This window comes from Liquorilactobacillus sucicola DSM 21376 = JCM 15457, from assembly GCF_000612445.1.
GTDB lineage: Bacteria > Bacillota > Bacilli > Lactobacillales > Lactobacillaceae > Liquorilactobacillus > Liquorilactobacillus sucicola.
This window is the reverse complement of record NZ_BALC01000008.1, coordinates 1-94,305: the sequence shown is the minus strand read 5'-3', so window position 1 is coordinate 94,305 and position 94,305 is coordinate 1. Positions and strand designations below refer to the sequence as shown.

General features: G+C 39.0%; 75 protein-coding genes, 1 tRNA gene and 10 pseudogenes. 31 read left to right on the top strand and 55 right to left on the bottom strand.

Annotated elements, in window-relative coordinates; all coding sequences use genetic code 11:
• Positions 1–429: 429 nt before the first annotated feature.
• The 12 genes and pseudogenes from lysS to pth all read right to left on the bottom strand — a co-directional run bounded on the left by lysS (position 430) and on the right by pth (position 15,328).
• Entirely contained in the window at positions 430–1,926 is a 1,497-nt protein-coding gene (gene lysS / locus JCM15457_RS10715; protein ID WP_034989865.1) for a lysine--tRNA ligase, read from the bottom strand.
• Between the two features lie 64 nt (positions 1,927–1,990).
• Positions 1,991–3,009: pseudogene (gene dusB, locus JCM15457_RS10710) on the bottom strand (tRNA dihydrouridine synthase DusB).
• 71 nt (positions 3,010–3,080) lie between these two features.
• Entirely contained in the window at positions 3,081–3,965 is an 885-nt protein-coding gene (gene hslO / locus JCM15457_RS10705; protein ID WP_034989863.1) for an Hsp33 family molecular chaperone HslO, read from the bottom strand.
• A gap of 147 nt (positions 3,966–4,112) precedes the next feature.
• Positions 4,113–6,178: pseudogene (ftsH, locus tag JCM15457_RS10700) on the bottom strand (ATP-dependent zinc metalloprotease FtsH).
• 93 nt (positions 6,179–6,271) lie between these two features.
• Positions 6,272–6,814 carry a hypoxanthine phosphoribosyltransferase gene (gene hpt / locus JCM15457_RS10695; protein WP_034989861.1) on the bottom strand — a complete coding sequence of 181 codons (543 nt, stop codon included), beginning with the start codon at positions 6,812–6,814 and terminating at the stop codon, positions 6,272–6,274.
• A 3-nt stretch (positions 6,815–6,817) separates the two neighbouring features.
• Complete coding sequence (gene tilS / locus JCM15457_RS10690; RefSeq protein WP_034989859.1) at positions 6,818–8,182, bottom strand: tRNA lysidine(34) synthetase TilS; 1,365 nt, start codon at positions 8,180–8,182, stop codon at positions 6,818–6,820.
• Positions 8,183–8,262: 80 nt separating this feature from the next.
• Complete coding sequence (locus tag JCM15457_RS10685; protein ID WP_034989856.1) at positions 8,263–8,763, bottom strand: S1 domain-containing RNA-binding protein; 501 nt, start codon at positions 8,761–8,763, stop codon at positions 8,263–8,265.
• A gap of 91 nt (positions 8,764–8,854) precedes the next feature.
• Positions 8,855–9,256, bottom strand: coding sequence for an FtsB family cell division protein (locus JCM15457_RS10680; RefSeq protein WP_034989854.1), 402 nt, complete (start codon positions 9,254–9,256; stop codon positions 8,855–8,857).
• An 86-nt stretch (positions 9,257–9,342) separates the two neighbouring features.
• Entirely contained in the window at positions 9,343–9,612 is a 270-nt protein-coding gene (locus JCM15457_RS10675; RefSeq protein ID WP_034989852.1) for an RNA-binding S4 domain-containing protein, read from the bottom strand.
• Between the two features lie 9 nt (positions 9,613–9,621).
• A pseudogene (locus JCM15457_RS12740) lies at positions 9,622–11,162 on the bottom strand (putative polysaccharide biosynthesis protein).
• 27 nt (positions 11,163–11,189) lie between these two features.
• The gene (mfd, locus tag JCM15457_RS10665) at positions 11,190–14,735 is read right to left on the bottom strand and encodes a transcription-repair coupling factor (protein ID WP_034989845.1); all 3,546 of its coding nucleotides are present in this window, start codon (positions 14,733–14,735) and stop codon (positions 11,190–11,192) included.
• A 29-nt stretch (positions 14,736–14,764) separates the two neighbouring features.
• Positions 14,765–15,328 (bottom strand): aminoacyl-tRNA hydrolase, encoded by a 564-nt coding sequence (gene pth, locus JCM15457_RS10660; RefSeq protein ID WP_034989843.1) that lies wholly within the window; start codon positions 15,326–15,328, stop codon positions 14,765–14,767.
• Between the two features lie 289 nt (positions 15,329–15,617).
• Between pth and JCM15457_RS10655 the strand changes: the two genes are divergently transcribed.
• Together JCM15457_RS10655 and cbpA are read left to right on the top strand one after the other, a co-directional pair.
• Positions 15,618–16,589, top strand: a complete 972-nt coding sequence (locus JCM15457_RS10655; protein WP_034989841.1) for an L-lactate dehydrogenase — start codon at positions 15,618–15,620, stop codon at positions 16,587–16,589.
• A 168-nt stretch (positions 16,590–16,757) separates the two neighbouring features.
• Positions 16,758–17,393, top strand: a pseudogene (gene cbpA / locus JCM15457_RS10650) (cyclic di-AMP binding protein CbpA).
• Between the two features lie 115 nt (positions 17,394–17,508).
• Here cbpA and JCM15457_RS10645 read toward each other — a convergent pair.
• The 10 genes and pseudogenes from JCM15457_RS10645 to JCM15457_RS10600 all read right to left on the bottom strand — a co-directional run bounded on the left by JCM15457_RS10645 (position 17,509) and on the right by JCM15457_RS10600 (position 26,505).
• Positions 17,509–17,874 (bottom strand): type II toxin-antitoxin system PemK/MazF family toxin, encoded by a 366-nt coding sequence (locus JCM15457_RS10645; protein WP_034989839.1) that lies wholly within the window; start codon positions 17,872–17,874, stop codon positions 17,509–17,511.
• A gap of 9 nt (positions 17,875–17,883) precedes the next feature.
• Positions 17,884–18,141 carry a hypothetical protein gene (locus tag JCM15457_RS10640; RefSeq protein WP_034989838.1) on the bottom strand — a complete coding sequence of 86 codons (258 nt, stop codon included), beginning with the start codon at positions 18,139–18,141 and terminating at the stop codon, positions 17,884–17,886.
• 67 nt (positions 18,142–18,208) lie between these two features.
• Positions 18,209–19,323 (bottom strand): annotated as a pseudogene (gene alr, locus JCM15457_RS10635) (alanine racemase).
• Positions 19,316–19,708 carry a holo-ACP synthase gene (gene acpS / locus JCM15457_RS10630; RefSeq protein ID WP_034989837.1) on the bottom strand — a complete coding sequence of 131 codons (393 nt, stop codon included), beginning with the start codon at positions 19,706–19,708 and terminating at the stop codon, positions 19,316–19,318. The pseudogene alr and the gene acpS overlap by 8 nt, the downstream one beginning before the upstream one ends.
• Before the next feature lie 281 nt (positions 19,709–19,989).
• Positions 19,990–21,477, bottom strand: a complete 1,488-nt coding sequence (gene cshA, locus JCM15457_RS10625) for a degradosome RNA helicase CshA (protein ID WP_034989835.1) — start codon at positions 21,475–21,477, stop codon at positions 19,990–19,992.
• 37 nt (positions 21,478–21,514) lie between these two features.
• Positions 21,515–22,897, bottom strand: a complete 1,383-nt coding sequence (locus JCM15457_RS10620; protein WP_034989834.1) for a UDP-N-acetylmuramoyl-tripeptide--D-alanyl-D-alanine ligase — start codon at positions 22,895–22,897, stop codon at positions 21,515–21,517.
• Positions 22,898–23,210: 313 nt separating this feature from the next.
• On the bottom strand, positions 23,211–23,993 hold the full coding sequence (locus tag JCM15457_RS10615; RefSeq protein ID WP_034989832.1) for a hypothetical protein: 783 nt from the start codon (positions 23,991–23,993) through the stop codon (positions 23,211–23,213).
• A 29-nt stretch (positions 23,994–24,022) separates the two neighbouring features.
• Entirely contained in the window at positions 24,023–24,913 is an 891-nt protein-coding gene (gene htpX / locus JCM15457_RS10610) for a zinc metalloprotease HtpX (protein WP_034989831.1), read from the bottom strand.
• Positions 24,914–24,940: 27 nt separating this feature from the next.
• The gene (locus JCM15457_RS10605; RefSeq protein ID WP_034989830.1) at positions 24,941–25,495 is read right to left on the bottom strand and encodes a LemA family protein; all 555 of its coding nucleotides are present in this window, start codon (positions 25,493–25,495) and stop codon (positions 24,941–24,943) included.
• A gap of 575 nt (positions 25,496–26,070) precedes the next feature.
• Positions 26,071–26,505 (bottom strand): GNAT family N-acetyltransferase, encoded by a 435-nt coding sequence (locus JCM15457_RS10600; protein ID WP_034989828.1) that lies wholly within the window; start codon positions 26,503–26,505, stop codon positions 26,071–26,073.
• A gap of 81 nt (positions 26,506–26,586) precedes the next feature.
• Between JCM15457_RS10600 and JCM15457_RS10595 the strand changes: the two genes are divergently transcribed.
• Together JCM15457_RS10595 and JCM15457_RS12190 are read left to right on the top strand one after the other, a co-directional pair.
• The gene (locus tag JCM15457_RS10595; RefSeq protein WP_081778256.1) at positions 26,587–27,462 is read left to right on the top strand and encodes an alpha/beta hydrolase; all 876 of its coding nucleotides are present in this window, start codon (positions 26,587–26,589) and stop codon (positions 27,460–27,462) included.
• A 100-nt stretch (positions 27,463–27,562) separates the two neighbouring features.
• Positions 27,563–27,700: an L-2-amino-thiazoline-4-carboxylic acid hydrolase gene (locus JCM15457_RS12190; RefSeq protein ID WP_161633673.1), complete on the top strand. Its 138-nt coding sequence runs from the start codon at positions 27,563–27,565 to the stop codon at positions 27,698–27,700.
• Between the two features lie 172 nt (positions 27,701–27,872).
• Here the strand turns inward: JCM15457_RS12190 and JCM15457_RS10590 are convergent, their stop codons facing one another.
• Positions 27,873–28,661: a TIGR02452 family protein gene (locus JCM15457_RS10590; protein WP_034989827.1), complete on the bottom strand. Its 789-nt coding sequence runs from the start codon at positions 28,659–28,661 to the stop codon at positions 27,873–27,875.
• A 306-nt stretch (positions 28,662–28,967) separates the two neighbouring features.
• On the bottom strand, positions 28,968–30,275 hold the full coding sequence (locus tag JCM15457_RS10585) for an NCS2 family permease (RefSeq protein WP_034989826.1): 1,308 nt from the start codon (positions 30,273–30,275) through the stop codon (positions 28,968–28,970).
• Positions 30,276–30,498: 223 nt separating this feature from the next.
• On the opposite strand from JCM15457_RS10585, the gene JCM15457_RS10580 reads away from it, so the two are divergent.
• Both JCM15457_RS10580 and JCM15457_RS10575 read left to right on the top strand, forming a co-directional pair.
• Entirely contained in the window at positions 30,499–32,886 is a 2,388-nt protein-coding gene (locus JCM15457_RS10580) for a helicase C-terminal domain-containing protein (protein WP_034989825.1), read from the top strand.
• Positions 32,887–34,122 carry a multidrug efflux MFS transporter gene (locus tag JCM15457_RS10575; protein ID WP_034989824.1) on the top strand — a complete coding sequence of 412 codons (1,236 nt, stop codon included), beginning with the start codon at positions 32,887–32,889 and terminating at the stop codon, positions 34,120–34,122. It abuts the gene before it with no gap.
• A 368-nt stretch (positions 34,123–34,490) separates the two neighbouring features.
• Here the strand turns inward: JCM15457_RS10575 and JCM15457_RS10570 are convergent, their stop codons facing one another.
• From JCM15457_RS10570 to JCM15457_RS10540, 7 genes and pseudogenes are all read right to left on the bottom strand, one after another.
• Complete coding sequence (locus JCM15457_RS10570; protein WP_034989823.1) at positions 34,491–34,742, bottom strand: type B 50S ribosomal protein L31; 252 nt, start codon at positions 34,740–34,742, stop codon at positions 34,491–34,493.
• 97 nt (positions 34,743–34,839) lie between these two features.
• Positions 34,840–36,128: pseudogene (rho, locus tag JCM15457_RS10565) on the bottom strand (transcription termination factor Rho).
• A 46-nt stretch (positions 36,129–36,174) separates the two neighbouring features.
• On the bottom strand, positions 36,175–37,455 hold the full coding sequence (gene murA / locus JCM15457_RS10560) for a UDP-N-acetylglucosamine 1-carboxyvinyltransferase (protein ID WP_034989821.1): 1,281 nt from the start codon (positions 37,453–37,455) through the stop codon (positions 36,175–36,177).
• Positions 37,456–37,884: 429 nt separating this feature from the next.
• A complete protein-coding gene (locus tag JCM15457_RS10555) occupies positions 37,885–38,088 on the bottom strand; it encodes an LBP_cg2779 family protein (protein ID WP_034989820.1) in 204 nt (67 codons plus the stop codon).
• Between the two features lie 83 nt (positions 38,089–38,171).
• Positions 38,172–39,770 (bottom strand): CTP synthase, encoded by a 1,599-nt coding sequence (gene pyrG, locus JCM15457_RS10550; RefSeq protein ID WP_034989819.1) that lies wholly within the window; start codon positions 39,768–39,770, stop codon positions 38,172–38,174.
• 201 nt (positions 39,771–39,971) lie between these two features.
• Positions 39,972–40,544 carry a DNA-directed RNA polymerase subunit delta gene (rpoE, locus tag JCM15457_RS10545; RefSeq protein WP_034989818.1) on the bottom strand — a complete coding sequence of 191 codons (573 nt, stop codon included), beginning with the start codon at positions 40,542–40,544 and terminating at the stop codon, positions 39,972–39,974.
• 44 nt (positions 40,545–40,588) lie between these two features.
• Positions 40,589–41,011, bottom strand: a complete 423-nt coding sequence (locus JCM15457_RS10540) for a YwiB family protein (protein ID WP_034989817.1) — start codon at positions 41,009–41,011, stop codon at positions 40,589–40,591.
• 190 nt (positions 41,012–41,201) lie between these two features.
• On the opposite strand from JCM15457_RS10540, the gene JCM15457_RS10535 reads away from it, so the two are divergent.
• Positions 41,202–42,536, top strand: coding sequence for an HD domain-containing protein (locus JCM15457_RS10535; protein WP_034989816.1), 1,335 nt, complete (start codon positions 41,202–41,204; stop codon positions 42,534–42,536).
• Positions 42,537–42,672: 136 nt separating this feature from the next.
• Here the strand turns inward: JCM15457_RS10535 and JCM15457_RS11770 are convergent, their stop codons facing one another.
• From JCM15457_RS11770 to JCM15457_RS10515, 4 genes are all read right to left on the bottom strand, one after another.
• On the bottom strand, positions 42,673–43,038 hold the full coding sequence (locus tag JCM15457_RS11770; RefSeq protein WP_051993477.1) for a DUF3899 domain-containing protein: 366 nt from the start codon (positions 43,036–43,038) through the stop codon (positions 42,673–42,675).
• Positions 43,039–43,178: 140 nt separating this feature from the next.
• Positions 43,179–44,123, bottom strand: a complete 945-nt coding sequence (locus JCM15457_RS10525; protein ID WP_051993475.1) for a hypothetical protein — start codon at positions 44,121–44,123, stop codon at positions 43,179–43,181.
• 74 nt (positions 44,124–44,197) lie between these two features.
• A complete protein-coding gene (locus JCM15457_RS10520) occupies positions 44,198–44,965 on the bottom strand; it encodes a YibE/F family protein (protein ID WP_034989815.1) in 768 nt (255 codons plus the stop codon).
• Positions 44,962–46,062 carry a YibE/F family protein gene (locus tag JCM15457_RS10515; protein WP_034989814.1) on the bottom strand — a complete coding sequence of 367 codons (1,101 nt, stop codon included), beginning with the start codon at positions 46,060–46,062 and terminating at the stop codon, positions 44,962–44,964. Before JCM15457_RS10515 ends, JCM15457_RS10520 begins: the two co-directional genes overlap by 4 nt.
• Positions 46,063–46,290: 228 nt before the next feature.
• On the opposite strand from JCM15457_RS10515, the gene JCM15457_RS12690 reads away from it, so the two are divergent.
• The 10 genes and pseudogenes from JCM15457_RS12690 to trpA all read left to right on the top strand — a co-directional run bounded on the left by JCM15457_RS12690 (position 46,291) and on the right by trpA (position 54,515).
• Entirely contained in the window at positions 46,291–46,482 is a 192-nt protein-coding gene (locus JCM15457_RS12690) for an HTH domain-containing protein (RefSeq protein ID WP_369384627.1), read from the top strand.
• An 11-nt stretch (positions 46,483–46,493) separates the two neighbouring features.
• Positions 46,494–47,258, top strand: coding sequence for a biotin--[acetyl-CoA-carboxylase] ligase (locus JCM15457_RS10510; RefSeq protein WP_369384629.1), 765 nt, complete (start codon positions 46,494–46,496; stop codon positions 47,256–47,258).
• Positions 47,259–47,639: 381 nt separating this feature from the next.
• Positions 47,640–49,115, top strand: coding sequence for an anthranilate synthase component I family protein (locus JCM15457_RS10505; RefSeq protein ID WP_034989813.1), 1,476 nt, complete (start codon positions 47,640–47,642; stop codon positions 49,113–49,115).
• A complete protein-coding gene (locus JCM15457_RS12685; RefSeq protein WP_369384626.1) occupies positions 49,099–49,287 on the top strand; it encodes a glutamine amidotransferase-related protein in 189 nt (62 codons plus the stop codon). Before JCM15457_RS10505 ends, JCM15457_RS12685 begins: the two co-directional genes overlap by 17 nt.
• A complete protein-coding gene (locus JCM15457_RS10500) occupies positions 49,203–49,673 on the top strand; it encodes an anthranilate synthase component II (protein ID WP_369384628.1) in 471 nt (156 codons plus the stop codon). Before JCM15457_RS12685 ends, JCM15457_RS10500 begins: the two co-directional genes overlap by 85 nt.
• A 476-nt stretch (positions 49,674–50,149) precedes the next feature.
• The gene (trpD, locus tag JCM15457_RS10495) at positions 50,150–51,172 is read left to right on the top strand and encodes an anthranilate phosphoribosyltransferase (RefSeq protein WP_034989812.1); all 1,023 of its coding nucleotides are present in this window, start codon (positions 50,150–50,152) and stop codon (positions 51,170–51,172) included.
• Positions 51,169–51,960, top strand: a complete 792-nt coding sequence (trpC, locus tag JCM15457_RS10490) for an indole-3-glycerol phosphate synthase TrpC (RefSeq protein ID WP_034989811.1) — start codon at positions 51,169–51,171, stop codon at positions 51,958–51,960. The genes trpD and trpC overlap by 4 nt, the downstream gene beginning before the upstream one ends.
• Positions 51,953–52,537 (top strand): phosphoribosylanthranilate isomerase, encoded by a 585-nt coding sequence (locus JCM15457_RS10485; RefSeq protein WP_034989810.1) that lies wholly within the window; start codon positions 51,953–51,955, stop codon positions 52,535–52,537. The genes trpC and JCM15457_RS10485 overlap by 8 nt, the downstream gene beginning before the upstream one ends.
• The gene (trpB, locus tag JCM15457_RS10480) at positions 52,527–53,735 is read left to right on the top strand and encodes a tryptophan synthase subunit beta (RefSeq protein WP_034989809.1); all 1,209 of its coding nucleotides are present in this window, start codon (positions 52,527–52,529) and stop codon (positions 53,733–53,735) included. Before JCM15457_RS10485 ends, trpB begins: the two co-directional genes overlap by 11 nt.
• Positions 53,728–54,515, top strand: a pseudogene (trpA, locus tag JCM15457_RS10475) (tryptophan synthase subunit alpha). The gene trpB and the pseudogene trpA overlap by 8 nt, the downstream one beginning before the upstream one ends.
• A gap of 319 nt (positions 54,516–54,834) precedes the next feature.
• Here the strand turns inward: trpA and JCM15457_RS10470 are convergent.
• Both JCM15457_RS10470 and JCM15457_RS10465 read right to left on the bottom strand, forming a co-directional pair.
• On the bottom strand, positions 54,835–55,803 hold the full coding sequence (locus JCM15457_RS10470; RefSeq protein ID WP_034989876.1) for an AEC family transporter: 969 nt from the start codon (positions 55,801–55,803) through the stop codon (positions 54,835–54,837).
• 24 nt (positions 55,804–55,827) lie between these two features.
• A pseudogene (locus tag JCM15457_RS10465) lies at positions 55,828–57,470 on the bottom strand (malolactic enzyme).
• Between the two features lie 313 nt (positions 57,471–57,783).
• Between JCM15457_RS10465 and JCM15457_RS10460 the strand changes: the two are divergent.
• Positions 57,784–58,683 carry a LysR family transcriptional regulator gene (locus JCM15457_RS10460; protein ID WP_034989808.1) on the top strand — a complete coding sequence of 300 codons (900 nt, stop codon included), beginning with the start codon at positions 57,784–57,786 and terminating at the stop codon, positions 58,681–58,683.
• 165 nt (positions 58,684–58,848) lie between these two features.
• Here the strand turns inward: JCM15457_RS10460 and nagB are convergent, their stop codons facing one another.
• The gene (gene nagB, locus JCM15457_RS10455) at positions 58,849–59,559 is read right to left on the bottom strand and encodes a glucosamine-6-phosphate deaminase (protein ID WP_034989806.1); all 711 of its coding nucleotides are present in this window, start codon (positions 59,557–59,559) and stop codon (positions 58,849–58,851) included.
• Between the two features lie 535 nt (positions 59,560–60,094).
• Between nagB and JCM15457_RS10450 the strand changes: the two genes are divergently transcribed.
• From JCM15457_RS10450 to JCM15457_RS10420, 7 genes are all read left to right on the top strand, one after another.
• Entirely contained in the window at positions 60,095–61,255 is a 1,161-nt protein-coding gene (locus JCM15457_RS10450; RefSeq protein ID WP_051993473.1) for a 2-isopropylmalate synthase, read from the top strand.
• A gap of 26 nt (positions 61,256–61,281) precedes the next feature.
• Complete coding sequence (gene leuB / locus JCM15457_RS10445) at positions 61,282–62,331, top strand: 3-isopropylmalate dehydrogenase (protein ID WP_034989805.1); 1,050 nt, start codon at positions 61,282–61,284, stop codon at positions 62,329–62,331.
• A 5-nt stretch (positions 62,332–62,336) separates the two neighbouring features.
• A complete protein-coding gene (gene leuC / locus JCM15457_RS10440; protein ID WP_034989804.1) occupies positions 62,337–63,713 on the top strand; it encodes a 3-isopropylmalate dehydratase large subunit in 1,377 nt (458 codons plus the stop codon).
• Positions 63,714–64,298, top strand: a complete 585-nt coding sequence (gene leuD, locus JCM15457_RS10435) for a 3-isopropylmalate dehydratase small subunit (RefSeq protein ID WP_034989803.1) — start codon at positions 63,714–63,716, stop codon at positions 64,296–64,298. It abuts the gene before it with no gap.
• 15 nt (positions 64,299–64,313) lie between these two features.
• The gene (locus tag JCM15457_RS10430; protein ID WP_051993472.1) at positions 64,314–65,666 is read left to right on the top strand and encodes an MFS transporter; all 1,353 of its coding nucleotides are present in this window, start codon (positions 64,314–64,316) and stop codon (positions 65,664–65,666) included.
• Between the two features lie 127 nt (positions 65,667–65,793).
• Positions 65,794–66,417 (top strand): GNAT family N-acetyltransferase, encoded by a 624-nt coding sequence (locus tag JCM15457_RS10425; protein WP_051993471.1) that lies wholly within the window; start codon positions 65,794–65,796, stop codon positions 66,415–66,417.
• 58 nt (positions 66,418–66,475) lie between these two features.
• Positions 66,476–66,697: a hypothetical protein gene (locus JCM15457_RS10420; protein ID WP_034989802.1), complete on the top strand. Its 222-nt coding sequence runs from the start codon at positions 66,476–66,478 to the stop codon at positions 66,695–66,697.
• A 634-nt stretch (positions 66,698–67,331) separates the two neighbouring features.
• Here the strand turns inward: JCM15457_RS10420 and JCM15457_RS10415 are convergent.
• From JCM15457_RS10415 to JCM15457_RS10390, 6 genes are all read right to left on the bottom strand, one after another.
• On the bottom strand, positions 67,332–68,306 hold the full coding sequence (locus JCM15457_RS10415; RefSeq protein ID WP_034989801.1) for a ribose-phosphate diphosphokinase: 975 nt from the start codon (positions 68,304–68,306) through the stop codon (positions 67,332–67,334).
• Between the two features lie 90 nt (positions 68,307–68,396).
• Complete coding sequence (glmU, locus tag JCM15457_RS10410) at positions 68,397–69,794, bottom strand: bifunctional UDP-N-acetylglucosamine diphosphorylase/glucosamine-1-phosphate N-acetyltransferase GlmU (RefSeq protein ID WP_034989800.1); 1,398 nt, start codon at positions 69,792–69,794, stop codon at positions 68,397–68,399.
• Between the two features lie 228 nt (positions 69,795–70,022).
• Entirely contained in the window at positions 70,023–70,856 is an 834-nt protein-coding gene (gene purR / locus JCM15457_RS10405) for a pur operon repressor (RefSeq protein ID WP_034989799.1), read from the bottom strand.
• Between the two features lie 390 nt (positions 70,857–71,246).
• Positions 71,247–72,290: a PTS sugar transporter subunit IIC gene (locus JCM15457_RS10400; RefSeq protein ID WP_034989798.1), complete on the bottom strand. Its 1,044-nt coding sequence runs from the start codon at positions 72,288–72,290 to the stop codon at positions 71,247–71,249.
• A gap of 14 nt (positions 72,291–72,304) precedes the next feature.
• A complete protein-coding gene (locus JCM15457_RS10395) occupies positions 72,305–73,291 on the bottom strand; it encodes a D-2-hydroxyacid dehydrogenase (RefSeq protein WP_034989795.1) in 987 nt (328 codons plus the stop codon).
• On the bottom strand, positions 73,288–74,481 hold the full coding sequence (locus tag JCM15457_RS10390) for an aminotransferase class I/II-fold pyridoxal phosphate-dependent enzyme (protein ID WP_034989794.1): 1,194 nt from the start codon (positions 74,479–74,481) through the stop codon (positions 73,288–73,290). Before JCM15457_RS10390 ends, JCM15457_RS10395 begins: the two co-directional genes overlap by 4 nt.
• Positions 74,482–75,012: 531 nt before the next feature.
• Here JCM15457_RS10390 and JCM15457_RS10385 point away from each other — a divergent pair.
• On the top strand, positions 75,013–76,254 hold the full coding sequence (locus JCM15457_RS10385; RefSeq protein WP_034989793.1) for an argininosuccinate synthase: 1,242 nt from the start codon (positions 75,013–75,015) through the stop codon (positions 76,252–76,254).
• Positions 76,251–77,633: an argininosuccinate lyase gene (argH, locus tag JCM15457_RS10380; RefSeq protein WP_034989792.1), complete on the top strand. Its 1,383-nt coding sequence runs from the start codon at positions 76,251–76,253 to the stop codon at positions 77,631–77,633. Before JCM15457_RS10385 ends, argH begins: the two co-directional genes overlap by 4 nt.
• A gap of 209 nt (positions 77,634–77,842) precedes the next feature.
• Here argH and ispE read toward each other — a convergent pair whose 3' ends face one another.
• From ispE to JCM15457_RS10335, 9 genes and pseudogenes are all read right to left on the bottom strand, one after another.
• A complete protein-coding gene (ispE, locus tag JCM15457_RS10375) occupies positions 77,843–78,721 on the bottom strand; it encodes a 4-(cytidine 5'-diphospho)-2-C-methyl-D-erythritol kinase (RefSeq protein ID WP_034989791.1) in 879 nt (292 codons plus the stop codon).
• A 175-nt stretch (positions 78,722–78,896) separates the two neighbouring features.
• Complete coding sequence (locus JCM15457_RS10370) at positions 78,897–79,136, bottom strand: Veg family protein (RefSeq protein WP_034989790.1); 240 nt, start codon at positions 79,134–79,136, stop codon at positions 78,897–78,899.
• A 92-nt stretch (positions 79,137–79,228) separates the two neighbouring features.
• A complete protein-coding gene (gene rsmA, locus JCM15457_RS10365; protein ID WP_034989789.1) occupies positions 79,229–80,131 on the bottom strand; it encodes a 16S rRNA (adenine(1518)-N(6)/adenine(1519)-N(6))-dimethyltransferase RsmA in 903 nt (300 codons plus the stop codon).
• On the bottom strand, positions 80,115–80,690 hold the full coding sequence (gene rnmV / locus JCM15457_RS10360; protein ID WP_034989788.1) for a ribonuclease M5: 576 nt from the start codon (positions 80,688–80,690) through the stop codon (positions 80,115–80,117). Before rnmV ends, rsmA begins: the two co-directional genes overlap by 17 nt.
• A gap of 1 nt (position 80,691) precedes the next feature.
• Positions 80,692–81,462 (bottom strand): TatD family hydrolase, encoded by a 771-nt coding sequence (locus JCM15457_RS10355; protein ID WP_034989787.1) that lies wholly within the window; start codon positions 81,460–81,462, stop codon positions 80,692–80,694.
• Positions 81,463–81,559: 97 nt separating this feature from the next.
• Positions 81,560–83,577 (bottom strand): annotated as a pseudogene (metG, locus tag JCM15457_RS10350) (methionine--tRNA ligase).
• Positions 83,578–83,755: 178 nt separating this feature from the next.
• Positions 83,756–84,451, bottom strand: coding sequence for an NAD-dependent protein deacylase (locus JCM15457_RS10345; protein WP_034989786.1), 696 nt, complete (start codon positions 84,449–84,451; stop codon positions 83,756–83,758).
• 169 nt (positions 84,452–84,620) lie between these two features.
• Positions 84,621–85,433 (bottom strand): IpaB/EvcA family protein, encoded by an 813-nt coding sequence (locus tag JCM15457_RS10340; protein ID WP_235725687.1) that lies wholly within the window; start codon positions 85,431–85,433, stop codon positions 84,621–84,623.
• Between the two features lies 1 nt (position 85,434).
• Entirely contained in the window at positions 85,435–86,697 is a 1,263-nt protein-coding gene (locus JCM15457_RS10335; RefSeq protein WP_034989785.1) for a hydroxymethylglutaryl-CoA reductase, degradative, read from the bottom strand.
• 118 nt (positions 86,698–86,815) lie between these two features.
• Between JCM15457_RS10335 and JCM15457_RS10330 the strand changes: the two genes are divergently transcribed.
• On the top strand, positions 86,816–87,604 hold the full coding sequence (locus JCM15457_RS10330; protein WP_034989783.1) for a substrate-binding periplasmic protein: 789 nt from the start codon (positions 86,816–86,818) through the stop codon (positions 87,602–87,604).
• A gap of 303 nt (positions 87,605–87,907) precedes the next feature.
• Here the strand turns inward: JCM15457_RS10330 and JCM15457_RS10325 are convergent, their stop codons facing one another.
• Together JCM15457_RS10325 and trpS are read right to left on the bottom strand one after the other, a co-directional pair.
• Positions 87,908–88,840: a Ppx/GppA phosphatase family protein gene (locus JCM15457_RS10325; RefSeq protein WP_034989782.1), complete on the bottom strand. Its 933-nt coding sequence runs from the start codon at positions 88,838–88,840 to the stop codon at positions 87,908–87,910.
• 58 nt (positions 88,841–88,898) lie between these two features.
• Positions 88,899–89,912, bottom strand: a complete 1,014-nt coding sequence (gene trpS / locus JCM15457_RS10320) for a tryptophan--tRNA ligase (protein WP_034989781.1) — start codon at positions 89,910–89,912, stop codon at positions 88,899–88,901.
• Positions 89,913–90,279: 367 nt separating this feature from the next.
• On the opposite strand from trpS, the pseudogene helD reads away from it, so the two are divergent.
• The 3 genes and pseudogenes from helD (at position 90,280) to JCM15457_RS10305 (ending at position 93,877) form a co-directional block, all read left to right on the top strand.
• A pseudogene (gene helD / locus JCM15457_RS10315) lies at positions 90,280–92,549 on the top strand (RNA polymerase recycling motor HelD).
• An 85-nt stretch (positions 92,550–92,634) separates the two neighbouring features.
• A tRNA-Thr gene (locus tag JCM15457_RS10310) sits at positions 92,635–92,707 on the top strand.
• 576 nt (positions 92,708–93,283) lie between these two features.
• On the top strand, positions 93,284–93,877 hold the full coding sequence (locus tag JCM15457_RS10305; RefSeq protein WP_051993469.1) for a sigma-70 family RNA polymerase sigma factor: 594 nt from the start codon (positions 93,284–93,286) through the stop codon (positions 93,875–93,877).
• Positions 93,878–94,305: the final 428 nt, after the last annotated feature.

Here is a 94,305-nt window from a genome sequence, read left to right as displayed (position 1 = left end):
CAGTTTTCAAAGATCTACAAATTTCAGAAGCACTTAAAATTATATCAGCTATCAACCAGAAATGCAAGCTTTTATTTTTTGCTAGAAGCTAACGTATCTCAACAGCCAACTTTTAAAGTATACCATGTCTATCAGAAATAGCAACTATAAATTTCAAATATTTCCAAGAAAATTTTGCTTCGCTTATTGCATTGCTAAATTAAATTCAGTTAACTGATCTCAATATAAAGCAATATTGTCTTTTATTGAAGTGGTAATTATAAAAACTAATTTTCATCTATCCGTTACTCCTTGACTATTGAGCAGAAACTACGAAAAGAGCTCACCCTTGAAACAAGTTAACGCTGATAATAAATTAAAACAAAGGATCAAGCCACATATAACCTTTGACTTGATCCTTTGTTTTAGCTCATACCGCTCAATATGACATTATCTGTTGTCCTCTGGACGAAGAGTTGGGAATAAAAGTACATCGCGAATTGATGGAGCATCGGTCATCAGCATTACTAATCGATCGATACCAACACCTAAACCACCTGTTGGAGGCATACCATATTCCAATGCCTCCACATAATCCTCATCAATACCTTCAGCTTCGTCATTTCCAGCTTCACGTTCCTTCACTTGTGCTTCAAAACGTGATTTTTGATCAAGCGGATCATTTAATTCCGTAAATGCATTAGCAAACTCGCTTCCCAAGATAAACATTTCAAAACGATCAGTAAAGCGTGGATCATCAGCATTTTTCTTTGCCAACGGTGACACTTCTACTGGATGTCCGTAAACAAAGGTTGGATCCACAATTTTATTTTCACAAAACTTTTCAAAGAATTCATTGATAATATGTCCAACTTTCCAATAGCTTTCATAATGGACATCGTTTTCATCAGCAATTTTTCTTGCTTCTTCAATAGTCATTTCTTTCCAAAAATCAACGCCTGTTTCATTTTTTATTGCGTCCACCATGTGCAACCGTTGAAAAGGTTTGTTAAAGTCAACTTTACTTCCTTGATATGTAACAATACCATCATCGGTTACAACCGCAGCGGCTGCTTTGAAAATACCTTCTGTTTCGTCCATTACATCTTTGAAGTCGAAATAAGCTGCATATGATTCAAGCATTGTAAACTCAGGATTATGTTTAGTATCAATTCCCTCATTCCGAAAGACTCGTCCAATTTCATACACACGTTCCATTCCGCCAACTATTAGACGTTTCAAGTGCAATTCAAGAGCAATTCGCAAATATAATGTGATATCAAGTGCATTGTGGTGTGTTTTGAAAGGCCGTGCAGATGCTCCACCAGCTTGATTGTGCAGTACTGGTGTTTCAACTTCCATGAAGCGTTGTCCATCCAAATACTTCCTAATTGCAGTTATTATTCGACTCCGTTTGGTAAACCGATCATAACTTTCCCTGTTTGATATCAAGTCTAAATAGCGCTGGCGATAAATCTGTTCAACATTTTGGAGACCATGAAACTTATCTGGTAATGGACGCAAGGCTTTAGAAAGAAAAGTTATATCTGTTACTCTGAGAGTCAATTCTCCCATATCAGTTTTTATAACTTCTCCAGTAAATCCTAAATGATCACCTATATCAGAGCGTTTAAAAATATAGTATTTTTCTTCTCCGATGACATCTTTACGTACATAAACTTGAATTCTGCCATCACGATCTTGAACATCTGCAAAACCAACCTTGCCCTTGCCTCTTTTTGCAACCATTCTACCCGCAATAGTTTCTTTTACTTCTTTACTTTCAAGCTCTTCCTTTGACTCATTGTCATATTTATCATGCAATTCTTTTGACATAGCAGTTCGTTCGAAACGATGTCCGAAAGGATCTATGCCCTTTTCCTTCAACTCTTGCATCTTCTGCCGACGTACGCGAAGCTGATCATTCAAATTCTGTTCCTTTGCCAAACTAATCCCTCCAAAAAAATCTTTTCTCTTACTATATTGCCAATTTAGCACATAAAAAGCAAATCTATTTTAATTGCAAGTTGCGCTGGCGCTTTCTTTCTGCACGTTCAAGCAAATCAGTTAAAAAATCATCAAAAATTGTATTCATTTCCTTCTCAGTAGCAGCCGCATTTAAGGCAGCTTTTGCTCGCGCAGAACGCGGAATGCCTTTCAAATAGTACGCTGCTTGACTTCTGAACTCTTTTGGACCAATGAATTCACCCTTCAGTGATACTAACCGATGCAAGTGCTCTTTTGCAACCTGAATCTTCTGTTCAGCAGTTGGTTCTGGTACGACTTCTTCTCCAGCCAAGTATTCTGCTGTTTGCTTTACGATCCAAGGATTTCCTAAGGCTGCACGTCCAATCATAACTGCATCAGCGCCGACATCTTCAAGCATCTTTTTAGCGTCTTCAGGTGTCCTTACATCACCGTTTCCAATGAAAGGTATTTTCGTTAGATGATCTGCGACTTCTTTCAAAATACCCCAGTCTGCATGACCTGTGTACAATTGTTTTCTTGTTCTTCCATGCATCGCTAATGCTGCCGCTCCAGCTTCTTGTGCTGCCAAGCGTTCTCAACCGCAAAAATATGATCTTCATCCCAGCCTGTTCTCATCTTAACCGTAACTGGCTTATTGCATGCATCAACTACCGCGTGTACCATCTCATATACCTTGTCTGGATCAAGCAACCAGCGCGCACCGGCTTCTGCTTTTGTAACCTTGGGAACAGGGCATCCCATATTGATATCAATAATATCGACATCCGTAGTTTCTTCTATGAAACGTGCAGCTTCAACTAATGTTTCTTTATTCCCGCCAAAAATCTGAACACTTACAGGGTGTTCGCTTGGATCAAACTTCAGCATTCCCAATGTTTTCTTATTTCTAAATTGAATTCCTCTGTCTGAAATCATCTCACAAACAACTAATCCCGCACCAAATTCTTTGCAGATCATTCGAAAAGCAATATTCGTTACTCCAGCCATTGGTGCGACTACAACTTGATTAGGAATCGTAATGTCACCTATTTTCCATTCCATCTTTTACACCTCATTATTATTCGTTAAAATTTCTTTTGCAATGATAACACATATTAAAAAAAAGCTAAACTTTAGCCAATTGCTCGTGCATATAAATCCTTAAGTTCATTTTCGTCAAAATGATATTTTTCCCCGCAAAAGCGACAAGTTGCTTCAGCACCGTGATCTTTTTCAATCATTTCTTTCAAATCTTTGGGTGCTATGCTTGCAAGCGAACGAGCAAATCGCTTTTTGGAACAGTCACAGTGATAAGAGATAGGCAACCTCTCTAAAATATTGACGTTATCCCTGCCGCATAATTCATAAATAATCTCTTCCGGTGTCCTTTTCTGAGCCATCATTCCAGAAATAGAGGGGAAAGAAGCTAGTTTAGTCTCCATTTTTGAAATAACATCTTCTTTTGCTTGTGGCATGACCTGAACTAAAAAGCCACCAGCCATTTCTATAATGTCGTGCTCGTCCATCGTAACCGCTAAGCCAACAGCCGATGGAATTTGTTCAGATTTTGCGAGATAGTAAGTAAAATCCTCTCCTAACTCACCAGAAACTAACGGAACTTGTCCCGTAAATGGTGCTTTTAACCCCAGATCCTTCGTTACAGCTAAAAATCCCTTTGAGCCGATTGCATCTCGGACATCAATTTTCTTTTTACCATTTAATGGAAAATGAACATGTGGATTTTGAATGTACCCCTTAACCGTTCCCTGAGCATTTCCATCAACTACAATAGCTCCCGCCGGTCCGTCCCCCATTATTTTGACAGTCATTTTTTCTGAATCTTTCAATGAAGCTGCACTCAACATAGCAGTTGCCGCTATTGCTCGCCCTAAAGCAGCCGTAGCCGCACTCCAAGTGTTATGAATTCTTTGTGCTTCCCTTACAGCTTGACCAGATTCAACTGCATATATCCTCAATTGTCCCTCATAAGCCAAACTCTTTACCAGATAATCTTTCATTTTTCCTCCAAATAAGCTTTTAATTATTTAACTGTACCAAATACTTTTCTAACAAATAAGAAGCGGGACAAAACAATTTTGCAACCGTTTCATTCCGCTTACTTATTCTATTTATCATTCACAATCAACTGAGCAGATCAGCCCCTGCTACCCTTTATCTTTAGGATAAAACGTAACAGTATCTGAATCATTTTCATTCTTATCATCAGACGATTTCTCTGTCTGTTTCTTCTTCGCAGCTTCCTTACGTTCAAGAGCCTCTTTTGACTCCTCAAAAGTAGCCGCTTTTTCACTAGGGAACTCCTCACCCTTTTTGGCAGGCATCTTACCTGTTTCGAAAAGGCTCAAAATCTGCTTCTCATCTAAGGTCTCATACTCCAACAACGCTTCAGCGATAATTCGATGCTGCTCACGATGTTCTTCAATAATTCTTTTAGCTTCTTTCATTCCCTCATCAGCTAAATTCTTAACTTCTTCATCGATCATGTTGCAGTCTGACCAGAATAATTTGGCTGTCCGGCCATTCCACCACCGGCAAACATATTGCTTTGCCCTTCGTACTGCACAGGTCCAAGTTTCGAACTCATCCCATACTCTGTGACCATCGCACGCGCCAACTGTGTAGCTTGCTGGAAGTCATTTGACGCCCCCGACGATTGTTCGCCATAAATAATTTCCTCAGCAGCACGACCACCCATCAAACCAGCAATTTGTTCTTTCAAATCATGCTTAGATAACAGCATTTGATCTTCTTTAGGCAACATAATCGCATAACCGCCAGCACGTCCTCGTGGAACGATTGTTACTTTATGGACAACCCGGGCATCATTCAATATGAGTCCTACGATAGTATGTCCAGCTTCATGATACGCAACTGTTTGACGTTCTTTCTTGCTGATAACTCTATCTCTCTTCGCGGGCCCTGCAATAACTCGGTCCTCCGCCTCGTCAATATCAGATGCATCAATTTGTTTCTTGTTACGGCGCGCAGCCAACAATGCTGCTTCGTTCAGCAAGTTCTCTAAATCAGCACCAACAAAACCTGGAGTCTGTTTAGCAACCATTTTCAAATCTACATCGTTTGCTAATGGTTTATTCTTAGCGTGTACTTTCAAAATTGCTTCTCGACCCTTAACATCAGGACGTCCAACAAGAATCTTACGGTCAAATCGTCCTGGACGAAGCAAAGCTGGATCCAAAACATCAGACCTATTTGTTGCAGCCATGACAATAACACCTTCGTCACCTGCAAAACCATCCATTTCAACTAACAATTGGTTCAAGGTTTGCTCACGTTCGTCGTGTCCGCCACCCATACCGGCACCACGTTGACGACCCACAGCATCAATTTCATCAATAAAGATAATCGAAGGTGCATTTTTCTTCGCATTTTCAAATAAATCACGAACACGACTTGCACCGACACCAACAAACATTTCAACAAAATCCGAACCAGAAATTGAAAAGAAAGGTACTCCCGCTTCACCTGCAACTGCTTTAGCAAGTAATGTCTTACCTGTTCCTGGAGGACCCTCTAGAAGAACACCAGAAGGAATTCTGGCACCCAATGACAGGAATTTGTGCGGATCGCGCAAAAACTCGACAACTTCGACTAGTTCTTGCTTCTCTTCCTCTGCCCCAGCAACATCTGAGAAACGAACCTTATTTGCTTTTTTATCTACAGGCTTGGCTTTGGATTTTCCAAAATTCATTACTCGGCCGTTTCCACCGCCTTGTCCAGCTTGACCCATCATCATGTAAAAGAAAAAGATGAAGAAGACTACTGGCAAGAGGTAGATAAGCAATTGCAGCCACAAACTGCTTGACTCTTCTTCTTTCGTACCTACCTTTACATTATTCTTTTGCGAATAATCTTGAATCTGTTTAACTGCAACATCGTTCGTCAGCACATTAGTTGAGAAAGATGTCACCTTGTTACTACTGCTGGTCAAACCGCCTAGGCCAGTGGATTCTTTAGCCTTCCGTGCCTCTTTATATGTACCTGTTATTTTGTAGGTACTACCTGAAGGCTGCATCGTGAAATCCTTGACGTTATTTTTTCTCAACTCTGTAACAAACTGACTAGATTGGATTTGTTGAGATTGTGAATTTGTTTTACCACCAAAAAAGTAATACAACATTCCCATTATCCCAAGGAAAATCACAATATAAAACAGACTATTTTTAAAGAGTCCATTCTTTTTATTGTTCATACGTTTCCTCCTTGACTACATACGCATAGCTTAATTGTTATTAATAAATCCCATTATCGAGTAAATCATATCATACTTGACTTTTATTGACTATTAATTATTCTTGTAAATCTCGGGTTTCAAAATCCCTACATATGGCAGGTTACGATAGAACCCTTGATAATCCAAGCCATAGCCAACAACAAATTCATTGGGGACCTTAAACCCAACATAATCCGGTTTAACCGTTTTTTCACGTCGATCCGGCTTATCCAGTAAAGTACATATTTTGACGGAAGCGACTTTTCTGTGCTCAAAAAGGGCGACTAGACAGTTCAGAGTCCTACCCGTATCTATAATATCTTCAACAATTAGAATATTTCGTCCCTCGACCGGAACATCCAAATCCTTAATGATCTTAATCTCACCAGTAGACTCTGTACCATCCCCATAACTTGAAACATCCATGAAATCAATTTCTGCATACGTCTTAATTTCACGTACGACATCAGCCATGAACAAAAATGCACCTTTCAACACACAAATTACCAAGGGATTTTTTCCTGCGTAGTCCTTTGTCAATTGAGAGCCAATTTTTTCGGCAATATTTTTTATATCCTCTCTAGTATAAAGAACCTCTTTAATATCGCTGTTCATATCCTAACCACATCCCCATCTTTTCCTAAAAATTATCATGTATTGAATTTTATCATTTGATTGACGCTCTGACAAATCAGATTTTTTTATTCCTGCTAGCCACATAACTTTACCTGTATTAGTTAGTACAAGCCAAGCCCTTTTTCTCTCTTCATTAGTCATTTTCATGTCAATCATTATTTTCTTTATTTTTTGATGTCCCACTTTTGTTTTAAGAACATCGCCCTGACAACGATGCCTAACTTTCAACGGCAGATAAGACGCATCAGAGAAGAAAAAGAACGCATCATTTTCCTTCAATTTTGGACTATTATGCAGAAAAACACCAATTTTTGAGCCATCAGACAATTTTTGCCACTCATCCACTCTCAGTAAAGCTTCTTCTTTTTGGCGAATGTATGAAGTACTACCGTGCTTCTCTAAAAAGAATCTGTCATATTGCTTGATAAAAATCAACCCGCCACCAAGTGCAACGGACCCCTGTGGTTTGGCAATATTTCTGAGCAAAGAAGCAATTTGCAGCAGCTGCTGTTTCGAGTATGATTGGCGCATTGTCCGAATAATCATTCTCAAGGTTATGTTCTGCCAATTACTGCTAAGATCATTCCAACGTTTCGTTGAATAGCCATTTGAACCTTCTTTAAGAAGCATCAGTTTTTCCTGTCCAGCCTCCTCAAGTGCATCAGTCAACTGTCCGAGCTGTTTTTCATACTCGCTAATATGTTCCAGAAAACGATTATTTTCATTTTTTAATTTAGGAATTACTTGGTGTCGCAACCTATTACGTAAAAAATCGTCACCTTGATTTGTATGATCTTCAAAATAACGTAAGCCACGTCTAGTCGCATAGTCACGAATACTTCTTTTAGACCATTTTAGCAATGGTCGAGAAATTCGCCCACTATCTCCCCAACAACGTTGTTCTTTGATTCCTATTAGTTGCTTTAATTCCCCGCCACGAATCAGTTTCATCAAAAAAGTTTCTGCCTGATCATCGGCATGATGTGCTGTCAGCAACTCCGTAATATTTTCTTCTTTCATTATTTTCTTAAAAAATGAGTACCTAAACGCTCTCGCAGCAGCCTCAACTCCACTTAGCGGATGATCTTCAAACTGCCATTTTCCAATAAATAGTGGCAAAGAATGCTCCTTGCAAAAGGCTTGGATAAATTTTGTTTCCGTCTTACTTTGTTCTCTCAGCTGATGATCGATATATGCTATAAAAATCTGCGGTTTCTTATCTTGAGGTAAATTCAATATCAAATCAACAAGTGACATTGAGTCAACTCCCGTCGATACAGCCACTAAAACTTTTTCCCCCAAGTCCAGCCGCGTCCATTGCTTTTCAAACGCTTGCGTCATATTCATCTTCGTTCCGCCTATTCCATTAAAAAACGATTGTCCCCTCTTACAGTTTAAGAGGCAACAATCGAACGTTCTCAATATTTTTAGCTGCGACGACCACCACGACCGCCACGTTTACCTTCTGTGTTGCGTTTGAGCGAAGTTAAGCGTGCTTCGCTTTCTTTGAGGAAACCTGCCAATAAGGAGTCAAAATCTTTTGGCTTAGGTTCGGACTTTTTATAAGTTTGACTGCGTTGGTTATTGTGATTGTGAGTTTTTACACCTGTCCCGCTATAATGTGAGTGCTGCTTATTGCTGTTTTGATGATTGTGTTCGTTTTTGCCCAAATCATGCGTGTTACTTTGCGCAGAATCTGTTGCTTTGCGAATCGAAAGACTGATCTTCCCGTCTTCGGCAATAGAAAGTACCTTAACTGTAACTTCATCGCCCACGCTCAGCACATCATGAATATCTTTCACATAGCTATCCGATATTTCACTTATATGCACTAAACCATTCTTTCTCTCACCCAAATCAACGAACGCACCAAAACTTGTAATTCCAGAAACCTTACCAGTGACTTTAGCACCTACTTCAATCGACATAAAAAAGTTGCTCCTCCTTATTTTGTATACACTTTAGTATACCATGTGAGGAAGGGTATGCAACAGATATGTTAACATCCCACTTAACTTTCTACTTTCCATCAACAATCCCATCCGACTTATCATTCGGAAAACTATAAATCGTCTCCCCTTCCTTCGAATAGTAATACTTTTCTCTAATCATTTTTTCGAGATAATCCTGTTCATTCAAACGTTTGACTTTTTTCTTCAAGTTTTTTTGCTCAGTAATGACATTGTTTAACTTTTCCTTAGCCGTCTGCGTTTGGCTGTTCAAAGAGTGGGCCATTAGCCTAGCATTAATTATTTGATATCCAAGGATGACGGCTATAGCAGACGTAATTAAGACAATGGCTATCAAACGTCTGCGATGAACGCGCTTGACACGTGCTTTACGATCTTGCTGTCGTTCCTGCTGCCTACGTAATTTAAAGAAGTCATTATTAAGGACTCTTATCTTATGTTCACCAGCCATTATCTTTCCCTCCATTCCGCTTGACACCACTACCAAGATGATTATAGCAGATGCTTAGAAACCGCGTCTAATAATTTACTCGTTTTTTAATTGTTAAATTTTTCCTTATAGTCTTCAGCCAATACATCGTACATTTGTTCCGCTTCATCCTTTTTGACTGTTTCTTTAATTTCATTAACTTTTATTTTTAGAGTTTTGTTTCCGAAACCAATCGTCACCACATCTCCTTGAGCCACATTAGCAGATGACTTTGCAACTTTTCCATTAATTTTTATTCGCCCCTTGTCGGTTATTTGTTTGGCTACAGTTCTTCGTTTTACAATTCGTGAAATTTTCAAAAATTTATCTATTCGCATCTTTCTGCCTCATTTCTTTTTGAATAATTTAAAAATCTTCGTTCCCCCTGGAATACTTGCCCATTCCTGTAATGTGAAGAGTTTCAATATATTAGCTGAGATAATAAAAGCCATTCCTCCGGTAATAATGCCAATACCGGTTTCCAAAATATTGCCCGCTCGTCCCGCATAAGTATATCCTTCTAAGAACGTAGTACAGCTCAAAACAGCCAACACCATTATCAAAATACATGCTACTAATTTAAGCAAAAAATGATCTTTCCCCAGCAGATGATCCCCCAATTGCGGCAATGTCCTCTTTAAGAAAAAGCACCCCACAGCCAGACTAAGCACAGTCGTTACACTAGCTCCCATAATTCCTAAATGCTGTACAAAAAAAGAATTGAGTAAGCTTTTGAGTAATACGATGACTATTAACGCCAAAAAAGTCTGCCAGTACTGATCTAAGCTTTGCAAAAATGAATTGTACATTGTCAATAGGGTTGCAAATATAATTGCCATCATAGAAACTGCTAATGCAGCACTGCCTGATCTGTTACCGAATAAAGACGTATTTATTGCCGGCATCAGAACAATCAATCCAACACTCGCCGCACTTGAAATTCCAAGACAAACTCTGATTATCATTTTAGCTATTAGTTTGAACTGATGCAATTTATTTTGCATAAACTTCTTTGTCAAAAGCGGCAGCAGAGCCGTTGAAAAACTGACCGATATGACTAATCCCATCTGAATCAAAGGTTGGGCTCGATCATAGATTCCCTTCAACTCCTTAGCCTCTGCTGAGCTATATCCTGCATACTGCAGTGCCTCCTTGACAGTAAATGAATCTACCAACTGCAAAAGAACCATCGTTGCTGTAAATAAGCAAATTGTCAGCCCTTGCGAAAACAACTGAATGCCTATCCTTTTTAATTCACTCCACGAAATGCCGAGTTTGTTTTGTAGTAACTTAAAATAAAATGAAATGAAAAAAGAACCTGCTGCAAGTGCTCCGCAAGTTGATCCCAACATAGCCCAAGTCCCCATGCGGTAAAGTGACCACTTCAGATTAACGGCTAACACCGCCGCAATGATGATTACTGCTACCCTGATAATTTGCTCCACTAACTGTGACAAAGCAGTAGGTATCATGTTGAAAACACCTTGATAGTAACCTCTGCCCACTGCAAGAAATGGCATCAAAAGATACATCCAGGCCACACTTTTAATTAACGCCTTCAGTTGTGCATCACCCATTGCACGACTGATCCATCCAGCTCCTACTTGCAAAAACAAAAAAATAGCTGCACCTAATAACAACAAAAGATAGAATAACTCACAAGTAATTTTATCTTTCTCCACCTGTTTCTCCTGTTGTGCTACAAGTTTTGAAATATACATTGGGAACCTGTGAGTGCAAAAGTCATTCCTATCCCATATATCGGATAAACTTGCTGATAAATATAAAAACCAGTGTTTCCCACTAGATTTTCAAATGGTATTCGGTAGAAGGCACTCAGTATTTTCGCTATCACTGATGCCACGGTTAAAATAGCCGTTCCCTTCATCATCGTATTGATTTGTCTATTCATCATTCAATGTACCTTTATTGGACTTTTAACTTTAGAAAACACAGTTTGTGCCAAAGTTTGTGCAATTTTTTGCAGTTGGCTTACTACAACACCAATTTCATCTCTAGGTTGAATGACAAATGTGATACGCATTCCCTCTGATTTTGCACTAATTGTTGCCTGCAAGCTCGTTTTAGAAATTGCCTGCAACAACTCTTTTGCGCTGATATACTGTGCCCCCTCTTTAGAGAAGTTAAAGACAATTTTATTTTTATTTTGAGTGATTGTCTTAATCAAAGCTCGATCAGCATTCATTTTAAGTAATCCAATCTGTAATAAATTACCAACTTCATCCGGATAGTCACCAAAGCGGTCAATCAGATCTGTCTGTACTTCCTGATACTGTTCTGTACTTTCAAAATTTCTGATGCGCTTATACATTTCAATCTTTTGTCGTTGATCATCAATATAACTATTTGGAAGATAGGCCTCCAACTCGAGGTTAATCTCACAATCTTTTTTTGGTCTTTTGGTCTTACCTTGCTTTTCAGACACCGCATCTTTTAACATTTGAGTATATAAATCGTAGCCGACAGAATCAATGAATCCATGCTGCTGTTTTCCCAGCAGATTACCTGCACCCCTAATGGACAAATCACGCATTGCTATTTTGAAGCCAGAACCCAATTCCGTAAAGTCTTTGATGGCTTCAAGCCTTTTTTCACTGATTTCGGTTAAAACCTTATTTTGTTGATACATGAAGTAGGCATACGCCACACGATTGCTGCGACCAACGCGCCCTCTTAGTTGATACAACTGTGCTAATCCCATATGGTCAGCATTTTCAACGATGAGTGTATTAACATTTGGAATATCAACTCCTGTTTCGATAATAGTCGTTGTAACTAAAACATCATATTCCCTTGCGATGAAGTCAAACAAAACCCTTTCAAGTTGAACTTCAGTCATCTGCCCATGGATATAACCGATCCTTGCATCCGGCATCATCGCTTTTAATTCGCTGACAACCTTCTCAATATCTGCAACACGGTTATGCAGGTAAAATACTTGCCCCCCACGCCGCATTTCACGTTCAACTGCATCGACTATCGTGCCATAGTTTTGTTCAATAACATATGTTTGAATTGGATACCTGTTCAGAGGGGCTGTTTCAATCACAGACAGATCGCGCACTCCCAACATCGACATATTTAAAGTTCGCGGAATAGGAGTTGCTGTTAAGGTCAAAACATCCACTAATGTTTTTAATTTTTTGAGACGCTCCTTATGTTTGACACCAAAGCGCTGCTCTTCATCGATTATTAGCAAACCCAAATCCGCAAATTTTACATCTTTTGATAAAAGGCGATGCGTCCCCACAACAATATCCACGGCCCCTGTTTTTAGATCATTTAAAGTATCTTTAATTTGCTTCTTCGTCCTGAAGCGCGAGAGAATCCCAATACTAACTGGAAAGTTTTCAAATCTACCTACCATCGTCTCATAATGCTGTTGTGCAAGAACCGTTGTCGGAGCTAAAAAAGCAACTTGTTTGCCATCTTGTATTGCTTTAAAAGCAGCACGTAAGGCCACTTCGGTTTTCCCATAGCCAACATCCCCAATTAGTAGACGATCCATCGGATGTTCTTGTTCCATATCATGTTTTATCTCGGCAGCACTGCGTAGTTGATCAGGTGTTTCTGCGTATGGAAAAGCATTTTCAAACTCAATCTGATAGTCGTTATCCTTTGAAAAAGCATATCCCTTCATTTCTTCGCGCTGTGCATATAATTCAACTAGATCGTCAGCAATATCTTCAATTTTAGAAGCAACATTCTTCTTTGTTTTTCTCCACTCACTCCCGCCTAACTTGTTAACATGTGGTGTCTTTGACTCTGAGGAAACATATTTCTGAACGCGGTCGATTTGAGAAACAGGGATAAATAGTTTAGCATCATCTCGATATTTGATCGTTAAATAGTCTTGGTGTTTTCCAGCTACAAGCATCGTTTTCATTCCCATGAACCGTCCGATACCATGGTTAATATGCACAACGTAATCGCCTTTTTTTAGTTCCGTATAACTTTTCAAGCGTTCTGTATTAGCCATCGTCTGATGTCTGACTTGTCTTTTGACTATTTTCTTGAATAACTCGTGTTCTGTAAGAACAACTAGATGTCCTTCAGGCATTTCAAACCCACCAGCCAAACTTTCTTGAATAACCTGGACTTCAGAATCCTGTAACGCATTTGGAGCAGTCATAATTGCAGAAATCTTGAAGTCATCCAGAGTTTGCAACACTTTGGAAAGCCGTTCTTTTTCTGAAATAGTGACCACAACAGTCTGTTTTTGTTGTGCCCAACGATCCATTTCTGTTTTTAAAAGTGGCATTTGACCAAAAAACTGTTGAGTTGCCCGTACCGTCAAATTAAGTTTCTGTTTAAATTTCAAACCACCCATGCCTTTTTGAAAAAGAGACATGAAAACATCATTGTGTTTATCATCTCTGACAAGCGGATGCAAGTCGAGTGTCCATCGCTCCTCTGAAAAAACTGCTCCTTTCTTTAGTTCTTCAACTATCCAATTTTCAGTTTCATCCTTCATGTTTTTCTGTGTTTCCAACAAATGCTGGTAGTCATCAACGACCAGCATCCCGTCTTCATTTAAATAGTCCAGTAAACTATTTTTTTGAGGAAATAAGAGTTCACTGTGTACCAAGGTGGCCGAAGAAACATTGTTATTCTTCAAATCTACTGTTACTTGTTCATAATGAGCAGCCAGCATCTTTTTTTGTTTGTCATCTTTTATCTTACGCTGTTCTTTCTTATACGCATGCTCAACTCTTTTCAGTGCCCCTGCAACCATTTCTGTTGTTATGATCAAGTCATTAGCAGGCAAGATATAAGTTTGTGTAATGTTTCGAATACTACGCTGATCCGCAGCATCAAATTCTCTGATAGAATCAATTTCCTCGTCAAAAAAATCAATTCTTACTGGATTCGGTTGATTCAAGGAAAATATATCAATAATTGACCCGCGAATAGCAAAATCTCCGGGTTTATCAACTAACTTTTGTCTCTGATATCCTAATACCAGCAATTTTTGTGATAATTCATCCAACTCAATTTGTTTTCCCACCTCAAATTTCAATTTGGCATTGCTCCAAATCTCAGGTGGAGGCAAGATTCTTTTTACACCGGCAGCGGCGGCTACAATAATTTGTGGCTTTTCATCCGTACACAACGCATCCAAGGCCTGCACTCTAGCACTTCTAAATTCTGGTGAACTGATAGCAGTTTGTGCAGCAGCGGCTTCCTCAACTGGAAACAAAAAAACAGCTTGGTCGCCAACCAATCCGCTTAGATCCGTTTCAAGCTGCTCTGCATGATGCAGCGTATCTGTTACGATCAACATCGTTTTTTGCTTTTTGGCAAAGAGCCCCGCTAAAAAAATAGTTTTTGAAGAAGATAACAAGCCCGTCACAAGATGACGGGCACTTTCAGTAGGGTCGATGTTGGCAATCCACTCTTCTATCTTGGGGATCTTTAACATCAAATCTTCCAATTTCATTTTTAATTTAAACTCCTTATTCATAGAACTCATTTATGGTTATACTTATTCATTGTTTTCATAAAATCACCTTCAGTTAACCAGTTATCCAAAGCTGATGTTGCACGAACAAGGCCTTCCTCTAATTGCTTTTCCTGCTGTGCGGGAAATTTCGAGAGAACCCAGTCAACAACATTTTGTTTTTGAGGATGGTCTATTCCAATACGAATTCGTTTAAAGTTTTGTGTTCCTAGATGTGCGATAATACTTTTGATTCCGTTATGACCACCGGCTGATCCCTTCTGACGTAGACGCAATTGTCCAACTGGCAAATCCATATCGTCATGAATAACAATAAAGTTTGCAACATCGATCCCAAAATAATCAAGCAGCGGTCCAACACTGCGTCCAGACTCATTCATATAAGTTGTCGGTTTGGCTAAGAGAATTTTCTCTCCATTGAGAAATAATTCCGCAATTTCTGACTCACATTTTGTTTTCGTGAAGGAAACACCATTTTGTTCTGCAAATTTATCTACTGTCATAAAGCCAACATTATGCTTTGTTCCCTCATATTTTTTGCCAATATTACCCAAACCCACGATTAACTTCATTTTATGTTCCTCCAAAATTATTCTATCTGGTACACTACATTGTGAAAAATTTAATGTAAGCACATTCAAGCAAATGCAAATAAAAATCACTACTATCACTTAAACACACAAAAAATGGGGCTAAACGCCTAACGTTTACCCTGAAAAATGAAGCACTTGCTTTTCCAATAGTATAGCATATTTTCATTCAAAAACCGGAAAATTTGTTTGAAAACCGCTACACATTTTTCTGAAAAACGTGTTATACTAACACTGTGTTAACAAGTTCACTATGAAAGGATGAATTACTGTGTCAAAAACACGAAATCATCAAAAAGTTATTTTAGTCGGCGACGGTGCCGTTGGATCTAGTTATGCTTATGCAATGGCTCTTCAAGGCGTTGCTGAAGAATTTGGAATCGTTGATGTTGTTAAAGAACGAACAGAGGGAGACGCTTTAGACTTAGCCGATGCAACTGCATTGACTTATCCAAAGAAAATCTATTCCGCTGAATACTCAGATTGCAAGGATGCAGACTTGGTTGTTATTACAGCTGGTGCTCCTCAAAAACCTGGTGAAACTCGTCTTGATTTGGTTAACAAGAACCTTAAGATCTTATCAAGTATTGTTAAACCAGTTGTAGATTCTGGTTTCGATGGTATTTTCCTTGTGGCTGCTAACCCTGTTGATATCTTAACATATGCAACATGGAAGTTCTCAGGTTTCCCTAAGGATAGAGTTATTGGTTCAGGTACATCATTGGATACTTCTCGTCTGCGTGTCGGTCTTGGAGAATTGCTTGGCGTACATGACCCTCGCTCAATTCATGCTTATATCATGGGTGAACATGGTGATTCAGAATTTGCTGCATACTCTGCTGCAACTATCGGTGGCATTCCTGTTTTGGATCTTGCTAAAGAAAAGAATATTACAAAAGAACAATTGGCTAAGCTTGAAGACGATGTTCGTAACAAAGCTTATACAATCATTAGCAAGAAAGGTGCAACCTTCTACGGTGTTGCTACTGCTTTGGCTCGTATTTCTAAAGCTATCTTACGTGATGAAGATGCTGTTCTACCAGTTTCTGCATACATGGAAGGTCAATATGACGGGTTGCAAGATATCTATATCGGTACACCTGCTGTTGTTAATGGCAAGGGACTTGAAAAAATTCTTGAAGTTCCTTTGGATGAAGAAGAAAGCAAGAAGATGTCTGATTCTGCAGCAACTTTGAAAAAAGTTCTTAACGATGGATTAAAAAATCTTGAAAAAAATGCTTAATTAGTTAAGCTGCATTCAAAAAAAGCTGGGACTTAAGTGTCTCAGCTTTTTTATTCTATGTGCTCATAACCACAGACTAATTAATTAAATTTGTATTTTTATTATTAAATACCTCTTTTTTTATGATAAGATATATGAGAGCATTTTAACTAAATGGAGGATGCTAAATTGTTATTCAAAACGCTTATCAAACGAAAAAAAGATTTAACGACCGTACGTGAAGATGTGACACTAGAACAAGCACTTGCCGTACTTGAAGAATCAGGGTATCGCTGCGTACCTATTTTAGATAAAACCGGTCAGATTTTTAGAGGAAACATCTACAAAATGCACATTTATCGGCATAAGTCTCGCGGCGGTGATATGTCTCTGCCTGTCACTTACTTATTAAAAATGCAACCAAGTTTATCACACTAGATTCTGCATTTTTTAATGTTTTTTTCTCGATCAAAGATCTTCCTTATATTACTGTTTTAGATGAACACAACTTTTTTTTTCGGAATTTTAACACATTCAAGTTTGCTGAACATGCTATCACAATCATGGAATGTCGAAATTGGAAGTTATGTCTTAACTGTAGTCTCATCCGGGGACCGCGGTGATCTTGTTGAAATGGCTAAAATCATAACTAAATACACTTCTATTGCAAGCTGCATCACTCTTGATGTAAAAACAACAGAATTGGTCAGACGAAGCTTATTTACACTTCCGGCCGGAGTGAGCGAACAAAAACTTGCTAAAATAGTTGCTAATTTAGAACGAAAAAACTTCAAGGTTCCTGAGATCGAAAATTTGAAGGCTTGATTGACTTCGTACTTTACAAAAAAAAACTGCAAATAGATAAGCAGTAAACACAATAATTGCAACAGGGGGATGAATCAAATTATGTTTGATTCATCCCCCTGTTAACAATATTCTTTTATTTATGTATGCTAGCCAGCCCTAAGCTGACCTTTAGTGCATGATTAATCTCATTCATGCCCTGTTCGTCAATATGTGTTACTTTGTCTCGCAATCTCTGCTTGTCAATAGTTCTTACCTGCTCAAGCAAAACAACAGAATCTTTTTCAATTCCCGTCTTGGAGGCAAGCAGCCCCACGTGCGTCGGCATTTTAGGCTTTTGAATTTTGGCTGTGATTGCGGCAACAATCACAGTCGGACTATACCGATTTCCAATGTTATTCTGAATAATCAAAACAGGTCGCATTCCTCCCTGCTCTGATCCCACAACTGGTGATAAATCAGCATAAAAAATATCTCCTCGTTTAACATCTTCAGTTGTCATATAAAACCTCTATCTTTTCTTCTCGAACTCCGTTTCACATTCGCAACCCACAAGTTCATCACATATTTTCTTATTCAGTGGTCCCATCTCTTTATACCCTGAAATCAACGCATCTAAAATTTGATGGTGTTTTTCGACATACTCAGCAACTACTTTATCTTTCTCCAATTCGCGCCGGTCAATTGCATAAAAATCACAATAAAGAGCCATACGTTCATTGTTATCCACAATTAAGTCATCCATTACATCTTCAAAATGATAAGTCATCTCTGGCAGCCTCCACAAGCTCATGCTAGTAATATATGATAGCACACTCTCTTTCAAAAGAGTATACCTAAATGTATTCTCGTTGGACTCTTTCCGAAATCCCACATAGAATCTCATAATGAATTGTTCCTGCGTAGTTAGCTACATCCTGTGCTGAAATTCTTGCACCACGGTTTTCACCAATTAAAGTAACCCTTGTACCAAGTTTGACTTGATGAGGAACCCTTATCATAGTCTGGTCCATACAAACTCTTCCAACAATTTCACAATACTGCCCGTCAACAAGAACCTTAAAACCCTGCATTCTTCTTGGCCAGCCATCAGCATATCCGATAGGGACAGTTGCTATCCATTCATGCTTTTCAGCTGTGTATGTTTTACCATAGCCAACAGAGTCTCCCTTACTGATCTGCTTTATAGCTGCCACTTCGCTGTGCAACGCTAAGGCTGATTTAAATGCCTGGGGTAACTCCAGTTCTCCCCCTGAAGGATTCAAGCCGTACATTGTAATCCCAAAGCGGATCGCGTTGCCACCGCATTCACGGTGCCATAAAGCAGCAGCTGAATTAGCAACATGCACATAACGTGGTTTCCTTTCCACAACAGACATTAAGTCATTAAAGAACATAACTTGTTTCTCATAGTAATCTCTATCTGCTGTATCTGCAGTCGCAAAATGTGTAAAAATACCTTCGAAGTCAAAAAAACTTTTGTGACTGTTAATAAAACTAATTGCTTTTTGCAGATTCTTCTTATTCCTGAAACCAATGCGACCCATTCCAGTATCCAAGGCTAGATGAACATGTAATTTCACTTTTGTGTTGCTCAAATAAGTTAATGCATCCTTTAGATATTCTAGATCCCCTACTGCAATAGAAATATCATTTTTAGCCAATAAGACGGCCTGAGATGCCGGTGTAACACCTAAAATCAGAATAGTTCCAGACAGTCCAGCTTCACGCAGCTCCAAAGCCTCATCAACAATTGCAACACAAAAGCCGCTGGCACCAGCCCTTTTGGCTGCCTTGGCAACTGGATAATTCCATGGCCATATGCATTAGCTTTCACCACTGCAAAAAGTTCCTGCCCCTGTACCATTCTTTTTTGCTCGGCTACGATATTATCCTCGATCGCTTTTAGATTGATAATTGCTTTTGTATTGCGGTGATTTCCCTCAACCATTATCTGCATCTTCTCTCGTATCTGATCTATATTCTAAAATCACTTCTGTCATCACCAGTTCTGCTGTATGTGAAATTGAAACATGTCCGATTAAACAGTCAGCGGGATGCATTGTCAATTCCGGTTTTCCCGTTTCTTCATTGTTCAGTATTTCAATCTCATGAAAACCAGCATGCTTGCCAATACCTGTTCCCAGTGCTTTACTGTACGACTCTTTAGCAGAAAAGCGGCCTGCAAGGAATTCATTTTTGCGTCGTTGCCCCAGTCTGTCAAAATCTTTGTGCTCCTTAGGTGTCAAAACCTTCTCAATAAACCCCTGATGTTCTTTCCAAGCTTTCTCAATCCTAGCTATATCAGTTATATCAATCCCTATTCCGTAAATCACAGCTAAGCCTCCGCCAATTCTTTCTCAAAGAAAAATCAAAAAGCTCAATACATATGCCGCCCTTTTGATAGATACACACTATATATTACCATAATTAAAAATTTAAAAAAAGAACAATACAAAGGGCAGATTACATTTTGAAAGTCCACAATATTTTACGATAGAAAGAGGCTGTACCAAAACAAATGTCTGGCACAGCCCGTTCCAAATCCTTATTCAGAAAACACATTGTTCTAACCATAAAATGTAAGATGTATTTTGCTGCTCACCTCTAGCAAAAACTAATCATTCTTAGAACGAATAGTGTACTTGCGTTTGCTCTTTTGCCGGCGATTAAACTTATCTCTGTTCTTATCTTTCTTTCCTTTATGGTTGCCACTATCTTTATGGGAATAATTTTTCTTATTGTAATGCCCCCCACCACGGTTGAAATGTTTAGATTTTCTACGCGGTAACGGTCGTTCAGGTGTTATTTTCACAGGAACTTCATTTGCAGCATCCTTGGTCATTTCATTCAAAAGCGCTGCAACAAGATCAACCGCATCATATTCTTTCAACAACGTCTCAGCTTGTTTGGCAAATACTGATGTGTCGGTTTTTTTAACCAAATCCTCAATATTCTCAACAGCTGAAGAAATTTGTCCAATGAAGGCCTCACGTTCTGTCGGTGGCTTAAGCGGGCTCATGCGTTTCTTGGTCAATTTTTCAATAACACGTAAGTAGTCCATCTCATTCGGTGTAACAAAAGTTACTGAAACACCATGATGTCCGGCACGCCCTGTACGTCCAATACGATGAACATAACTTTCAGGATCTTGCGGTATATCGTAGTTGTACACATGTGTTACACCAGATATATCCAACCCACGAGCTGCCACATCAGTAGCAACTAAAATATCAAGTTTCCCAGCTTTGAACTGCTTCAAAATGCTCATTCTTCGTTGCTGTGAAAGATCTCCATGAATGCCCTTAGCATTATATCCGCGTGCCTCTAATCCCTTGGATAACTCATCAACACGTCTCTTTGTTCTTCCAAAAACAATTGTTAAGTCTGGAGCTTGCACATCAAGGATGCGTGTCATTGTATCAAATTTTTCAAAGTCACGTGCGCGAACATAGAATTGATCAACTAAATCAGTTGTTAGCTCTTTTGCCTTGATCTTTACAATTTTAGGATCGGTCATAAATTTTTCACCGATTTTTAAAATTGCTGGAGGCATAGTTGCTGAAAAGAGCAAAGTCTGACGCTTGTCAGGTGTTTCACGAATAATACTCTCAATATCCTCGACAAATCCCATATCCAGCATCTCATCTGCTTCATCCAAGATAACTGTTTTAACATTTTTTAAATCAACAGTCCGACGACGAATATGGTCAAGCAAACGTCCTGGGGTTCCAACAAGTACTTGCGGTGCACGTTTTAATGAGTTGATTTGACGCCGAATATCAGCCCCACCATAGACAACTTGGACTTTGGCTCTTTGATCTTTTCCAAGCCTGAACAACTCTTCTTGCGTTTGGATCGCTAATTCACGCGTAGGCGAAATAATCACCGCTTGAATTGCATGTTCTTTTGGATCAATGTGCTGTAAAACTGGCAGTCCGAATGCAGCTGTTTTACCTGTCCCCGTTTGAGCTTGTCCGATGACATCATTACCCTTTAAAACCAACGGAATCGTCTCGGCTTGGATTGGTGTAGCTTCTTCAAAACCGCTTCGTTTTATTGCTTTCAGTAAATTATCTGAAAGACCTAGTTCTGTAAATTTCAAAAAAAATTTCCTCCTAATATTCCTGTGATTAACAAAATTATTTTCTTAATGCTTCTAAAACTTTTTCGAGATGGATGCCGTGGCTTCCCTTAAGCATGACAATATCGTCCGCACTAATGCTTTTTCTCAGCGCACTGATTAATTCGTCTTTGTGATCGGCTGGATATAAATGCACCCTAGTACTCGAAAACTTGCCTGTCAGATTTTCAGCCAGAGCAGCAACTTTTTTACCACAGAGAAAAACTTCAGTCACTCTTTCTGGATCAAGCACGCCTGCAAGGTCAGCATGCATCTGATCAGATAAGTTGCCTAATTCCAGCATATCCCCTAAAACAACAAAGCGCCTGCCATTCGTTTTAACCCGCGAAAATGCCCGTAGGACCATCTTAGCAGCAGTTGGGTTAGAGTTGTAGACATCGCTCAATATTCTTTCACCTTGATTACCTTGCACCCACTGAGTTCGATTCTGAGTCAGATCAAAATTAGAGAGTGCTTCAACCATTTTTTCAACCGGGATTCTAAAATGATTGCCCACACTCAAAGCCGCCAAAGCATTTCCAACATTGTAAGTTCCAAGAATATGAATCACGAAATTATACTCAGGCCAATTCTTCACCCGAAAACTAGTGCTATATTCGTCGCCCACAACATTCAATGCCTGAACATCGTTTCCTTCTTCACTGCCAAAAGTATATGTCGCCTGCTCAACTGCTTGCGCACGCTGTCTCAACAAGGGCTCATCACCATTGTAAAACAAGGCACCATCCTCTTTTAGTCCATGGGTTATTTCCATCTTGGCATCAGCAATTTTATCTCGTGTTCCGAAAAATTCAATATGGGCTTCACCGATCATCGTAATAACTGCAACATCGGGTTCAACGAGTCGACTAAGCCTATCAAGTTCACCAAAATGATCCATTCCCATCTCAACAATGAGAGCCTCAGTATTCGGCTCCATTCCCAAAATTGTCATTGGTACACCAATATGATTATTAAAATTTGCATGCGTCTTTTGAACATTAAACTGTGTCTTTAAAATCGCTGCAATCATGTCCTTAGTGGTAGTTTTACCATTGCTACCTGTTACAGCAACGACCTTTGGATTTATTTTATGAAGATAATAACCAGCTAAATCCTGCAATGCTTGCAAGCAGTCTTCGACACTCAGTGTTGGAAAAATATCATTTTCATCATCGAACACTTTATCGTGGTCATTTTGCCACAAAGTTGCCACAGCACCATTCTCAATTGCTTTTGGGACATAATCGTGTCCATCATTTTCACCCACTAATGGGATAAACAAAGCTCCCGGCTTTAATGTCCGTGTGTCAAACGACACACTTGTGACAACGATCTGTTCCCATTCATCTACTGACTGCACTTGTAGTGCTTTCGCAATCTCTGCTAATCGCATCTTCATGTGACTATCTTCCTTTCTTCACATCAGCGAAATAATAATATGTGAACTCAAATCTTGAAAATTTAAAAGTACTTGTTCAACATTTATTTTCTTATCATCTTATTAACCATAAATGTTTCTTACAGCCTTCACCGATATTTAATCCCTTGTTATTGTATCACAAAACCTCATAATACTTTAAAACAAAATAAATACGGGACAGAGAATTATACTATAAACGCAACTGCCAAAGGTTAACATTCTGACAGCATTCCACCCTATGCTACAGTATAATCTCGTCCCATATCTTTTAGCATCAACACCACAAGGTACGTTAAAAATCAAAAGTATCCTCAAAAGCTCTTGTGTCAAGCACCTCAAGCTCCCATTTTCTGGTGTTTAAATGGTACTTTAAATTGCCGACAATTCTAGATTTTTCGACCAGCATTGTTGGTTCATGCCATTTCAATTGGTACACAGAATCCGGTGCTGTCATAATTGGAATAGTGGCCTCTTGACCTCTAATCTTAGAACCTCCAAAATCAAACACAACACCATTCGTCATTAAAGTAAACATTTTTTTGGCAATTTCAGTCGGGAAATCAATAAACTTATAGCGCAACCTCAAAAAACTTTTTCTCTCACGGTATACCTCAGCCAAATGTCCTGTCAGACATTTGGCTAAAACCTTGTAAAATTGGGGTAAATAACGATAGTAAACCTTTTTTGCACCATTGGGCAATGTAAGATAAACATAGTTATTCTGAAGTTTATAATAAAAAGGAGATTTCAAATGTGTATATGCATGCCCTAAATAAAGTAACTCAGAAACCTCAGTAGGTGTCAGAGCCTCAATATCGTATGCATTGTCAAAATCGATCCATTCCTGATTTTTATTCTGCTTGCCCGTCAAATAGTTGCGGACCTCATCAATCCCAATGTACATATTAAAGCCAGAATAAATATCAATCTCTTGATTAGGATCAACGGGTCCCAATGACAATAAGTTAGTAGGCAAAACCTCTACACCAGCCATGAAATCTTTCACTGAAATGCCATACGATAAGGTAAGGTGAGAAACCCGCTCAAGATATACATACACAATATTGTCTCGCATTTAATTTTCCTCTATTCTACAAAAAATAATTACATTCTTTGCAACCTAGCAATTCTTTCAGCTGTAGGTGGATGTGTGTCAAAGAGATGTGTCCAAGATCCCTTTTTAAATGGATTAGAAATATATAAAGACGAGCTGCTTGCGTCAGCTGCCTTCATTGGCTCACTCTGAGAAATTTTCTCAAGTGCACTGATCAGCCCCTGAGGATTACGTGTCAGCTCAACCCCAGAAGCATCAGCTAAAAACTCTCTATTGCGTGACAAAGCCATCTGTGCTAATGAAGCGGCAATTGGTCCCAGAACAAGCATAAGAACAGATAAAACCAACAAAATAACGTTTCCACCGTTCCCACCTTCATTATCACGTCTTCGACCTCCACCCCACCAGAACGAATTAAACCCAATATTGACAAGCATAGAAATAACTGCTACTAGTGCGAGTGCGGTTGTCTGCAACCTAATATCATAATTGCGCACGTGTGATATTTCGTGAGCAATGACCCCTTCTAATTCTTCACGGTTAAGCCGCAGCATCAAGCCTTTAGTAACGGCAACTGCAGAATGTTCCGGATCTCTTCCCGTAGCGAATGCATTGGGACTTTCATCATCAATAATGAAAACACGCGGCATTGGAACTTTACCAACAAGAGCCATATCCTCAATAACATGCCACAACTGTGGGTTGCTATCTGGAGTCTTGATCTCACGTGCGTTATTCATCCCCATCACAACATCAGTTGAACGCGACAACATCGCTATCATATAGAATGCCCCAATAACCGCTGCCATAATAATTCCCGCGATATAGCTATTAAAAAACACATATCCTAAAGATGCCCCAATTGCAATTACCAACAAGAAAAAAGCGATCATAACATAGACTGTTCGTCGTTTATTTCTTGCTATTTGCTGAAATAACATTCTTCACGCCTCCTACGGAAAATTTAACTAAAATGAAACTTTAGGAGCTTCTTTTTCTTCTGCAGGAACTTCAAGATAGTTAACTTTCAACATGCCATGTATCTTAGCAATAAAATTAGACGGAAATGTCATCAGCTTTTGATTATAGCTGGCTGCACTTGAATTGAACAATTGCCGTGAATAAGCGATTTTATTTTCTGTGTTGGTCAATTCTTCCATCAGCTTGGTAAATTCCTGGTTCGCCTTCAAATCAGGATAACTTTCTGCTAATGCAAAAATAGATTTCAGAGCCCCAGTTAATTGATTGGATATTTCCATCTTCTGCTGGTGATCATTGTTTGGAACCTGAGTCATTTGATTTCGTAGCTCAACAACTTTTGCAAATGTCTCCTTCTCATGGGCTGCGTATCCCTTAGTTGTCTCAACTAGGTTGGGAATCAAATCATTACGCCGCTTGAGTTGAACATCTATCTGACTCCACGATTCCTCGGTGTAAACCTTTGCTGTCTGCAATCCATTATATACAGCCACATATCCTAGTCCCAAAACAACTAGTATAACTATCACAATAATCCAAATCATCTCTTTACCTCCGTCGGCAATTCTACTCTCGCGAGAAAAATCACTCAAATATTAAGAACAATCATTAGCTGTCACACCACTATAAGAGATCTTTATGCAGTTTTTTCGACAACCTATACTAACAGTTTAATGATAACAAATTAGCTAGTTTTTATAAAGCTGCGGACCTTACGATTTTAAAATTTTTAAATAATTATCGAAAACCGTTTAGCCTCATACAACAAGTAAAAAAAACACTGTTGCGGAACATAAAAAAAACACATACCGATATTCAGAATCCAATATTGAAACACGTTAATACGCGTAATGCAAAGTTTAAAAAAGGAGGGGGGTCAAAAATAAATTTTGACCCCCCTCCTTTTTTGCAGTACCCAGCTAAAAGCTGGATAAACCAAGTCTACTCCACAATACACATTGGTAGGCACTCTAGAATACGCTAGAATATGTGTCCTGCATCGAAAGTAAACCACTTGCCGCCGCAGCGGAACAACAAAATAATTGTCGTCTGGTCTTTTCTCGACTCATCGCATGTGCTCTATACTACTCCTTATATTCAAGTAAAGCAACTTCAAAGATCAAATTAGTTTTTTCTCCATCGTGTGGTGTGGAATTCCAGCGTCAAGAAATCCTTTCCCCTTAACAGCATAACCCAATACTTGATAAAAACCTTGCGCTTGATCTTGTGCTCCCAAAGTTAGATAAGGAACTTTATGCAGCCTGGCTTCTACCTCAATTTTCTCTAATAAAGCCTTTGCCAAACCCCGGTGCCGATATTTTTTTAATGTCGCGACTCTTTGGATGTGCCATGCCCCATCTTCTTGATATAATATTCGAGCCGTTGTAACTGGTTCCTCATCTTCATACAACACATAGTACCTTGCAGAGCGCTCATTTTCTAATTCAAGTTCTGCTGGTACTTTCTGTTCTTTTATAAAAACATCTTTTCTTATCCTTAAAGCCGCACGATAAACATCCGAATCTAATTCCGTTGTTGTTTTTATCTTAAGCATGTAAATCGCTCCCTTTTAAATATTAACTAAGGCTCGTATAATTACCCTAGAAGCCAAAATTGCGGTCTGTGAGGTAATAAAATGGCAAAACATATGACAAACAAGTCCCAAAAACATACATGGTACTCCTCTATACTAAAAGTACTTGTCTCCTTTTTCTCTTGTATCTTATTATTACTTTTTTTCTCAAATACCACTACAACTGACAATAAAGTCTCCTTTTCCCCGGTAGTTCCGACCATCTATCTTCATGGGTATGGCGGAGTATATAACTCCACTGAACACATGATTCATGCTGCCGAAAAAGCTGGTGTTGCAAAAAAAGTTTTAATTGCAAAGGTAGGTGCAGATGGGAAAATCAGTTACGCTGGTAAGTGGGATTTTACACAAAAGAATCCAATCATTCAAGTTCTCTTTGAAGATAACACCGCGGAGATTCCCACGGAAGCTAAATGGTTAAATGCAATAGTTGCGCATCTTAAAAACGCTTATGCTATTTCAGAATTTAACATTGTTTCCCATTCAATGGGAGGACCAGTCACCCTCTATTGGGCTCTGCACGAACGGACACCTAGTTCGCCAACTTTAAAAAAGTTTGTTCCCATTGCAGGACCTTTCGATGGAGTTATTTACATCGACGACTCGCCTAATGTTAATACACTTAATACGGCGGGAGAACCTAAGATCCAAAATAAAGCCTATCGCCAATACCATCATTACCGCATGCGTTTTCCATCAGAGACTCGCATTTTGAACATTTATGGTAATTTAGAAGATGGTACAAATTCCGATAGTCTAGTAACAAATGTCTCGGCACGTTCTCTGGCTTACCTTCTTGAAAAACATGTAGCTTCCTATCAGGAATTAATGATCAAGGGGCCGAATGCACAACACTCACAATTGCATAACAATCCAGAAGTCAATCATGCAGTTATCAAGTTTTTATGGAATCATTGACTGTTGTCTTTTAATTTGAGTTTTTTCTCATTTAGACTACAATTAAGTTGTGGAAGGTAATTTCCATTAGTGTGGATTTCAAAGGAAAGAGGCGATGACGATGTCGAAAAAGTTAAGTAAAGAAGAACGAAAGGCAATGGCTCGCAAAGCTCTGGAGGACCGCGCAAAACAACCTAAGCAGGCTAGTGGGTCTGGCTTCGCAAAACTCGATGCTGATGCTAAGAGCTTGCGTAATTAGTCTTACAAATCAAAATTCACTATCTCAGCAGACTAACTGCTGGATTGAGGACTTGGATTTGGATGTTTAATTAAAAAATAAAGTGACCAGCTACAATATTCTGATCACTCTATTTTTTTGTTCTGAACACTTAGCTGACTATCTGCTTTTGATGGAACAGCCAAAACTGAATCTAGCACCTTTGTAGAACTGTCTTAAAAGTTCCTAAGGTCGCTGCGTTATCTAGAATGTCGAAGTAAATCGTTTCAAAGCTTCCCGAAAACTCTGCTCGTTCCAACACCTCTTTGAAAGCTTCTGCAACTGTATGCGAATCATTGCCAAAGGCTCCGCATCCATACGCTCCTAGAATTAAAATACGCTCATGTACCGCCTTAAATTGCCGGATTATCTGTAAAATCTTTTGTTTAAGTTCTTTACGCAGTCTTGCTTGGTCAATAACCATTCCCGTTGCCTTCATTGCAGTGACATTGGGCGCCGCGCTGCTGACTATGTCAACATGGTTTTCACCTTCAAGAAAGCATTGCTCCGTCTCATCGCGTAAAATTTTGATATGTCTTGCAAATATAATTTTAGCATTGTAGTAGTAGTCATTTGGATACTGCTTATTTTCCAAATAATAACTATTACGATATTTCAAAAGTTCAGGATACAAAAAACTATTGCGGCATATTGTCTGTTCCTGAGCGTTTACTCCTTCTAAAAAATGTCCCCCTGGGACTGTTGGGTTCGCAAAATTTAAAAGCCCAACTTTTTCGTCAGAGCTTAAAACTTTCTTTATTCTGTGCAGAATATTTTCATTTATCACTTTGATCTCAGCTTTTCCACTGCCACTGGCAACCGTTTCTGCCAAAGGTTTTTCGATTAATTGTGAATCCTGTTTGACTTTTCCCATTTCAATTTGGTACAGATTCATAGTATGATGTCCGATTGCCTGCAATCTTTTTTCTTGCGTGTTATCCAATTTAAAGTGCCTACTTCCCTCATATATATTTCTATCTAGTTTTATCCAATCTCGTTTTAGGAATCGTTTTCATTTGATGCTTTTATTAAATTTACCATACCAAATCCTAGTTCCATTTTAATCTTAGCAATTTCGGTTGTTCTTGTATACCTCTTTCCTTAAATTACTAGATTCAGATGCAAAAACTCATCTTATACAAATAAAAAAAGAGAACTGCCCATTATAGGAGTTCTCTCAGAATATATTTTTTAAATATGCTGCACTACCATTTAATTCTGTTTAGCCTATCTCATATTTCGATAATTGCTAGATGTTTAAAATCCACAAAAATCCCAAAAATACAAAAAACAGAAGATACATAATCGGATGAACTTCCTTGCCCCTTTTAGCAGCAATCATCGTGACAGGATAAGCAATAATACCTAAAGCTAAACCGTCGGAAATACTGTATGTTAACGGCATCCCCAATAAAATCAAAAACGAAGGAATAGCGATCTCCATCTTTTCCCATTCAATATGTTTCATGCTCTGTGCCATCAAGACACCAACGATGATCAGTGCTGGAGCCGTCACTTGACTGGTCACAACGGACAGAAGTGGTGAGAAGAACACACCAAAAATAAAAAGCAAACCAGTTGTAACTGCTGTTAATCCTGAACGCCCACCAACTGCAATTCCAGCTGATGATTCAACATAAGCCCCCACCGGTGAAGTTCCCAATAATGAACCTGCTAACATCGCAGTTGAATCTGAGAGCAAAGCTTTTCCTACTCGAGGCATCTTATTATCCTTCATAAAACCAGCTTGTTGTGCCAAACCAACTAAAGTTCCGGCTGTATCAAAAAATGTTACCAGCAGAAAAGTTAAAACCACAACGAACAGCTGCATCGTGTTAATGTCGCCGACATGCTTCAAGGCTACCAAAAATGTTGGTTTCAAACTGGGAGCAGCCGAAACAAAAGTCGTCGGTAATTTAATCATTCCCGTTACTATTCCTAAAATGGATGTTGCAACCATTCCGATAAATATTCCTCCTGGAACCCGTTTTACAAGTAAAATAGCAGTAAGCACTAACCCAAAAATAGTCAACCATGTGGTGCCAGCAAAATGTCCTAAAGAAACAATAGTAGACTTATCGGCAACGATCACGCCGCCATCTTCCAGCCCGATAAAAGCAATGAAAAGCCCAATACCAGCCGAAATAGCATATTTCAAATTTGCAGGTATTGCATCAATAATCAACTCACGCAACTTAAAAATGGTTATGAATAAAAAAATAACTGAAGCAACAAAAACTCCTGCTAAAGCTGTCTGCCATGGAATCTTCATCCCAATACATACAGAATAAGTAAAGAAGGCATTGATCCCCAAAGCTGGTGCTGTCGCAATCGGGTACTTTGCAAAAAGTCCCATAAGGAAACAACCAAGCGCACTCGCTAATGCTGTTGCTGTAAACACTGCTCCCTTATCCATCCCTGAAGCTCCTAAAACACTCGGATTGACAAATAAAATGTATGCCATCGAAATAAAAGTCGTGAACCCAGCCAAGATCTCGCGCGGTACCGTAGACCCCAACTCATCTATCCCAAAATATGATACTAACTTCTCCTTCAAAGTTATATCTCCCTTTTTACCGAACATTAAAGCCCGTATATTTAGTAATTAATCCTTTATCAATATACTATACACTTCAAACAATGTAAATAGTCGAACTTCAGCGCAACAATGTTCGTGTTTTAAGATTGAAATCCTAATCAATCCAAATTGTTTCATGTCTTTATTTCCGCTATAATACTTCACATGGTCATTCTGATACTACTATGTGGGGATATGAATAATGGAAAATGAAATTGGTGTACGGCAATTAATTGAATTCGTCTGGCAAACAGGCAACCTTCATGGCGATCTTTTTAATAGCGACAATACTGCACTTCAAGGGGCAGCTATTCATCGTCAGCTTCAAAAAAAATGGAATGCTAGCTACACCACTGAATTCAGCTTGAAGTTGCCCATTGAAATTGCAGGTAAAGACTATACGATTCACGGACGGGCAGATGGTGTCCATCAGACAGACGGCACCTACGATAAAGTCATTGAGATAAAGACCTCAGCCATCAATTTTGAAAATATTTCTGAACCCAAGCTTGATCTTTATTGGGCGCAATTAAAAATGTACGCTGCATTGTTAATGAAAAACAGCAATGTTACCCAGCTTGAACTTGAATTGCTTTATTTTCAAACAGACACCAGAGAAGTAACACATCAGCAGCGCTCCTTCTCCAAAAAAGAAGCCGAACACTTCTTTGCAGCAACGATGGACATTTTTTCTGAGTGGATCGCGTTAAAGAAGGACATGCTCTCCCAACGCAACAATTCCATTCGAAAACTTCATTTTCCCTTCAAAAACTATCGTCCACACCAGTATGAATTAGCAGCGGCAGTCTATAAAACGATTGCTGCCCGTACACGCCTATTCGTTGAAGCACCTACTGGAACTGGCAAAACTATCTCAACGCTCTTCCCTGCCGTTATGGCTCTTGGACAAGCTAAAATAGACCGCCTTTTTTATTTAACAGCCAAAGAAAGCACACATCAAGTTGCAGAGCAAAGTCTTTCAATTCTTCAGCAAAGTGGACTCTATCTTCATAGTATTACACTTACCGCTAAAGAAAAAATAACTTTTGAAGAGGAAAAAGAACTTGAAGATGATAAAAATCCATTCTTCATCGGCTATTATGACCGGTTAAAACCCGCACTAAAAGATATTCTCCAGCATGAAACTATAATAACTGCAATAACAGTCAAAAAATACGCAAAAAAGCATGTTCTAGATCCTTTTGAATTCTCACTTGACATCAGCCTCTTTTGCGACATTATCATTAGTGATTATAATTATCTTTTTGACCCGCTTGTTTATTTGCAGCGCTTTTTTCAGGATTCAGTCAAAGACTATTGCTTTTTGATAGATGAAGCCCACAACTTAGTTGCTCGTTCGCGTGCTATGTATACTGCTGAAATAAGTTCAGCCCCTATTAATAATCTGCTGACTGAAATCAAAAGAAGCCACAAAGGATCTTCCAAAGACATCAAATCAGGTCTAATAAAATTGCAAAAAGATTTTGCCAAACTACAAGCATCATTAGTTGAGTCAAAGGATAATATACTTATTTTGAAAAAATACCCGGACAAATTTTTAAAACAATTGCAGCATTTTGTTTCCAAAACACAAAGTTGGTTAAAACAAAATCCCGACCATTCCTTATTTAAGCAAGTACTGGATTACTATCTGATAGTACATGCTTTTATTAAAATTAGTAGTTTTTACGATGAAACTTTCAGGACAAAGCTTGTTGCTACTGAAAAAAATGTTGCTATTAAAATATTTTGCTTAAATCCCAGTTCGTTGCTCGCTCAAACACTTGCAAAGGGCAAAAGTGCTGTTTTGTTCTCCGCTACTCTGTCACCAATTACATATTATCAGGATGTTTTGGGTGGAAAAGATAATTCGTTGGTCTATAAGCTGTCTTCGCCATTTAAAACTGAAAACTTAGGCATCTTCACAACTCCAAAATTGAATGTCACCTATCGTTTCCGTTCCCAAAATGAGAGCAGAATAATTGCCGCTTTAAGTACGATGGTGCATGCTAAAAGCGGTAACTACTTAATTTTTCTGCCATCGTATGCTTTTCTTGAGCAAATTTACAGTGCATTTTTACAAGCAAACCCTGATATAAAGACTATCTGTCAAGACCTCAACATGGATAAGGCGGCAAAAAATAATTTTTTGAGTTACTTTACCAAGCGACCGCTTGAAAATGTGACGGGTTTTGCTGTTCTAGGCGGTAGTTTCTCTGAAGGAATAGATCTTAAGGGAGAATCACTTTCCGGTGTTGCAATCGTCACTGTGGGCCTTCCTTCTCTCAATGACGAGACAGAGGAACTCAAGTGCTTCTTCGAACAGACAAATCGCAATGGATTCGAATATGCTTATCAGTTACCTGGTTTCAATAATGTTCTGCAAGCTGCCGGACGTGTAATTCGCGGCACAACTGATACTGGAGTGATTCTATTGCTAGATCAACGTTTCACCAACAGCCGCTACACCCGCTTATTTCCCTTGCACTGGCAGCACTACCAAAAAAGTTATTCATTGACACAGTTAAAATCTCAGCTGGCTTTTTTTTGGAGACATACTAAATCTGGTAACAAAGGGAGGAACACTTAAATGTTCGTTCGATTAAAACATAAATTACTACGTCCACGACAAAGATGGGAGAAAAATTTAATTGTTCTTTGGTTTGGAACTTTTATGGCCGGAATTGCTTTTAGCCTAGTAATGCCTTTTTTATCCCTTTACATTGATACATTGGGTAAATTCTCCACTAGCCAGCTAAACTTTTACAGCGGCTTGACTTACGCTTCAACTTTTTTAGTAACAGCCATTATTTCACCATTTTGGGGCCGTTTGGCCGATCGCAAAGGCCGAAAAATAATGATTCTTCGTGCCTCCTTAGGAATGGCATTTGTAATCGGTCTCATGGGATTTGTCACTAATGTTTATCAACTGATCATTCTGCGACTCATTCAAGGTGTATTCTCCGGCTACATCAGCAACGCTAACGCGTTAGTAGCCACGGAAACACCGAAAGATCAAAGCGGCAAGGCTCTGGGTATTTTGACCACTGGTTCCGTCAGTGGAACTTTATTCGGGCCTTTCGTTGGCGGTGTCATTGCAGCAATTTTTGGATATCGCATCACCTTTTTGATAACTGGAATTATTTTGATTCTAGTTTTTCTGCTAAGTGCTTTTTTTGTTCATGAAACTTACACACCATTGAACACAGAAGATGTTAAAAACTCCCGGGAAATTTTTCGTGAACTAAAAAACACCAAGCTAGTCATAGGGATGCTTGTCGCAACATTTTTAATTCAACTAGGAAATTTCTCGATCAGTCCTATTATCAGCCTATATGTCCGCGAGATTATGCATAATAATGGGCCCATCACGATTGCCAGTGGAATCGTTGCCTCTATCCCAGGCATCGCAACTCTTTTAGCGGCGCCTCGTCTAGGAACTATGGGAGACAAAATAGGTACCGAGCGTATTCTTAAATTGGGAATGCTTTTTGCAATAGCTATTTTCATACCAATGGCTTTTGTTGCTAATATATGGCAATTCGGGTCCCTGCGCTTTTTGATCGGTGTTTCTAACGCTGCAATGCTGCCTGCTGTTCAAACACTTCTGGCTAAGAACACTCCTGCATCTGCAACTGGGAGAATTTTCAGTTACAATCAGTCATTTCAGGCCCTAGGAAGTGTTGCAGGTCCCCTAATTGGCTCTAGTATTTCAGGTGTCTGGGATTACAACGGTGTCTTCATTTCAACTGCATTCATCCTCTTCTTAGGCTTTTTCTGGGTTAGCTTTGCAACTAAAAACACACTACAACTCCGCAATAAATAGACTGTGTAATGATAAGTGGTGTCCTTTGAATCTTAAGTTTGCATTTCGAACCTAGTTTGGGTTCTAACTATCAGCAATTCACAGGGGGGTAACTGTTGAATGCTGGATAACGTTCATTCGCGTATTCCAACTTAAACAAAAAGAACTGGCAAAATTACTTTTGCCAGTTCAAGGAGGATGTGACATAAGTCAGGAAAATGTGAGTACTAACTCGAAATTACGAACATAGCGAGTACTTTGCTATGAGTAATTCGAAACTAGACGGAGAATTTTGACTTATGGAACACGTTTATACGGAATAAAAAGAGGAGCTGTGCCAAAAGTTAACTTTTGGCACAGCTCCTTCTTTAATATAAATAAAAGATTTCTTATTTGTTTGTAAAACCGTACTTCTTGTTGAAACGATCCACACGACCATCTGCTTGCGTGAATTTTTGACGACCTGTGTAGAATGGATGTGAGTCACACGAAATTTCAACACGGATCAATGGGTATTTATTTCCATCTTCCCATTCAATTGTTTCCTCTGAGTTCTTTGTAGAACCAGAGATAAATTTATAACCTGTTGCTGAATCTTGAAAAACAACTTTATGATAATCTGGGTGAATTCCTGGTTTCATTATATTACTCTCCTTTGCCCTGAATCATTTGCTGAATCAGAGTTATTCTCAGTACCACAACTCAAGATATTGTATCACGAAAAAACAATGCACGCAATTATCTTTTTTTGTTATCTCCTCGCCTGTTTAGCTTATTTTCAAATTCTTCAATAAACTCTCTGTTATTTTTAGTTTCTTTCAGCGATTTAATTACTTGTTCTGTGCTTCTTAACACATCATTCGATAACGATTTACGTAATTTCCACATAAAATCTAGACAGTCTTTACCTAACAGCAATTCTTCTTTCCGTGTCCCAGACTTTTTCAAATCGACCGCTGGGAAAATACGCCGCTCAGCTAAATCCCGTGTTAGCTGAAACTCTTGATTGCCAGTTCCCTTAAATTCTTCATAAATAACATCGTCCATCCGACTTCCAGTATCAACCAATGAAGTCGCTAAAATCGTTAGACTGCCACCTTCTTCAATATTACGTGCTGCACCGAAAAACTTTTTTGGCTTAAAAAGTGCCGCAGGATCAATTCCGCCGAAAGTGTTCTGCCACTAGGGGGAACAGTCAAGTTATATGCACGTGCCAAGCGTGTTAACGAATCCAACAAAATCACCACATCTTGTTTATCCTCCACGAGCCTCATTGCTCGCTCAAGAACCAATTCAGAGACTCTAACATGATTTTCCGGTTTTTGATCAAACGTTGAATAAACAACTTCACCATCAATTGTGCGTTCCAAATCAGTAACTTCTTCTGGGCGTTCGTCAACCAAGAGCAGCAACAACTTGGCTTGCGGGTAGTTTCTGGTAATTCCATTGGCAATCGCCTTCAACAGGCTTGTTTTGCCCGCTTTAGGCGGTGCAACGATCAAACCACGCTGTCCAAAACCAATCGGAGCGAACAAATCGATGATGCGTGTTGCTATTTGACCACGTGCTGTCTCTAAAATCATCTGTCTATTCGGATACAACGGCGTTAATGCTGGGAAATGTGGCCGTTGCTTAGCTTCTTCCGGATGTTTTCCATTCACACTGTCTACATGCATCAAACCATAATAACGCTCTTTGGGTTTAGGTGGACGTGCCTTACCTGCTACTAGGTCACCATTACGCAGTCCGAAGCGGCGTATTTGAGAAGAAGAAATATAAATATCCTCTTGTGAGGAGCCATAGTTGATTGGTCGCAAAAAGCCATATCCATCTTGCTGTGAAGTTATGTCCAAAACACCAGACATATAGTAAAAACCTTGCTTTTCCGCCTGTGCTCTAATCACAGCGAGTGAAAGTTCTTTTTTATTCATTTGACTATAGTATGGTATTTTAAATTCACGGGCATAGCCGTAAATCTCTTTTAAAGTTTTATTCTTTAAATCAACCAATGTTAGATTTTCCGTAATACTCTCCCCTTCAGACACCAATTGACACCAGCTTGCTCGTTAATGATTATTTTTGCAAATCACCATTTTTTTCGACGATTTGAATATCAACTGATAAGCCGCGCAGCTTCTCAACAATCCGCTCATAACCTCGTAAAATATTTTCAGCATTAACGATCGTTGTTGTTCCCTTAGACATCAAAGCAAGCCCTAACAAGGAAACACCTGCCCTAATTTCACTTGCCTCAACTGTTGTGCCCTGCAAAGCGTCGGAATAGCCCACCGTGATGATACCATTATCACTTGAAATTACACCGCCCATTCGCTGCATTTCTGGAATGTGCTTGATCCTTTCAGGGTAAAGCGTATCAATAATCTTGCTTTCCCCATGAGCTTTCATCAATAGCGGTGTTATCGGCTGCTGCAAGTCGGTCGCAAAACCTGGAAAAGGAGCCGTTTTAACTGTCACTGGAGTTAACTGCTCTCCTCCCCTAACATAAATGCTATCTTCATTGACCTCAAGATAAACACCCATTTCTACCAACTTAGCAATAAACGGTTCCAGATGCTCAGTAATAACATTTTTAACTAAAACACCGTTGCCATTAGCCGCCGCAAAAGATAGGTAAGTGCCGGCCTCAATCCGATCTGGAATAATCGTATGTGTATTCGTTGCTTGAAGACTGTCGACTCCCTTAATCCGAATCACATCTGTTCCCGCACCACGTATTTGTGCACCCATATTGTTCAAAAATGTTGCGAGATCAACTATTTCGGGCTCTTTGGCGGCATTTTCAATAATCGTTGTTCCCTTTGCCTTGACTGCGGCTAAAAGGACATTGATTGTCGCTCCAACCGAAACAATATCAAAGAAAATACGTGCCCCATGGAGTCCTTCTACGCCGGTTTTGATATGCACCGCATCATTTTGCTCAATAACCTTTGCACCAAGAGCCTCAAATCCCTTAATATGCTGATCAATTGGACGTGGGCCTATATTATCTCCGCCTGGAAAACCGACAATTGCTTCCCCGAAGCGTCCGAGAAGCGCACCCATAAAGTAATAAGAAGCACGAAGACTTTTGATTGCTCCGCCAGGAAGCGGAACTTTTTTTATTTTAGTAGGATCAACACTTAATTCTCCGTGGTTAAATGTTGACGTAACATTCATTGATTTTAAAATCAACATTAAGTTATGTACATCTAAAATATCAGGAACAGAATCAAACGTAACTGGAGTATCCGCTAGAATCGCGGCTGGTATAAGGGCAACTGTACTATTTTTCGCTCCGCCGATTGTGACTTCGCCTGACAGTTTCTGCCCTCCTCTAATAATCATTTTTTTCATTTTTCTATAAATCCCCACTCGACTATTAAACAATAAGAAATCTCAACTCTGTTAAAATCATACGTAAAAAATTCAAAAAATCAAATGTACGCTAACATAAGGCACAAAATGTGCCTTTACTCATCATACAAGATAGCAGCTACTGTTTCAATCTAAAACAGTTAAATTAACATAATTATTCTCAAATTTTCATCAAAAATATATTGTCTATTTTAAAATATGTATGCGTAAAGCAACAGTTAATCTAGCGTTTCTAATAATTTTAGTGTTTCATTTCAGATAGTTTTGTCATTATCGCCGCATTTTAATAAATATTTTAAATTTCGACTAAAAAAACACCCTAGAGTCAAAGTATCTTGCTTTAACCCTAAAGGTGTTTCTCATTTTTTCTGTATTCAAATAGTGTATTAACCAAACACTACACTTTCACTATTTTTCAGTATAATTGTTAACAAATTCCAACAACAGCTTTTTTTCCTCATCGTCTGGCAAATATTTATTCACCTTTATACCATGAACTTTTTCAACAGACAGATGACTCGCCAAAGATATTGCTGCATCAGTTACATGAAATTTTTCTTGAAACAACACCAGTTTTTCTCCCAGAGAGTCCGCTTGGTTACCTGCACTCATTATGATCCCTCCCAAGATATTCATAATTACTTACATTCTTAGGATACCACATTTGTCTTAACTTGAAACAAGTCCATCTCTAATCATTTTCGTGAACAAGCCGCAACAAAAGCGTGGAACAATCCTTCCGGTCTTTGCGGACGCGAAAGAAATTCAGGATGGTATTGCGCTGCAACAAAGAACTCATTAGTTGGAAGCTCAACAACTTCAACGAGCCGATTATCAGGCGATGTTCCTGCAAAAACCAACCCATGATCTTTGAATTTTTTACGATACTCATTATTAAATTCATAACGATGCCGATGACGTTCTTGGATAACATCTTCGTTATCGTATGCAGCAGCAGCTACTGTTCCCGGCATCAAGCGACATGGGTAAAGTCCCAAACGCTGGGTACCACCCATATTTTCCACATCTTCTTGATCGGCCATCAAATCAATAATATTGTGTTCGCATTTAGGATCAACTTCGGTCGTATTTGCATCTTCAAGGCCAACGACATCCCGGGCAAATTCAATGCAGGCCATCTGCATCCCCAGACAAATACCAAGAAAAGGCACATCTTGTTCGCGAGCATAACGAATTGCATGAATCATTCCCTCAAGACCCCGGTCTCCAAAACCCCCTGGAACAATAATGCCATCAAATGTAGCAAGCTTATCAGCAACATTATCTTTAGTTAATTTTTCCGAATCAAACAAATGAATATCCACATCTGAATTAATTGCAAAACCTGCATGTTTCAGTGCTTCGACCACAGAAATGTAAGCATCCGGAAGTTTCACATATTTTCCTACAAGAGCGATTTTGACAGTTTTTTCCAAATTCTGAACACGCTTTGTCAGCGCCTCCCAGCTCGTCATATCGGCTTCTGGTGTCTCCAAGTGCAAGTGTTGACACACAATCTCATCCATCCGCTGTGCCTTAAGGTTTAACGGAATCTGATACAAAGTGTCCACATCCATTGATTCTATGACTGCCTCGGGCTCAACATCACAAAAACTTGCAATCTTATTGCGCATGCTTTGTGAGATCGGTTTTTCCGTTCTAACTACTAAGATATTAGGCTGGATACCCAGGCCTCTTAACTCCTTGACACTATGCTGTGTCGGTTTTGTCTTCATTTCACCAGCAGCGTGCAAATAAGGAACCAGCGTTGTATGAATATAGACTACATTATCGCTGCCTACATCTGATTTCATCTGGCGCAATGCTTCCAAAAATGGCAGTGATTCAATATCCCCTACAGTTCCGCCAACTTCAGTGATAACAACATCAGCATCAGTTGTTGTGCCCGCACGCATAACCTTTTCTTTAATCATGTTGGTAATGTGTGGTATCACCTGAACGGTTGCACCTAAGTAGTCACCACGACGTTCCTTCTTTATTACCTCGGAATAAATCTTGCCAGTCGTTACATTTGAATACTTATTTAAGTTATTGTCAATAAAACGTTCGTAATGCCCCAAATCCAAATCAGTTTCTGTGCCATCATCTGTTACAAAAACTTCTCCGTGTTGATAAGGACTCATTGTTCCAGGATCAACATTGATATAAGGATCGAACTTTTGAATCATTACTTTCAACCCTCTATTTTTCAGTAATCTTCCAAGAGAAGCAGCTACAATCCCTTTTCCCAACGATGAAACTACGCCACCTGTAACAAATATATACTTGGTCATTACAACTCTCCTTTGATTAGTAAATTGAGGGCCCACGAAAAAATAAATTATACCAGCAGACTCTGCCAATAAAAATAACAAGCTCCCTATTCATTTGGAATAGGGAGCTTGTAAACATATCTCCGTACAATGCCCTAACACTCGCATGCAAGGCGCCCAATAAGAATTTTACAAAAAAACTATCGCACAGTCAAGCATCAATTATTCATTATCATCGTCATCTATCTCATCATCAGATAATTCAGACAACTGCCCTTCAATTCCATCTGGTAGTTCTTCCTCATCCTCAGGGTCATCAATATCATTCAAATCATTGCTGTACTCTTTTAATTCGTGATCTTCATCATCAGAATCATAATCAACATCCAAGCTTTCATCCTCAGGATCATCGTTGTTATAATCAATAACATCATCATCATCAGCTGCATCAGCCATAAAAGCATTAACCTTTTTGCGCTTTTTGCCCTTAGGCATATCAGTTTCTTCATCTTCAACATGAATAACAGCTTCATCAATAGAATCATACGGATACCAGGAGCGTAATCCCCAAAGATTATCTCCCAACGAAATGAAACTGCCATCGATATTTAAATCTGTATAAAATTGAGAAAGACGTTCTCTTATCTCCTCATCACTTTTTCCAAGATACTCTTGAATCTCGTTTGTCAAGTCAGCAAAGGGCATCACATCCCCGTGACGTTTCAAAATCACACGAGCAACTTCGATCATAGATAATTCATTTTTGTTGGCATCCTTGAATTTTTCTAGCTCCAAACTGGTACACGTCCCTTCTACAGTCTAGACTCAATCATACAATTTTATGCTGTAAATTGCAATCTTAATTTATAATCTCCTAGTAACTCTGCCCCATTGTACAACAAATAGTCAATTTTAATAACACCGGACAAAGGATTATCCCGCAACGTAACGTTCAAGTTAGGTGTGATTGTCTCAATTGGGACATCTCCGACTGACGTGCGGTACAAAGCAGCTATTCGCTGCTTGTTGCCAAAGTATAACTTCATTTGAATATCTTCTTGCTTACGTGTTAATTGAACAATACCATTTTCGGAGATTTTAAATGTTACTGTTGCCTTCTCATCTTCTTCAAGATAACGTAAATAAAGCGATGGGCCAATTTGAAATAATTGCCCTTGGAATTTCTTAGCGTAGTCACTGACCTGACCATCTTGATTTCGTTGTGTTTGTAAATATATCAGAACTGGAGTTCCTTTCGCCAAAAGTCTCCACCACCTTTTCTTGTTCTCTCTTCATTATATCTCAAATAAGCAAATTTCGTCACTATTTTACGGTTTACATTTTTTAGAGAACAGTGCACGGCGCAGAAGTTTAAGTTATAATTAGAGATACAGACTACGTGACCATTAAAGCGTAAGGAGTTGAATTATTATCACAGCATACAGAGACAAAATGTTACCTATGGAAAAAGTTCTAAGAGATCCAATTCACAATTATATTTTTATTCAACATCAGGTTATACTTGATTTGATTAATACCCGTGAGTTCCAACGCCTTCGTCGAGTCCATCAGCTTGGAACTTCTAACAGTACATTTCATGGAGCCGAACATTCCCGCTTCACACACTCTGTGGGAGTTTATGAAATTACACGCCAAATATGCGATCTTTTTCAACGAAATTACCCTACAAGAAAAGCGGGAGACGGTTTATGGGATGATCATGAACGATTAGTAGCTTTGTGTGCAGCACTGCTTCACGATATAGGCCACGGGCCTTACTCTCACACTTTCGAACATATTTTTCATACAGATCATGAAGCTATAACAGCCTCAATCCTGACATCTGCAACAACTGAGGTAAATCAAGTCTTAAGTCGTGTTTCAGCCACTTTTCCCCAGGAGGTTGCCAGTGTTATTCAAAAAACATACCCTAACCCCCAGGTCGTTCAAATGATTTCTAGTCAAATAGATGCTGATCGGATGGATTATCTTCTACGAGATTCCTATTATACTGGGACAAATTACGGAACATTTGATTTAACACGCATACTTCGTGTAATGCGCCCATATAAAAACGGGATCACTTTTCATATCAGTGGAATGCACGCAGTTGAAGATTACATTGTCAGCCGTTTTCAAATGTACCAGCAAGTGTACTTCCATCCAGTTTCACGTTCAATGGAGGTAATCTTAAGCCATCTTTTGAAACGAGCCAAATTCTTGTATGAAAATGGTTCTTTGACCACATCCATTACCCCACATCTATTGCTGCCTTTTTTCGAACATAACTTTAACTTGACCGATTATTTGAAACTTGACGATGGTGTTTTAACAACTTACTTTATTCACTGGTGCGATAGTCCTGATAGAATTCTCAGTGACCTAGCTAAGCGTTTCCTCAATCGCAAGCCTCTAAAATCCGTCCGTTTTAATTCTAAGACAGACGCCTTATTACCAAAATTACGCAAGCTAGTCAATGAAGCAGGCTATGATCCCACCTATTATACTGCGACTAATAATAGCTATGATCTTCCATATGATGCTTACGATCCCGCAAGCAAAAAACAGCGTACTCAAATTGAATTAATGCAAGACGATGGAACTCTGGTTGAACTCTCAACTGTTAGTAGTCTGGTTGCCGCAATCACAGGCAAGGTTTCCGGTGATGAAAGATTCTTCTTTCCTAAAGAAATGCTCGCTCAATCGACACAGGTCGAAGTTTTCGCTCCTATTTACCAAGAGTTCCAGAAATATATAAAAAATGGCCGTATCAGCACACTGGCGTAAGGCTTTTTACTACTAGTTACAAGTTAACTTCAAAGAGAGCATATTAACCGTTAGACTTTGAGTAAAAAAGTTCAACGGTATTAATATGCTCCCTTTTTATAGCTTTGAATATAGTCTCAAACTCGTACCTCGAGAACTAAAAAGTTACCCAGATTGAAAAAAGTATCAAGCAACTGCCAATTGCTAAGCAGCTTCTGCCAAACTTACTGCTGCGAATTGGTCCATTTTTTAAGCTGCCAACTTCTTCAACTTTGATTTTGTTCTCACGATATTCTTCATCCGTTTCCCCTTTTTTCTTGTGTTGAAACCATCCTGCAAACAAATGAGCCTTCAACAAGAGATCAGCGATACTGACACAAACCAGCAAAAGACCGCTTGCAAACAAAATATTTGAAATCAGCAAGGTATCAAGCACAAACTTTGCTGCTACGGAAAAAACAACTGCCAGCAGCAGTGTTACGCTCACCGTTTTTAAATAGATTTTCTGTTTAAGTCGTTGCATATAATTCTCCAGTAATATTTATTAATTTATCTCCCAAGCTGTCGCTGCGCTTCTTACTTAGTTTACTCGAACATACTGACCTGAAACCTCATTCATTTTTTGTACAACTTGTGTTGATAATGTGAAACGGTACATCCCCTTCAAATTCGAAACTGCTGTATTATTAGGCTGGTATGTCTGATCTCAATCTGATAATTGTCACTATCTGTTTTTTGAACATAATATTGGTCTCCCGCTTCCTGCGGTATCCCAGCAGCTGCACGAAACCTATCTAATACCTCCGCATCTGTTAAACTTTTGGCCACAGAGGAGACCTGACTATTGGTTGCTGAGGAAATAGAACTACCTGTTTTTTTCTCATATTCTGAACTAACGATCTTCGAGTTGCGTGCATTTGTATAGCCGCTGCCTGTTGACTGCGTGGCAGCAGAACTCGCAGAAGTAGCAGCGGCACTTGAATTTTGCGTTGTATCGCTGGAAGATGTTGCTGCTGTATCTGTACTCGTTGCCTGGGCTTGTGTAATTAGATTCTCATACTTTTGCGCCTTAGCCTGATATGCCGCTACGGCTTGGTAGCGAGAAGGCAATGATTTTAAAGCTTCCAAACTTCCGCCAGCAGCCGAGATTTTTTGAGAATTATAGTAATCACCTATCTCTGCATAGTACACTCGTGCCAATTTGACAGATTGATATTCTTTTTTCACAGCATTAATCTGCTTAACCAAGCCCTTAGGAGTATTGACATTATCTAACTTTGCCAAATATTCGCCGGCTTTAGACAATTTATTTTCTGTAACAGCTTTTTTAGCTGTTAGTAAATATCCCAGATTTCGATATAATATAGCCGCCTTATTATTTTTAAAGCCCTTGTCAGCCTCCTTCTCTAGTCGACTGTAAGCTTGTTGGGGCGCATCGTTTTGAAGGTCATCCAGTGCCTTTTGGTAACTTGCATCCACACGTGATGTTCTACTTGAGGAGCCTTGTCCTGTATTTTGACTTTCTTGCCGAGTAGAACATGCTCCAAGCACAAGCACTAACGCTATGATTCCTATTCCTCTAAGAATTCTTTGCTCGATGTTCCTCATTTTCACCATCCCCTTAAATTAGGCCATCTCTATGCCAACATTATAGCACGTAGTTCGATGCAATTATATTAATGCTATTTACTATTTTTTTTGCGTTGTTTAGCCAATCTGTGAACCATTAACTCACTTGTAGTCCAGATAATCATAATTACAGCGATCGATGCGTAGAGTACAAGCATCGTCTCACTAACGAAAACCTTTGAGTTCAAGTAATAACCAAATGTAGCTTGTAATTTATACAACAAGATGAAAAGTGCCAAATTACCGCCGAACATTCCAAAAAAAAGCGTATTAAATGTCATTCCCATGATTTGATGACCAATATTCCGTCCGCTCTTTCTCAAATCATTCAATTCGATAGTGGGCTTCTGCTCAATTATCTCCTGCATCCCACTTGAAACTGCAATTGCTGCCTCAGCTATTGCCCCTAAAGTGCTCAGGACAATTGTTGAAATTATAATTGATTCAAAATTTACACCAATTGCTAGGTTAAATGCTTCTATTTCTTCAGAATCCTCATTACTAAAGCCTTGAACCTGAGCCAGATGCTCAACTGGTATTATCAGGACAAGCATTATGCCCATCACAAGTACAGTAGCCAAAAAAGCGATGTCCGTTTCAGTTTCACCGCTATTTCCCATATAAATTGTAATCGCCAAAATACAGATTCCGCTGAAAAACGATACTCCAATAGCTGGAATCCCCCCAGCAATTAGAACGATAGTTATAAACAGCAACACAAAATTAATTACCAAACTGATAAAAGAATACACTCCGCTACGGCCACTGGTTATAAACATCAAAAAGGCCAAGATGCATGTCAACAAAGTCATTGTCGTCATTCGTTACTCCCCCTCAAAGCTGCAGCTGCCAGTAAACTTGCTGATGGGATGACTAATGTGATCCCAATCCCACTAATCAATGTTTGAACCAAACCAAGTGACATTGTCCATTCAAATGTATAAGCAAACGAATTCCCAGTCCTGAAGTAAAGTATTGCCAACGTAAAAGTTTCTGCAAAAAAGATCAACAACAAGACATTGATCAGCGGACCCATGATTTTCTTGCCAACCTGTCTTCCAGAATCAAACAATTGCTTAAAAGAAACTTTAGGCTGACTGCGTTTCAGCTCAAATAAGGTTGAAACAATGTCAGTTGCAGCATCCATCACTGTTCCAAGTAATCCAATAACGCTGGCGGATAAGAACAGTTGCTTAGGTGCCTGTGTCGCAAAGTCTAAGGCCTCATAATGCATCCCCTTGTCCCCTGTCAGCCACATTGCTGCCACTGTGATCATTAACGCAACTGCTGTGCCAAAAAAAATCGCAACGAATGTAACCAAACATTGCTTATTCCAACCAATTACCAGCAGCAAGGTCAACGCTGTAAATAAAATTGCACTAATTGCATAAATCCAAAAAAATGAAGTTATATTCCACATCACATCCAACTGCACAACAATCAAGAATAAGATGAAATTAAGGATCACACTAATGATTGAACGTAACCCATTACTACGCATAACTATAAAAAGTAAGACTAAGGTTAACCAACACAACATTAATAAATAAGTATCGCGCTTATAATGAGAGATCGAAATCGTTTTTCTATTTCCCTTTTGATAAATATTGACAAAGACTTGCTGCTTTACTTGAAACTTCTGGTCCATTCCGCGTGAGCGAGTATATGTATTATGAACTTTGAATTTTTCCCCTTTACTATTACCATTAAGTATCTCGCCAGTGATGAGCTGGCCGGTCTGCTGATCATGATTCTTAAACTCATCAACTATGTTGACTGTCTTATTATTCTTCACGTGTGTTATTCTCATGATAGGTTGTTTGTACAAAAAAGCATCATTAACGGTAAAAAAGTAAACCAAACACCCACTCAAAACTATGAGCAGCCCCACAATAAAATTCTTTTTTTTGAGTTGCATATTTATGTGCTTCCTCTCGAGCCCTTTTTAATCAAGATAACATGGTTAATGCTACAAAATAAAGAAGAAGCTGTATTCTTAAACAAAACAAAGCATATTTTTGCTGTGTTGTTTCTTGCTTGCAGTCAAACATTGTTTTATCTTTTAAGTAAGAGTGTGTCTTTCATTATGCTTTATTCAAACCTCTATCATCTTTGTCCCATCCGACAATCTAAGGAGTAATCAAAAATGCAAACCAATCAACTTGTATTGCAAGAACTGTCGTCAAGTGATCATCCCATTTCCGGTGAGCAATTGGCTCGAAAACTCTCTGTTTCAAGAACCGCCATCTGGAAAGCCATCAAAACCCTAAAACAAAAAGGGTACGAGATTGAAAGTAAGCCACATGTAGCTACAAATATAATGATAATGGTCGCCTAAATGAGTTCGTCATCCGGCGTTGCCTAACCGCTGATACTAATAAACTGCTTACTTTTGAAATACATGATAAAATAACCTCCACTAACGCTCGCGCCAAAGAATTAAGCATCAACTCAGCTACTAAGCTGCCTTTGGTTATCATTGGTGACCAGCAAACTGCAGGGTACGGTCGTTACGGCCGGGTCTTTTCTTCCCCAAACACCGGTATTTACCTAAGTCTGCTCTTAAATAATTCATCGCCTTCGCTGAACCCTGGACTGTTAACGACTGCTACAGCTACTGCCGTTGCACGCACCATTGAAAAAAAATTACATGTCGAACCCAGTATTAAATGGGTCAATGATATTTTGATCGATGAGACAAAAGTTGTCGGTATCTTGACAGAAGGAATAGCAGACATTGAAAGCCGTTATATCAAACAGATAGTTGTCGGTGTCGGTATTAATTATTCCACTGACATCACCAGTATGTCGCCAGAGCTTCAGCAGCGGGCTGGATCCCTGCGTAATTTTGCTGAAGAATACTCAGTTTCACGTAATGAATTTATTGCAGCCTTTTTGCAGGAATTTTTCTTACTTTACCCGAATTATGAGAGCGGTGAGTTCTTGACTTATTATCGTGCGCATTCTGCTGTGCTGCACAAAAAGGTCACGGTCACACAGGGGCAATATCAATTCAGCGGATATGTTGAGCAAATAAATCGTCAGGGCGAAATCGTTCTTGATGATGGCACAACATTGGCCTCTGGTGAAGTCACAAAAATAAGATTATCTTAATTAACTGTTGACAAACTGCTCTAATTATTTTAATCTTTCTTTAACTTAATATTCGTCCATACAAACCGTTGAAGTGGAGATCAAGGTGGTCGTGCACACACAGAGAGCCAATATTGCTGAGAACTTGGCTGAACGCAGACTGCTAAATGGACCACTGAGGGTGTGATGAACACGAGTTAACTCGCTAGTACTTCACAACGTAAGATACACGTCAGTTATCAGGAGTGTGTTAGCACTCTAGCAAGTGTGGAATCTGATTCGCATTTAGTTTATTTGCGCTCTCTTCGATTCCAAAATAAGGTGGCACCGCGGAATAATCCGTCCTTAACAATCATGTTATGGACGGATTTTTTGTGTAATTTAAAATTTGGAGGAGATCAAATGCGACCAAAAATCGAAGCAGTCGAAACTTTAGCAAAAAAATATCCCAGTGTACCACTTTGCATTTCATTTGAGATAAAAAACTTGAATCTCTGCAAACTAACTCAAGTCTGTGATCAGCTAGGCGATGCTTTTCAGCTGACAATTGCTGCACACAAAAAAGAAAAATATAGTTACTTCACTCTGCGCCCCCACGCAAGCGTCACTGTACTTGATGGTTCAATAGTGGTAAGAAAAGGTACTAGTGAAACGATCATCCAACAAGATCCGCATACTTACATCGAAGAATTGCTTTTACAGCAGCAGCAGCCTAAACTTGCAGGCATGCCGCCCTTTACAGGTGGTTTAGTCGGTTATTTCAGTTATGAGTACACTAAATATTACCTGAAAAAAATCTCCTTTACACATTCTAATCCTAATAGCTTAAAAGATGCGGGCTTTTTATTATGCGACTTTATTATCGCTTATCGTCATTCTGATCATCGCTTATTCCTGATTCAAAGCGTCGATAGTAAAAAATTACCAGCAAGCTATGTCCAAGCAGCAAAAAAACTCCATTCAATTAAGCAAGAACTATTAGCTTTACTGAAACAAGAATGCAAGGAACCAACATTATCCCAGTTATCTTCCTTCAAGTTGCAGCATTCCTTGCAGTCATTCACAGCTGGAATAACTAAGGCTAAGAAACATATCAACGATGGCGATATTTTCCAACTAATATATTCTAATCCGCATAGTTGCTTAAGCAAGGGATCATTGTTGCCGATGACTCGTCAACTATCTCAAAGCGATCCTTCCCCCTATAATTTTTACTTTCATCAAGCAAACTTTCAAGTTGCAGGTGCCTCGCCAGAAACTTTAGTAACTAAAACATCAGAGAAACTGGTAACCTATCCTCTAGCCGGCACGCGGCGACGCGGAATCACACCTGCTGAAGATGAAAGGTTCGCCAATGAACTGCAAAATGATCCCAAAGAATTAGCTGAACACAATATGCTAGTCGACCTCGGGCGTAATGATCTTGGCCAAGTCAGCCGTTTTGGGAGTGTCCATGTTACAGCTCACGCTCAGCTAGAACGATACTCTAAAGTCATGCACTTAGCTTCAACAATCGAAAGCACAGCTGATCCCGCTAAAAGTACTTTGGATATTTTGGAGTCTGTCTTCCCTGCAGGGACTTTATCAGGTGCACCTAAAGTCAGAGCAATTCAAATAATTGACAAACTTGAAAAAACAAAACGCGGCGTTTACGGTGGATGTTTCGGATATCTAGGTTTCAACAATGACATGGACGTTTGTATTGGAATTAGATTGATCCATAAAACAAACAACACAACAATTATTCATACAGGTGCCGGTATAGTAGCTGATAGCATTCCTAAGTTTGAATACCAAGAATGCTTAAACAAGTCTCGTGCCGTAGATCAAGCTTTTAAAAAAGTAGCAGGAGGAAATTCTAATGGAGCTTTTAATTGATAATTATGATAGTTTTACGTACAACTTATATCAACAAATCGGTAGCTTGACATCTAATGTTCAGGTATATAAGAATGACGAACTGACCTGTACCATAATAGAACGGATGAATCCAAGCCACATCTTTATCTCTCCTGGTCCCGGTTCCCCCCAAGAGGCTGGTATAAGCTAGAATTAGTTAAAAATTTCAGAGGCATAATTCCAATTCTTGGTGTTTGTATGGGTATTGAAGTAATTGCTGCTGCTTTTGGAACCAAAATTAACCACGCAAATCATTTAATGCACGGGGAAACATCTCTGATTCAGCGCACAATGAGTGATCCTCTGCTCGATGGCTGTCCTCAAACTTTCACAGCTGCCCGTTATCATTCACTTGTACTTGATCCGCAGACACTACCACCCGACTTCAATATAACTTCAAAAACTAATGATAATAACATTATGTCTATCTCAAATACGCCACAAAAACTTTTTGGGGTTCAGTTTCATCCTGAATCAATCATGACCCCCAGTGCTGTCGGAGATCGAATCATCGATAATTTTTTAAAAATAAAATGATTTTCCATTGACATTTATCTCATAATGATTTAATCTTTCTTTAACTTAATATTTGTCCATACAAACCGTTGAAGTGGAGATCAAGGTGGTCATGCACACACAGAGAGCCAATATTGCTGAGAATTTGGCTGAACGCAGACTGCTAAATGGACCACTGAGGGTGTGATGAACACGAGTTAGCTCGCTAGTACTTCACAACGTAAGATACACGTCAGTTATCAGGAGTGTGTTAGCACTCTAGCAAGTGTGGAATCTGATTCGCATTTAGTTTATTTGCGCTCTCTTCGATTCCAAAATAAGGTGGCACCGCGGAATAATCCGTCCTTAACGATCATGTTATGGACGGATTTTTTGTATTCATTTCTGAAAGGAGATATTGATGGTAATGAAATTCACAATGCGATGGTGTTCCATTGCTAACTAAAATGTCCAACCATTGATGGAAATAAAACTACTCAACCACGGAGGTCTTCTTTATGCTTAATGAAATTATCAAAAAGGTTGTTAATAACGAAAATTTAACATTCGAACAATCTCAAATAGCTACCGGAGAAATTATGGACGGTACTGCGAGCAGCACACAAATTGCTTCTTTTCTAACAGCACTCACAATGAAAAAGGAAACAACTGCTGAAATTGCAGGTGCCGCAGTTGCCATGCGAAATCATGCCCGTAATTTTAGAACATCACAACCAACATTGGAAATCGTCGGGACTGGTGGTGATCACTCGAACTCATTCAATATATCTACTACTTCAGCTCTAGTTGTTGCAGCTGCTGGGATTCCAGTAGCCAAGCATGGAAATCGTGCTGCCTCTTCTCGTAGCGGCGCAGCTGATGTTTTAGAAGCATTAGGTGTTAATATTTCTATTTCACCTAAAAAGTCTCAAGAAATATTAGAAGCAGAAAATATTTGCTTCCTTTTCGCGCAAAAATACCATGAAGCAATGCGCTTTGTTGCTCCTGTTAGAAAAGAATTAGGTATTCGCACAATTTTTAATATTTTGGGTCCCTTAGCAAACCCCGCCCACGCATCAATGCAGTTGTTAGGGGTCTACGATGAAAAACTGTTAGATACAATGTCCTCTGTTTTACAAAAAATAGGCGTAACCTCTGCCATGATCGTCCACGGTCAGGATGGATTAGATGAAATTTCATTGTCCGCTCCGACAAGGGTAATCGAACTCAAAGGCAATGAACGCAAAAGTTACGAGATAACTCCTGAACAATTCGGACTGGCCCGTTGTCAACCTGAAGAGCTAGTTGGTGGTTCGGCTCAAGAAAATGCTCAGATCACACACAATATTCTTGCAGGGAAAACAGGTCCAAAACGAGATGTCGTCTTGCTGAACTCTGCTGCTGCAATCCATATTGCCCGCCCTGAAATTTCCTTAACAGAAGCTTTAAAAATTGCTGCTGAAACTATTGACTCTGGCTTGGCACAGAAAAAATTGCAAGCTTTTGTTGAATTATCAAACAACGGTGTGGTGAACTTATGATTTTGGATGAACTTGTCAAAACAACTAAACAAAGTTTAAAAAAAAGGCAGCAAACTTGCAGCCTTAACACACTAAAAAAGGCAATTATGGCTATTCCTATAACGCAAGACTTTATTTTTGAAAAAAAACTGGCTGCTGCAAATTTGAGTATTATTGCCGAAATAAAAAGAGCTTCTCCTTCAAAAGGATTGCTCGTTAGTGATTTTCCTTATATGCAAATCGCTAAAGAGTACATTGCAGCAGATGTGGCTGCTATTTCAGTTTTAACTGAAGAACACTACTTTCAAGGTAATTTAAAGTATTTAAAGGACGTCGCCACCGCAACAAACACTCCTGTGCTCAGAAAAGACTTTATCATCGATCCTTATATGATCTATGAGGCTAAAGCAAACGGTGCAAGTATTATTTTGTTAATCGTTGCAATTTTAACAGATCAGCAGCTAAAAAGTTATTTTACCTTAACCAATAGTCTCGGTATGTCTGCGATTGTTGAAGTCCATAATAAACTTGAAATAAAACGTGCTCTTGCTGCAGGAGTCCGGATTATCGGGATCAATAATCGAAACTTAAAGAATTTCGACGTAACTATAGAGACAACTGTTCGACTAAAAGAATATATTCCATCTGATATTCTTTTGATTTCTGAAAGTGGAATTAAGGGAAAAAAGGAAATTACACAATTAAAACACTTGGGGGTAAACGGTGTCCTAATCGGTGAATATTTCATGCATTCGATTGATAAAGAGAAAGCGATCGCTAACTTCAAAGAGGTGGAAAATTTTGACTAAAATAAAAATATGCGGTCTAAGCCAGCGGGAAGATATCCAGATTGTAAATAAACTTCTTCCAGAATTCATCGGATTTGTCTTTGCTCCTAGCAAACGCTGTGTTTCCGTTGCGCGGGCTCGGAACCTGCATTCGCTACTTTCTCCATCTATTAAAACAGTTGGTGTTTTCGTGGAACCTTCAACTGAAGAAGTTCTAGCTTTGTACTCAGCTGGAATTATCCACGCAGCACAGCTTCACGGCAGCATTCCTGCAGAGCAAATCAAAATCTTACAAAATAAGGGTATCACAGTCATCCACGCAACAAACAATCCACAATCTGTAAAAAAATCACCCGCAAATTACATTATGTTTGATTCAGCAAAACCAGGATCTGGAAAACGCGCTGATTGGGATAAGATTTCACATTTACAACGTCCTTTTATTATCGCTGGTGGCCTTACCGCAAATAATGTGGCTCAGGCTATTACAAAATTTCAACCAGACATCGTTGATGTCAGTTCAGGTGTGGAAACGGATGGAAAAAAGGATCCGCAAAAAATAAAAAGTTTCATAAGGAGTGTCAGAAATGCAAAATAAGCTTAAAAAGAAACAAAATGCTGGTCGTTTCGGTGAATATGGCGGCCAGTATATCCCAGAAACTTTGATGCACGAGATCGAAAAATTAATAAAAGCCTATGAACACTACAAAAATGACCCCGTTTTTAAAAATGAACTCAACGATTTACTGCATAAATATGCCAATCGCCCTTCACTTCTATACTATGCTAAAAGAATGACAAAGGACCTAGGCGGCGCCCAAATTTACTTTAAACGTGAAGATTTGAATCACACCGGCTCGCACAAGATTAATAATGTACTAGGACAGATCCTATTAGCAAAAAAGATGAATAAAACGAGAGTAATCGCGGAAACTGGTGCAGGACAGCACGGAGTTGCAACTGCCACAGTCGCCGCACTGATGGATATGGAATGCGAAATTTTTATGGGCAAAATTGACACTGAACGTCAAGCACTGAATGTCTATCGCATGCGGCTGCTAGGTGCAAAAGTACACGCAGTCTCAACCGGCACGGGGACGCTCAAGGATGCCGTTAATGCAGCTATGCAGGAATGGGCAAGCAGAACCGAAGATACGCATTATGTTATTGGTTCTGTTATGGGACCACACCCATTCCCCACGATGGTTCGTGATTTTCAAGCTTGTATCAGTGCTGAAATGAAAGAACAAATAATTAAAGAAACAGGTAAATTGCCAGATGCGGTTGTTGCTTGTGTCGGTGGGGGCAGTAATGCTATTGGCGCCTTTTACCACTTTATTGGAGATGAAAATGTGAGATTGATTGGCTGTGAAGCCGCTGGCAAGGGCATTGACACCACACAGCACGCTGCTACTTTAGAATGCGGGACAACCGGGATCTTTCACGGCATGAAATCCGTATTCTTACAAAATAAGGATGGGCAGATAAATGAGGTTTATTCAATTTCAGCTGGACTTGATTATCCTGGAATCGGCCCAGAGCATGCTGAATTGGCGGCAACTAAGCGCGCTGAATATGTGGGTATCACGGACGATGAAGCAGTTGCAGCTTTTGAATACCTTGCACATGAGGAAGGGATAATTGCCGCAATTGAAAGCTGCCATGCTGTTGCTTATGTAAAAAAACTTGCACCACAAATGACTAAAGAGCAAATAATTATCTGCAATCTCTCAGGCCGTGGAGATAAGGATGTAGCAGCAATTGCACGTTATCGGGGGGAAAAACTTTATGACTAATATCAGTGACGCCTTTAAAAACAAAAAAGCTTTTATTGGGTTTACAGTTGCCTGTGATCCAAACTTTACCAAATCAATTGATTACGTGAAAACTCTGGCGAAAGCTGGAACGGACATAGTTGAAATCGGCGTTCCTTTCAGCGATCCCGTTGCAGACGGCCCAGTGATTCAAGCGGCCGGGCAACGTGCTTTTAAGAGCGGCGTTTCAACTAAACGCGTTTTTGAGATGGTTGCTAAGATTCGTGAAGAGACGACGGTTCCACTAGTCCTTTTAGTTTATTTAAATAACGTTTTTAAATATGGCTATGCTAGATTCTTCGCTGCCTGTCAGCAATTAAAAATCGGCGGTGTTATCATCCTGATCTTCCAGTTGAGGAACGTGCAGAGGTTGCACCTTTTGCTAAAAAAGCCAGTTGTGCGCTAATTCCATTAGTCGCTCCGACTTCTGGAGAACGTATCAAAAAAATAATTGCCGACACGGATGGATTCATTTATGCTGTTTCGTCACTAGGAGTCACTGGGGCACGAAATAAGATCACAACTGATCTAAAAAAAATGGTGTCTGATATTAAGCAACTTACCGCTGTACCCGTTGCTGTCGGGTTTGGTGTTCATTCACCCGAACAAGCTGCCACGATTTCAAAATCTGCAGATGGAGTTATTGTAGGATCGGCAATTGTAAAGATTATCGCTCAGGAAGGAGTACATGCAGAACAACAGTTGACAGACTATGTCCACACAATGAAAAATGCTCTTGCTGAACCGTCTGAGCTAATTTAATTTTGAATTTATATGTATATTTAGTCATAAAAAGTGCCCTATAATAATTAGATTTTTGTCTAACTATTATAGGGCACTTCAAATTTAAATTTTGATCCAGTCCTTTTTTATGCCATGTTAATATACTTCTTAATCAAAATTTCCTACCTATCCTCAAATTACGCATAGCATGAAATTCGTCATGCTCACAATTTTGAGTTAGTACTCTAATTTTACTGCCTTGCGTTCCATTCACTTTAAACCCTTTTAGCCAAGTTCATACGTGCGTTTCGAGAGCTACAAGTCTTGTTCTGAATGCTCTTGAATATATTGTCGTTTATTAGATAAAACGAACAATCTGCATTAGTATTGGCACAACGACAACAAATAATACCGTGCTCGTCGTAACCACATTTGTAGCATATTCAACATCCCCATGTGATTGTCCGACTAAAATAGGCAAAACAGCTAACCCTGGTGTTGCCGTCTGAATAATTAGTGTATTTTGTTCAATATTAGGAATTCCTTGTCCCATATTTTTGAAAATCATCATAATAACTATCATGATTGCTGGTGCTACAACAAACCTTCCTAGCAATGCAAAAATCGTATCTCTGTCAAAATGAATTGATTTCAAGCCTGCATCAGCTAAAATAATGCCAATGTAAATCAGCGACATCGGTGTAACTATCCCACCGACCATTGAAAATGTTTTATCGAAAAACTGTGGTAATGGAAGGCCCAATAACAACCAAATCAATGCAATTAAAAACCCGACAAGTGGCGCTGGCAGCAGCTTCTTCCAATTGAACTTACTGCTATCTTGCCCCTTTCCATGTTTAGTTGGATCATCATTGGAGATGAAGAAAACACCAATTGCCCACGTCGATACCGTGTTAGCCACATAGTAAATCAAAAAATATGGTAGGCTAACATTGCCGAATAATGCAATGTTCAATGGTAATCCTACAAAAATAGTATTAGCATTAACGAACATATTTATGAATGTCCCGCGTCGCCCGGCTTTTACACGTAAAACTTTTGTCAGAACCCATGCAACCAAGTAGCCCGTTATAAAACTAATCAGCACATAAATAAGACCACTAGAAAGGCCTAACAGTTTATCACGGGTTAAATTGTCCAACACTGAAACGAATATAGATAAAGGTAGCGCAATATTCATAATCAAAAAAGAAATACTACCCTTAAAACTATCATCAAACTTTCCTCTACGTCTTAAAAAATAACCTAATGCAATCACTAAAATTATTTGACCAACACTAGATAATGAAGTTAGAAATGCTGCCAAAACAATCACGCTCCTCTTATTTTATTACTTTGTCATTGAATTATATTCAGGAGCCCACTTCAAATCTGCAACTGCTTTTTTTACATTATCAATGGGTTCTTTATTTAATCCTTGATCAACCGCACTTTGTGCAACAGCTTCTGCAACTGTTTGAGAAAAGACATCTAACTTGGTAACTGGCGGTAAAACTGCTGCTCCAGCTGCAGTTGGGTCAACGATCCCGCCCAAAGAATGTGCTGCTTTGCTGATCATTTCATCATTAAGTAAACGTGCAGTTGCTGCAATCGTACCTAACCCCAATCCGGGATATACTAGTGCGTTATTAGCTTGACCTATTTCATAGGTAACTCCATTTAAGACAACTGGTTCGGCAGGTATACCCGTAGCAACCAAAGCTTTCCCATTAGTCCATCTCAATAAATCTTCTGCTTTTGCTTCAGCTAACTTAGTAGGGTTAGATAATGGGAAAATGATTGGACGAGCAGTATGTGCTGCCATTTCTTTAACAATATCTTCAGTGAAGGTTCCCGGTTGTGTTGAGGTACCTACAAGAATCGTTGGATGAACTGCCTTGACGGCTGCTGCAAGTGAGGTTAACTTATCTGGATGTTCAAATTCACTCCGCTTACGTGCAAAAGGTCTCTGTTCCGGCGTCAGCTCTGGATCATCCTCAAAGAGCAGTCCTTGCTTATCGACATATAAAAGTGTGTACGTGCTTCATCCTCCGTCAGACCTTGCTGCAACATTTCTTCATATATTCGTTGTGTAATTCCTGCGCCAGCAGTGCCTGCTCCAAAACTCATGTAAACTTGATCAGTGAATGTTTCGCCAGAGATATTTAAGGCACCCAGCAACCCAGCTAGGACAATGATTCCCGTTCCTTGGATATCGTCATTAAATGTTACGATCTTGTCCTTGTATTTATTTAAAATATTAGCTGCATTACTGCGACCAAAGTCCTCAAAATGCAGATACAGATCTGGAAAGAGCGTTTCGGCTGTTTGAACAAAACTGTCAACAAAATCATAATATTTTTCTCCTCGAACACGCTCATGATGATTGCCGAGATACATTGGATCTTTTAACAAACTTTCTCGATTAGTACCAACATCCAAAACAACTGGTAAAACAGAACTCGGATCAATTCCTGCAGCTGCTGTATACACCATCAGTTTTCCGACAGAGATATCAACCCCTTGTGTTCCCCAATCACCGATTCCTAAGATACCCTCAGCATCGGTCACAACAATCAATTTGATGTTACGGTCAGCTGTGGCGTTCTTCAAAGTTTCAGCAATTGCATCTGGAGCATCAATCGATAGAAAAGCCGCATTCTGCGGATTGACAAAGAGCGAACTATAATTTTCGATTGTATCAGCAATCGTTGGATCATAAACGATTGGCATAAACTCAGCAATATGTTGACTGAAAAGTTTATAGAACAAGACACGATTTTCATTAAAAATCATCATCAGAAAATGACGTTTTTCTAACATTGATGTTTTACTTAAATACTGCGCATAAGTTTGTTTAACTTGTTCCTCTAGAGTCTGAACATGGGGCGGTAATAATCCAACTAACCCTAATTGTTGCCGTTCAGCCAATGTGAAGGCTGTTCCTTTATTAAGAAATGGATTATTTAAAATTTGCTGTGCTTTTTCACTCATCTAAAAATCTCTCCTTACAAAGTTAAGTATTTGCCGAGAAAGCATAGCATCTAGAAAAAACTATAGTCAAACTGAGCAGCTGTGATAAAATAAATTTATAAGAACAGTTTTCTATTATTCGTTGAGCATGATAAGCACTAAAAAAGGGATTGTTCCATAAGTCGACAAATTCGAGTTAGACAGAGAAGTTTGACTTATAGAATGCGTTTATACGAAATAAATAGAGGAGCTAGGTTAAAATTTTACTTTTGACCCAGCCCCTCTTATTTGGGGATTCCTTAATATCAATTTATTCATTAGCAGGAGGATTCTTATGAAGATTCGTGACCTAACTTACTTTTCAAAATTAGCATCTCTAAAAAACTTTACTGCTGTAGCCGACTATTTTTCGGTCAGGCAGCCCACGATAACTATGGCTGTTAAAAGACTAGAGCGAGAATTTGACACAACACTAGTTCTTCGTGATCAATCGCATCAATCAATCTTAATTACTCCAAGTGGGCACCAGCTCTTAAAACATGCACACCGGATAATTGATGAAGTTGAACTGACTAACCTTGATATGGCCGCTCTGAACCAAGAGCAAGTCCGCTTTGGGCTGCCGCCGATTATCGGTCATTATTTTTTTCCAAAAGCTGCATCACGTTTAGCACAAGCTGGCTTACTTAGTCAACTTGCCGTTACAGAAACCGGTTCTGGCGAACTTCTAACCGCTTTGGAAGATGGGAAACTCGATATTGCACTGCTCGGTTCAACTCACTCATTAAACAATTCTTTATTAAATGCAACACTTTTAGCGAAACATCACTTCAAAATAATCGTTAGTCCTAAGTCACACTTGGCTTCACAGCAAAAAATAGCTTTTCAAGATCTCCATGATGAAAAGTTTATTATGCAGACGGAGGACTTTGTTCACCCCACCGCTTTTGGGGCTCTAAACAAATTCTCCTTCATTAACCCTAACATTATTTATAAAACCGGGGATATTACCCTGTTGAAAAATTTGGTTCACGAAAATGTCGGTATTGGTTTTTTAACTGAAACAGCTCTCACCCCACAGGATGAACTTGTCAGCCTTGCTTTAACAGATTCATTTCAGCCCGAATTCTTGATCTCGTTGGTTTTTCGACAATCACAGTTACCTTCTGCTACTCAAAAAAAAGTTATCGACATTTTGATTCAAGCTTTGCGCACCGATTCCTATCACCAGTAACTAGGCTGTCTTTTGGACAGCAATATGGGCCAAAAGGCAGTATACTTATGCTCTGAACGATCAAAGGGGTTTGGAGAATGCATTATTCCTTTTATTTTTGTCCGAACACAAGCTACTGGCTTTTAGCCCATATCAAAAACTTTAATAGACATTCAGTCTACTTGTTCACTTATTTAATTTTTGTGCGGCAGCTTCATCTAGGATCACTGTTACATCTGAATGAGTTTGTAGTGCACTAGCTGGGCACTGTTGAGAAACTGGTCCTTCAATCATGTCCTTAACCGCCTGTGCTTTAGATGCTCCAAACGCTTCTAAAATGATTCTCTTGGATTTTAAAATTGAACCTATTCCCATTGAGTATGCGTAGCGTGGAACATCTCTTACCTCATCAAAAAAACGCGCATTCGCCGCAATCGTTGATTCTGTGAGTTCAACTTTATGGGTCTTCAAGTTAAAAGATGTACCTGGTTCATTAAAACCAATATGCCCATTTCTTCCGATACCCAACAGCTGCAGATCAATTGGATTTTTTTCGAGAATACTATCGTATCTGCTAATTTCACTTTTTTCATCTGCAGCTTCTCCATCTGGCAAATAAGAATGTTGAAATGGCTTATATTGGAATAAGTTCTTCCACATGTAATGTTTATAGCTTTGTGGGTGATCTGCAGCCAGACCTACATATTCGTCTAAGTTAATAGAAATACTGTTAGAAAAATCCAAATCACTACGCACGAGCACTTCGTATGTTGTAAGTGGGGTACTTCCAGTTGCCAACCCAAAAACAGCTTGAGAGTTCCTATCTAGCTCCTCTTTGAAAAAGTTATAGGCAAGTTGTCCACCTTGGTTTTTGTCCTTAACAATACTGATTTTCATTAAACTCTACCTCCATAAATTGGTATAGTCCTATTATAATTGGACTATACCAAGTATACAAGTAAAAGGACTCACTCATTTCAAAATCATGTAGAAAGAACTCAACTTCTCACATGTAGAATTCTATCATTTCTGTAAGCGTTTGTAAACGTTTAAAAGCATATTTAAGCTTTTTTAAGTGCACCCGTTTACAAAAGCTTTGAATTTAACAGTTTTTAAAAAATACTAAGTGGTAATATGAGCCAATTATAAAAAATTACAAAAAAGTAATTGACACAAGATTAAAAATGCGTTAGATTAATAGACAAATAAAGAAAGGAGTCCTCGACATGGTTTACGAATACATTGCAGCTGCAACAATTGAATTCGCCCTACTACTATGACGAAGGACTCTGACGAAGATGTCGAGTCCTATTTAGCGTTATGGGAATGGGGCTTGAGCTAAGAAATGGTTAGCGTCTCATTCTTACTGAATGAGGCGCTTTTTTATTACAAAATTCTTATAAACACCAATAAAATCTAGGAGGTTTTTCTTATGACAAAAAAAATTCAGTTTTTCGACACTACCTTACGAGACGGTGAACAAACCATCGGCGTTAATTTTTCAATCAAAGATAAAATCGAACTGGCCCATCAATTTGAAAATTGGGGCGTCGATGTAATTGAAGCAGGGTTTCCAGTTGCCTCCAAAAATGACTTTGAGGCAGTTGAAACCATCGGTAAAGAGATAAGGAGGACAAATGTCGTTGGCTTGGCACGTTGTGTAAAAAAAGATATCGATGCAGTTACAGCTGCCTTAAAGGATGCTCCTACAGGGCAAATACATGTCTTCATCGCAACAAGTCCGATTCACCGCGAAGCAAAATTGCATATGACTCAAGAAGAAGTAATTGAGGCAATCCATCATTTTGTCAGCTATGCTAAAAAAAGCTTCGCCAATGTTGAATTTTCACCAGAAGACGCAACTAGAACTGAATGGGATTTCTTAGTCAAGGCAATTAGAACAGCTATACATGCCGGAGCAACTGTTATCAACATACCTGATACGACTGGTTACACTAATCCCCACGAATTTGCCGCTTTGTTTGACTATATGCGCGCAAACATCCCTGAATTCGATGATGTTATTTTCTCTGTCCACTGCCACAATGACTTAGGTATGGCAACAGCGAATGCCTTAGCATCTATTCAACACGGCGCAACAAGAATAGAAGGAACTATCAATGGTATTGGTGAACGTGCTGGAAACACTGCTTTAGAAGAAGTTGCTGCTGCAATGCATGTCCGCAAGGACTACTACAAAGCCGAAAACAACATTGATCTTAAGCAGACATTCAAAACAGCCACAATGGTCAGTGAAAAAACTAAAATGCCTATTCCAAGCAATAAAGCTGTTACTGGTTCAAATGCCTATTCACACGAATCTGGCATTCACCAAGATGGTTTTTTAAAAAATCATGCGACTTATGAAATTTTGACACCACAAACTGTTGGCATAGATCATGCATCAATTCCGTTAGGAAAATTATCTGGGTCTCACGCTGTGGCGGTTAAATTAAGTGACATGGGGTATCAGGTCTCTAAAGAGGATATGCGGCGTATTTTTCCTATTTTTAAGTCGGTTGCTGACAATCAACAGCTGGTTTCCGATGAAGATTTGATCAAAATTATGCAAAAAAGTAAAGTAGCACAATAATTTTTTACCAAGAAAGGTGTGCAGTAATGTCTAAGAAAGTAATTGCAATTCTCCGTGGAGACTACATTGGCCCAGAAATAATGGAAGCTGGCTTAAAAGTCTTGGATGCGGCAAGTAAAGACTCAAGCTTCCAATACGAAACGATTGATTATCCCTTCGGTGGTGCAGCTATTGATCAGTATAGCGAGCCTTTGCCCCAACAAACAATCGCTGGTTGCAAAAAAACAGATGCAATCTTACTGAGTGCGATTGGCGGTCCTAAATGGGATACTGCCAAAAAACGGCCTGAAAAGGGGCTTTTAGAAATCAGGAATGCATTAGGACTTTTCTCAAACATTCGCCCAACTAAAGTTGACCCTAACCTATCTCATTTCTCCCCTGTGAAACAAGAGATTCTTAACGAAACAGATTTTGTTATCGTCCGCGAGTTGACCAGCGGTATTTATTTTGGAACACCGCGCGAGCAAAATGAAGAAAAAGCACTAGATACAACGACTTACACTGCACAGGAAGTCAAGCGTATTTTAAAAATTGGCTTTGAGATGAGCATGCATCGCCGCAAACACGTCACTATCGTTGATAAAGCAAATGTTCTGGCTACCTCAAAGCTTTGGCGTCAAGTCACTGAAGAATTCAAAAAAAGCTATCCTGAAGTGACAGTTGATTACAGCTATGTCGATGCCGCAGCAATGAAAATCATCACACAACCGACAGCCTTTGATGTCATAATCACTGCTAATCTATTTGGTGATATCTTGAGTGACGAAGCTTCGGTTCTGACAGGATCTTTAGGCACAATTCCATCCATGAGTGCTGGAACAGATGGCCCCAATCTTTATGAACCGATTCACGGATCTGCACCAGACATCGCTGGTAAAGGGATCGCAGATCCAATCTCAATGATTCAAAGCATTGAAATGATGCTGCGTGAATCATTTAATGAAACTCTCCTTGCCGACAAAATAGCAGCCGCTGTCCAAAAAACAATTGAAGACAAAATAATCACGCCTGATCTGGGTGGAACTGCCACAACACAAGAAGTTACAGCTAATATTGTGAAGAACCTGAAAGGATGAACAAAATGGGAAAGACATTATTTGATAAACTCTGGGAGAAACATGTTATCACGGGTAAGCCTGGAGAACCGCAATTGATTTATATTGACTTGCACTTAGTTCACGAGGTTACATCTCCCCAAGCATTTGAAGGGTTGCGCGTGAACAACCGTCGCGTTCGACGCCCTGAAAGAACTTTTGCAACGATGGATCATAACGTTCCTACTAAGGATATCTTCAATATCCAAGACACCATTTCACTTAAGCAGATTGAAACACTCAAAACAAATTGTGACGAATTTGGGATCCGCTTGGCAGAAATAGGATCTGCAGATCAAGGCATCGTTCACGTTATCGGTCCGCAATTAGGCTTGACCCAACCCGGTCAAACTGTTGTCTGTGGTGACTCACATACGGCGACCCACGGTGCTTTTGGCTCAATTGCTTTTGGAATTGGTACATCAGAAGTTGAACATGTCTTAGCTACTCAGTCGATCTGGCAATTAAAGCCAAAAACAATGGGTATTCACTTGCATGGCAAACTACAAGCTGGAGTTTCCGCTAAAGATATTATTATGGCATTGATCGCAACCTACGGTGTTGATTTTGGTACAGGCTACGCTCTTGAATTTTATGGAGACACCGTTGACCGTCTCTCGATGGAAAATCGAATGTCTATCTGTAATATGGCGATTGAAGGCGGAGCAAAAATGGGCATGATGAAACCTGATCAAACTACTTTTGAATACATTAAGGGCCGCAAGTATGCCCCTAAAAAAATGGAAGAAGCTATAAAATATTGGCAACAATTTTATACCGACAGCCCCGCTGATTATGACAAAGTCTTAGAGTTTGATGTTAGCAATCTAGCCCCTTATATTTCTTGGGGCACCAACCCTTCGATGTCTGTGCCTATCTCTAGCAAATTACCTGACATTGCAGACATGAATTTTCAACGTGCCTATGACTACATGGATCTTAAACCTCATATGGCAGCAAGTGCGATCCCGATTCAATGGATCTTTATCGGATCTTGTACTAATGGACGCTTAGCTGATTTACAAGAAGCTGCACGTGTCTTGAAGGGCCATCATCTCGCTAAAAACGTAACAGCATGGATCGTTCCAGGTTCAAGGACCGTAAAAAATGAGGCTGAAAAACTTGGCCTTGACAAAATTTTCAAAGAAGCTGGCTGTGAATGGCGTGATCCTGGCTGTTCCGCGTGTTTGGCCATGAACCCTGACAAAATTCCCGCTGGCATTCATTGTGCCTCAACAACTAATCGAAACTTTGAAGGACGCCAAGGGAAAGATGCACGCACACATTTGGCAAGTCCAGCAATGGTTGCAGCTGCCGGCATTCACGGGCATTTCGTTGACATTAGACAGAAAGAGGTAATTTAAATGGAAGCCATCACAGTACATGAAGGAACAACGATTCCCTTAATGAATAACAATATTGATACAGATCAAATAATTCCAAAGCAATTTCTCAAAAACATTTTGAAAATTGGCTATGGAAAACATCTTTTTCATGACTGGCGCTTTTTGGATGATGGGCGTCCTGATCCAAAATTCATCTTAAATCACGAGGAAAGACAAGGTGCAACTATTCTGATCAGCGGCGAAAATTTTGGCTGCGGTTCATCACGTGAACATGCTGCATGGGCTTTGAAAGACTGGGGCTTCAAAATTATTATTGCCGGCAGTTACAGTGATATTTTCTTTATGAACTGCACCAAAAATGGTGTTCTTCCAATTATTCTGCCGCTTGAAGCACGCAAAAAGATGGCGGCCATCTCGCCCAAAGAAAAAATAACAGTTGATTTGCCGCACCAATTTGTTGAATGCCAAGGCGAAAAATATCACTTTGACATTGACTCAACTTGGAAACAAAAGTTCATCAATGGTACTGATGATATCGATGTCACTTTGAACTACTCTGATAAAATCACTGAATTTGAAAATTCACTGCCCTCATTTTCCTAAGGAAGTGACTCATTAATGGATAATACTAGCACTGTCTCCCAAAATAATTTTAATCAAACAATTGAAAAAAGCTTACATGTCAGAATGGACAAGATCCAACCGACAAAAACATTCTATAAGATCTTCACTTTAGTTTCAGCTGGGATGTTTCTTGATGCCATTGATGTTTATCTCGCCAGCGGTGTCAGCAGCTACTTATTGAAAGATGGCTGGTCTACACTCTCATTAAATTCAGCTTTTCTTTCGGTCGGTTTTTTTGGACTTTTTCTTGGTTCTGTTTTTGCAGGCCTGATTGGTGATTTATTTGGGCGTAAAAGAGCTTATCAGCTCAACTTGCTGATCTTTGGTACGTTTACGCTATTAGGATCTTTCGCTCCTAACATGCCTTTTCTAATCATTTGCCGTCTTATTTCAAGTATCGGTTTAGGTACTGAAATAGTTACTGGTTATGCAATGATCAATGAATTTGCACCTATCAAATCTCGCGGCAAATGGTGTGCGCTGACTTCTTTCGTCGCAAATTGCGGCGCTCCGATAACTATGCTGCTGTGTACGCTAATAATTCCACGGTTTTCTTGGCGTGCAATGTTCGTTATCTCAGGTGCGCTTGCTTTGATCCTGTGGTACTTCAGACGTAATCTGCCTGAATCGCCGCGATGGTACATAGCACATCAGAAATACCATGACGCTCAAAAAGTTATTTCAAGTATTGAAGATGAGATGAAAGCTGAAAAAACAGCCCCGGCAGCCAATATTGCAACGAATACTGCTGAACAAAATTCAGCAGCATCAGATAAGCACTTTATTCGAAACCTTCTTGTGGCAACTTTTGCAGTTTCAGCTACTATCGTATGTCAGTATACCTTTACTTCATGGGTGCCAACACTTCTTGTCAAACAAGGCATTAACGTCGTTTCATCCTTGAGTTTCACCACTGTTATGCTGCTGGGAGCTCCCTTCGGAGCATTTGTCGGAGCCTTAGCTGTTGACCGTATTGGAAGAAAACCGACTATTGTTTCCGCATTTACTTTTGCAGCAATCTTGGGAATTTTGTACGGGCACCAGACACAGCCCATGTTAGTCATGCTCTTTGGTTTCCTGCTTACTTCCTGTTTCTATGTTTTGATGGCATCTGTTGTTGGCGTTTATGTCTCTGAACTCTTTTCAACAAAATATCGTTTTCGCGGTGCCGGAATTGCTAATGGCATCTCAAAATTGATTACTGTAGGTATGCCATTCGTTGTTTCATGGCTAATCACTATTTCCAATCCTTCAATGATCTTCATCTTGATAAGTTCTTTTGCGTTGATTGCTGGAGTGATTGTTCTTTTCTTTGGGCCTGAAACAAACAATAAGGTGTTGGAATAATTTCTTAAATGAATATTAGTAAAAAAGCTTGCCGAAAATTTCATTTCGCTGCAAGCTTTTTTGCTTTTTTCATCCAAACACTCTATCATTATAAAAAAATACTCAACAAATGGTTAGGAATGATCATATGCCCAGAATAACAAATTCTCAGATATTTTTTCGCCAAGCGCAACAAAAAGACGTCCCACAAATGCTTGCTATCTATGCTCCTTACGTCAAAGAAACGGCAATCACTTTTGAATATCAAGTGCCCTCAGTTACTGAATTTACAAGCAGAATGACTGCCATTTCAGCGAGATATCCTTTCATTGTTGCTGCACAGGGGGGAAAAATTCTTGGTTACGCTTATCTGTCTGCATTTCACCCTCGAGCAGCATATGCCTGGGCGGCTGAAATTTCAATTTATCTAAATAGAAACAAACGGCGAATTGGTTTAGGTCGTCATTTTTATGCTTTGTTAGAAAAAATAGCTAAGCAACAGCATATCTTAAACTTAAATGCATGTATTAGTGTCCCACGAAGTACTGATCCTCATCTACCACTAGACAGTGTCAGATTCCATGAGCACATGGGATTCAAGAAAGCGGCTCACTTCCACAACTGTGGCTATAAATTTTCTACTTGGTACGATATGATCTGGATGGAAAAACAAATTGGCCGACATACTGCTTCTGTTGAAACCGTAGTTCCCTTTTCTGAACTAAAAATCAGTGTTCTAAATGAACTTACAAGCCTAAAAATAAGCAATTAACTTGATTGGTGGTAAAATTAAGTTGGTAGATAAAATTATTCAGGGAGAGTGATTTGTTATGAGTGAAAATGTGTTGTTCAATCCTGGACAAGCTATTTCTAGTACCTTTGATTTCAATGAAGCTTATGTTGCAGCCCAGATATATCGCAAGAAAAACAATAAACCTCTGCTCGTTGTTCAAGAAAAAGACGGTAAACTGTACTGCGTTTTCGATAAAACAACAATGCAAAAAAGTGGTACAGATTCAAGGCCGTATCGAGTAATCAAGCATCTTGATTAGCCTGTTCTTCAGTAGACACATCTAGCTGTGCACTTGCCTTGTGCGGCGCTAAGCAAGTGCTGTTTTTAATAGCAAAGGGTTATCCTACTAATTACTAGTTGAATGCGGAAGATATTATAAATTGTCCAGACGTTAATGCGGGTGCACGAAGTATAAATAATGAACCATCATACACTTACTGTAACCGATTTTTTATTAATTTCTCATTCACGTCAATTGCTAGATAAAAAGCTCCTCGATTTTGAACTACCTACTAACAAAACAAAAACTTGTCATCAACTTCAAGACAACAAGTAATTGTAGCAAAGAATAGAACTGCAGCCCCTAAATCCTAGCCATATTATGGCAGGAATAGTAACCCAATGGTCGTTCTATTAACCGTAAAACTTACCATGCGAACTTCGAAAAAGCATTTGTCTCAGCGAAAGAAACAAATAAACTTGCTCTTACATTAAATTAAAGTATTAATAATTAATAGCAAGCTGGCAGGCATCTGGCTGTGTTGATAAAAAAATTTAGAATGTGTTAATGCAGTATTATCAAAAGCGGCTATGAATGATAACACACTACCATTCATAGCCGCTTTAATTATGTTCAAATCATTCAAGCCTGTCCTAAAATCCAAGATTCATCATTATTCTCGGTGAAAACGATTCTTAAACAATGGGCTAACAGATTTATTCTCATGGATACGTTTAATCGCATCACCAATCAATGGCCCTACAGAAACTTGGAGAAGCTTATCAATTCGTTTTTCTTCTGGGAGTTTAATAGAATCCGTGACAACCAATCGTTCAATTGGAGAATTTTCAATTCTTTCAATTGCTGGTCCCGAAAGAACCGGATGAGTTGCACACGCATAAACTTCAGTTGCACCTGCATCTTTTAAAGCCTGTGCGGCCAACGTGATGGTTCCAGCTGTATCAATCATATCATCTATTAAAATGCAACGCTTGCCATCAACTGCCCCAATGATATTCATGACCTCGGCCACATTAGCCTTAGGCCGACGCTTATCAATGATAGCAATTGGTGCCTTCAAAAATTCTGCTAACTTACGCGCACGGGTAACTCCACCATGATCAGGTGAAACCACAACAGCGTCCTTCTCAAGTCCATTATTAAGGAAATAATCAGCCAACAATGGTGCTCCCATCAAATGATCAACTGGGATATCGAAGAATCCTTGAATTTGGACAGCATGCAGATCCAATGCAACAACACGGCTTGCCCCCGCCTTCACTATCATGTCTGCAACTAGTTTTGCAGTAATCGGCTCGCGCGGTCGCGCCTTACGATCTTGGCGTGCATAACCGTAGTAAGGAATAACCACATTGATAGTCGATGCACTAGCACGTCGCAGAGCATCTATCATAATCAATAATTCCATCAAATTGTCATTCACAGGCGCTGAAGTCGACTGTATAATGAAAATTTCATCTCCGCGAATACTTTCTTCAATGTTGATTCTTATTTCTCCATCACTAAAACGATCAACAGAAGTCTTTCCTAACTTAACACCCACAGCCTCAGCAATTTTTTCAGCCAAAGGTTTGTTTGAATTCAAAGCAAATATTTTGAGCTTCGGATCAGCATAATGTCCAGACATGACAGCCTCCATAATTTATATTTATCTATAGATAATACTATTCATTTTTCGGTTTAAAATCAAGATTATTAGTGGTTATCTTTTGACAATTTAATTCTTTTTACCTTTTTGGGCTGTTTCAGCACAAGGATACCTGTCATAATAGCCCTTTTTGTTGACCTGTCTCCCTCTTGCAATGGCCATGTCATGCGCAGAAACATCATTAGTAATAGTTGAACCAGCTGCAATGTAGGCATGATCTGCAATATTCAGAGGTGCAATCATATTTGAAGCACTCCCGATAAAGGAATGATCTCCAACGACTGTATGGTGTTTGTTTTTGCCATCATAGTTGACGAATACGCAGCCGCAACCTACATTAATATCCTTACCTAACGTCGCATCTCCCACATAAGTTAAATGACCGACCTTGGTCTCCTCACCAATCTCAGCCCTTTTAACTTCGACAAAATTCCCGATATGTACTTTTTTGCCGATCTTAGCTGCTGGTCGTAAATGACTGTATGGCCCAATATTACTCTCATCCTGCATCTCCGCGTCTTCAAGTGTCGATGAGGTAATGCTAACTCTATCATGTACGACGCTATCACAAATATCTGAATGTGCTCCTATTACACAATCGTCACCAATTATTGTTTTCCCTCTCAAGATTACGCCAGGTTCAACGATCGTATCGACACCAATCTTCACATCGGCATCAATATAGGTTGTTTCCGGATCAATCAAGGTCACACCTGCACGCATATGTTTTTCATTAATACGTTGACGCATTAATTTGGTAGCAGCTGCCAATGCTACACGGTCGTTAACGCCCATTGATTCGGAAAAATCTTTCATTTTATAAGCAGCAACGATCTCATGCTGCTTCTTGAAGATCTCCATAACGTCAGTTAAGTAATACTCGCCCTGGACGTTATCATTATTAATTTTATGCAGTGCATCAAATAAGGCTTCATTATCGAAGCAATACACACCCGTATTTATTTCTTTAATAGCAGCTTCTTCTTTAGTAGCATCCTTTTGTTCAACTATCTTTTCCACAATCCCTAAATCATTGCGCACAATACGGCCATATCCAAACGGATTCTCCGCCGTTGCCGTCAAGACTGTCGCAACTGCGCCCTTTTGTTGATGATACTCAAACAATTCATTAAATGTCTGTGTTGTAAATAAAGGTGTATCTCCGCATGCAATCAGAGTTATTCCTTTCTTACCCCCAAGCAATTTTTCTGTTTGAAGCACGGCATGGCCTGTCCCTAACTGCTCTTTTTGCAGAGCATATTCAGTCCGAGCGCCCAATGTTTCTTCAACTTTTTGAGCTCCATGGCCTACGACCGTTACTATTTCATCCATCTTACTTTTTTCAACCTGCGTCAGCACATGTTCTACCATTGTTTTCCCGCAGATTCTGTGCAAGACCTTGTACAATTTGGACTTCATTCTTGTTCCTTGTCCAGCTGCAAGAATAACTGCATACTTTGCCGTCATTTCCTAATCTCCTCTAATTTAATATGTTCCTAATACATGATACCGTAGTGACAATTAGTGTGCAAGATAGCCTGGTTGAGCAATAAAATTCTTTCCTACCTTGCATTGAGCTTGACCCCACGCTAAGCAAAAATAAGGCTGAGACAAAACGAATGCCGTCTTACCTCAAACCCTTTACTGCTTTCTGCCTTAGAAAACAATTTTTAGCAAAAATTGTTTTAAGAAATATTATTTTTCGCCAAAAACCTTTTCAAGATAATTGCCCGCGCTGACTTGAATCGTTTTATCAAGTGTGTTCACTTTATCAACCTTCAGTAAGGATGTATAGTCATCAACCATGCGGTGCCCTTCAAATGAAGCTTCCGCAAAAACAGTTATTCCAACCATCTTAGATTCAAATTCTTCGATCATACTTTTCATTCCATTAACGGTGCCGCCACCCTTCATAAAATCGTCGACAACGAGAACATTCGAACCTCTTTTTAAACTTCTTTTTGATAGTTCCATTTTTTCAATACGTTCACTTGAGCCGGAAACATAATTAACTGAGACGGTAGATCCCTCCGTTATCTTTGAATCGCGACGCAAAATAACAAAAGGTACATTCAAATAACTGGAAACACTCTGGGCGATCGGTACACCCTTGGTTGCAACTGTCATTACCGCATCAATTTGTTTATCAAGGTACTGCCGTGCAATCACACGTCCAACCTGGCGTAAAATCTCAGGTTTTCCTAACAAATCTGACAAATAAACATATCCACCTGGTAGTAAACGATCTTTTTCAGACAATTTTTCTGTCATTGATTCAATAAATGTGCGCGCTTCTTCCTCATCAATTGATGGTATGTAGCGTGCTCCCCCAGCCGCTCCGGGAATCGTTTCAAGCATTCCTATTCCTCGCGTTTTAAAAGTTCGCTTTATAATTGCAAGATCTTCACTGATCGACGATTTAGCAGATTCATATCTTTTAGCAAAAAAGGTTAATGAAATTAGTGTGTGGGGCCTTTCAAGCAAATAGTGCGTCATGTCGATCAAACGATCACTTCTTCTAGTTTTCAAAAAAATTCCTCCATAAACTTATTTTTCTATAAAAAACCTACAGTAAAATAATCTAAGCATCATTATAAGCCATTTTACGTAATTTGAATAGTAAATTTATCATTATAATAAAAATTGTTCGTTTTTAAGCTAAATAAGAGTTGGTTTTTATATTTTAATTAAAGTCTCTTTATAAATCTCTAACATTCGATATTTAAAAAGTCATTTTTATAGCACAAGAAGTTTGCTAATAAGTTATTAAACACTGCTTATTAACTGCAAACACAGCAAAACTTTGGCCGAAAGGTAAAATAACTCGGCTAATTAGCATAATGCGCGGTAAAAAAAGAGGTAAGTCAAAATACGTTTTTGACCCACCTCTTAAACTTTTACAGTATCAAATAGTTCAACTTAAATCTCTAGTAATAAATCTTGTGGCTTTATCCACTGTAAACGATCCACAAAAATATACTTTGAAATATAAGCTAGAGAAACTGGCAATACAACAAACAGCATACACAATATGATAAAACTCAAAACTGTTGTTGGCATCGCATGGTACGCTGTTAATGGTCCAATAAGGCCGCTAAATCCAAAGCCAGCACTCATCGGCGTTCCCTTGATTTCAAAAACAGCACCCAAAAGCCCCATAATTCCAGCATTCAGCGCTAGTGGAATAAACAAACGTGGGCGCTTGAGCATGTTCCCCATCTGAATTTTAGGGGAGCCAATAAAGTGAGCCACAGTCGTACCTATATGATTAACCGAACTACCATAGACAGCCAACAAAAAACTGCCGGCAGTAATTCCTAAATTAGCAGCTCCAGAACTGATTCCAACTAGTCCGATTGCAGTTGCAATCCCCACAGAACTTATAGGAGAAACAATCAAAACTGCAAAACTGATTCCCATCAATGTCCCCATAACTAAAGGCTGTAATGATGTGACATGAGTAATTGCCGCCCCAATTGAAGTAGCAATCAGTCTGACGCTCGGAAGAAGCAGGATTCCAACTCCACCGGCAATAATAATCACCAACAATGGTAACAGCAGAATTGTATAATTCTTGAATTTATTTCCTAAAATCAGCGCCAAACCAACTGCTAATGCAATTGTTATCCCAGTATTGATAATGTCGCCAGTTCCTTGAAGTACAAATTGACCATCTTTCTGACTCATAACGCCAGAACCGATCATAGCTGCTATTGCAACTGCTGAAATTTGAATAGGATTAAGCTTAAAATACATTCCAACACAAAAGGCAGCAATTGCAGGCAGTAAACTCATCGCAAAGGTGGTCATCATAATGATTTGCGCCGCAGCAGGGAAAACTTGTCGCACAGCCTGCATTAACTGTCCAACAAGGGCTGAAGGCAATAATGCTACTACCACACCCAAACTGATTCCGTTCAAGATATTCATAGTATATTGTCTACCGGTCACTTTTTTTTCCATTTAAAAAACTCCATTCAGGATACTTGATGGGTACTGCGTCCGCCATTTAAAATAAGTAGGACATCATCTAAACTGATATCGACCATATTTTCAACCGCAATATTTGTATAAAAACCAACATGAGGCGTAATGATTACATTATCCATTTCACGTAATTTAACTAGCTGCTCACTTGGTAGCTTCTTGCCCCGCAAATCAAAATTAAAGAAATTCTCTTCACCGGTCAGCGTATCTAAGGCAGCTCCTGCAATCTTCTTTTGCTGCAACGCCTCGATCAATGCATCTGTATCTACGACTGGTCCGCGACATTCATTAACCAGAAAAGCAGAAGGTTTCATCAGTTCCAATGCCCTTTTATCGATCAAATTATAACTTGTCTCATTCAAATCAACATGTAAGCATATTACATCAGCTTCTGCTAGAACCTCTTCTTTGCTCTTATATGTCACGATATCCTGTAAATCTGCACGCTCTTTCAAATCATTAGCCACTACTTTAGCTCCCAGAGCATTGAATAAACGTGCTGTCGTTGCTCCGATTCGCCCTGCACCAATGATACCAATTGTTAAAGAGTGAACCTCTTTTGCCTGCAGACCTGCCCAACGATAATCTTGTTCTTCTGTTCTCTTATCAAATATCTCAAGATTCCGTATTAATCTCATTGTATGTGTAAGTGCCAGCTCAGCCACAGATCTTGGAGAATAGGCAGGTACGTTGGTTACTTGCAAACCATTTTCTCTTGCTGCGTCAAGGTCAACCATATCGTAACCTGCAGTCCTTGTTGCAATCTGCTTTAATCCTGCCTCCTTCAAAACTGGGTAGACACCAGCCTCAACCTTACTTCTTTGCTGAATGACTAACCCATCATATCCTTGAACCTTTGCCGCTGTATCTTCGTGCAACTCCCACTTTGCCGTGTCAACTTGAATCTCGTTTTTTTGAGCCCATTCCTTAATAGCCTTTTGCTCATCATCACGCACACTCAGCATTAAAATTTTCATTTTGTATAATCTCCCTTTTTCCTATTTGCTTTTACATACTCTTTAATTCGTTCAATCGCTGTTTTGATGCTCTCCAAACTTGCTGCGTAACTGATGCGAATATATCCTTCTCCCCCAGGTCCAAAACTGCTTCCCCCTATAACAGCAACCTTAGCCTTGGATGCTAAATCATAAATGAATTTCTTATCATCTTGAATCAAACCATCAGGTATCTTCGCAAACAGATAAAATGCCCCCTCTGGTTTTGCACAAATGAAACCTAATGCTGTGAGTTCAGTATACAGGTAGTCTCTGCGCTCACGGTACTTATCTCGCATTTTGGGTCCATCATCCAGTCCGTTCTTAAAAGCCTCTGTTGCAGCAGCCTGCGTCATGGTCGAAGTCGTTGTAACCGTGAATTGGTGTACTTTACTCAATTCATTTGTTATTTCACGTGGAGCGCACATCACACCGATTCTCCAACCAGTCATTGCATGTGATTTAGAAACCCCATTGATAAGAATTGTCTGATCACGCAGATTTTTTGTCATTGATGCATGCTCTCTATCATATGTTAGTTCACTGTATATTTCGTCACAAATCACAAAAATGTTTTTACCCCGAATAACATCTGCAAGCAAATCGAGCTCCTTTTGAGGATAAGCTACCCCTGTTGGATTGGATGGATAATTGAGGACAACAGCTTTGACCGCGTCTCCATGCTCATCCAGTGCTGCTTGCAGCATTTCTGGCGACATTCTAAAATTATTTTTTGAGGTATCTACAAAAATCGGAGTCGCCTTATTCAATATGGTAATCGCTATATATAGTGGGAAAATAGGTGTCGGGATAATAACTTTGTCTCCTGGATTCAAAATTGAAGTCAGGCTCGTGTAGATAGCTTCCGTCGCACCATTTGTAACGATTACTTCATCTTGAGGGTCATAATTTTGCCCATACTTTTCTTTTAGAAATAAACTTGCTGCTTCGCGCAGCTCAATCGTGCCATTCGATGGTGCATAATGCGTCTGATTGCTCTTTATGCTCTCAATTCCAACATTCTTGATATGTTCTGGTGTAGCAAAATCGGGCTCTCCCATTGTGAATTTGATAATGTCGGGTATTCGAGAAGCAAATTCATCAAAAGCTCTGATATCTGAGGGCTTCAAAAGTTCTAATTCTTTTTTCATACTATTGACTAATGGATTCATAAAAAAACTCCCTTTCTTATATAGATACAAATAATAAAAGCCCAAAGACTTTCAACAGTCTTTAGGCTTCACGCTTATCCCACTTAATTCAAAAGCCGCCAGACTGTTGCAACATCTGTGCGGCTTTGTTTGATTTCTAGTTAGCAAACAAACTTTTGTTTTCCTCACAGGTGCAAATACGTTTTGCTTCCGTGTTTGCACCCAATCTTTAACAATTAGCTACAAACACTTGTGAAAAAACCAAAAGTAATAAAAAGTATTCAATTGTTGTTCAGGTCTATTTTGCGTATGCATAATTAAAGACTCCTTAGAATTGAATAAGTTTAATATAACTTATCGTCTTTGAACTGTCAATATATAAAAAAATTGTGTCATCATAATTAAAAGCCTCTTTTTTTGCATTTATTCACTAAAAAATGAATAAAAACCCATTTTTTACATTTTTTTAGTATATTTAACAAATATTGTTGCATTTTATGAATATAAATGTTATTGTTTTATCAATCAAAAAAGTATTTGGAGGTCATATAAATGGCAAAGGAAAAAGTTGTTCTAGCATATTCGGGTGGTTTGGATACTTCTGTTGCAATCGCATGGTTAAATAACAAAGGCTATGATGTTATCGCATGTTGTATTGATGTAGGCGAAGGAAAAGATTTGGAAGCTATCAAGCAAAAGGGCTTTGATGTTGGCGCTGTTGAATCAATTACTATTGATGCTAAAGAAGAGTTTGCACAAGATTATGCATTGATTGCACTTCAAGGACATACTTATTATGAAAATAAGTATCCGCTCGTATCTGCATTGTCACGTCCCCTGATCGTTTCAAAATTGGTTGCCGTTGCTAAACATTATGGAGCAACTGCAATTGCTCATGGCTGTACTGGCAAAGGCAATGATCAAGTACGTTTCGAGGTTGGAATTCATGCGTTAGCACCAGATATGAAAATTGAAGATCCGATCAGAGATTGGCACTGGTCACGGGAAGAAGAGATTCAATACGCTCAAGACAATAATATTCCCGTTCCAATCAATAAGGAAAGCCCCTATTCAATTGATGAAAATCTTTGGGGAAGAGCAAATGAATGCGGCATTTTGGAAGATCCCTGGGAAAGTGCTCCTGAGGATGCATATGATCGGACTTTAGCTATCGAAGATACGCCTGATGAACCAGAAACAATTGAAATCACTTTCGAAAAGGGTGTACCAACATTCTTAAACGGTGAATACTACACCTTGGCTGAGATGATCATGAAACTCGATAAAATTGCTGGGAAGCATGGTATTGGAAGAATTGATCATATCGAAAATCGGTTAGTTGGAATTAAATCACGTGAGGTTTATGAATGTCCGGCCGCTACTGTATTAATCAAAGCACACAAAGATTTAGAGGATTTGACCAGTGAACGTGGTTTAGCACATTTCAAACCAGTTATTGAGCAAAAATTAAGTGAAGTTATCTATAATGGGTTGTGGTTCTCACCACTTATGCCTGCATTGACTGCTTTCTTGAAAGAATCACAAAAAAATGTTAACGGTGTGGTCAGAATTAAGCTGTTCAAGGGTAACGCTATCTGTGAAGGCCGGAAGTCAGAAAATTCGCTGTATGACAAAAACCTTGCTACCTATACGTCTGCTGACGAATTCGATCAAGAAGCTGCTGCTGGTTTCATCAAATTATGGGGGCTTCCTTCACAAGTTTATGCACAAGTTCAAGCTAAAAATAAGCAAGATTCACACAAAAACACAGCAAACGACGGTGTTAAGCAATGAGTACCAAAAAACTATGGGGTGGACGTTTCACAGCTGAAAGTGCTCAATGGATTGATACTTTCGGCGCATCGATTTCCTTTGATCAATTAATGGCACATGAAGACCTTGAAGGTTCTTTGGCTCACGTAAAAATGCTGAAGTATACAAAGATCTTAAGTGAATCGGATGCTGATCAAATTATCGCCGGCTTGAAAGAATTGCAGCATGATTTGGATGAAGGCCAATTAACTTTCTCTGTTAAAAACGAGGATATTCATATGAACCTCGAAAGTATCTTAACGGAAAAAATCGGTCCAGTTGCAGGTAAGTTACACACTGCACGAAGTCGCAATGATCAGGTTGCAACCGATTTACATCTTTATCTTAAACATCGACTTCCTGAAGTAATAGCTTCTCTGTTGCAATTACAAAAAACTATCGTCCAGAAAGCAGAAGAAAATATCTTTACAATAATGCCTGGGTATACTCACCTTCAGCATGCGCAACCTATTTCGTACGGTCACTATTTAATGGCCTATTATCAAATGTTCAAACGTGATATTGAACGCTTTACCTTCAATCAGGAACACACAGATCTTAGTCCATTAGGTGCGGCAGCACTTGCGGGCACGACCTTCCCGATTGACCGCCAATTCACAGCCAATGAACTGGGATTTAAAGATATCTATGCCAACTCGCTTGACGCAGTTTCAGACCGTGATTTTGTGCTTGAATTTCTCAGTAATGCTTCAATTTTAATGATGCATCTCTCGCGTTTTTGCGAAGAAATCATTCTCTGGTGCTCTTATGAATTCAATTATATAGAGTTAAGTGATGAGTATTCAACAGGCAGCTCAATTATGCCGCAAAAAAAGAACCCCGATATGGCTGAACTGATTCGTGGTAAAAGCGGTCGCGTGTTTGGTCATCTGTTAGGATTGCTCACAACATTGAAGGGACTGTCTTTAGCTTATAATAAAGATCTGCAGGAAGACAAAGAAGGATTATTTGATACGATCAAGACGATAGTCCCTAGTTTAAAGGTCTTCACTGGCATGCTTTCTTCGCTCAAAGTCAACGAGAAAAAAATGGCGCATGCAACGGAGCACGATTTCTCCAATGCAACGGAACTTGCTGATTATCTTGCCAATAAGGGCATTCCTTTCAGACAAGCACATGCCATCGTTGGTGAGCTCGTTTTAAAAGGGACCCAAGAAGGATTTAATCTACAAGATATTCCCTTAAGTGAGTACAAGAAGATATCTCCATTGATAGATAAAGACGTCTATGAAGACCTAACATCAAAAACAGCAATTGACAGACGTCATTCAGCTGGCAGCACAGGCTTTAATGAAGTTGCTAAACAAGTTAAAAATGCCAAACAAGAACTGAACTTTTAATAATATCCAACCTCCAAATGCGATAGAAAAAATTCAGTATTATGACATTAAGTTTTGAATCTGATACCAAAAAACTTCAAGTACTGTTTACAATGGTGCAAAGCTTGGGGGTATCTAGGTCAAATGAACAAAAGAAGAGTTGGAGCAAAACTAACATTTTGCTCCAACTCTTCTTTTTAATTACTGACATTTTTTCTTATGCGCACTTATCACTTATGCTCGAATGTTCTCTCTAAGATACAGGGATGAACTATATATACTTCATTGCAAAAACCTTTAAGACTGTTATAAACATGCTGCGCACGTGAATATTTTGCACAAATACCGAAAACTGTCGGTCCACTTCCACTCATTTGTGCTGCTTGAACACCAAATTCATACATCTTTTTTTTGATCCTAGCTATTTCTTGTATCTCGCTGATAGTTATTGGCTCCAGAGCATTTCCCATCCATCGGCAAATCTCTGTTAAACTACCATTTTTAATACCAGCCACTACTTTGTCAACCTTGGGATGTTCTATCCTTTCATAGGATATTCTTTTTAAAATAGATGGAGTCGAAACACTTGCCCGTGGTTTGGCAACTACCAGCCAAAGCGGTGGCAGATCATTCAAAGGGGTAATCACTTCACCCTTGCCTTCGACTAATGCTGTTTTGCTGTACACACAGAAGGGAACATCTGAATCTATTCTCAAACCTATCTTTGCCAATTCGCGTAATGAAAGTTTTAAATTCCAGATCTGATTTAAGCCGCGCAAAACAGCAGCGGCATCAGAAGATCCACCGCCCAAACCGGCAGCAACAGGTATGTTTTTCTTAATGCTGATGCGCACGCCTTCCGTAATACTGTACAGGCGCTGCAGTTCCTTGGCAGCCTTATATGCTAAATTACGTTGATCGCTTGGAAGAAATCCGGTATCAGTCTCTACCGAAATTCCGTTTAAAGCATTACTGGCTTCAATATGCACATAATCCGCCAAATCAATTGAAGTCATCACCATCCGCCACTCCGGGCTCCCATCAAGATGACGAAATGGAGTGTCTAAACATAAATTGATCTTGGCAGGGGCTTTTTCTAAAATATCCATCCGGTCACCTACTCAAATATTTTAATATCATTATACTTAAAAATGCAGTTATTTGAAAATAAAAATCCAAGCATTTTCAAGACAAAATAAAAAAAGCCGCGCATCGTCAACCAGCTAGGCTTCAATAAAAAACTAACGACTAAATAGTTTTTTTCATTTAATGACCACATCATACCTAATTCTTTTCAAAATCAAGTTCAATATTTTTGGTGAGCACATCTGTGTAACTATACGAAACACGTTCAAATGCATTTTCATCCTGATTCAAATCAACAACAAACACGGCTGGAAATGTTTCTCGCAAGATTCCATGTCGCCTAATCGTTTTCTTACGTCCAGCTTGTGCGATGACTGTTAAATTTTCCCCAACATAATCATCAAGTTTCTTCTTAATAGTAGCTAATGTTATTGGCATGGATTTCACCCCTCTGTGAAACTATCATAACATTGTTTCACAAAAAAAGCAATTATACCACACTCCACTACCATAATTCAATTAAAAAATAATTATTTTTCAATGATGTTAAAATCAATAATTTTATTTGTTAAGTGTATGAAATCGTTAATCGCTAGGTTTTCCGCCCTCTCTTTGGGAGAGATGTTCAATTCCGCAAGCACTCGTTGCAGTTTTTCCTTGTCTACCGTCTGTTTCCCCAAAAAAGCCAGTAGATTGTTCCAAATATTTTTACGCCGGTGCTGGAAACATCCTCTGACCACTTTAAAAAACAATTGTTCATTCTGCGGCAAAACTTGGACTTCTTTAGGATCGAGAACAACAATCGCGGAATCAACCTTGGGCTGCGGCACAAAGACAGTTTTCGGCACGATAAAAGCCACCTGAACATTCATCTGATATTGGACACGGACTGTCAATGAACCATAAGCTTTCGTTCCTGGTCGTGCACCCAAACGTTCTGCAACCTCCCTTTGCATCATAACAACAATTGCTTCAAAATGTATCCCTGTCTCAAGCAAGTGAAGAATAATTGGACTTGTAATATAGTAAGGCAGGTTAGCCACAACCTTAACTTGATGCTGCCCATCGAAATGCCTTGCCAGTAGATCTTTCAAGTCAGCTTTAAGCACATCTTGGCGGAGAACTTGAATATTATCGTATGGTGCCAATGTTTCAGATAAAACTGGGATCAAGCGATCATCTAGTTCCAAAGCTAAGACACTGTGTGCCTTTTTCGCTATTTGTTCAGTCAGTGCCCCAATTCCCGGACCTATTTCTATTACATCATCATTCTCATCGACTTGTGCTGCATTAACAATTTTTTTTAAAACATTAACATCTGTCAAAAAATTCTGACCTAAACTTTTTTTGAAACTTAAACCATAAGTTTCCATAATTGCTCTTGTCCTGACTGGAGATGCAATATCTGGCCGTTTTTTATCTGTCACTATCATTTTCCTCCATTGCATGTTCAACTTGCACCAATGCTTCTTCTAACTGTTCCGGGGTTATTTGAAAAAGATTCAATCTGTTATAGAGTTGTTTACCATTGGTATATCCTATTTTTAAAAATTCACCCAAAAGTGCACGTCTTTTTTTGGCTTCTGGTCCAGACATTAGCCCAGCTCTAAGCAAATCTTCACGTGCAACCAACGGAACCCCATCTGTCACTTCAGTATACAGATGTGCGAGTGCCTCACGAATTGCAGCCGGTGAAGCATGCTCGACACCCAGACTCCCCTTAGTTTGCGGAGCAGCATCTTTTTTATTTAAAAAAGCATGTTTTACACCAGGAACCTCACGCGTAATTATCTTACGTATTTTTTCACCCGAAAAATCCGGATCCGTAAAAACAATCACCCCCCTCGTTTCCTGCAGCAATGCAATTTGTTCAATTGTTTCCTCGCTGATTGCAGATCCCCTTGTCTCTAGTGTATCCGCCTTAACAGCTAATTTTATTCTTTTTGTATCATCTTTTCCTTCAACAACAATTACTTCTTTAATCTTCTTCATATTATTTGATCCTCAATATTCTTTTTGAATTCGCATAAGAGGCAGCAGCTAATTCAACATTAGTTATTCCCCTGACCTGTGCCAAATACTCAAGCGTATACCGCGTGTAACCTGGTTCATTTTGTTTCCCCCTGTAAGGCTCAGGTGTAAGGTAGGGCGCATCAGTTTCCACCAGCACACGCTCCAAGGGAGTGACCATAAATGCTTCGCGAACATCAACTGCATTTCTAAACGTAGCCACTCCGCTAAAAGACAAAAACATTCCTAACTCCAAAAATTTGTGCGCCCAAAAAGCATTACCATTGAAGCTGTGCATAATGCCACCTGTTTGTCGAATATCTATCTTTTTAAGAATTTCATAGACATCTTCAAATGCATCACGATTATGAACACTAATAGGCAAATTCATTTTTTTAGCAAGATTAACCTGTGATACAAATACTTTTTTTTGAAGCTCATGCGGTACTTCGCAATGATAATCCAGTCCTATTTCTCCTAAGGCACGCATTTGGGGACGTCGCAAGTTTATTTTAAGTGATTTTATCAGTCTATCATTATAAAGTCGCGCATCTTCTGGATGACACCCGATTGCACCGTAAACGGTTCCCTCATATTGCTCCATTAATGTCTGCAATCGTTCCATACTTGGCTCATCATAAGCTATAACAAGCATTTTTTCCACATTTAAAGCGTGTGCTCGCTGCAGTACTTCATGAACTTCCCCAGCGAACTGGGGTGCATTGATATGTGTGTGCGAATCGAATATTCTCATTCTATTTCCCCCGCAAATTGCTTAATTTCAAAGAAAAAGATCGTCATCGCAAAAATCCATCTGTTTCAGACTTTGCAAGAACGATCCTTTTAAAACATCAACTGAGCAAAGATCCATTAGGAATTGCACTGTCAACAGTTATCAACTCAACCTTAGTACCGTATTCAGCAGATAGCAACATCCCCTGACTAACTTCACCACGCATCTCACGCGGCTGCAGATTGGCAACGATAATCACTTTTTTTCCAACAAGCTTTTCAGGGACAGGGTACCATTCAGCAATTCCCGAAAGAATTTGCCGGTTACCCTTGTCGCCGGCATCTAATTGAAATTTTAACAGTTTATCAGCGCCTTTAACATGTTCAACCTGTAAAACCTCAGCAACTTTTAACTCAACTTTGTCAAATTTATCGAATCGAATTTCTTTTTTAGTCAGATTCAGTTCTGTTTGACCATTCTGTTTTGCCTCAGCCATCGCCTTGCGACCTTTTACCTTTTCATTTTTTGTCATTTTGGACTTAATATAATCTACTTCTTTTTCAACATCCAGCCGTGGGAAGATAGGGGTTGCTTTAGCAACAACCTTGACATTTTCTGGGAATTCGGTGAATTTAACTTTTTCGATATTCATATTCTCAGCTGACAACCCAAGTTGCTTGAAAATTTCTTTAGGCCCGTGAGTCATGACCGGCTGTAACAAAATTGCAATCACGCGCAAGCTTGCTGCCAAGTGTGCAAGTACATTGTCTAACTCAGTCTTTTTCGCTTGATCCTTCGCCAGTATCCACGGCTCTGTCTGATCAATATACTTATTCGTACGACTAACAAGCTGCCAGATAACGTCTAGCGCATTTGAAAAATGAACCGCGTCCATTTCTTTTTTATAGTTTTCAACTATTTCTGCTGCTTGAGCTTCAAGATCAGTATCAAATCCAGTTAAATCTTCTCCCACAGCCAGAGTGGGAACAATACCTGTATTGTACTTATTAATCATAGCAACAGTTCTGTTCAAAAGGTTGCCCAAATCATTTGCTAAATCATAATTGATACGCTCAACGAAATCTTCCGGTGTAAATACTCCATCATTGCCAAATGGCACAGCCCTCATCAAATAATACCTTAAAGCATCGAGGCCGTAACGTTCAACAAGCATCTCTGGGTACACAACATTGCCTTTTGATTTAGACATTTTGCCGTCTTTCATCAAGAGCCAACCATGCCCAATAACATGCTTAGGCAGTGGCAATTCAAGTGCCATCAATATAATCGGCCAATAGATCGTATGGAAACGAACAATTTCTTTTCCAACCATCTGAATATCAGCTGGCCAGTATTTTTTGAACATAGCATCATTAGCGGTTCCATATCCTAAGGCAGTAATATAATTACACAGAGCATCAATCCAGACATACACAACATGCTCGGGGTTGCTGGGAACTTTAACTCCCCAATTAAAGGTCGTTCGCGTAATAGCTAAGTCTTCAAGACCAGGTTTGATAAAGTTGTTGAGCATTTCATGTTTACGTGAATTTGGGATAATAAAATCTGGATGTGCTTCATAGTACTTTACAAGGCGATCTGCATATTTGCTCATCTTGAAGAAATAACATTCTTCTTTAACTAATTCAACTTCATGCCCAGAAGGTGCTTTTCCACCAGTAATATTCCCTTGATCATCCCGATATACTTCTGCTAACTGTGATTCAGTAAAGTATTCCTCATCTGAAACAGAATACCAACCTTCATATTCACCAAGATAGATATCACCCTTATCGAGCAACTTTTGAAAAATCTTCTGAATAGCCTTTTCATGATAATCATCAGTTGTTCGAATAAATTTATCATTTGAAATTTCTAAAAGTTCCCATAATTTCTTGATTTCCGCAGCCATCTTGTCTACATAAGCCTTAGGTGTTGTTCCCAATTCTTCAGCTTTTTGTTCAATTTTAAGGCCATGTTCGTCAGTCCCTGTCAGGAAAAAACATCAAAATTCTGCAGCCTTTTGTACCGTGCCATAACATCACAGGCAATTGTTGTATATGAATTTCCAATATGTAGTTTTCCAGACGGATAATAAATCGGAGTAGTTATATAAAAAGTCTTTTTTTCACCCATTAGATCAATCTCCTTCAATTCAACAAGTAATTTTTAAATTCAAAAATTTTATTTTTTTATTAACTCAATTGACACGCTAGTTATTATTGTAAGTATATCATATTTTATAGGACTGACTCGCGTAAAAAATTAATAGTTCTATTCATCTAAGTACGCCTTCAAATACACTTACCTAAAGTTAAATGTGCAATTTTTCAAATGCATGCACTGCATCTTCAAGAATCATGCTGCCGCCGGATGGCAATTCAATTTTTTCACGGTTGATCGCGATGATTTTTGCCGCAGAAGAGCGATACCTAATCAACCCCGCAAACGGATAAACACGCAGTGAGGTCCCACAAATGATGAGCAAATCAGCTTGACTTACCATCTTGATCGCCGCGTGCAATACAGCTTGCGCTATTGTTTCTTCATACAAAACAATATTCGGTCTAAGTATGCCACCACATCCATAATGAATCATGTTTTTCAAATATTCACGATAATCTACCTGTTTACCACATTTTTGACAATAAACTTGATACAAGTTTCCATGAAACTCCACCAAATTTTCAGTTCCGGCACTTAAATGCAATCCATCAACATTTTGTGTAATGACCTTCGCCTGACAGATATGCGAAGCAGCGGCTATTTTTTTATGAATAACATTAGGTTCAGCTGAGGGATAATACATGTGTTCAGATACAAAATGATAAAACTTTTTGGGTTCTTGTTCTAAACAAGTTCTGCTTAACAAATATTCAGGATTCGCTTTTTGTGTGTACAGACCACTTTTTGAACGATAATCAGGAATTCCAGAAGGAGTTGAAACTCCAGCCCCTGTCAGAAAAACAATATTACGCGCGCTTTCTATCATTTTTTGCAGCTCTGTCATCCATCCGTTCCCCCTAACATCAATAGTTATCGTGTCAAATACGGAATTGCCAATTTCTCCATAAAACTAGCAAGCGGCATTGCATAAATACGTTTAAATGTTTCTTCTGTTTTCTCACCTTGAGGTGCTGGCAAGACAAAAGTGTTCTGCTGATCACTTTTTAGAATGCCTATATAGCAGTTGTATCTTGCAGGTTTTCATGTAGTTCGGAATGAAAGATCGAAAATAACTGCCGTACCTCCAATCTCTTTTGCCTTTCGCTCAGTACCGGTGTTAATGTAACAAAATTCTGCAGATTCATCTGTACCATCTGCCATTGCTTTAGCTGCTGGTCAAACAAACGATAGACCTTAACGATTGCTCTTCTTATTTCAAAAGCCGAACTGATTCTTTTTCTCGCTAATTCAGTATAAATCTCGCGCGCTGCGGTTAAAGTTCGTGGATACAACTCTGCCAGTTTTGGCAAGATACGTTCTGTTTCATCCCTGAAGAATACTAGAGCATCCAATAGCGTCAATGTTCTTAGAACCATCCACTCGTCTGTTTTTCCCTGCGGTTCAGGTTTAAGGGTTGCTAAAATTCCTTTAAAGTACAGTTCCTCAACATTGTCATCAATCAGTCCTCGTTCCCTTTGCTGTTGGTATACGATAAAATGCAAAACAGTATCATAGAGTTCCATTCCAGTTGCCATTATTTTATTATCTAGTTCCGTATCACCTGTCGTAATGTTAAACGAGATTTGCGGTGCTCCTTTAAATAGTAACAGCAAATGCAGCAGTTCATGCGAAACTGTGTAACTTGGCTCTGTTACGTCATTTACTTCTACAATCATTTTACCACCGCGAAGGTATTGCTGTGCCTGATCGTGCCTCAAAAAACCAGCTTCTTTAGCATGATATTTAAGTTCCACTTCATAAGGATAAATATCCTTTAACTCAACAATTAATTTTCGTGCTGCTTCATTCAACTCAACATCTACCATCTCATCTATTCCTCCTAATTCTAGCTACCACTGCCTTAGCCGTCGCCAAGTCATTTTTTTCATTTTTTCTCATCACATTAAGAACTTGAAAGAGCTCGTCTGGTTTAGCTCCAGCAGCTATTGCCAATGATTTCGCTTGAAGGCGCATATGGCCTCTCTGAATTCCCTCTGAAATCAACGCGTACAACGCTGCAAGGTTTTGACTTAATCCTACACAGGCAATCACTCTTTCTAGTTCCGTTGCATTCCTTATACCTAGTATTTTTTGATTAATTTTAACTAATGGTAGAATGCCAATGGATCCACCAACTGTTCCAACTGGTAACGGCAATTCTATGCGACCTTTCAGTTGATCAGCGCTAACTTTCCATTTACTCAATCCGCGATATTGACCTGAACGAGCAGCGAAAGCATGCGCCCCGCTTTCAATCGCACGCCAATCATTTCCTGTTGCCATAACTACTGCATCAATTCCATTCATAATCCCCTTATTGTGTGTAGCTGCGCGATAAGGATCAAGCTGTGCAACTCGACTAGCTTGGGCTATTTTACGCCCTATTTCTTCGCCTGTAAGACCATTTTTACCTAGCAGTGAAAGTGGAAGACTACACTCAGCAACGGCTAGGCATTCAGTAGCATAATTAGACAAAATGCTCAGCAAAACGTTTTGATCTAGCTTGGTATGAATATAATCTGCCGCTGCCTCCAGCATTGTGTTAAGCATATTTGCTCCCATTGCTTCCTGGACATCCACTGCCATGTCAATAGACATCAGATCATCTGCTAACTGTCTGCAGCGAAGCCATCTCGCACCGCCACCGCGTTTAACTAACGAATAATGAGCTTTATTTGCAACTTCAAGAATCGCTGCCTTTTTTTCCTCAATTCTTTGGCACACTTCTGCATAGTTTTCGCAGTTCTCAAGTAATATTTGTCCGATCATTAGCCGCTGTTCAATTCTTGTTTTAAAACCACCGGCCTTTTTGACTAACCCAGCACCATGGCTGCTAGCAGCTATTACCGACGGTTCTTCGGTTACCATAGGTACAAGATACTCGCGACCATCAATCAAATAATGGAAGCTGAGCCCTTCTGGTACAGTATAGTCAGTTATATAATTTTCAATCATTGAATCTCCAAATTCAGGAGCATACGTTTTGTCTTTAAGATATTCAACTTGTTTTTCAGTTAAAATTTCTTTCTCATACAGAGTACTCCAGCGCTCTTGCACTGTTTTGCGATAAAACTTTCTCAAACCACTCATCGTGTTCTCCTCTCCGGAAATACATAGCGTGTAATCGTTCAGTTTTCATTATATAATAATACAAGTATTATTGAAGAATCAAAAGGGAGGTAGGCACCATTTAAAATGTGTGCTGTTTATGTATACGAATAATAGACATCTGGTTATAGCATTGATAATTACTACTTTAGGTATATTATTGACGGTTAGTCTTATTTTCAAAACCACACCAAACAAAAAAGAAACTATTTTTGTTGGTGTGGTTTCGCAAGACAAACCTTATAGTTGGTATGATCACCAAAAAAAACTGACAGGTTTCAATGTTGACTTAGTCAAGAAAATTGCACGCAAAAATAATATGCACGCTAAGTTCATCACCGGCTCGCACACTTATTTGTACCACAAGTTTAAGCACGGAAAAATCCAACTTCTTCTTTTGAATCGAAGTCCTGCTGAACTTGCCAAAAAGACATACTCCAAAACTGATACGTACCTGTATCAGCCAAATGTATTACTTACCTTGCCAAATCATCGCTTAAACGTATTGGAAAAGGCAGCAAATCGAAAAATTGCAATCTCAGACAAACTAGATATTCCCAGTACCTTGCAAGATTTCAAAATAAGCTTTTCTCGGTATTCACAAACAGACACAATTCTTCAAGCTGTTCTTGCTAAACATGTAAGTGGTGCAGTTATAAGCGATTATGCTTATTCAGCCGCTGTTCAAAATGATCCTCTGCTTACAACTGAACTAGTCAAAAACAGTCCTTTCCCGCCACTAGTTTCTCAGCAAATGTATGGTGTTATACCTGCCGGTAATAAAGAGCTTCTCCAAAAAGTTAATCAAAGTCTAACAAAATTCAAGCAAGATGGATCACTTGCTGAACTTTCACAAAAATATTTTTCTCAAGACTGGTCAAAACAATAAATAACAGCTAATTCTCCTAAAGAGCTGAACATATCATACTATCAGCCTTCGAATTTTAGCTGCAGATTATTGTTCATAGTCTAGAATTGACCATAAAGAATTCATAGTTTTATCAGGGAATTCGACTATTGTAATGCTATACTGTTTACAAAATTTTAAACAAAGAGCTGGGTCAACTATTACTTTGTCCCAGCTCTTTGCTATTATTTTTAACAGTCAACTTCCTCAACTAAATTGCAAACTGCTTATATTAAAAACTATTATCCGTAATTCCTTGTTAGCACTGAAAGTTGGCCATTTTTGTCACATTTTCTTCAAAAAAGTGTACATAAAGCCCTCACGTGCACCGCTCTCTGAAAAAACCACATGCGAGCTATTCAAAGTTTGAAGAAGCATCATAACAGGAGTCATCCCCCCCAAAATAATATCTGCTCGATTTTGTTCCATCCCACTAATCTTTTTTCGTTCTCGATTGCTCTTGCTCAACAAATCAGTGTAAATACCAGTAAAATCTTTCTGTGGTATTTTGAAACCATGAATCTGCTCAAGGTCATGTTGTTGTAGTCTTCTCTTCTGAATACGCGCAACAGTTCGATTACACCCACCCAACAACACTAAGGGCACTCCATAAGCATGTCGCAACCAGTCTAACTCTCGATACTGCTTATTGATGAAATCCTGAAATTCAAATAATTGACGCGCGCTCATTACTTTATCAGCACCAAAACGCTCTGTTAAACTGATTGCCCCATAAGGGATGCAAGCCAAGTGTTGAGCTTTCCTGTCTTTAACCAAGACAATCTCACAACTGCCTCCACCCATATCTACTACCAGACATTCTTTAAGTGGTAGTGAATTCACAACTCCAAGATAATCATAATACGCTTCGTCTTGCCCTGAAAGGACCTTGACGTCGACCCCCGTCATTTTTTTGACGGCTTGCAAGAAAGCGTCACTGTTTTCTGCTTCCCTAACAGCTGCTGTTGCGATAGCGCAGACCTCACTATGGGGATAATTTTGGTATACCTTGATAAAATATTTGACTGCTTTTAGTGTACGTTCAACAGCCTGTGGGTCTAGCACTTTCTTTTTACCACTCGTTTGTCCCATCCCCTCAGCCAAACGAGTCGTTTCTTTGATCCGCTTTATTTCTTTAAATTTTCCTTCGGCTGAAATACGATTAATTGCTAACCGCGCTGAATTTGACCCAAAGTCAAGAATAACCAAATTTTTCAACGTGCTCCCTCCAAACCCAAATCTTTTTCGAGTTTCACTCCGTTTCATTCACGTTATCTTAATCAAAGTAATTTATACCGATTGCATCTCGTACTTCTCTTAGTGTCTGTTCGGCCACCTTATTTGCTTTTTTGCTTCCCTCTTTTAAGATATCATAAACTGCCGGTAAATCTTGTGCGAATTCCGCTCTTCTTTTACGAATAGGTCCAAACTCCGCCTCGAGGACTTCAAACAGGTAGCGTTTTATTTTAACATCACCCAGCCCGCCTGCTCGGTAATGCTGTTTCAAATCAGCAACTTTTTCTTTATCAGTATCAAATACATCCAAGTAGGTGAAAACCATATTTCCTTCAATTTTGCCTGGATCTTCAATATGAATATGTTCTGGATCAGTATACATTGACATAACCTTTTGACGCAAAGTGTCGGCATCATCTGACAAGTAAATACAATTGCCAAGTGATTTACTCATCTTAGCATTGCCATCCAGTCCTGGAAGGCGTCCCTGACCTTTAGGTGGGAAAATGCCTTCTGGTTCAACCAGTATTTCTTTCTCATAAATGGCATTAAAACTTCTAACTATCTCACGTGCCTGTTCAAGCATTGGTTCTTGATCATCACCAACCGGAACAAGATCCGCTTTAAAAGCAGTGATGTCAGCTGCCTGACTAACTGGATAAACAAAGAAGCCAGCCGGGATAGAGCGTTCAAAGTTTTTCTGCTGAATTTCGGCTTTGACAGTCGGATTTCGTTCGAGTCGTGAAACCGTAACAAGATTTAAGTAATAACTTGTTAATTCTGACAATGCTGGAATTTGCGACTGAACGAAAATTGTTGACCTCGCTGGATCTATTCCAACAGCTAAGTAATCCAGTGCAACTTGAACCAGCGAATCGCGAATTTTTTTAGGATCACGTGCATTATCCGTTAAAGCTTGTTGATCTGCAATCATAATGTAAGGATCATATTTCCCCGTGTTCTGCAACGCAACTCGATTTTTAAGCGATCCAACATAATGTCCAATGTGTAGTCTTCCCGTCGGACGGTCGCCTGTTAAAATAACTTTCTTCATAGTCTTCCTCCAGTAATTTATAAATAATAGAAAAAGCCCTATTGCTGACTAGCAATAGGACGGTTTTCCACCGCGGTACCACCTAAATTGCAGGTTAGACCTGCCACTTGAGCTCTTATTCAACTGTCTTCGATCATTTATGCAGTTCCAAATTCATCAAATCGTCGTGTCTCTCAGCAAATGACACCTCTCTTAGTTTGATTTGACTACTTAACCTGCATCTTTAACAACACTATTGTACCCAACAAAAATTACAAAGTCAAAAACATACTTCATTCTAATCAACTCAAGATTATCAAATAATTGTTGTTGAATAGAGAGTATGTTAGTATTACTTCCTACGAAATTATTATCAGGGGGCTCAAGTATGGATAAAGAACGTCAACAAGAACAACAGCGAGTTGATGGTATTGTGGCCAAGATCAAAAAATATTTGAAAAAAAAGGAACAAGAATATTCAAAAGCCCATCTAGAAACATCTTCTGTTGAAAAAAACTATGTTCAAAATGCAAAGATAAATACTTTTGAAATTGATGACCGTATTGAAACAAATGCTGAAGTACAACAGCAAAAGCAATTAGTCGCCAAAAGTATTGAAACTGAAACAATCCTAAAACGGCAAGTCAAAACATTAAAAGCCTTGCAAGAATCTCCTTATTTTGGAAGAGTAGATATTCTTGATGAAGATGAGCTACGCCGGAAACTCTATACATTGGGATATCTTCATTTGTTGATGAAAGCCAAAATTTTTTGGTTTATGATTGGCGCGCGCCTATATCAAGTATTTACTATAATGGGACTTTGGGTAAAGTCAGTTATGAGACTCCTATTGGAAAACAGAAAACAGAATTACTCAAAAAAAGGCAGTTCTTGATCCAGAACGCACAGATAATTAATATGTTCGATACAAATGAAACTGTTGGTGACAGCATTCTGCAGGAAATTCTAGGTAATGCAAGTGACGAATATATGAAAAACATCGTTGCGACTATTCAGCAAGAACAAAATGCAATCATTCGAGATACCAGCAGTGAAATGCTGCTTGTGCAAGGGGTTGCCGGCAGTGGAAAAACATCAGCTATTTTGCAACGAATTGCCTTTTTGCTTTATCACAGCAGACGTGAGCTAAATGCGGATCAAATTGTTCTTTTTTCACCTAATCTTCTTTTTAGTCACTATATTTCTGAAGTTTTGCCCAGTTTAGGTGAACGTAATATGAGGCAAGTTACCCTAGCAGAATTCTTTTCGCAACGTTTTGAAGGATTGAATGTCGAAACTTTATTTGATAATTATGAAAAGCAGCTTACTTCACCCACAGCCATTAATAAATATAAAAAAGCAAAAGAGGCACCTGCTTTTATGCATGCTATTAAAGAATATGTATTAAATGTGTCCATTAATGACTTACAGTTCACAGATATTATGTTAAATGATCGTGTCATCTTTACTAAGGAAGCAATAAAAGAAACCTATGCAAGTCTTCCAGAAGCTCTATCACCCTCTCAACGCTTCTTAGAAACTAAAAATTTACTAATCAAAAAACTAAAAGTGCTGCTAACTGAAGAAACTCATAGTAACTGGGTTGTAGATAAGATTGCTACTCTCAGTGATGAAGAATATTTTGCATTAACTTCAGACTACAGGCACTCTCATTTTAAAGGGCTTGATGAAGAGGAAGATTACTTAGCTCTTAAATTAGTTAAACGCAGATTTCAATCTGTTTATGATGCAATCTATAACAATTATTTTATCGACATTTATCGACAATATTCAGATTTTCTAAAAGAGAACTTGAAAGATGCTGAACATTTATTCGAGACTGAACTGGAGTTTCACCGCCTATCTTTAACTGATTGTGCACCGTTGCTTTACTTAAGAGACCTTTTAACCGGTGGAGGCCAAAACCAAAGAATTCAGCATCTTTTCATTGATGAAATTCAAGATTATTCATTAGCCCAAATAATTTATCTCAAGTTTGCTTTTCCAAAAGCTAAATTAACGCTACTGGGGGATAGTGAACAAGCCTTATTTTCTGATTTTCAAGAATCAGTGGAATTTTTGGATACCTTAAAAACAGCTCTCAATGTAGCAAAATCGCGTATTATCCAATTAAATAAAAGTTATCGTTCAACAAGCAATATCACTAACTTCATTAAGTCCTTGCTGCCTGACGGTGATAAGATTCAAGCCTTTACTCGTCCAGGTACAAAACCTAAAATTTTGCTTGCTCAAGACTATGCAGATGCACTCAGAAAAATCGTAAAAGAACTATCTCAGTTGCTAAGAACTAACAGCACTGTCGCGATCATCACTAACAATATGGAAGAGTCCAGAATGCTTTACCATAAACTTCATTCAAGTTGCTCTGCAACACTCATTGATAATACAGCACGTGCTTTACCCAAGGGTGTTTTGATTCTACCAATCTACCTGGCAAAGGGACTTGAATTTGACGCTGTCATCGCCTACAATGCATCCTCGCGTAACTCTCAGCTTGGTACGCTATACACAATTTGTTCGCGTGCAATGCACGAGCTTGTCCTAGTGAGCATCGGTGAAATTTCACCTTTGATACGGAATGTCCCTGCCAATCTTTTTGCAGTTGAACATCAAATAACTTTACCACGTAAAAGTTAATGTGAAATTCATTGATCAACTTTTTCTGAATTGTTATTGATTTTAAAACGTTGCTATAATATAATACTTAAGGTAACAATTCAGTGCCACTTTAGCTCAGCAGGTAGAGCACCACCATGGTAAGGTGGGGGTCACCGGTTCAAATCCGGTAAGTGGCTTAACTAGACATGTTTTTGTATAATTGTTCGTTTTAGTGACAATAGAAGATAGAGCTGGGTCAAAAGTAAATTTTGCCCCAGCTCTTCTGTTTATTCCGGACGAATATGTTCCATAAGTCAAGATTCTCCGTCTGCCTTGAATTACACATAGCAAAGTACTCGCTATGTGTGCTATTTCACGTTGGTACTCAATGCAATTATCGTAATCAAAATCAGACTATACTTGTAAGCTATCGGCTCTGCTACGCCCAGTAGCTATGCGTACACCCCTTTTTTCACATTATCAAAGTAATGTATCTCAATAAACAATAATCCTTCCGTTTAAGTGCAATTATCCGCAAAACCCAAAATATGCTTGCACTTCTTGGTTAATGTACCTAGCATGATTTCATTATTACACTCAATTGCTTAACTGAGTGCTTTTTTATTAAGTGCTACTTTTAAATTAAATCATAATTTTGAGATAATTTTTTAGAGTATTTTTTTGCTTTTTATAACGTACTTCCTATTTTTTTATATAAAGAACGGTATATTAATTAGTGAAACCATAAATTATTATAGGTGGAGGAATTAATTATGAAAAGCATTCAGACAGACCAAGATACTTTATTGATACAGTCTATTCGCACCAATAATGAAAGCGCTTCTTTTAAGGAGCTTTTTGACAAATATCGGCCCCTAGTAAACAAGGCTACCAAACGTTATCACTTCCGGTTTTTAGAAACCGAAGACCTAATTCAAGAAGCTCGTATAGTCTGCTATCAAGCTGCATTATCCTACAATATATCCGGTAATGTTTCATTCGGTAAATTCTTTCAGCAAAGTCTATTTAATCGTTACTGCAGTTTGCTGCGTAAGGAAAGCGCCAAAAAACGCATGGGAGATAAATATGCTGAGTCATTCGAAAAAATTTTAGAAACTCAAGGAGATTTTTCACCTAAAGAAATTTTGCCTTTTCCTGATTCTTTGGCAATAATTCTGGCAAAAGAAGTCGTTTTATCTATGACAGATGGTATGTCAGAATTTGAATATACGATCTTCAATCTACTTGCTTTTGAACACTATACACCTGAAAGAATATGCCAAGACTTGAATTTTTCTAGAACCAAAGTAAATCGTGCAATGTCGCGTTGTCGTGCTAAACTCGTTGCACGTTTTGAAAATACATGATAGTGCCACAAAGCAGTGTAAAGTCGATAAAAATTGAGTACTAACGTGAAAGTAGAAATATAGCAATTGAGGGGCTGAGTCAAAAATAACTTTTGACTCAGCCCCTTTTAACCCTTATGTTAATGTATTTCAAAAAATTATTTTCTGCTTAATTGTGAATTGCTCATAGTAAAACACTAACTATGGCAGACATGCACATTCAATACTTGTCTAATAATCATCGAAACATTTTTTTATATTATGCCTGCACAGCCATTGAGTAAAGTAACATCTGCAGTGATTATTATAACTACTTAGTCGTTGTTTGAAAGCAAAAAAATGGACTAAATGATGAATTACGGATATATCATAAAAATTGTATAAAAAAACAGCCAAGAAACGAATACAATCATCTCTTAACTGTCTTTCATTAGAATACTTACAAAGTC

Bases quoted from the DNA above. Each gene is read 5' to 3' on its own strand.
- hslO (WP_034989863.1), bottom strand. From the start codon at position 3,965: ATGAAAGATTATCTGGTAAAGAGTTTGGCTTATGAGGGACAATTGAGG.
- hpt (WP_034989861.1), bottom strand. From the start codon at position 6,814: ATGAACAGCGATATTAAAGAGGTTCTTTATACTAGAGAGGATATAAAA.
- tilS (WP_034989859.1), bottom strand. From the start codon at position 8,182: ATGAATATGACGCAAGCGTTTGAAAAGCAATGGACGCGGCTGGACTTG.
- JCM15457_RS10685 (WP_034989856.1), bottom strand. From the start codon at position 8,763: ATGTCGATTGAAGTAGGTGCTAAAGTCACTGGTAAGGTTTCTGGAATT.
- JCM15457_RS10680 (WP_034989854.1), bottom strand. From the start codon at position 9,256: ATGGCTGGTGAACATAAGATAAGAGTCCTTAATAATGACTTCTTTAAA.
- JCM15457_RS10675 (WP_034989852.1), bottom strand. From the start codon at position 9,612: ATGCGAATAGATAAATTTTTGAAAATTTCACGAATTGTAAAACGAAGA.
- mfd (WP_034989845.1), bottom strand. From the start codon at position 14,735: ATGAAATTGGAAGATTTGATGTTAAAGATCCCCAAGATAGAAGAGTGG.
- pth (WP_034989843.1), bottom strand. From the start codon at position 15,328: ATGAAGTTAATCGTGGGTTTGGGTAATATTGGCAAAAAATATGAGGGA.
- JCM15457_RS10645 (WP_034989839.1), bottom strand. From the start codon at position 17,874: ATGACAACTGAAGATGTTAAACGAGGAGATATTTTTTATGCTGATTTA.
- JCM15457_RS10640 (WP_034989838.1), bottom strand. From the start codon at position 18,141: ATGACTTATCATTTTGAAGATGTAATGGATGACTTAATTGTGGATAAC.
- JCM15457_RS10620 (WP_034989834.1), bottom strand. From the start codon at position 22,897: ATGAAGATGCGATTAGCAGAGATTGCGAAAGCACTACAAGTGCAGTCA.
- JCM15457_RS10615 (WP_034989832.1), bottom strand. From the start codon at position 23,993: ATGCGAGACAATATTGTGTATGTATATCTTGAGCGGGTTTCTCACCTT.
- htpX (WP_034989831.1), bottom strand. From the start codon at position 24,913: ATGTTATTTCAGCAAATAGCAAGAAATAAACGACGAACAGTCTATGTT.
- JCM15457_RS10605 (WP_034989830.1), bottom strand. From the start codon at position 25,495: ATGATTTGGATTATTGTGATAGTTATACTAGTTGTTTTGGGACTAGGA.
- JCM15457_RS10600 (WP_034989828.1), bottom strand. From the start codon at position 26,505: ATGCTTAAGATAAAAACAACAACGGAATTAGATTCGGATGTTTATCGT.
- JCM15457_RS10595 (WP_081778256.1), top strand. From the start codon at position 26,587: ATGGCAAAACATATGACAAACAAGTCCCAAAAACATACATGGTACTCC.
- JCM15457_RS12190 (WP_161633673.1), top strand. From the start codon at position 27,563: ATGTCGAAAAAGTTAAGTAAAGAAGAACGAAAGGCAATGGCTCGCAAA.
- JCM15457_RS10580 (WP_034989825.1), top strand. From the start codon at position 30,499: ATGGAAAATGAAATTGGTGTACGGCAATTAATTGAATTCGTCTGGCAA.
- JCM15457_RS10575 (WP_034989824.1), top strand. From the start codon at position 32,887: ATGTTCGTTCGATTAAAACATAAATTACTACGTCCACGACAAAGATGG.
- JCM15457_RS10570 (WP_034989823.1), bottom strand. From the start codon at position 34,742: ATGAAACCAGGAATTCACCCAGATTATCATAAAGTTGTTTTTCAAGAT.
- murA (WP_034989821.1), bottom strand. From the start codon at position 37,455: ATGAAAAAAATGATTATTAGAGGAGGGCAGAAACTGTCAGGCGAAGTC.
- JCM15457_RS10555 (WP_034989820.1), bottom strand. From the start codon at position 38,088: ATGAGTGCAGGTAACCAAGCGGACTCTCTGGGAGAAAAACTGGTGTTG.
- pyrG (WP_034989819.1), bottom strand. From the start codon at position 39,770: ATGACCAAGTATATATTTGTTACAGGTGGCGTAGTTTCATCGTTGGGA.
- JCM15457_RS10535 (WP_034989816.1), top strand. From the start codon at position 41,202: ATGTTACCTATGGAAAAAGTTCTAAGAGATCCAATTCACAATTATATT.
- JCM15457_RS11770 (WP_051993477.1), bottom strand. From the start codon at position 43,038: ATGCAACGACTTAAACAGAAAATCTATTTAAAAACGGTGAGCGTAACA.
- JCM15457_RS10525 (WP_051993475.1), bottom strand. From the start codon at position 44,123: ATGAGGAACATCGAGCAAAGAATTCTTAGAGGAATAGGAATCATAGCG.
- JCM15457_RS10520 (WP_034989815.1), bottom strand. From the start codon at position 44,965: ATGACGACAATGACTTTGTTGACATGCATCTTGGCCTTTTTGATGTTT.
- JCM15457_RS10515 (WP_034989814.1), bottom strand. From the start codon at position 46,062: ATGCAACTCAAAAAAAAGAATTTTATTGTGGGGCTGCTCATAGTTTTG.
- JCM15457_RS12690 (WP_369384627.1), top strand. From the start codon at position 46,291: ATGCAAACCAATCAACTTGTATTGCAAGAACTGTCGTCAAGTGATCAT.
- JCM15457_RS10505 (WP_034989813.1), top strand. From the start codon at position 47,640: ATGCGACCAAAAATCGAAGCAGTCGAAACTTTAGCAAAAAAATATCCC.
- JCM15457_RS12685 (WP_369384626.1), top strand. From the start codon at position 49,099: ATGGAGCTTTTAATTGATAATTATGATAGTTTTACGTACAACTTATAT.
- trpD (WP_034989812.1), top strand. From the start codon at position 50,150: ATGCTTAATGAAATTATCAAAAAGGTTGTTAATAACGAAAATTTAACA.
- trpC (WP_034989811.1), top strand. From the start codon at position 51,169: ATGATTTTGGATGAACTTGTCAAAACAACTAAACAAAGTTTAAAAAAA.
- trpB (WP_034989809.1), top strand. From the start codon at position 52,527: ATGCAAAATAAGCTTAAAAAGAAACAAAATGCTGGTCGTTTCGGTGAA.
- JCM15457_RS10460 (WP_034989808.1), top strand. From the start codon at position 57,784: ATGAAGATTCGTGACCTAACTTACTTTTCAAAATTAGCATCTCTAAAA.
- nagB (WP_034989806.1), bottom strand. From the start codon at position 59,559: ATGAAAATCAGTATTGTTAAGGACAAAAACCAAGGTGGACAACTTGCC.
- JCM15457_RS10450 (WP_051993473.1), top strand. From the start codon at position 60,095: ATGACAAAAAAAATTCAGTTTTTCGACACTACCTTACGAGACGGTGAA.
- leuB (WP_034989805.1), top strand. From the start codon at position 61,282: ATGTCTAAGAAAGTAATTGCAATTCTCCGTGGAGACTACATTGGCCCA.
- leuC (WP_034989804.1), top strand. From the start codon at position 62,337: ATGGGAAAGACATTATTTGATAAACTCTGGGAGAAACATGTTATCACG.
- leuD (WP_034989803.1), top strand. From the start codon at position 63,714: ATGGAAGCCATCACAGTACATGAAGGAACAACGATTCCCTTAATGAAT.
- JCM15457_RS10430 (WP_051993472.1), top strand. From the start codon at position 64,314: ATGGATAATACTAGCACTGTCTCCCAAAATAATTTTAATCAAACAATT.
- JCM15457_RS10425 (WP_051993471.1), top strand. From the start codon at position 65,794: ATGCCCAGAATAACAAATTCTCAGATATTTTTTCGCCAAGCGCAACAA.
- JCM15457_RS10420 (WP_034989802.1), top strand. From the start codon at position 66,476: ATGAGTGAAAATGTGTTGTTCAATCCTGGACAAGCTATTTCTAGTACC.
- JCM15457_RS10415 (WP_034989801.1), bottom strand. From the start codon at position 68,306: ATGTCTGGACATTATGCTGATCCGAAGCTCAAAATATTTGCTTTGAAT.
- glmU (WP_034989800.1), bottom strand. From the start codon at position 69,794: ATGACGGCAAAGTATGCAGTTATTCTTGCAGCTGGACAAGGAACAAGA.
- JCM15457_RS10400 (WP_034989798.1), bottom strand. From the start codon at position 72,290: ATGGAAAAAAAAGTGACCGGTAGACAATATACTATGAATATCTTGAAC.
- JCM15457_RS10395 (WP_034989795.1), bottom strand. From the start codon at position 73,291: ATGAAAATTTTAATGCTGAGTGTGCGTGATGATGAGCAAAAGGCTATT.
- JCM15457_RS10390 (WP_034989794.1), bottom strand. From the start codon at position 74,481: ATGAATCCATTAGTCAATAGTATGAAAAAAGAATTAGAACTTTTGAAG.
- JCM15457_RS10385 (WP_034989793.1), top strand. From the start codon at position 75,013: ATGGCAAAGGAAAAAGTTGTTCTAGCATATTCGGGTGGTTTGGATACT.
- argH (WP_034989792.1), top strand. From the start codon at position 76,251: ATGAGTACCAAAAAACTATGGGGTGGACGTTTCACAGCTGAAAGTGCT.
- ispE (WP_034989791.1), bottom strand. From the start codon at position 78,721: ATGGATATTTTAGAAAAAGCCCCTGCCAAGATCAATTTATGTTTAGAC.
- JCM15457_RS10370 (WP_034989790.1), bottom strand. From the start codon at position 79,136: ATGCCAATAACATTAGCTACTATTAAGAAGAAACTTGATGATTATGTT.
- rsmA (WP_034989789.1), bottom strand. From the start codon at position 80,131: ATGATAGTGACAGATAAAAAACGGCCAGATATTGCATCTCCAGTCAGG.
- rnmV (WP_034989788.1), bottom strand. From the start codon at position 80,690: ATGAAGAAGATTAAAGAAGTAATTGTTGTTGAAGGAAAAGATGATACA.
- JCM15457_RS10355 (WP_034989787.1), bottom strand. From the start codon at position 81,462: ATGAGAATATTCGATTCGCACACACATATCAATGCACCCCAGTTCGCT.
- JCM15457_RS10345 (WP_034989786.1), bottom strand. From the start codon at position 84,451: ATGACAGAGCTGCAAAAAATGATAGAAAGCGCGCGTAATATTGTTTTT.
- JCM15457_RS10340 (WP_235725687.1), bottom strand. From the start codon at position 85,433: ATGGTAGATGTTGAGTTGAATGAAGCAGCACGAAAATTAATTGTTGAG.
- JCM15457_RS10335 (WP_034989785.1), bottom strand. From the start codon at position 86,697: ATGAGTGGTTTGAGAAAGTTTTATCGCAAAACAGTGCAAGAGCGCTGG.
- JCM15457_RS10330 (WP_034989783.1), top strand. From the start codon at position 86,816: ATGTATACGAATAATAGACATCTGGTTATAGCATTGATAATTACTACT.
- trpS (WP_034989781.1), bottom strand. From the start codon at position 89,912: ATGAAGAAAGTTATTTTAACAGGCGACCGTCCGACGGGAAGACTACAC.
- JCM15457_RS10305 (WP_051993469.1), top strand. From the start codon at position 93,284: ATGAAAAGCATTCAGACAGACCAAGATACTTTATTGATACAGTCTATT.